Source organism: Cellulosimicrobium sp. 4261 (assembly GCF_040546915.1).
Lineage (GTDB): Bacteria > Actinomycetota > Actinomycetes > Actinomycetales > Cellulomonadaceae > Cellulosimicrobium > Cellulosimicrobium cinnabarinum.
Genome location: NZ_JBEPOQ010000008.1, coordinates 1 through 115343, shown reverse-complemented (window position 1 = coordinate 115343; position 115343 = coordinate 1). Strand labels below are relative to the sequence as shown.

The window sequence follows — 115343 nt, the reverse complement described above, 5'->3', positions numbered from 1 at the left end:
GCGTCGATCCCGCCGTGCCAGTCGAGGTGGTCCGGGGCGACGTTGAGGACCGCCCCCGCCTCGGGGGACGTCGTGTGCGTGAAGTGGAGCTGGAAGCTCGAGAGCTCGACCGCGAGCACCTCGAGCGTCGGGTCGAGCACGGCCTCGACGACGGGCGTCCCCACGTTGCCGACCGCCGCCGTCCGCAGGCCCGCGGTGCGCAGGATCGTCTCGAGCATCTCGACGGTCGTCGTCTTGCCGTTCGTCCCGGTGACGGCGAGCCAGGGCGCGGGCCGCCCCGACGGCCCGGCGACGCGCAGGCGCCACGCGAGCTCGACCTCGCTCCACACGGGCACGCCCCGCTCCGCGGCGGCGACGAGCAGCGGGTGGCTCGGGCGCCAGCCCGGCGAGACGACGACGAGGTCCGTCGCCGTGAGGTCCACGTCCGCCGCGTCGTGCAGGTCGGCGTCGGCGGCCCCGTCGTCGAGCGTGACGACCGACGCCGCGCGCGGGCGGAGCGCCGCCGCGGCGGCGCGCCCGGACACCCCGAGGCCGGCGACGACGACGCGCGCACGCTCGAGCGGGACGGCGAGGTCGTGGGGGTCGCGTGCCACTAGCCGACCACCCACTCGGCGTAGAAGATCCCGATGCCCAGGGCCGCGAACAGTCCGGCGATGAGCCAGAAGCGGATGACGATCGTGACCTCGCCCCACCCCGACAGCTCGAAGTGGTGGTGCAGCGGCGCCATCTTGAACACGCGCCGCCCGGTCATCTTGAAGAACCCGATCTGGATGACGTCGGAGAGCACGATGATGACGAAGAGCCCGCCGATGATGAGCGCGAGGAACTCGGTGCGCGTGAGGATCGACAGGCCCGCGAGCGCGCCGCCGAGCGCGAGGGAGCCCGTGTCGCCCATGAAGATCTTCGCAGGGCTCGCGTTCCACCACAGGAACCCGAAGCACGCCCCCACGATCGCGGCGGCCACGATCGCGAGGTCCTGCGGGTCGCGCGTCTCGTAGCAGCTCGGCCCCGCCGACGCGAGGCGCTGGCAGGTCTGGTTGAGCTGCCAGATGCCCACGAGCACGTACGAGCCGAACACGATGAGCGAGACGCCCGTCGCGAGGCCGTCGAGACCGTCGGTGAGGTTGACCGCGTTCGACCACGCGGTGATGAGGAAGTTGGCCCAGAGCACGAACAGGATCAGCCCGACGGTGACCCCCGCGAACGCGAGGTCGAGGTTCGTGTCGCGCAGGAACGAGATGCGCGTGGACGCGGGCGTGCGGCCGTGCTCGTTCGGGAACTGCAGCGCCAGCACCGCGAACGCGATGCCGACCGCACCCTGGCCGATGATCTTCGCGCGGGCCGTGAGCCCGAGGCTGCGCTGCTTGCGGATCTTCGTGAAGTCGTCGAGGAAGCCGACGATCCCGAGACCCGTCATGAGGAAGAGGACGAGCAGCGCGGACACGCTCGGGAACCGCCCCGAGACGACGTACGACATCGCCCAGCCGAGCAGCGTCGCGCCGATGATGACGACCCCGCCCATGGTGGGCGTGCCGCGCTTGGTGAAGTGCGCCGTCGGGCCGTCCTGGCGGACGAACTGCCCGTAGTTGCGGTGCACGAGGAACCGGATGAACAGCGGCGTCCCGAAGAGCGCGACGAGCAGGGAGACGCCCGCCGCGACGATGATCGCGATCACGCGCGTTCACCCCCCGCCGCATCGGCGCCCGCGGCCGCCAGCTCGTCGCCGAGCCGCCACAGCCCGGACCCGTTCGAGGCCTTCACGAGCACGACGTCCCCCTCCTGCAGCTCGTCGCGCAGCAGCGCCGACGCCGTCTCCACGTCGGGGACGAAGCGCGTCTCGTCGCCCCACGACCCTTCCTGGGTCGCGCCGTCGTGGATCCCGCCGGCACCCTCACCGACCACGACGAGCAGCTTGACGTTCAATCGGACCACGAGCCGGCCGATGTCGTCGTGCGCGACGCGCGAGTCCTCGCCGAGCTCCAGCATCTCGCCGAGCACGGCCACGGACCGCCGGTCGCGCCCGGCCATGACGGCGAGCGCCTTGAGCGCGGCGCGCATCGAGTCGGGGTTGGCGTTGTAGGAGTCGTCGATCACCGTGATGCCGTCGGGCCGCTCGGTGACCTGCATCCGGTGCGGGCTCAGGGCGCGCGCGTCGGACAGCCGCGCGACGACGTCGGGCAGCGCGACACCGAGGCGCAGCGCCGCCGTCGCGGCGGCGAGGGCGTTGGTCACGTGGTGCTCGCCGACGAGGCCGAGCGTCGCTCGCGCGCTCGTGGCGGCGTCGCCCGCCGCGCCGGGGCGCACGCGCAGCGTGAAGGACGCCCGGCCCGTGCGGTCGATGCCCAGGTCCTCCGCGCGCACGTCGGCGGCGGGGATCGTCCCGAACGTCACGACCTCTCCCGGCGCGACGTCGGCCATCGCGGCGACCCGCAGGTCGTCCGCGTTGAGCACCGCGACGCCGCCGGGCGCGAGGCCCGTGACGATCTCGGACTTGGCGCGCGCCACGGCCTCGATCCCGCCGAACTCGCCCAGGTGGGCGCTGCCCACGACGAGCACGACCGAGACGTCCGGGGGCGCGATGCGCGTGAGGTAGGTGAGGTGACCGACGCCGCTCGCGCCCATCTCCAGCACGAGGAAGCGCGTGGACTCGTCGGCCTCGAGGACCGTGAGCGGCAGGCCGATCTCGTTGTTGAACGAGCCGCGCGGCACCACGGTGGGGCCCTCGGGGCGCAGGAGCTGGCCGAGCAGGTCCTTCGTCGTGGTCTTGCCGACGGAGCCGGTGACGCCGACCACGCGCAGGTCGCCGCGCTCGCGCAGCGTCGCGAGCACGTGGCGGGCCAGCTCGCCCAGCGCGGCCTGGACGTCGTCCACGACGACGCACGGCACGTCGAGCTCGCGCGCGGCGAGGACGAGCGTCGCGCCCGCGGCGACCGCGCCGGCGGCGTAGTCGTGGCCGTCGACGTGCTCGCCCGGCAGCGCCACGAAGAGCGACCCCGGTGCGACCCTGCGCGAGTCGACGACCACGGGCCCCCCGACCCGTACCTCCGGGTCGGCGGACAGGCGTCCGCCGGTCGCTGCGGCCACCTGCGCCGCAGTGAGCTCGATCATGCGTGGTGCTCCTTCAGGTCGGGGGTGTCGTGAGGCGTCGGCGTCGCGGGGCGCTCCTCGAGCGCGGCCCGCGCCTCGACGCGGTCGTCCAGGGGGTGGTCGACGCCGGCGATCTCCTGCCACACCTCGTGGCCGCGACCGGCGACCAGCACCGTGTCGTCCGGGCCCGCGGCGAGGATCGCCTCGCGGATCGCCCGGGCGCGCGGTGCGACCTCGAGCACGACGACGTCGCGCGGCTCGGGCGCGGCGGCCGCCGCCTCGCGCGCGGCCTGGGCGCCCGGGAGCACCTCCGCGCGGATCGCGGCCGGGTCCTCGCCGTGCGGGTCGTCGTCGGTCACGACGACGACGTCGGCGCCCTCGACCGCGACGCCGCCCATCGTGGGGCGCTTGCCGCGGTCGCGGTCGCCGGTCGCGCCGAACACGACGACGAGCCGGCCGGGGGTCGTGGGGCGCAGCGCGTCGAGCGCGAGCGCGAGCGCGTCCGGGTTGTGCGCGAAGTCGACGACGACGCGTGGGCGGTGCGGCGGCTCGGAGACGACCTCCATGCGGCCCGGGACCGCAGGGGCGAGCCCGCCCGCCGCCGCGAGCGCCGTCTCGAGGTCGCGCGCGTCCGTGCCCGCCTCGAGCACGAGGGCGAGGGCGAGGGCCGCGTTGGCGACGTTGAAGTGACCGGGCAGGGACGTCGTCGTGCGCACGCTCCGGCCGTCGCGGTGGCGCAGCGTGAACGCCGAGCCACCCGCCTCCGACGGCTCGACGTCGTGCACGGTCCAGTCCGCCGCGAGCTGCTCGGCGCCCACGGCGGCCGGGCTCACGCGCAGCGTCGCGACCGGGACGCGCGCGGCGGAGACCATGCGCTCGCCCCACGCGTCGTCGACCACGACGACACCGCGGCGCGCGTGCTCGGGCGTGAAGAGCAGGGCCTTGGCCTCGAAGTACTCCTGGAGGTCGCCGTGGAAGTCCAGGTGGTCCTGGCTGAGGTTCGTGAACCCGACGACGTCGTACACGAGCCCGTCCACGCGGTGGAGCGCGAGCGCGTGCGACGAGACCTCCATCGCGAGCGTGCGGACGCCGTCCTCGCGCATCGCCGCGAGCAGCGCCTGGAGGTCGGCGGCCTCGGGCGTCGTGAGGCGGCTCGGCAGGACACGGTCGCCCGAGCGCATCTCCACCGTCCCGATGAGGCCGCCCGTCCAGCCGAGCGCGCGCAGCGCGTGGTCGACGAGGTAGGTCGTCGTGGTCTTGCCGTTCGTGCCCGTCACACCGAACGTCGTGAGGTCCTGCGCGGGGGCGCCGTACACCCACGCCGCGACGGGACCGAGCAGCGCGCGGGGGTCCGGGGCGACGAGCACCGGCACGTCGAGGCCGGCGTCCGCGAGCAGGTCGGCGCCCTGCTCGTCCGTGAGGACGGCGCAGGCGCCGCGGCTCACCGCGGCGGGCGCGAACCGCGCACCGTGCGCCCGGGCGCCGGGCAGCGCGACGAAGAGGTCGCCCGCGTCGGCGGTGCGGTCGTCCGACGCCACCGACCACACCTCGACGGAGCCCGGTGCGGCGGGCGCGCCACCTGCGCGGACGTCGAGCCCGAACCGTGCCGCCAGGTCCGCCACCGACCGACGGGTGGTCGTGGCAGGGCGAAGACGGTCGATCGGGGATGTCACGTGTAGAACCTACCGTGCCGGGACGGGCGGCCCCGCAAGCCCGCGGGCCGCTGCGCCCGCCCGGGGGCGCGCTTCACGGGACCTTCACCGGCGACCGGGAGAGGGGCGGTGAGGTTCACCACGTCGTCGGGAGCGGCACGTAGGGCTCGGTGCTCGGCTGGACGCCCTCGTGCTCGAGGGTGAAGCCCATGATCTCGCTGAACACCGGGGCCGCGACGACGCCGCCGAAGATGGACGAGTGCGGGTTCTTGAGGAACACCGACACGGTGTACCGGGGGTCGTCCGCGGGCGCGACACCGATGAACGACGCCATGATCCCGGACAGGCGCCCGTCCTCGCCGGCCGCCTCCGCGGTGCCGGTCTTGCCCGCGACGCGGTAGCCCGGCACCGACGCGCTCGAGCCGGTGCCCTCCTCCACGACGGACTCCATCATGTGCAGCACCGTGTCCGCGGTCTCCTGGGAGACGACGCGCTCCGGTGCCGGCCGCTCCGCGGGCACGAGCTCGCCGCGCTCGTCCGTCGTCCCGGCGACGATGCTCGGCGTCGTCCGGACCCCGCCGTTCGCGATCGTCGAGAAGACGCTCGTCGCCTGGATCGCGTTCACCGACACGCTCTGGCCGAAGAGCACGGCGTACTCGGTGCGGCCGTCCCACGAGTCCGCCGGGTGCAGGATGCCCGCCGACTCGCCCGGCAGCCCGAGACCCGACTTCTGGCCGAAGCCGAACTTCCGCAGGTAGTCGTAGCGGACCTGCTTGGGGATCTTCTCGCCGACCTGGACCGTGCCCGTGTTCGACGACTGCGCGAGGATGCCCGCGAGCGTGAGGCGCTCGACCGGGTGGTCGTGCGAGTCCTGGAAGGTCTGGCCGTTCGGCGTCGTGTAGCGGTCGGGCACCTCGAACCGCGACCCGGCGTCCGCGTGGCCGCCCTCGATGGCCGCGGCCATCGTGATGACCTTGCCCGTCGACCCGGGGTCGAACACGTTCGCGACGGCACGGCTCGGGCGCGCGACCGCGTCCGTCGAGCGGTCGTTCGGGTTCACCGTGCCCGAGTCCGCGAGCGCGAGCACCTCGCCCGTCCGGACGTCCTGCACGACGGCGATCGCGTACTCCGCGCCCGTCTCGCTCACGGCCCGGTCGATCGAGTCCTGCGCCTTCCACTGCACGTCGCGCACGGTCGTGAGCCGGACGTTCCGGCCCGGCACCGCGTCGACGACGTCGCACCGGCCGGTGGGGATGAGCTGTCCGCCGAGGCCCGCCTCGCACCGGCGCGAACCGGGCGTGCCGGCGAGCACGTCGTCGTACGACGCCTCGATCCCTCCCCCACCGGTCTGCTCGTCGTTGACGAAGCCCACGAGGTTGCCGGCGACAGTGCCCGCCGGGTAGGTGCGCTCGCTCGTCATGGTCGTGCTCACGTACGCGGACAGCCGCAGGTCGGCGATCTGGCGCTGCACCTCGGGCGTGACGTCCTTCTCGAGGATGAGGTACCGCGAGGTGCCGACGAGGTCGGCCGCCAGCTCGACCGCGGACCGGTCGAGGATCGGCGCGAGCAGCTTCGCGACGCCGACCGCGCCGCCCTCCTCGAGCGGCTCGCCGGAGACGAGGTCGCCGGAGCGGGGTTCGAAGCGTGCGATCGCCTGGAGGTCGGCCGCGACGGTGTACCGGTCCACCGACGTCGCGAGCACCACGCCGTCGGCGTCCGTGATGTCGCCGCGGTGCGCGAGCGTCGTCGAGCTGCGCGTGCGGTCGTTCTGGGCCTCGGCCGCGAGCGCGGGCCCGCGGAGCACCTGGACGTTCACGAGCTGCGCGACGAACACCGCCGTGATCACGCCCGCCACGACGATGAGCCAGCGCTGCCGCCGCTCGGGTCGACCCGGCTCGCGCGTGCCCCGGGCCGGACGGGTCGGCGGACCGCCTGCGCCGCGCGGCGCGCGCGACGCCGGGGCACGCCCCGACGTGCTGCGCGTCGTCGACGTACGACCCGACGTCGTGCGCGCCGAGGTGGTGCGCGCGGTGACGGGTCGGCCCGCCGACGCCGGACCGTCGGGTGCCCGCCGGGCACCGGACGCAGGACGGCCCCCCGAGGAGGCCCGGGAGGCCGTGGTGGCGGGACGGGGGCGCGGGGTGCCCGCGGCCGGTCGTGACCGGCCGGTGCGCCCGGCGCCCGTACCTTGCGTCACTCCCCCGCCCCCTCCTGCGCGACGCCGAGGACGGTGCCGTCGGACAGCCGGACCATCGCCGGGTCCTGCGCATCGACCATGCCGAGGCCGCGCGCGGTCTCGGGCAGCGCCGTCGTCCGCTCGGCGACCTGCAGCTGCAGGCTCTGCGTGTCCTGGGCCACGCGGCTCACCTCCCGGCGCAGCTCCGACATCTCGTAGGAGTTGCGCGCCATCGTCGTGTTCACCAGGAGAGCACACAGGAGCGCGGCACCGAGGATCGACATGCAGACCACGAGGAACGGGACCTTGGAGCGCGCCTGCAGCGGCGCCCGGACGAGCTCGAGGCGCGAGCGCAGCGCCCGCTCGGACGCGCCGCCCGGCAGGGCGGTCAGCGACGGGCGCGGTGCGGGCGCCGGCCGGGCCGGGCGCGGGAGCGGGCGGGCGGCGGTCGACCTCTGTGCGCTCATCGTGTCGTCTCCCCCGGGTCGTGCGGTCGGTCGGTCGGTCGGTGGCCGGGCGCCGGCGAGCGGCGGCCGGCGGACGGGCGGCGGTGCGGCGGTGTCGGGCGGGTGCGCTCGGCCGCCCGCAGGCGCACGGACGCGGACCGCGGGTTCGTCTCGCGCTCCCCGGCCGGCGCTTCCTCGGCCCCCCGGGTCAGCAGGCGCAGGTAGGGCTCGTCCTGCTCGGGTACGACCGGCAGCCCGGCGGGCGCGCTGATCGTCGCGCCGGCGGCGAGCACGCGCTTGACGATGCGGTCCTCGAGCGAGTGGTACGACTCGACGACGATCCGCCCGCCCACGGCGAGCACGTCGACCGCGGCGGGGACCGCGCGCTCGAGCACCTCGAGCTCGCCGTTCACCTCGATGCGCAGCGCCTGGAACGTGCGCTTGGCAGGGTTGCCGCCCGTCGTGCGGGTGGCCGCCGGGATCGACGCGCGGACCAGGTCGACGAGGTCCGCGCTGCGCTCCCACGGCTGCTCATCGCGCCGGCGCACCACGGCCCGCGCGATCCGCGGGGCGAACCGCTCCTCGCCGTAGTCGCGCAGGATCCGGGTGAGCGCGCGCTCGTCGTACGTGTTGAGGACGTCCGCGGCCGTGAGGCCCACGGTGGGGTCCATGCGCATGTCGAGCGGGGCGTCGTGGGCGTAGGAGAACCCGCGCTCCGTCTCGTCGATCTGGAGCGAGGAGACGCCGAGGTCCATGAGCACGCCCTGGACGGGTGCCCCGACCACGTCCGCCACGACGGCGTCGATCTCGTCGTACACGGCGTGCACGGCGCGGAAGCGGTCGCCGAAGCGCGCGAGGCGGCGCGACGCGCGGTCGATCGCCTCGGGGTCGCGGTCGATGCCGACCACGCGCGCCGTCGGCACCTGCTCCAGGACGGCCTCCGTGTGGCCACCCATGCCGAGCGTGCAGTCGACGAGCACGGAGCCCGGCTCGCCGAGCGCGGGCGCGAGCAGGTCGACGCAGCGCTGGAGGAGGACCGGGACGTGCCGCTCGGCGGCGTCGTCGGGGGTGCTCGTCACGTCCTCCTCCTCTCTCTGCTGGTCGTCGTGCCGGTCGCCGGCTGGTCGTCGTGCTCGGGTGCTGCTGGTCGTGCCGCGCTGGGGACCCGTACGGTCAGGTCTCCCTCCGCGTCCTTTCTGGCGCCGGGGAAGTGCGCCAGACCGGGCGGGAGGAGGCCTCACCGTGCGGAGCCGGGGGTGCTCGGCCCTAGAAGCGCAGGTCCGGGAACACCTCCTCCGCGGTGTCGGAGTACGCCGACTCCTGCTCCGCGAGGTACGTCTCCCACGCCTGCGCGTCCCAGATCTCGACGCGCGTACCGGCGCCGATCACGGCGACGTCGCGGTCGAGCCCCGCGTACGCCCGCAGGGGCGCGGGGATCGAGACACGTCCCTGCTTGTCCGGGATCTCGTCGCTCGCCCCCGAGAGGAAGACGCGCAGGTAGTCCCGGGCCTGCTTGCTCGTCACCGGCGCCTGCCGGATCTGGTCGTACATGCGCCGGAACTCGTCCATCGGCAGCAGGAACAGACAGCGCTCCTGCCCCCGCGTCATGACGAGACCCGGAGCGAGCCGTGACCGGAACTTCGCGGGGAGGATGAGCCTCCCCTTGTCGTCCAGACGCGGCGTGAAGGTGCCCAGGAGCAGGCCGGAGGAACCACCGAGCACGTCGTCCACGAAGCCGGACATGCACCAGGCACCTCCCCTCCTTCTCCCTTCTGCTCCACGGTACTCCACTTCCCTCCACCGCTCTCGGTGAAACTCGCGAGTTTCACCCGTCTTCGCAGGATCTCCGCAGGTCAGCAGGGGTGGAGAACGGTGGAGGGGAGCACTCCCCAGGGCGCGTCGCGGACACCGCCCCGAGGCTCCGCCGTCGTGCGGCGGGCGGCTCCCGGGCGCGCCGGACGTTCGCAGGCGGGCCGACGGCGGGCGCGCTCGGCTGCCGTGGAGGGAGAGGGAGGGCCCGGGGCGGGACAGCCCGGCGCGACGGCCCCCGGGCACGGGTCGGCGGACCCTCCCCCGTCAACTAGGCTCTTCCCACCCGCGGTCTCGCCGGTCCGCGGCCCCTGCGCCACCGACGACGGAGGTCCCCGTGCTCCCCGACATCGCCCCTGTCGCGCCCTCCGACGAGCCCGGCGCAGGACACCTCGCCGGTCTCGACGAGCTGGTCGAGACGACCGGACGGATCCGCTCCGGCATCGAGTCCGTGGTCACCGGGCGGCCCGACCTCGTGACCGTCACCGTCGCCGTCCTCCTGGCGCAGGGGCACCTCCTCGTCGAGGACGTCCCCGGTGTCGGCAAGACCACGCTCGCCAAGGCCCTGGCTCGCACGATCGACTGCAAGGTCGGCCGCATCCAGTTCACGCCCGACCTCCTGCCGAGCGACCTCACCGGCGTCAACATCTACCGCGCGGCGAACCACGAGTTCGAGTTCCGCCCGGGCCCCGTCTTCTCCAACATCGTCATCGGCGACGAGATCAACCGCGCCTCCCCCAAGACCCAGTCGGCGCTCCTGGAGTGCATGGAGGAGGGCCAGACGACGGTCGACGGCACGACCCACATGCTCCCGAGCCCGTTCCTCGTCGTCGCGACCCAGAACCCGGTCGAGATGGAGGGCACCTACCCCCTCCCGGAGGCCCAGCGCGACCGCTTCATGGCACGCCTCACCGTGGGGTACCCGGACGTCGACGCCGAGCTGCGCATGCTCGACCGCCAGGAGACGGACAACCCGCTCGCGCACCTGCGGCCCGTGACCACCGGTGCGGACGTGCTGCGGTTCGCCCAGGTCGCGCGCTCGGTCCACGCGTCCACGGCCGTCAAGCGCTACGTCCTCGCGCTCGTCACCGCGACGCGCGAGCACCCGGGCCTGCGCCTCGGCGCCTCCCCCCGCACGACGCTCCAGCTCCTGCGCGCGGCGAAGTCGCTGGCCGCGATGGCAGGGCGCGACCACGTGCTCCCCGACGACGTGCAGTACCTCGCGGTGCCCGTGCTCGCGCACCGGCTCGTCGTCACCACCGAGGCACGACTCTCGGGCCAGGACGCCGAGGCCGTCGTCGCGTCCCTCGTGGCGCAGACGCCGATCCCCGCGCTGGACGCGACCGAGCGACGCTGACGTGCGCGGCCCGTCGTTCCTCGCGCGGCTCCGGCGCAGGACCCGGAGCCTCGCCAGCGCCCGCCCCACGCGACGGGGCACCGTGGTGCTCGGCGCGGGCGCGGCGCTCGTGGTGCTCGGCGTCACGCTCGGCCTGCCGGACCTCGTCGGGCTCGGTGCCGCCGGGATCCTCACCGTCGGCGCCGCGTGGTGCTGGATGGCGGTCCGGCGCATCGACCGGGGACGCGGCGCGCTGCACGTGACGCGCCGCGTCCAGCCCAACCCGGCCGTGCGCGGCCAGTTCACGACCGCGCGCCTGGCCGTCGCGGCGGCGCGCACGACGTCGTCGACGGCGTCCACGCTCGCGCGCCTGCGGATCAGCGAGCAGGCCGCGCACGAGCTGTGCGACCAGGGCTCGCTGCGCGCGCAGGTCGCCACGGTCGGCGACCACATCGCCGTGCGGTACCGGCTGCGACCGCTGCGGCGCGGCCGGTGGCCGCTCGGTCCGCTCCTCACGACGCGGACCGACCTCTTCGGGCTCGTCAGCGCGACGCAGGAGCTCGGCGACCCGACCGCGGTGGCCGTCTGGCCGCGCACCGTCGAGCTGCCCGTGCGCGGGACGCGGGCGTTCGGCGAGCACGAGCGCTCGGCCTCCGGCGCGAGGCTCGCGTCGAGCGACGACTCGATCCTGCGCGACTACGTCACCGGTGACGACCCCCGCCGCGTGCACTGGGTCAGCGCCGCGCGCCGCGGCCAGCTCATGGTGCGCTCCGACGAGAGCGCGGGGCTGCCGCCCGTCACGGTGCTCCTCGACCGGGGCCTCCTGCCGCACCCCGAGCTCGCCGCGTCGAGCCCGCGTGCGCTGGCCGACGGCGAGTGGGCCGTCGAGTGCGCGGCGTCGATCGGGGTCTCGCTGCTCCAGGCGGGGCACCCCGTCCGCCTCGTCCCTACGTCGCTCGCCGCGGTGGTCTCCGGCACGGGCTTCCGGGTCAACCGGTCCGGCGAGGGCCCGGCCGACCTGCTCGACGCCACGGTCGACCTGCACGGGCACCAGGTCGTCGCGGACGCCGACCGCTCGGTCGTCACGACGTCCGAGGCGCTGCGCCGCGACCGTCGTCCCGGCGAGATCACCGTCGCCGTCCTCGGGCCGCTCGGCTCCGTCGCCCGGCACACCGTCGCCGCGATGGCCGGCGACGGCGTCCACCGCGCCCTCGTGGTGAGCACCCGGCCGTGGGCGCCCGAGCACGCCGACGCCGTCGAGACCGTCGCCGCGCTCCGCTCGACGGGGTGGCACGCTGCTCTCGTCGACCCGTCCGTGTCGATCGAGCACGCCTGGACCCTGCTCGTGGAGGGCTCACGATGACCGCACCCCGACGACCGGACACCTCGGCCTCCGCGGGCCTGCGCGTGCTCGCGACGAGCGCGCTCGTCGCCACCGCGGTCGTCGCGTCGGCGTACGCGCTGGGGAGCGTCGTCGGACCCGGGGGCTGGACGGGCACGGCGGTCCGCGTGGTCGCCGTGCTCGCCCTCGTCACCGGCCTCAGCCGGTGGGCGCTCGAACGGAGCCACGCGGCGCGCGGCGAGGTGCTCGCCCCGCCGGCGGCGCTCCTCCCCTCGCTCGCGGGGCTCGTCGTGGGGCTGTGGGCCCTGCTCGGGCTGTACGGCGGGCCGACGGACCGGTTCTCGCTCCTCATCGGCCTGTCCAACGTGGACCGCGTGCTGTCCCGCCTCGCCACCGCGCGCGACCTCACGCTCGCGGAGGTCGCCCCGATCGACCCCAGCCTGCCGATCGCCCTCCTGGCGGTCGGCGGCGCGGTCGTGGTGTTCGTCGTCGCCGACCTCATGGCCGGCGGGCTGCGGCTCGGCGCGGGCGTCGCACTGCCGCTCCTCGCCCTGTGGGTGCCCGGGCTCGTCATCGTCGGCGAGATCCCACCGCTCGCGTTCGTCGTGACGGTGGCCGCCCTCGTGCTCCTCCTCGCCGTGGACAACCCGCACCGCGCAGTGCGGCGCGGGGCGACCGCGCGGCGCCCGGAGGACCGCGCCGCCGGCGGCCTGCGCGCCGCGGGCGCGCTCGTCGTCGCCGTCGCCGTGGCGGTCACCGCGCTCGGGCTCGGGGCCGCGAGCGCCTCGCTCCCCGCGGTCGCGTCGGCGTCGTGGTCGCGCCTCTTCTCCTCGACCGGCCAGACCGTCCGGCTCTCCGACGACCTGGACATGCGGCGCGACCTCGCCGAGCGGTCCGGCGAGGTCGTCCTGCGCTACCGGACCGACGGCGAGAACGTCGGTCCCCTGCGCGTCTTCACGCTCACCGGGTTCGACGGCACGAACTGGCGACGCGGCGCCGACCGCGACGGCACGCCCGTGGACGGCGGCGACCAGCTCCTGTGGCCCGACGACCCGGGCGCCGTCGAGGACCCCACGTCGTTGCGCGTCACGCTCGAGTCGCTGCGCGACACCAAGCTGCCCGTCCCGACCGAGCCGCGCACCGTCGGGATCGACGGCGACTGGGCGTACGACGACGTGCGTGACGAGGTCCTGGGCGAGCAGCCGACGAGTGCGGGCACGTCCTACGAGCTCACGGTCTTCGCGCGGCCGCTCGACGCCGACGCGTTGCGCGGCGCCAGCGGCGCGGACCCGGACGACCCGAACTACCTCGACGTGCCCGCGACGGAGCACGAGCAGGACATCCGCGACCTCGCGACGACCGTCGTCGACGGCGCGACGACACGCTACGACCAGGCGCTCGCGCTGCAGACCTACTTCCGCGACATCTCGCAGTTCACGTACTCCACGGAGGTCCCGCCGGGCGACTCCGGCGACGCCGTCTGGGACTTCCTCCAGGACCGGACGGGCTATTGCGTCCAGTTCGCGACGTCGATGACGATGATGGCCCGCACGCTCGGCATCCCGGCGCGCCTGGGCGTCGGCTTCCTCCCCGGGGAGCGCGTCGACGACTCGAGCTGGCAGGTCACGGGGCGGGACTCCCACGCGTGGCCCGAGCTGTACTTCCCGGGCCAGGGCTGGGTGCGGTTCGAGCCGACGCCCGCACAGCAGACCGGCCCGACGCCGCGGTGGGCGACCCCGGTCGCCGTCACCCCCGGCGGTCCGGCCGACCCGGGGAACGTCCCGACGCCCGGCGCCACCACCGCCGCGCCGTCGGCGGCGCCGACGCCGGCACCCACCGACCCCGGGAGCGGCGGCACGACGGGTGGTTCGCGGGAGGACTCCACCTCGTGGCCGCTCGTCGGGGGTGTGGCGCTGCTCGTCGCGGCCGTGCTCGCCGCGGGACTCTGGTTCGTGCTGCGCCGACGCAGCGAGACGGAGACCCTCCGGGACGCGGAGGACGCGTGGGACGAGCTCGTGGCACGGCTCGGTGCGCTGGACGTGCGGTGGCCGTCGTCCACGACGCCGCGCCGCGTGCCCGTCGTCGTCGTCGCGACCCTGCAGGAGCGGCGTGGGGTCGACGCCGGGGACGAGGACGTCGCCGAGGCGCTCACGGCCCTCGCGTCGGCGCTCGAGTCGGAGCGCTACGCCCCGCGCCCGCGCGAGACGGTCGCCCCGGAGCGCCTCCAGGCGCTCGTCGACGTCGCCGTCGAGGGGATCGAGAGGTCGCTCAGCGACCGTCCTGCTCGCGCCGACGGTCCCAGCGCTCTTCGAGTCGGCTGAGGAACGGCTTCCGCGACGACCTGCTCGCCGTCGCCGGACGGACGGTGCCGTCGGGGTCGACGGTGCCGACCGGTCCCTTGCGGGACGCGCGGGGTGCCTGGAAGACCAGCACGACGCCGGCGAACATCAGGACGAAGCCGATGACGCCGAGCCAGGTCTGCGAGAGCGCGGCGCCCAGCACCAGCAGGAGCAGCCCTCCCACGACGCCGACACCGGCCAGGACGTAGCGCAGCGCAGAGCGACGTCGAGGGGCCTGGAGCGTGTTCGCCAACCGCGGATCGTCCGAGGTGAGCGCGCGCTCCATCTGCTCCAAGACCCGCTGCTCGTACTCAGACAGAGGCATGAGCACCCCGATTCTCCACGGTGGTCGTGTGACACCCTCAGGATAGATCGACATCCGCGGGGGTGGTAGTCGAGCGGGCCCGGGCAGGCCCCATCGCGATGGATCTCACCCCGAAACGGCCGCGGACCGCGTCGACGGCCTCCTCCGCGCGCCGTCGGACGGCGTTCGTCTCCACCACGGCCTCCTCGAGCGTGGGCTGGACGACGGCCTCCGCGCGCGGCTCGAGACCTTCCGCGCGCACCCCCACGAGCCGGACCGCAAGCCCGCGCAGGTCCACCCCCGCGACGAGCTCGCGCGCGACGAGGTAGATCTCGCGCGCGACGTCCGTCGGGGCGCCGAGCGTGCGGGCCCGCGTGACGGTCCGGAAGTCGCTCGTGCGGACCTTCACACTCACCGTGCGGGCCACGAGGCCCTGGTGCCGGAGCCGGCCGGCGCACCGGTCGGCGAGCTCGAGCACGCGCGCCTGCACGGCGGTGAGGTCGCGCAGGTCGTGCTCGAAGGTCGTCTCCGCCCCGATGCTCCGCTCCGAGCGCTCGGGCTGGACGGGCCGCGGGTCACGACCCCATGCGAGGTCGTGCAGGTGGGCGCCCGAGACCTTGCCGACGGCCGTCTGCAGGGACGCCACGTCGGTGTCGGCGAGCTCGGCGACCGTCCGGATGCCCCACTGCGCGAGGACGGCCTCCGTGCGCTCCCCCACGCCCCACAGCGCCCCGACCGGCAGGGTGCGCAGGAACGGCACCGTCGCCGCCGCGGGCACGAGCAGCATGCCGTCGGGCTTGGCGTGCGTGGACGCGAGCTTCGCGACGAACTTCGTCGTCGCGATCCCGACCGAGCACGTGATCCCGTGGTCCGCCTGGACCCGCCGCCGCAGCGCGGCGGCGATCCGCGTGGGCGGACCGAGACGGCGCCGGGCACCGCTGACGTCGAGGAACGCCTCGTCGACGCTCACCTGCTCCACGAGCGCGGTGATCTCGCCGAGCGCGGCCATGACCGACCGCGAGACCTCGTGGTAGCGCGCGTGGTCCGGCGGCACGACGACGGCCTGCGGGCACAGCCGGCGCGCGGTGGTCATGGGCATCGCCGAGTGGACGCCGAACGCGCGCGCCTCGTAGGTGGCGGCGAGGACGACGCCCCGCTCGGCGCCGCCGACGATCACCGGTCGACCCACCAGCTGGGGACGCCGCGCGAGCTCGACCGAGGCGAAGAACGCGTCCATGTCGACGTGGAGGATCGAGCAACCGCTCTCGTCGTCCCCCCAGTCCCGGCGGACGACCGCGCGCGGGCCCCGGCTCATCGCGTGCTCACCGAGCCCGCGGACCGGACGGCCGGGCCGTCACGACGCCACCGTCCGCAGCCCGGGCAGCCGCACGAAGCCGGCGTCCGGGTCGACGAGCATCGCGACCTCGTCGCGGAAGTCCTCGGCGCACGCCACGAGCTCGTCGGCGCGGCGGGGGTCGACCTCGTCGAACCGCCCCGCGTCCACGGCGGCACGCACGCGCGCGCCGCTCGCGAAGTACACGGACCACGCGGCGAGCGCGGGCTCGGCGTCCGCGAGCTGCTCCCAGACCGTGCGGGCGCGCCCACGGCGCGGGGGGCGCGCACGGAGCGCGACGACCGCGGCCGCGGCCCGCAGCGCACCGAGGTGGGCGTGGACGAACCGCTCCCCCGCGTCCTGCGCGAGCGCCGCGGCGACGAGCTCCGCGTCGGCGCGGGCGAGCAGCCGCCGCACCTCGGCGGGAACCACGACCTGCGCCCTCGCGCCTGCTTCGTTCGACATCGCGCACCTCCTGCTCCACTATCGAACACCTGTTCGATCCTGTCAACGTGCCGGGTGCCCACGGCCCGTACGGTGAGCACATGGCTCGCCGCACCTCCCGACGTCCTCCAGCGTCCTCCGCACCACCCACACCGCCCCGGCGACGAGGATCCGCACGCGGCGGTCCCGCGGCGTCCGACCTCCCGGACGAGCCGGTCGCGACCACGACGGGCACCGCCCGCGTCGAGCGCGACCCCGACCGCCCGTCCGCGGTCACCCTCTACGTCAACGGCGTCCCGAGCTCGTACCTCGACCTGGACGACCCGGGGATGCTCGCGTTCGAGTACATGCAGCAGATGGCCGCCGTCGTCGACGCGCTGCACCCCGGACCCGTGCGGGCGCTGCACCTCGGGGCCGCGGGGTGCAGCCTGCCGCGCTGGGTGGAGCACACCCGCCCCGGCTCGACACAGCTCGGGGTCGACCTCGACGCGCGCCTCCTCGAGCTCGTCCGCGCCTGGTTCGACCTGCCGCGCTCCCCGCGGCTGCGGCTGCGGCCCGACGACGCCCGGCACGCGGTCGAGGGACTCGCCGACGCGTCGTTCGACGTCGTGGTCCGGGACGTCTTCCACGGCGACCGCACGCCCGACCACCTCGTGACCCGCGGCATGGCCGACGAGGTACGGCGCGTCCTGCGGCCGGGGGGCGTCTACCTGGTCAACTGCGCGGACCGGCCGCCGCTCGCCGCGGTGCGGCGCGAGCTCGCGACGCTCGTCGCCGCCTTCGGCGAGGACGCCTGGGAGGACGGCCGCGTCGCGGCGATCGCCGAGCCGGCGCAGCTCAAGGGGCGCCGGTACGGCAACGTCGTCCTCGCTGCGGTCGCGCCGGGCGGCGGCGCACCCGGCCTCGCCGGCCCGGGGCTCGCACGCGCGGTGCGGTCGCTCGCCGTACCGGCGCGCGTCCTCTTGGGCGGCGAGCTGCGGACCTTCGTCGGCCCCGCGACGCCGCTCGTCGACCCCGCACCCGAGCGCCCTTCCCCCGATGCTCCCGCGCCCGCGCGGTCGACGCCCGACGCGCAAACCGGCGAGCAGGCCGACCACCAGGCCGGTCGACGGGCCGACGAACGGGCCGACGAACGGGCACGGCCGACGAGCGAGGGCTGACATGCCAGGAGCCGCGCCCCCGGGCGGGGACGCGGCTCCTGCGCTGCTGCTACGACCGGGCAACCCGACCGCAGGACGTCGTGGACGTCAGAGCGGGCGGACCTTCTCCGCCTGCGGGCCCTTCGGCCCCTGGGTGATCTCGAACTCGACCCGCTGCGCCTCGTCGAGCGTGCGGTACCCGTTCGACTCGATCGCCGAGTAGTGCACGAAGACGTCGGCACCGCCGCCGTCCTGCGCGATGAAGCCGTAGCCCTTCTCGGCGTTGAACCACTTCACAGAACCCTGCGCCATGCTGTTCCTCTGACCTTCTGTCCATCCGGGGACATCAGCAGGCGGACCCTTCGTCCACCCCCGTGCGCCGCAATGCCATGTCCCACGTCCTTCGCCGGCGCCCGGCCGTGTGCGGCCGGCAGGACCGACGCCGGACCACCCCGCCGGGCGGACCCACGTACCGGCCCTGCACCGGGTCGTGCGCAAGTACGTCACTGCAACGGGTCACAGTGTGGCATGGACCACGTCAGGTCCGCCACGGAGAACAGACCCTCTCGTGCCGATTTTTCGGCACATACTCCCCGACGGGAGCGAGCGCGCCGTCACTCCCCCGACTGCTGCGCGAGGAAGCGCTCGAACTCGGCTCCGAGCTCCTCGGCCGTGGGGATCGGTGCCGACTCGGCGAGCAGGCTCGTGCGCCCGACCGAACGGGCGAACGCGTCGTACTGCTCCTCGAGGGCCCGGACCACCGCCGCGACCTCCTCGGAGTCGCGCACCTGACGCTCGACCTCGGTCTTCGCGTCCTGGACCGCCTCCGCGAGGCCGCTCGTGGCGAGGTCGAGTCCCGTCACGCGCTGGACGTGCTCGAGCGCGACGACCGCCGCCGGCGGGTACGACGACTGGGCGAGGTAGTGGGGCACGTGCACGGTGTAGCCGACGGCGTCGTGGCCGGCGCGGCCGAGCCGCAGCTCGAGGAGCGCCGCGAGGCTCGCCGGGACCTTGACCGTCCCGAACCACGACGTGTGCTCACCGAGCAGCTCGGGGCGCGTCGCGTGCGCCGTCACGGAGAGCGGCCGCGTGTGCGGGATGCCCATCGGGATGCCGTGGAAGCCCACGACGAGCGAGACGCCCAGGCGCTCGACGACGTCGCGCACCGCGGCGACCACGCGCTCCCACTGGACGTCGGGCTCGGCGCCGTGCAGGAGCAGGAAGCCCGTGCCCTCGGCGTCGCGCACGTGGTCGACGACGAGGTACGGCTCGTCGTAGTCGGACCAGCGGTCCGTGCTGAAGGTCATCGTGGCCCGCTTCGAGCGGTAGTCGATGAGCTGGTCGGCGTCGAACGTCACCAGGCGGGTGACCTCACCGATCTCCAGCAGGTGGTCGACGGCCACCTCTCCCGCGCTGCCCGCGTCGACGAACCCCGCCACCGCGTGCAGCAGCACCGGCCCGGAGCCCGCCTCGGGCGGCGTGGGCCACAGGCGCGCCACGGCCTGCTCGTCGAGCTCGTAGATCCCGCGAGGGTCCAGCATGCATCCTCCTCGTCACGTCCTTCGCCCGTGCGCCGCCGGTGGCGCGCTGCGGGCCTGACGAGGTAACGCGACCCGGGCCGGGGATCATTCCCGGCCGGTCGGTGCCGGCGGTCAGCGACCGGGGAGCCGCACCACGGAGACGAAGAAGTCGTCGATCTGCCGCACCACGTCGATGAACCGGTCGAAGTCGACCGGCTTGGTGACGTAGGCGTTGGCGTGCAGCGAGTAGCTGCGCACCACGTCCTCCTCGGCCTCCGACGTCGTGAGCACCACGACGGGGATCTTGCGCAGCGCGTCGTCGGCCTTGAGCTCGGCCAGGACCTCCCGCCCGTCCATCCGGGGCAGGTTGAGGTCGAGGAGGATGAGGTCCGGCGTCGGCGCGCCCGCGTGCTCGCCCTCCTTGCGCAGGAACTGCAGCGCGCTCACGCCGTCGGACACCACCGAGAGGCGGTTGGTGACCTTGTGGTCCTCGAACGCCTCGCGCGTCATGAGCACGTCGCCCGGGTCGTCCTCCACCAGGAGGACGTCGATCGGCTTGCTGCCGTGGCTCATGCGGTGCTCTCCTCGTCGTCGGGGCGCGCGGGGGCCGGAGCGTCCGGACCGGCGCCGCCGGGGTCGGAGCGAGCGTAGCCGACCTGCGCCTGCACGTAGGCGTGGGCGAGCGTGAAGCGGATGGTCGTCCCGCCCTCGCGCGGCTCGATCCAGATGCGCCCGCCGTGGTACTCGACGATGCGCTTGCACAGCGCGAGGCCGATGCCCGTGCCCTCGTAGACGTCCTTGGCGTGCAGCCGCTGGAAGATGACGAACACGCGGTCGGCGTACTGCGGGTCGATGCCGATCCCGTTGTCCTCGACCGACAGCTCCCAGTGGGTGTCGCGCGCGAGCACGCCCACGTGCACGACGGGCGGCCGGTCGGGGTGACGGAACTTCAGCGCGTTGCCGACCAGGTTCGCGAGCAGCTGGTGCAGGAGCGCCTGCTCCCCCACGACGACGGGGAGGGGGTCGTGCGTGACGCGCGCCCCGGACTCCGCGATCTTCTCGGAAAAGTCCTCGAGCACGCCCCGGAGCTCGTGCTCGAGGTCGACGTCGACCCGCTCGGTGCCCGTCCGGCCGACGCGGGAGAACCCGAGCAGGTCCTGGATGAGGCGCTGCATGCGCTTCGCGCCGTCGACCGCGAAGTCGATGTACTGGTCGGCGCGGTCGTCGAGCTCGCCCCCGTAGCGCTTCTTGAGGAGCTGCGTGAAGCTCGCGACCTTGCGCAACGGCTCCTGGAGGTCGTGCGAGGCGACGTACGCGAACTGCTCCAGGTCCCGGTTCGAGCGCTCCAGCTCGCGCGCCTGCTCGGCGAGGAGCTCGTGCGAGCGCGCCGCGTCCTCGTGCGACGCCTTGATCTCCGCGACCTGGTTCACGAGCTCGACGCGCATGTGCTCGACGTCCTGCGCGAGGTCCGCGATCTCGGCGGGCCCGGACGTGACGACCGGCTCGTCGAGGCTCCCGGAGCTCACGAGCCGCACGCGGTGCGCGAGCTCCGCCATCGGCTCGGTCACCCAGCGCTTGAGGCAGACCCACAGGATGATGCCCACCGCGAGCGCCGAGCCGACGAGGACGAGCACGCTCCCGAACAGGGCGCGGCTCCACCGGTCGAGCGCGTCGAGACGCTCGACGCGCTCGGCGCGGAGCGCGTCGTCGTAGCGCGCGGTGTCCGCGCGCGCCGCCCCGAAGAGCTCGCTCCCGCGCGCCTGGTCGACGGCGCGGACCCGCCCCGGGCCGTCCTGCTCGGTCGTCGCGATCGCCCGCTCGGCGTACTCGGAGACCCAGGCGCGCACGGAGGACTCGGCCTGCGCCCGTGCGGCGGCGAGCTCGTCGTCGAGGTCGAGGCGGTCGACCAGCCCGGCGTCCGGGACGACGCCGGCGGCGTCGACCTCCACGGCGCGCGTGTAGGCCTCGAGCGCCGTGTCGTCGCCCGTGGCGACGTACGCGCGCACGGCGACCTCGGCGTCGAGCAGGCCCACGTACGCGCCGTCCGCCTGCGTGACGGCGTCGAAGAAGGGCCCCGTCACGTCCGTCTGGATCGTCAGGACGCGCGAGAGGGCGATCGCGGACGTCGCGAGGACACCGAGGAGGATCACGCCGGCGACGACGAGCGCCCAGCCGAGCCGCCGCCGCAGCGTCGGGGCACGACGCTCGCCCGCGCGCCTGCGGTCTCCTGCCGCGCTCACCGGGACCACTCGTCGGAGTCCGCGAGGGTCGCCGACCGCTCGCCCGGGGAGGTGCCGTCGCCGCCCCACCCGAGGACGAGGAGGGCCGCGTCGTCGGCGAGCGGGCCGCCGTGGAGGTCGCGCACGCGACGGAAGACCCGCTCGACGACGCCCTCGACGCCCTGCTCCAGGGCGCTGTCCACGGCGCGGCGCAGGCCGTCGACGCCGACGCGCTCGGGGCGGGTGCGCGCGTCGCCCGTCCCGGCGCCCGCGACGGTCGCCTCGACGAGGCCGTCGGTGTAGAGCATGAGCGCCCAGCGCTCGCCGAGCTCGACCGGCTGCGACGTCCACCCGCCCGCGACCGGGATCCCCAGGGCGCGGCCGCGGGCGGTCGGCGTGATCTCCGACGCCGTGTCGCGCAGGAGCAGCGGCGCGAGGTGTCCCGCCAGGTACACCTCGGCGCTGCGACGGTCCGCGGAGACGACGACCTGGCACAGCGTGACGAACACCTCCGACCGCGCGCGCTCGGGCACGAGCACGCGCTCGAGCAGCGGCAGGATCGCCTCCGGCTGGGTGTCGCTGAGGACGATGGTGCGCCATGCCGTGCGCAGCGTCGCACCGAGCGCGGCCTCGTCCGGGCCGTGCCCTGCGACGTCCCCGATGACGCACAGGACGGTCCCGTCCGGGCGTTCGACCGCGTCGAAGAAGTCGCCGCCGAGCAGACCGTTGCCGCCGGGCACGTAGCCCACCATGATGTCGAGCCGGTCGTCCTGCACGAGCGGGGTCGGCAGGAGCGCGCGCTCGAGGCGCGCCGTCTCGGCTGCGCGGACCTCGCTGCGGTACAGCGCGCGCTGCTGCTCGACGGACATGCGCCGCTGGATCGCGTAGCGCACCGACCGCCCGAGCAGGTCGCCGTCGACCTCGCCCTTGACGAGGTAGTCGTCGGCGCCCGCGGCGACCGCCTGCACCCCGAGGTCGATGCCCGAGTGGCCGGTCAGGACGACGAGCGCCGGCGGCCGCGACCCGGCACGCACGCGCTCGACGGCGGACAGGCCCACCGAGTCGGGCAGGCCCAGGTCCAGCAGGACGCAGTCGACGTCGTGGGACACGACCATCTCGAGGGCGGCGTCCAGGGTCGTCGCACGATGCAGCTCGACCTTGAGGTCGCCGTCCGCCAGCAGCTCCTCGACGAGGACCGCGTCGCCGTCGTCGTCCTCCACGAGCAGGATCCGGAGCTCGTCGGTCGGGGCGAGCACGGCGCGCCCGGAGAGCGCCTGGTCCGGTCCGGCGGCGTCGTCGCCCCGTGCGGAGGGTCGGCCCGGGGCTCGATGCTCGCTCCCGGTCACGACGCCCGCTCCCCTCTGGTCGCCATGGGCCACGATCCTAGCCGCAGGCGCGCGTCCGGCCCGGTCGGTGCACCGGGACGCGCCGGGCGGCGGCCCCCGGGAGGGCGGTCGTACGCCATAATGGACGGCCGCGCGGGCGGCGCGCCGCAGGTCGAGGAAGGGACAGCGTGGGACGCAACGACGAGCTCCGGCTCGAGCAGGAGGTCGTGGACACCCTCTACGCGCGCCTCGACGAGCTGCGGGCGGCCGCCCGAGCACGCCTCGACGAGGTCCGGCGGTCCGGCCCGTCGGGCTCGCCGCAGAACCGCAGCGAGCGGGACGCGTTCGCGACGCTGTACGAGGACCGCGTCGCGCAGCTCGACGCCGTCGAGGACCGGCTCGCGTTCGGCCGGCTCGACCTCGACGACGGCACCCTGCGCTACGTCGGGCGCATCGGCCTCACCGACGCCGAGCACTCGAGCCTCCTCACGGACTGGCGCGCGCCCGCCGCCCAGGCGTTCTACCGCGCGACGGCGGCCCACCCGGACGGCGTCGTGCGCCGGCGGCACCTCGTGACGCGCGGTCGTGCCGTGACGGGGCTCGAGGACGAGCTCCTCGACCTCGACGCGCCGGAGGCCGTGACCGGCACGACGCTCTCGGGCGAGGGCGCGCTCCTCGCCGCGATGGCCGCGGGCCGCACGGGACGCATGGGCGACATCGTCGCCACCATCCAGTCGGAGCAGGACGCGATCATCCGCTCCGAGCTCGCGGGGGCGCTCGTCGTCCAGGGCGGACCGGGCACGGGCAAGACGGCGGTCGCGCTGCACCGCGCGGCCTACCTGCTGTACGCGCACCGGCGGCTGCTGGAGCGCTCGGGCGTGCTGCTCGTGGGCCCGAGCCTCTCCTTCTTGCGCTACATCGACCAGGTGCTGCCGTCGCTCGGCGAGACCGGCGTCGTGAGCACCACGATCGCCGACCTCCTGCCGGGCGTCGTCGCCGACGGCGAGGAGGACCCGCGCGTCGCGCGCGTCAAGGGCCGGGCGGTCATGGCCCGGGCGGTACGTCGCGCGGTGCGCGCGCGCGAGCGCGTGCCCGCGGCCGACGTGCCGGTCCGGCTCGACGGCCACGACCTCGTCATCCGCCGCCGCGACGTGCGCGACGCCATCGCGAAGGCGCGGCGCACCCACAAGCCGCACAACCTCGCGCGCGTCACGTTCGTCCGCGAGATGCTCTCGCGCCTCGTCGAGCAGTACGGGCGCCAGCTCGGCGAGCCGCTCGTGGGCGAGGACCGCGCGCTCGCGCTGGAAGACCTGCGCTCCCACCGCGACGTGCGCGTCGCGCTCAACCTGGCCTGGCTGCCGCTCACGCCCGAGCGCCTCGTCGAGGACCTGTGGACCAAGCCCCACCGGCTCGCCGAGGCCGCGCCCGAGCTCTCGCCCGAGGACCGGAGGCTGCTCGAGCGACCGAAGGGTGCGCCCTGGACGCCCGCGGACGTCCCGCTGCTCGACGAGGCGGCGGAGCTGCTCGGCGAGGACGACCAGGCGGAACGGGCCGAGGCCGCCGCGCGCGCGGCGCAGCGCGCGCAGGACCTCGAGTACGCGCGGCAGGTGCTCGAGTCGTCCGGTGCGGGCGGCGGTATCGTCGGGGCCGACGTCCTCGCCGAGCGGTTCGCCGCGAGCGGCCCGCGCCTGACCACCGCCGAGCGCGCCGCGCAGGACCGCACGTGGACCTACGGCCACGTGGTGGTCGACGAGGCCCAGGAGCTGTCCGCCATGGCGTGGCGCATGCTCGTGCGCCGGTGCCCGACGCGGTCGTTCACGGTGGTGGGCGACGTCGCCCAGACGTCGTCGCTCGCGGGCGCACGGTCGTGGAAGGGCATGCTCGACCCGGTCTTCCGCGACGCGTGGCGGCTCGCGGAGCTCACCGTCAACTACCGCACCCCGGCCTCCGTCGCGGACGCGGCCCGACGCGCGGCCGTCGCGGCCGGCCTCCCGGTCTCGCCGCTGACGTCCGCGCGCGACGTGGAGGACGCCCTGCGCGTGGTCTCGGTGGCACCGGGCGCGCTCGAGGCACGGGTGCGAGCGGAGGCCGAGGCAGCGCGCGCGGAGTTCGTCGCCGCGGAGTCCGGCCGGGTCGCCGTCGTCGCGGCCGCGCCCGCGGTCCCCGCCCTGCGGGCCGCGCTCGGGCTCGCCGACGCGGGCGGGGAGGACCCGGTCGTCGTGCTCGACCCGGTGCAGGTCAAGGGCCTGGAGTTCGACGCCGTCGTGCTCGTCGAGCCCGCCGAGGTCGCGACCGGGCCGTCGGGTGCGTCCGACCTGTACGTCGCCATGACGCGACCGACGCAGCGCCTCGTCGTCGTGCACGCGCTCCCGCTGCCCGCCGGCATCGCGCCCGCGCCGTCCGACGACGCACGAGTCGCCGCACGGGGCGCCGCACCGGGGGCCGAGGCCTGACGGAGGTCCCGTCCGGGCGCGGGTTCACCTCGTCCCGAGGGTCAAGACCCGTTTGGTCCGGACCGCGGACCGGGCGCACCATGGGGGCGTGCTACGCGCCCTCCTCCTCGAAAACCTGCACCCCCTCGCCGCCTCGAACCTCGAGGCCGCGGGCATCGACGTCACCGTCCGCACCGGGGCCCTCGACGAGTCCGAGCTGATCGAGGCGCTCGACGGCGTCCACCTGCTCGGCATCCGGTCCAAGACGAACGTCACGGCGAACGTGCTCGAGAACGCCCCCGACCTGGTGGCGCTCGGCGCGTTCTGCATCGGCACGAACCAGATCGACCTGCGCTCCGCCGCGACGCAGGGCGTCGCCGTGTTCAACGCGCCGTTCCAGAACACGCGCTCCGTCGTCGAGCTCGCGCTCGCGGAGATCATCGCGCTCACACGCCGCCTCACCGAGCGCGACCGCGCGCTGCACGAGGGTCGCTGGGACAAGTCGGCGGAGGGTGCGCACGAGGTCCGCGGCCGCACGCTCGGCATCGTCGGCTACGGCAACATCGGCACGCAGCTCTCGGTCGTCGCCGAGAACCTCGGCATGTCGGTCGTCTTCTACGACACGGCGGAGAAGCTCGCGCTCGGCAACGCGCGCCGCATGGACACGCTCGACGAGCTGCTCGAGCAGGCCGACGTCGTCACGCTCCACGTCGACGGGCGTCAGGGCAACGCCGGGCTGTTCGGCGCCAAGCAGTTCGCCCGCATGCGCCAGGGCTCGATCTTCCTCAACCTGTCGCGCGGGTTCGTCGTGGACTACGGCGCACTGCGCGAGGCGATCGTCGAGGGCCGCGTGGCCGGCGCGGCGGTCGACGTCTTCCCGCACGAGCCCAAGCGCAAGGGCGACGCGTTCGACTCCGAGCTGCGCGGCCTGCCGAACGTCATCCTCACGCCGCACATCGGCGGCTCGACGGAGGAGGCGCAGGAGGCGATCGGGCAGTTCGTGTCCGCCAAGCTGCGCGACTACCTCACCACCGGCTCGACGACGCTCAGCGTCAACGTGCCCAACCTCGCGCTCGAGCAGACGACGGGCATCACGCGCATCACGCACCTGCACCGCAACACCCCCGGCGTCCTCGCCGCCGTCAACGCGACCCTCGCCGAGCACGGGACGAACATCGAGGGCCAGCTCCTCGCCACGCGCGGCGAGATCGGCTACGTCGTCACCGACGTCGGCTCGCGCGTGGAGCCGGCCGTCATCGAGGCGCTGGCCGCGATGGAGCAGACGATCGCCCTGCGCATCCTCGACTGACACAGCCCGGAAGACCTTCGCCGCGCGCGGTCCGTCCGCACGCGGCGAAGGTCCCCGGTGGCCGTGACCTTCGCCGCTGAGCGCCTCTCGCGCGCCGGTGCCACGATGAGGCATGACCGGATACATGCACGACGGGCCGCAGATCCTCGACGCCGACGCGTCGTGGGACCTCGTGGAGGGGACCCACGTCGCACGCCTCGCCGTGAGCGTGCGGGGCGAGCCGGACATCTACCCCGTCACCGTGCTGGTGCACGAGCGCACGCTCGGGTTCCGCACCGTGCCGGGGACCAAGCTCGCGACGCTCGCGACCAACGAGCGGGTCGCGCTCGAGTGGGACCACGTCGACGACGACGGCGCGTGGAGCGTGGTCGTGCGCGGGACCGCCCACCGGAGCCGGACCGAGCACGAGGTGGAGGCCGTCCAGGACGGCGCGGACCCGCTCGTCCCCACCGTCGACGTCCCGACCGAGGAGTGGGTCGTGGTCGAGGCCCGCGAGATCACTGGACGGCGCTTCGCGCGCGCGGAGCCGTAAGGCCGCGCGTGGCCGGACGCGCGACGTCCGGCCGCCCCGCGAGGGACGACCGGACGTGGGGCTCGGGCTCAGCCGGACTTGCGGCGGAACGTGCGCTGGACCGGGCCGACGGTCTCGGAGCCGTGCACGGAGCCCGTGTTCGACTCGCCGTCCGCCGTGCGGTGGCGTGCGGCGTTCTTCCGGTCGAGCGCCTCCCGGAACTTCGCCTTGGCCTCCTCGGTCGGTGCGGTCTCTGCAGCGGGTCGCTGCTGGTCGGACGCCATGGCGGTCTCCTCGTCGACGGGGAACTCGGTGGGGGCACTGCGTTCGGCCCGACGCGTCGGGCACCCCGTCAGCCTCCCCCACCGCGCCGCCCGACGCCACCTGATTTGTCCGCTCGGCCCACCGGCTCGGTCCGTGCGCGGGCTGCCTCCGCCACCGCGCCGCACGAGCCGTCGGGTAGCGTCGGGGCGTGTCGCCCGACCCCACGCCGCAGCCCGCCCCTGCCCGCACCGACGACGCCGACGACGCCGGCCGCCCTGCGCCGGCACCGGCCGTGCTCCCGCACCGCGCGCTCGGCCGCAGCGGCCTGCGCCTGCCCGAGATCGCACTCGGCCTCTGGCAGAACTTCGGGGTCGCCGACCCGTTCTCGACGCAGCGCGAGATCGTCCTGCACGCCGTCGACCGTGGCGTGACGCACCTCGACCTCGCCAACAACTACGGGCCGCCCGGGGGCGCCGCGGAGGAGTCGTTGGGTCGGCTGCTCGCGCGCGAGCTGCGCCCCGTGCGCGACGAGCTCGTCGTGACGACCAAGGCGGGATACCGCATGGGTCCCGGCCCGTACGGCGAGGGGGGCTCCCGGAAGTACCTGCTCTCGTCACTCGACGCGTCACTGCGTCGGCTCGGCCTCGACCACGTCGACATCTTCTACTCGCACCGCTACGACCCGTCGACCCCGCTCGAGGAGACCATCGGCGCGCTGGCGACGGCCGTGCGGTCGGGGCGCGCCCGCTACGCCGGGATCTCGTCGTACTCCGCCCGGCGCACCCGCGAGGCCCTGCGGGTCGCGGGCGACGTCGGGGTCGAGCTCGTCGTCACCCAGGTCTCCTACTCGATGCTCAACCGGTGGGTCGAGGCGCCCGACCCGCACGACGAGGCGGGGGCCGGCGTGCTCGACGTCGCGGGTGCGGAAGGGCTCGGCGTCGTCGCGTTCTCCCCGCTCGCCCAGGGCATGCTCACGGACCGCTACCTCCACGGGGTCCCGGAGGGGTCGCGCGCGGCGCGCGGAGGTCCGCTGCGCCCGGCGTTCCTCTCCGAGGAGAACCTCGACCGCGTGCGCCACCTGGACAAGCTCGCGCGCGCCCACGGGCGCACCCTCGCGTCCACGGCGATCCGCTGGGCGCTGCGCGACGAGCGCGTGACGTCGGTCCTGCTGGGCGCGAGCTCGACCCGGCAGCTCGACGAGAACCTCGCGGCCCTCGACGCCCCCGACCTCTCCCCGGAGGAGCTCGCGGCCGTCGACGCCCTCCCCGTGGACACGGGCATCAACATCTGGGCGTCGCGCTCGAGCGACCTGTAGCACGCGTGCCGCGTGCGCCCGCCTGCCGCGTGCGCCCGTCTGCCCAGCGCGGCGTCGCGGGGTCCGCGTCGGGGCGCCTCGACGACCCGAGGCGCGAGCCCCGGGGCGGGTGGCGCGGACACGGGGCGCGGGCAGGAGGCGCGGTACGCCGTCCGGCTGTCAGGCCTGGGGTGCCGCCTCACGCTCGGTCGCGCCGTCGTCGGTGGCCTCGGCCGCCGCACGCCCGGCCGCCGCCTCGCGTTCCTCCCGGTCCACGCGCAGCGACGTGATGGCGCTCTCGAAGTCCTCGAGCGAGTCGAACGCCTGGTAGACGCTCGCGAAGCGGAGGTAGGCGACCTCGTCGAGCTCACGCAGCGGTCCGAGGATCGCGAGGCCGATCTCGTAGGCGTCGAGCTCGGCGCTGCCGCTCGCGCGGATCGTCTCCTCGACACGCTGCGCGAGGACGGCGAGGTCGTCCTCGTTGACCGGCCGCCCCTGACAGGCCTTGCGGACGCCGTTGACGATCTTCTCGCGCGAGAAGGGCTCCGTCACGCCGGACCGCTTGACCACGGACAGGCTCGCGGTCTCGATGGTGGTGAAGCGGCGGTTGCACTCGGGGCACTGACGCCGACGCCGGATCGAGGCGCCGTCGTCGGACGTGCGGGAGTCGACGACGCGGGAGTCCGCGTGACGGCAGAACGGGCAGTGCATGGCGGGCTCCTCCGCGGGTCGCGCCGACGGGTCGGCGCGACGAACGTATGCCGTCCCGGGCGGACGGTGCAACACGCCGGACGCCCCGCCCGACCACGGACAGCAGAACGGGGGCGGTCGTGGTCGACCGCCCCCGTCGGGACGCCCCCGTCCCCATCTCGCGCGCGACTCGCCTCGCGCGCGGCGACGTGCACAGGAGTCGCGGTGGTCCGCGCACCCCTCGCCTCGTCCGCCCAGCCCCCCAGCCGGCGTGTGAGGTGACACTAACTTAGGCAGACCTAACGGCTGGGCGCAACCCTCCGCCGGGCCCGATCGCCCGTCGGCGCCGTGCGCTACGTCACACCGCGAGGGCTCGCGCGCCGTGCCCCGTCACCGCTCGGCGACGGGAAGGAGGATCGCCTGACCGGCCTCCACACCGGACGACGACAGGCCGTTCAGCTCCACGAGCCCGCTGACCACCTCGCGCAGGTCTTCACCGGGGTTCGCGACGCCCTGCGCGAGCTCCCACAGCGTCTCCCCCGAGCTCACGACGTGGACGCGCACCTCGACCGGCTCGCCCGGCCCGCCGGCGACCGCCAGGCCGACGCGCGCGGCGAGCACGAGCACGACCGCCACGAGCAGGACGAGAACCACCCGACCGCGTCGCGTGATGCGCAGCGGAGCCTCCGCCCGCGCACCCCGCGCCGATCCGCCACGCGCGAACCCGGTCGGCGTCGCCATCGCCATCGTCTCCATGTCCCCTCCGTCCCGGCCCGCGGGCCCGATCGCCTTCCCCGGTCGATCGGACCCGCGCACCCGTCTCGCTCCCGCCCGACCGCTGCGGTCGAACACCTGTACGTAGAACATCTGTACGAAGGTCTATCACGAACGACCGACAGAGTCGAGACATGCTCGAACAGGTGTTTGATTCGTGTCGCATCCTCCCCTAACCTGGGGTCAGGTCGGTTCGCCGGACATGTCCGCTCGGACCCGGAGAGGCGACCGAGGTCCCGGGGTGCACGCCCCGGGAGGGGAAGCCGCAGGCCCGGCCGGGGCCGGTGGCACGCGACGGACGAGGGCGGAGCGACCATGGCGGGACGAGGCACGGACAGGGCACGGGGGCTCGCCGAGGTGCGCGAGCTGCCGGACGGGTCGGCAGGGGGTGACGGGCTCACCCCGCGCCAGCGGCTCGTGCTCGAGACCATCCGCGCGTGCGTCGAGCAGCGCGGCTACCCGCCGAGCATGCGCGAGATCGGCGAGGCCGTCGGGCTCACCAGCCCGTCCTCCGTCAAGCACCAGCTCACGACGCTCGAGCGCAAGGGCTTCCTGCGCCGCGACCCGAACCGCCCGCGCGCGATCGAGGTCGTCCAGCCCGACGACTCTCGCCGTGCCACCCCCCTCGCGCCCGCCGGGGCAGCACCCGAGCCCACGTACGACGAGGCCCACCCCGCGCCGTCGTACGTCCCCGTCGTGGGCCGCATCGCCGCCGGTGGTCCCATCCTCGCGGAGCAGGTCGTGGAGGATGTCTTCCCGCTCCCGCGCCAGCTCGTCGGCGAGGGCGAGCTCTTCCTCCTGCGCGTGCAGGGCGACTCGATGATCGACGCGGCGATCTGCGACGGCGACTGGGTCGTCGTGCGCCGTCAGCCGGTCGCGGAGAACGGCGAGATCGTGGCCGCCATGATCGACGGCGAGGCGACCGTCAAGAGCCTGCGACGCGCGGACGGCCACGTGTGGCTGATGCCGCACAACGCCGCGTACGAGCCGATCCCCGGGGACGACGCCCAGGTGCTGGGGCGCGTCGTCTCCGTCCTGCGCAGCCTCTGAACCGTCCCCGCGCAGTCTGCGCGCGAACCGCGAGCAGGGTCCGGACAGCACGAGAGCCGGGTGGTCCCTCGACCACCCGGCTCTCGTCGTGCAGGGCCCGCCGGGCCCGCGGGCTCAGAGCCCGAAGCGCCGCGCGACCGCGCGCAGCGACTCCGCGGACGAGCGCAGGCCCGCCAGCTCGTCGTCCGCCAGCGGGACCTCGACACGCTCCGTGGCTCCACGACGGTCGACGAGCGTCGGGAGCGAGAGGCACACGTCCTCGAGCCCGTAGATGCCGTCGAGGAGGGTGGACACGGGGAGCACCCGGTGCTCGTCGGCGAGCACCGCCTCGATGATCCGGGTGCCCGCGAGCCCGACGGCGTAGTTCGTCGCGCCCTTGCCCTCGATGATCCGGTAGGCCGACTGCACGACCTCGCGCGCGATCTCGTCGCGCACGTCGCCCGTGAGCGGCCCCCGGCCGCCGATGCCCTGCCACTCGAGCAGCGGTGCGCCGCCGATCGTCGCGGAGCTCCAGAGCGGGATCTCGCTGTCGCCGTGCTCCCCGGCGATGTATGCGTGCACGTTCTGCACCGCGACGCCGCAGTGCTGCGCGACGAGGAACCGCAGCCGCGAGGAGTCGAGCACGGTGCCGCTGCCGAAGAGCTGCGTCGGGGGCAGCCCCGAGAACTTGAGCGCCGCGTACGTGACGATGTCGACGGGGTTGGTCACCATGACGTAGACGGCGTCCGGAGCGACCTCCACGAGGCCCGGGAGGATCGTCCGCATGAGACCGATCGTGCCCTCGGCGAGGTCGAGACGCGTCTGGCCCGGCTTCTGCTTGGCGCCGGCCGTCACCACGACCACGTCGGCCCCCGCGCACACCGCGACGTCGTCGGACCCCTCGACGCGCGCCATGGGCATGAACTGGATGCCGTGCTGGAGGTCGAGGACCTCGGCCTCGACCTTCGCGCGGTTGACGTCGAGGAGCGCCACCGTGCGCGCCGCGCCGCGCATGAGCGCGGCGTACGCCAGCGTCGAACCGACGGCCCCGGCACCGACGATCGCGAGCTTCGTGGTCCGCGCTCCCCCTCCCGGACCGCCCGTGGTCGCGTCGCCGGTGCCCTGCGGTGACGTGCTCGTCATGTCGCCTCCGTGAAGTCGCTGGAAAGGGCTCAGCCTAGGGCGGCGAGGCGACGGAGCGCAGCGGTGGCCACGTCGCGGTCGGTCGTCTGCCAGAACCCCGGCATGGACCGCGTGAGGAACGACCCGTAGCGCGCCGTCACGAGCCGCGGGTCCAGGACCGCGACGACGCCGCGGTCGGCCGTGGACCGGACGAGCCGTCCGGCGCCCTGCGCGAGCAGGAGGGCCGCGTGCGTCGCGGAGACCTGCATGAACCCGTTGCCGCCCGCGGCCTCGACCGCGCGAGCGCGGGCCGACTTCACCGGGTCGTCCGGGCGCGGGAACGGGATGCGGTCGATGAGCACGAGCTGGCACGACGGCCCGGGCACGTCCACGCCCTGCCACAGCGACAGCGTGCCGAACAGGCACGTCGCCGGGTCCTCCGCGAACTCCCGGACGAGCGTCGGCAGCTGGTCGTCGCCCTGGCACAGGATCGGCACGTCCAGCCGCTCGCGCATCGCCTCCGCCGCGGCCACCGCGGCGCGCCGCGAGGAGAACAGGCCGAGGGTTCGACCGCCTGCCGCCTCGACGAGCGCCGCGATCTCGTCGAGCTGGTGCTCCGTGGACGCCTCCCGGCCGGGCGTCGGCAGACGCTTCGCGACGTAGAGGATGCCCTGGCGCGGGTAGTCGAACGGGCTCCCGACGTCGAGCCCGCGCCACCGCGGCGCGTCTCCGTCGGCCGCGTCCCCGGGGCCGCCCGCCGCCCCGGGGCCGAGCCCGAACGTGCGCGCGACGGCGTCGAAGCTCCCGCCGAGCGCGAGCGTCGCGGACGTGAAGACGCCGGTGCGCTCCGTGAGCAGGTGGGTGCGGATGAGGCCCGCCACGCCGAGCGGGGCGGCGTGCAGGCGGCTCGCGCCGTCGCCGAAGCGGTCGCCGGACCAGCCGCCCTCCCCGGGCCGCGAGCACCACAGCACGTCGTGGCCCGTGGGGTCGGCCGCCATGCGCTCCGCGACCTCGAAGAGCTGCAGCATCGTCGACTGCGCCATCTTCAACCCCGTGTCCGGCTGGGCCGGCTTCGTGACGCCGGTCTCGGGCTTGAGCGTCGAGAGCACCTCGCGCGCCGCGTCCCGCACCGCCGCGACCGCCGACCGCGCGGCGTCCGGCAGGCCGTCGGGGAAGCGCTCGGCGGGCAACGACCCGACGACCGTGCCGAACGCGGCGGATGCGGCGTCGAGCGCGTCCGTCGTGACCCCGCCGTGGCGGCGCGCGAGGCGCGCCGCGCTCTCGATCGCCGGGACCGAGAGATCGACCGTCGCGGCCGCCGTGACACGGTCCGCGAGCTCGTGCGCCTCGTCGACGACGAGCACGTCGTGCTCGGGCAGCACCCCGGGTGACCCCATGGCCGCGATGCCGAGCATCGCGTGGTTCGTCACGACGACGTCCGCCTCGCGCGCCGTGGCGCGCGCCCGCTCCGGGAAGCACTCGGCCAGCAGGGGGCAGCGCTGGCCCAGGCACTCGAGCGCCGTGACGGAGACCTGCCGCCACGCCTTGTCGCTCACGCCGGGGACGAGGTCGTCGCGGTCGCCCGTGGGCGTCTCGTCGGCCCACTCGCGCAGGCGAACGACCTGCTCGCCGAGGGCCGCCATGCTCGTCCCGCCGCGCGCGGCGGGGTGGTCGGCAGCGCCCGCCGCCTCGCCGGGGAGGTCGAAGAGCGTGGGCTCGTCCGCGGGGTAGCCGCCCGCGATCTTGTGCACGCACAGGTAGTTGTGCCAACCCTTGAGCAGCGCGATCGACGCGGGCCGCGGGAGGCGGTCCGCGACGGCGTCCGCCACGAGCGGGAGGTCCCGCGTGATGACCTGGCGCTGGAGGGCGAGGGTCGCCGTCGAGACGACGACGCGCTCGTCGGTCGCGACCGCGTGGCGCACCGCCGGGACGAGGTAGCCGAGCGACTTCCCCGTCCCGGTCCCGGCCTGGACGACGAGGTGCTCGGAGCCCTCGATGGCGTCCGTGACGGCCCGCGCCATGGTCCGCTGGCCGTCGCGCCGCGCGCCGCCCAGTCGCGTGACCGCGAGGTCGAGAAGCTCCTCGACGGCGGGCACGTCGCCTGACGCCGACGCAGCCGCGTCCGCCCCGGCCCGGCCCGTCGCCTCCGTGTCCGGACGGTCGGGCACGGGTGCGGTTCGGGTGGAGGGGGGCACGCGACGAGTCTACGGTCGGGCGCCCACGCCGCGGGCGAGGGCTGTGGACGCGGCGGAGACGGGAGACCCCGCGCGGCGCAGGCCGCACGGGGTCGTCCACGAGGTCGGACGGCGGGCCCGCACGAGGTCGGGCCGTCCGGTCCGCCGGCAGTCCCGGCGGGAGGAGCTCAGCTCGCCGCGGACGCTCCGACGAGCTCCGTCGCGAGCGCCTGGGCGACGCGACCGCGCAGGAGCGTGCCCTCGGGCGTGTGCTCCTCGTGGTCGATCTCGCCCTCGGTGTGCACGCGGTGCACGAGGTCGCCGCGGTGGTACGGCACGACGACGTCGATCTCCACGTCCGGGCGCGGCAGCTCGTGGGCGATGAGCTCGCGCAGGTGCTCGATCCCCTCGCCGGTGTACGCCGACACCACGACCGTGCGGCGCTCGCGCAGCCGGATGCGCGCGATCGTCTCCGGGTCGGCGAGGTCCGCCTTGTTGAGCACGATCACCTCGGGCACGTCCTCCACGCCCGGGATGTCGGCCAGGACGTGGCGCACCGCCGCGATCTGTCCCTCCGGGTCCGGGTGCGAGGCGTCCACCACGTGCAGCAGCAGGTCGGCGTCGCCGACCTCCTCGAGCGTCGAGCGGAACGCCTCGACGAGCTGGTGCGGCAGCGCCCGCACGAACCCGACGGTGTCGGCGAGCGTGTAGACCCGGCCGTCCTCGGTGCGCGTGCGGCGCACCGTGGGGTCGAGCGTCGCGAACAGCGCGTTCTCGACGAGCACGCCCGCGCCGGTGATGGCGTTGAGGAGGCTCGACTTGCCCGCGTTCGTGTAGCCCGCGATCGCGACGGACGGGACGGCGTGCCGCTTGCGCGACGCGCGCTTGGTCTCCCGACCCGGGGCCATCGCCTGGATCTCGCGGCGCAGCTTGGCCATCCGGTTGCGGATGCGTCGCCGGTCCAGCTCGATCTTCGTCTCACCGGGACCGCGCGACCCCATGCCCGCGCCGGCGCCGCCGACCTGGCCACCGGCCTGACGCGACATCGACTCGCCCCAGCCGCGCAGGCGTGGCAGGAGGTACTCGAGCTGGGCGAGCTCGACCTGGGCCTTGCCCTCCCGCGACTTGGCGTGCTGGGCGAAGATGTCGAGGATCAGCGCGGTCCGGTCGATCACCTTGACCTTGACGATGTCCTCGAGCGCGCGCCGCTGGGAGGGCGCGAGCTCGCCGTCGATCACGACCGTGTCCGCCCCGCTGGTGGCGACGACGTCCGCGAGCTGCGCGGCCTTGCCGGAGCCCAGGTACGTGCCCGGGTCGGGCTTCGCACGGCGCTGGATCACGCCGTCGAGCACCTGGGAGCCCGCGGTCTCCGCGAGGGCGGCGAGCTCGCGCAGCGAGATCTCGGCCTCCTCGGCAGACGTGGGCGCGCCGTCCTCGCGCGGGTCGGAGCCGGGGCTCCACAGCCCGACGAGCACGACCTTCTCGAGGCGCAGCTGCCGGTACTCGACCTCGGTGACGTCCTCGAGCTCGGTCGACAGGCCGACCACGCGGCGCAGCGCGCTGCGCTCCTCGAGCTCGAGCTGCTCGCCGTCGTGCTCCGCATGGACCGTGCCGCCCTCGGCGCGTGCCGTCCCGGCCCGAGCGAGCACCCGCGCCACGACGTCGCTCGCGATGTCCCGCGTCGCGCCGGTCGGCTCGTCCTGAGCCGAGGTGGGGTTCGGAGTGTTCGCAGGGGTTGGGCTCATGTGCCGCCTTCCGTCGGTGGTGGGCGCTCGTGCGCCCGGGTGTGACAACAAGCGTGGCACGCGAAATCGTCCCGAGGCCAGCGGTTAAGCGCACGACGAGCGGTCCGGCGCCCGCTGCGGCGAGCGCGCCCGCGTAGGATCGGCCGACGTGACCGAGGACCAGGACCCCGCCGTCGACCCCGCGCCGGACCACTACTTCACCGCGCAGCCCGCGTCCGCCGCCGAGCGCCGCACGATCTCGGTGCGGCTCGCCGGCCGCGACGTGGAGGTCGAGGTCGCCTCGGGCGTCTTCTCCCCCGGCCGCCTGGACCTCGGCACGCAGGTGCTGCTGCGCACCACGCCGCCGCTCGACGACGTCCTCGCGGCCCGGCCCGACGACGGCCCCGCCCACGTCCTCGACCTCGGCTGCGGCTGGGGTCCGGTGGCCCTGACGATGGCCCTCGAGGCGCCGGACGCGACCGTGTGGGCGGTCGACGTCAACGAGCGCGCGCTCGACCTCGTGCGTCGCAACGCGCAGCGCCTCGGTCTGGACAACGTCCGCGCCGTCCTCCCGGACGAGGTGCCCGACGACGTCCGGCTCGCCGCGCTGTGGTCGAACCCGCCGATCCGGGTCGGCAAGGACGTCCTGCACGGCATGCTGCTGCACTGGCTGCCGCGGCTCGCGCCGGGTGCGAGCGCGCACCTCGTGGTCCAGCGCAACCTGGGCTCGGACTCGCTCCAGCGCTGGCTCGCCGAGGCGCTGCCCCCGCTCCTGCCGGGCGCGGTCGTCGGGCGCGCCGCGAGCGCGAAGGGGTTCCGCGTGCTCGAGGTCGTCGCGCCGCGCTGAGGGCCCGTTCGTCAGACCGGCGCGCGGTCGTCCTCGGGCGTGGAGCCGACCGGTTCGGCGGCCGGGCCCGCCGCGGGGTCGTCGTCCGCGCCGGCGCGCGCGGCGTCGTCCGGCGAGCCCGGGACGAGCGCGGCGAGGTCGATCTCGCCCGAGTGGACGAGCACCGCGGGACCCGCGAGCTCGACGCGGCCGCCCGGGAGCGCCCGCACGCGCACCGTGCCGCCCGGGACGTCGACGAGGTAGGTGTCCGGCGCGTCGGGCCCGCCCCACACGCGGACCGCGAGCGCCGCCGCGCACGCGCCCGTCCCGCACGACGGCGTCTCCCCGACGCCGCGCTCGTGCACGCGCATGCGCACGTGCCCGACGACGGTGCCGTCCTCCGCCGTCGTCTCGCCGAGGGGCACCACGAGCTCGACGTTCGTCCCGTGGGACGGAGTCGGCTCGACGACGGGTGCCTCGGTGAGGTCGGCGCGCTCGAGCACGTCCTCGCGCGCGACGGCGAGGACGGTGTGGGGGTTGCCGAGGTCGACGCTGAGCGCCGGGCGCGGGACCTCCCAGCCCCGGACGACGACGGTCGCGTCGTACCCGTCCTGGAGCGCGGGGCGGCCGCCGGAGAGGAACCACGGGCCCATGTCGACGGCGAACCAGCCGTCGTCCTCCTTGCGCACGCGCTTGACGCCCGCGCGCGTGCCGACCGGGACCTCCGTGCCGCCCGCGAAGCTCACGAGCCCGAGCCGCTCGGCGAACGCCGCGAAGACGCGGACCCCGTTGCCGCACATCTCGGCGACCGAGCCGTCGGCGTTGCGGTAGTCCATGAACCAGATGGCGTGCGGGTCCTCCGCGAGCACGTCGCGCGACTCGGGCACGAGCGCGGTGGGCACGAGGCGGATGACTCCGTCTCCCCCGATGCCGCCGCGGCGGTCGGCGAGGGCGCGCACGAGCTCGGGCGAGAGGTCGAGCTCCCCCTTCGTGTCGGCGATGAGCACGAAGTCGTTGCGGGTCCCGTGGCCCTTGGTGAAGCGGGTGCGCGTCATGAGCCCAGACTACGGCGCACGGGCGCGCCGCCGTCCGCTTCGTCCGGCCCGCCGGCGGGGCCCGGCGCAGCCCCGGGCCCGTGCCCGTCCGTGCCCTGCGAGGCCGCGCGCTCGTCCGCCGCGGCGACGAGCGCGAGAGCGTCCTCCACGCGCGTCGGCGACTGCGCGTCGAGCCAGCCGACGCGCGGGTCCCGGCCGAACCAGCCCATCTGCTTGCGCGCGAGGCGCCGCGTGTTGGCGGTGACGGCCTCGCGCGCGGCGTCCTCCGTGATCTCGCCGTGCAGCGCGGCGAGCACCTCCGCGTAGCCGACGGCGCGCCGGGCCGTGCGGCCCATGCCGTGCGCCTCCACGCGACGCACCTCCGCCACGAGGCCCTGCTCCCACATGCGCTCGACGCGGCCGGCGACCCGCGCGTCGAGCACGGCCCGGTCGCAGTCGAGGCCGATCTGGACCGTCGGACGGACGTAGACCTGGCGCGGGAGGTTCGCCGTGAACGGCTCACCGGTGAGCTCCATGACCTCGAGCGCCCGGACGAGCCGGCGGGTGTTGGCCGGGCCGATGCTCGCGGCCGCCGCGGGGTCGCGCCGGGCGAGCTCGTCGTGCAGCGCGCGCGGACCCTGCTCCTCCGCACGCGCCTCGAGCGCCGCCCGTACCGAGGGGTCCGTACCCGGGAAGCGCATGTCGTCGAGGAGCGCGCGGACGTACAGCCCGCTGCCGCCCACGACGACGGCGCGCGCGCCCCGCGCGGCGATCTCGTCGAGCACGCGGCGCGCCTCGGTCTGGTAGCGGGCCACCGAGGCGTCCTCGGCGGGGTCGAGCACGTCGAGGAGGTGGTGGCGCACGCCACGGCGCTCGGCGACGGGGACCTTCGCGGTCCCGACGTCCATGCCGCGGTAGAGCTGGTAGGCGTCGGCGTTGACGATCTCCGCGGGCGCCCCGGGGACGGACAGGCGCTCGGCGAGGTCGAGGGCGAGGTCCGACTTCCCCGTGGCCGTCGGGCCGACGACGGCGACGACGACACCTCGTGCGGACGCGGGCGCTCCGGCGGGGTCGTGCTCGGTTTTCACCCGCGCAACGGTACCGTCCGGGCGGCTGGCGGCCGGAAGCGTGTGGGCGGGGATGCGTAGTGTGTCCGTGGTCGGTCCGCCCGCGCGACCACCGACTCGCACGACTCACGACGATCTCTCAGACGACAAGGACTCGAGAACATGGGTTTCTTCACCAAGCCGGACGCCGCACCGACGAGCCAGAACGCGCCGCTGACGCGCGAGCGGGTCGAGGCGTTCCTCACGAGCCGCGACTGGCGGTACTTCGTCGACTCGGACGGGGACCTGGGCGGCAACTGGGACGGCAAGGTGTTCTTCTTCTTCCTCATGGGCGAGAAGCAGGAGATCCTGCAGGTGCGCGGCCGGTGGAACCGGACGCTGCCGGCGTCGGCCGAGGCGCAGGTCGCGCTCGTCGCCAACGAGTTCAACCGCGACAAGATCTGGCCGAAGGTCTACGCGCGCGTCGAGGACGACCAGCTCGCGGTCTACACGGAGGTGGCGACGGACCTCGAGTTCGGCGTCGCGGACGACCAGCTCGGCCAGCTCCTCGAGTGCGGCCTGTTCACGGGCCTGCAGTTCTTCGACGCGCTCGACGCCCGCTTCCCCGACACGGCCGCGCAGACCGTGGCCGAGGGCGGCGCCGACGTCGACGCGCGGTGACCGGCACGCACGAGAGCACCGCGGGCCGCACCGCGCCGGACGGGGGCGCCCCGGGCGAGGAGACGACGGCCTTCCAGGTCGACCTGCGGGGCGTCGTCGACCTCCTGGCCCGGCACCTCTACTCGAGCCCGCGCGTCTACCTGCGCGAGCTGCTGCAGAACGGCGTCGACGCGATCACCGCGCGCGCCGGGCTCGAGGGGCCGCAGGCACCGGCGCGGATCCTGCTCCGCCCGCTGCCCGACGGCGGCCTGGAGGTGCACGACTCGGGCGTGGGGCTGACCCGGGACGAGGCGCGGGAGCTCCTCGCGACCATCGGGCGCAGCTCCAAGCGCGACGTCGAGCTCGGGACGGGGCGCGAGGAGTTCCTGGGCCAGTTCGGCATCGGGCTCCTGTCCGCGTTCATGGTCGCCGACGAGATCGAGCTCGTCTCGCGCTCCGCACGCCGCACGGCGTCGGGCGACGCGCCCGCCCCCGTGCGCTGGCGCGGCCGCGCCGACGGCACGTACGAGCTCGTCGAGCTCTCCCCGGACGACCCGGCGGCACCCGCCGAGCCCGGGAGCCTCGTCCGGCTGCACCCGCGGCGGGACACCGAGCACTGGCTGGCCCCGGAGTCCGTGGTCGCGCTCGCCCAGGACTTCGGCTCGCTCCTGCCGGTCGAGCTGCTCGTCGAGACACGTCTCGACGACGTCACCGGCGTCGGCGGGGCGACCGGCGACGCCCCGGTCGCGGTGCGCCGGCTCAGCGGGGAGGAGCTGCCGTGGCGCGCTCCGCACCCGACGCCCGCGGCCCGCGACGCCGCGCTCGCCACGTACGCCGAGCGCACCCTCGGCTTCACCCCGCTGGCCCGGATCGACCTCGACCTGCCGCTCGCCGGCCTGACGGGCGTCGCGTACGTGCTCCCGGCCGCGGTCGCGCCGACCACGACGTCGCGGCACCGGGTCTACCTCAAGCGCATGCTCCTGGGCAGCGCGGTCGACGACCTGCTGCCCCCGTGGGCGTTCTTCGTGCGGTGCGTCCTCGACGCGTCCGTGCTGCGCCCGACGGCGTCGCGCGAGGGGCTGTACGAGGACGAGGTCCTGCTCGCGACCCGCGACGCGCTCGGGGCGCAGGTGCGGCGATGGCTGCTGGAGACGCTCGCGACGGACTCCGTCCTGGCGCGGCGCTTCCTCGAGACGCACCACCTCGCCGTGCGTGCGCTCGCGCTCACCGACGACGAGATGCTCGACGTCGCCGCGCGCGTGCTGCCCTTCGAGACGACGGCCGGGTCCACGACGCTCGCCGGCCTCGCGGCGGACCACCCCGACGGGCGCCTCCTGTACACGGCGAGCGTCGAGGAGTTCCGGCGCATCGCACCCGTCGCGGCGGCGCAGGGGCTCGCGGTCGTCAACGGCGGCTACGTCTACGACGCCGACCTGCTGGAGCGCGTCGCGGCGCGGTTCCCGCGGTGGCGGCTGTCGCCCGTCTCGGCCGCGGACGTCGCGCACGTCCTCACGGAGGTCGAGCCGTTGCGCGAGCTCGAGGTCGCCGACGCGCTCGCGTCGCTCGACGACGCGCTCGCCGAGCAGGACTGCGACGTCGTGCTGCGCCGGTACGAGCCCGACGCCCTCCCGGCCATGCTCCTGCACGACCGCGAGGGCGACCATGCGCGCGAGGCCGCCCGCGTCGCGGAGACCGAGGACCTGTGGGGCGAGATCCTCGCGGGCCTCAGCGCCCCGGCCCGCCCCCGCCGCCTGGTCCTCAACGACGCCAACACCACCGTGCGCGACCTGCTCGCGAGCCCCGACGCGCAGGTGCGCGCCGCGGGCGCCCGCTCCCTCTACGTCACGGCGGTGCTCGCGTCCGGCAAGGCGCTCCAGCCCGCCGAGGCGACCCTCATGAACGACTCCCTGTCGCTCCTGCTCGCCCGCGCCCTCGCGGCCGGGCAGGACGCCGCCACGGAACCCGACCCCCCTGCCGACGAGGAGAACCGATGACCCGGTCCGTGGACCAGGTGAACGCCGCCCTGTACGACGTCCGCCGCATGCCCTACGGCCTCGCGCGCTCCACGGCCGCAGCGGCCGAGCTCGAGCGCGTCGAGGCCGAGGGCCCCGACGCGGCGCGCGCCTACGCGCTGTTCGTCCTCGTCGAGTCGTACGTGTGGGGCGGCGAGGTGACCAAGGCGTACCTGCCGTTCACCAAGATGCTGCGCTGGTGGGACGAGCACCCCGAGCACTTCGACGCCGAGGACGCGCACTCGCTGTTCTGGTCGTTCAAGTGGATGGTCGGGCACCTCATGGAGTTCCCCGACGTCCCCGCCGCGCAGATCGAGCGCACTCTCGACGACATGGCGCGCCGGTACGCGCTCGCGGGCAACGGCACGAACGCCGTCGCCCTGGAGCGCTTCGAGTGGGCACGCGAGCGGGGCGCGACGGACGTCGAGGACGCGTACCGCGCGTGGGTCGCGACCCCGCGCGACGACTACTCGCAGTGCGAGGCGTGCGAACCCGGCGACCGCGCGGCGTACCTCTTCGAGACGGGCCGGCACGACGAGGGCGTCCGGCTGCTCGAGGGCGTGCTCCAGGGGTCGCCGTCGTGCGCCACCGAGCCCGGCGACATGCTGTCCCACCTCCAGCTGGCGTACGTGGAGGTCGGCGACGCCGAGGCCGCGGCGCGCACGCACCGCCGCGGGCTGCGCCACCTCGACACCGGGGTGACGATGACGGGCCCGAAGGGTCGTCACGTGGAGTTCCTCGCGCGGACGGGCAACGCGTCGCGCGCGCTGCGAATGCTCGTGGAGCACCAGGCCTTCCTCATGGAGGCGGACTCGCCGGGCGACCGGCTCGGCTTCCTCACGAGCGTGAGCGTCGCCACAGGCGTCCTGCGGGCCGACCACGGCGACGCCCCGCTCGCGCTGCGGGACGTGCCGGCCAGGACGGTCGCCGAGCTCGACGCGTGGGTGCGCGGCGAGGCGGCCGCGCTCGCGCAGTCCTTCGACGCGCGCAACGGCACGACGGCGGCGTCCGAGCGGCTGCGCGCGGCGTGGGAGCGGGGCGCGCGCACGCTCCCCGTCGACCTGGCCGTGCTCTCCGTGGACGCCCCGGTGGTGACACCGCAGCCCGCCGCCGGGGCCGAAGGCACCGCGGGTGGCCCGTCGGACCTCCCGGCCGGGCTCGCGCACGAGGCGTCCGCGGTCGCCGACTGGACCCCGGCCGAGACCGCCGACGAGCCCACCGACGCCGACGGCCTGCTCGCGCTCGCCGACGACGTGGCAGGCGACGACCCGGTCCGGGCCGCACGCCTCCTGCGTCGCGCGTCGTCGCTCCTGGAGTCCTCCGGTCACCTGGACCGCGCCGGGTTCGCGCTCGCCGAAGCGGCGCAGCTCGCCGCGCTGGAGGGCGACGACGAGGGTGCCGCGCCCGCGTTCCTGCACGCCCTCGCGCTCCTGCGAGCCGGTGGTGTCGCGCCCCGGTTCGTCGGGCAGGTCGTGCGCGCGTACGCGCGGCTCGAGGCCGGGCGTGGCGACGTGACCGCCGCCCTGGGGCAGGTCGAGCGCACGCTCGACGACCTCGCCGCGGCGAGCGAGGGCACGGGCGACGGTTCCGGGCCACGGGCCGCAGAACTCGTCGAGCGTGACGAGGCAGCCGACGCGCGCGAGCGTCGCGACCTCGACGACACGCGCGCCCGCCTCCTCGCGACCGCGGGCGACCTCGACGCGGCAGCGACGCTCGCGGAGTCCGTCGCCGAGGAGTTCGCCCGCGCCGGCGACGTCCGGGACGCGGCGCACGCCTTCTGGCTCGCCGGCCGCTCGCGCTGCGAGGCGGGGAAGGACACCGACGCGGTGGAGCTGCTCGAGTCGGCCATGGAGGGCTTCGCCATCGTCCACGACGCCGAGTCGCGCGCGATGGTCGGCAACGAGATGGTCGCGGCGCTGCGCCGCCTCGGGCGCGACGACGAGGCGGCCGCCGTCGGGACGGGCCTCAGCGGCTGACGACGGGCCCTGCCGGGCGGCTGCCGGCTGCGGGGGTGCCGACCTCGTACCGCCGGACCGCCACGGCGGGGCCCGGTTCGTCGTCCGTCGCGACCGGCGCGGCCTCGGCGCCCGCCGCGGCGACGAACCCGTCGAGCGCGGCCTCGGGCAGAGTCGATCGCGGGTCGTGCACGACGACGAGCCGCGCACCCTCCCGGGCGAGCTCCGCACCGACCGCCCGGGCGGCGCCGAGAGCCGCGCTCGCCTCCGTCGCCGTCGCCGTCTCCGTGCCCGTGTCGGTGTACGTCTCGGTGCCCGTCCCCGGGCCACCGAGCTCGACGACGTCCACGTCCCCCGGCCAGCCCGCTCCGGCGAGCGCGAGGAGCGCCACGGAGGCAGCCGTCCCGGCCACGGGTCGGTCGAGCGGTCGCGTGGCGCCGGCCCATGCCGGGTCGATCCACCGGTCCGCGATGCCCGCCGCGGCGAGCGACGCCCTGGCGGCGCCGCGGGCACGCGCCGTCCCGGGGGCGACCACGACGACGGCCGACTCGCCTCCGTCTGCAGGCAGGTCCGCCACGAGGTCCGCGAGCGCCGCGAGCGCGGCGTCGCGCACCGGCTCGAGGACCGAGGCGGCACCGGCCGCTCCCGGGACGAGCAGGGCGGTTCCGGGGAGCACGACGGCGCGGACGGTCACCGTCCCACCGTAGTGGTGCCCGCTCCCCCGCCGTCGCGGCGGCCTCCCCGGACGGCCCGCGATGCGGCGTCCGCGGTCGGGCGCGAGTACGGTAGGGAGGTGAGGTTCTTCGGGGCGCGGGACGACGACGACCGGCGGGACGGGAATCCCGGTGGGGCAGAAGACGGGGGTCGGCCCGGCGCGGCCCGGCCGGCGGACGACCTGCAGTCGCAGGTCGAGGACCTGCTGGCGCGCGAGCTGGGCCAGGTCGCGACCGACGTCCTGCAGCCTCCCACGCCGCTCACGCTCTCGCGGGTCGTCGAGTGGATCACGGACAGCGGGTACAGCTACTTCGTCGACTCCGACGGCGACGTCGGCGGGCTGTGGCACGGCCGCCTGTTCTACTTCCTGCTCTTCGGCAACAACGACGAGATCCTCCAGGTGCGTGGCCAGTGGAACCGCGACCTCGCGCTCGAGCGTCTCGAAGAGATCCTCGAGTTCTGCAACGAGTGGAACGCCGACCGCATCTGGCCCAAGACGTACACGCGCGTCCGCGACAACGGGATGGTCCAGGTCTTCACGGAGGTGACGGTCGACCTCGAGCACGGCGTGACGGACGACCAGCTCGACCAGCTCCTCCAGTGCGGGCTGAGCACGGGGTCGATGTTCTTCGACGCGCTCGACGAGTTCTACCCCGACCCCGCGAGGCAGGCGCCATGACGCAGGCCCGCACCAACTGGTTCACGCGCCTGTTCGGCAACCGCCGGCCCAAGGCGCCGGACTCGTTCCCGCGCGAGGAGGAGCTGCCGCGCGCGCTGTCGATGGCGCGCATCGGCGACCACCTGACCCGCCGCGGCTACCACTTCCGCGTGGACGACGACGGCGACATCACGGGCACGTGGGACGGTCACCGCTTCTGGTTCCTGCTGCTCGGCGACCGGTCGGAGATCCTCCAGGTCCGCGGCCGCTGGTCCACGACGCTCCCCGTCGAGTCGCGCCTCGTCACGCTCCAGGCCGTCAACGACTGGAACCGCGAGCGCATCTGGCCCAAGGTCTACGTGCGCGAGGAGGGGGGACGGCTCGCGCTCTACGCCGAGGTCTCGGTCGACCTCGAGCACGGCGCGACCGACGACCAGCTCGCGCAGACCGTCTCGTGCGGGCTCGGCACCGCCGTGCAGCTCTTCCACGCCATCGGCGCCCAGCTCCCGCCGGGGACCCTGGACGACTGACGCACGGGGGCACCTGTCGTCGTGTCCACCCACGGGGCTCGCTCGGTCCGGCGTCTGCTCCTCGTTCCTCGAACCCGCGCTCAGGAGCGGAGCGTGGGGAGGCCCAGGACGACGGGGCCCGACGGCGCGCCGCCGCCGTGCCCGTGACCGTGGTCGTCGTCGCCACCGCCCAGGCGAGCGCGCTCGCGCTTCGCCCACGCGTCGCCGGAGCGGGTCCGGCGCACGGCGAACGTGCCGCCCGCGAGCGCCGAGTCGGCGAGGAGGTGGTGCGGCGCGGACCGGGTGACCTCGACCGTGACGACGTCGCCGGGACGCGGCAGGCGGGCGTCGAGGTCGTCCGCGAGGCGCGGGTCGACGGAGCCGGGCGCCCCGGTCCGGTCGGACGGGGCGTCGTCGGGCACCGAGACGACGTCCGCCGGGAGCGCGAGGTGCACGAGGCGGTTGTCGGGGGCGCGGCCGGTCACGCGGTGCGTCGCGCCGTCCTTGCGCCCTGCCCCCTCACCGACGAGGACGTCGATCGTCCGGCCGACCTGGCGTGCCGACTCCTCGCCGGCGATCCGCTCCTGGAGCGCCTGGAGCCGCTCGAAGCGCTCCTGCACGACCTCCTTGGGGAGCTGCCCGTCCATCGTCGCGGCGGGCGTCCCGGGGCGTGGCGAGTACTGGAAGATGAACGCCGAGGAGAAGCGCGACGCCTCGACGACCCGCATCGTCTCCGCGAAGTCCTCCTCGGTCTCGCCCGGGAAGCCCACGATGATGTCGGTGGTGATCGCGGCGTCGGGCATGACGGCTCGGACGCGGTCGAGGATCCCGAGGAACCGCTCGGAGCGGTAGGAGCGGCGCATCGCACGCAGCACGCGGTCGGAGCCCGACTGGAGCGGCATGTGGAGCTGGGGCATGACGTTCGGCGTCTCGGCCATGGCCGCGATGACGTCGTCGGTGAACGCGGCCGGGTGCGGCGACGTGAACCGCACGCGCTCGAGCCCGTCGATCGTCCCGCACGCGCGCAGGAGCTTGGCGAACGCGCCGCGGTCGCCGAACTCGACGCCGTAGCTGTTGACGTTCTGGCCGAGCAACGTCACCTCGATGGCGCCCGCCTCGACCAGCGCGCCGACCTCGGCGAGCACCTCGCCCGGGCGACGGTCGCGCTCCTTGCCGCGCAGGTGCGGCACGATGCAGAACGTGCACGTGTTGTTGCACCCGACGCTGATGGAGACCCACCCGGCGTAGACCGACTCGCGCTTCGTCGGCAGCGTGGAGGGGAACACCTGCAGCGACTCGGCGATCTCCACCTGCGCCGCCTCGTTGTGCCGCGCGCGCTGGAGCAGGACGGGCAGGGCGTCGAGGTTGTGGGTGCCGAAGACGACGTCGACCCAGGGGGCCTTCTCGACGATGGTGCCGCGGTCCTTCTGGGCGAGGCAGCCGCCGACGGCGATCTGCATGCCGGGACGCGCGGCCTTGACCGAGGCGAGCTGACCGAGGTTGCCGTAGAGACGCGTCGCGGCGTTCTCGCGCACGGCGCACGTGTTGATGACGACGACGTCGGCGCGGTTCGCCGCCTCGTCCTGTGCGCTCGCGCGCGTGTAGCCCGCCTGCTCGAGCATCCCCGCCATGTGCTCGGAGTCGTGGACGTTCATCTGGCACCCGAGCGTGCGCACGACGTAGGTGCGGGGGTGCGCGTCGTCGGCCGGCGCAGCGGCGCTGGAGCGGGGTGCGGGGGCAGCCGGGACGGGGGCGGGGGCGATCGTGGACATCACCGTCCAGGGTACGGCTCCGGGTGCCGTGTTACTGAACTGTTGCCCGGTTGTTGCCGGATGAGGTGGCACCGTGCAACAGAAGGGACATAGTGTCCAGGAATGGCCGACGAAACCCCTTCGCCGTCCGACGCGCAGCGCAGCGCGCAGGACGCTCAGCCCCTCCCCGCCGAGCAGGTCCTCGGTGAGCCGCTCGTCGAGCTGCGCGACGTGAACAAGCACTTCGGCGAGCTCCACGTGCTGCGCGACATCAACCTCACGGTCCGGCGCGGCGAGGTGCTCGTCGTCATCGGACCGTCCGGCTCGGGCAAGTCGACCCTGTGCCGGGCGATCAACCGGCTGGAGACGATCGACTCGGGCGAGATCCTCGTGGACGGGGAGCCGTTGCCCGAAGAGGGCAAGGCGCTCGCACGCCTGCGCTCCGACGTCGGCATGGTCTTCCAGTCCTTCAACCTGTTCGCGCACAAGACGATCCTCGACAACGTGACGCTCGGGCCCGTCAAGGTGCGCCGTGAGCGGGGCAAGGACGCCAAGGAGCGCGCGCTGGCCCTCCTCGACCGGGTCGGCGTGAAGAACCAGGCGCAGAAGATGCCCGCGCAGCTCTCGGGCGGCCAGCAGCAGCGCGTGGCCATCGCCCGGGCCCTCGCGATGAAGCCCAAGGTCATGCTGTTCGACGAGCCCACGTCGGCGCTCGACCCCGAGATGATCAACGAGGTCCTCGACGTCATGGTCTCGCTCGCCAAGGAGGGCATGACCATGATCGTCGTCACCCACGAGATGGGCTTCGCCCGGAAGGCCGCCAACCGCGTCGTCTTCATGGCGGACGGCCAGATCGTCGAGGAGGCCCACCCCGAGGAGTTCTTCACCGCGCCGAAGAGCGAGCGCGCCCAGGACTTCCTCTCCAAGATCCTCACGCACTGAGCCCCGGACCGGGGACCTGACCACCGGAGACGCACCGGGCGGAGCAGCGAGGCGCCGCAACCGGACCGGTCCGGAGGACCCGACACCACGACCACGCACCGACCACCACGGACCGGGCCACCCGGCCCCCCACACCCGGCCGACCGACGCGGCACACCGTCGTCGGACGGCCACCACTCACGAAGGGTAGGAACGATGCGCACACGACACGCAGGTGCTGCCACGCTGGCCGCTCTCACCGCGCTCACGCTCGCAGCGTGCGGCGGCGGCGACGTCGGCGGCGAGAGCACGACCACGGACTCCGAGCAGACCGCCGGCGGCGGCGAGACGGTCAAGATCGGCATCAAGTTCGACCAGCCCGGTCTGGGGTACCAGGACGGGTCGACCTACACGGGGTTCGACGTCGACGTCGCGACCTACGTGGCGGGCGAGCTCGGCTTCTCCGAGGACCAGATCGAGTGGGTCGAGGCTCCGTCCGCGCAGCGCGAGACGATGCTGCAGACCGGTCAGGTCGACATGATCTTCGCGACGTACTCCATCACGGACACGCGCAAGGAGACGGTCGCGTTCGCCGGCCCGTACTTCGTCGCCGGGCAGGACCTGCTCGTCGCCGAGGACAACACCGACATCACCGGCCCCGAGTCGCTCGAGGGCAAGAACCTCTGCTCCGTCTCGGGCTCGACGTCCGCGCAGCGGATCAAGGACGAGTACGCCGCGGGCGTGCAGCTCCTCGAGCGCCCCGGGTACGCGGAGTGCGTCACGGCGCTCACCGCCGGCCAGGTCGACGCCGTCACGACCGACGACATCATCCTCGCGGGCCTCGCGGCGCAGCCGCAGAACAAGGGCAAGGTGAAGGTGGTCGGCGCCCCGTTCTCGACCGAGCGCTACGGCGTCGGCCTCCCCCAGGACAACGACGTCTGCGAGGACGTCAACGCCGCGATCGAGAAGATGATCGAGGACGGCTCCTGGGAGGAGTTCGTGAGCAAGAACACCGAGGGCACCGGGTACACGCCGAACGCGAGCGAGAACCCGCCGACGGTCGACGCCTGCGCCTGACCGTCCACGTCACGGGGGAGCGGCGCACCGCTGCGCCGCTCCCCCGGCCGTCGGGTCCCTCGAGGACCCGGCACGACCCCACCCGGAGGACAACGAACCGTGGGTGACTACCTCTCCCAGACCTGGGCGCTCGCCCAGGAGTACGACGTGCTCGGAGCGTTCTGGGTCAACATCCAGCTGACGTTCTGGGCAGCGATCCTGTCGCTCGTGCTCGGCACCGCGCTCGCGCTCATGCGCATCTCCCCCGTGCCGAGCCTGCGCTGGGCCGGCGCGACGTACGTGAACCTCCTGCGGAACACGCCGCTGACGATCATCATGACGTTCATGGTCCTCGCGGTGTGGACCCAGCTGCAGATCAGCCTGTCCACGGACTTCGCCTCGAACTTCTTCCGGTTCGCGGTCATCGGCCTCGCCGTCTACCACGCCGCGTTCGTCTGCGAGGCGATCCGCTCGGGGGTGAACACCGTGCCGATCGGTCAGGCCGAGGCCGCGCGCGCCATCGGTCTGTCGTTCCTGCCGGCCGCGCGCCTGGTCATCCTGCCTCAGGCGTTCCGCGGCGCGATCGCCCCGCTCGGCAACACCCTCATCGCGCTGCTGAAGAACTCCACCGTGGCGGCGGCCGCGAGCGTCACGACCGAGACGTCGACGCTCATGAGGACCATGATCGAGTTCAACTCGAACTACATCTACGGGATCTTCCTCACGTTCGCGATCGGCTACGTCGTGCTGGTCATCCCCATCGGCCTGCTCACCACGTCCCTCTCCCAACGACTGGCGGTCCGCCGATGAGAACCCAGCAGTCCGTCCTCTTCGACGCCCCCGGCCCCCGCGCCCGGCGCGCCATCGCCGTCGGGAACGTGATCGGTGCCGTGGTCGTGCTCGGGATAGCGGCGCTCGTGCTGCTGGAGCTCGGGCGCAAGGGCCAGCTCTCGTGGGAGCAGTGGGGCCCCGTCTTCACGGCCAACGCGTGGGAGAACTACTTCCTCCCGGGCCTGCAGAACACGCTGCGTGCCGCCGGGTTCGCGATCGTCGGTGCCGTCGTCTTCGGGCTGGTCTTCGGCTCCGGCAGGCTCTCGCACGTGCGGCTCGTGCGCTGGGCGTGCGGTGTCGTGGTCGAGTTCTTCCGCGCCGTGCCGGTGCTGCTCATGATGATCTTCTTCTGGCTCCTGCTGGGCCTGCAGAAGGTCCCGGACGCCCCGTTCCTCGCGGTCGTGATCTCGCTCGTGCTCTACAACGGCTCGGTGATCGCCGAGCTCGTCCGGTCCGGCGTCGGCAACCTGCCGAAGGGGCAGGGCGAGGCCGGTCTGGCCATCGGGCTGACGCGTGGTCAGACGCTGCGGTCGATCCAGCTGCCGCAGGCGCTCATCGCCATGCTGCCCGCGCTCGTGTCGCAGCTCGTCGTCGTGCTCAAGGACACGGCGCTCGGCCAGATCATCACGTACCCCGAGCTGCTGCGGGCCGCGCAGATCCTCGGCGTCGGCTTCGGGAACACCCTGCAGACGCTCACGGTCGCCGCGGTCATCTTCATCGTCATCAACTACGCACTGACCACCCTGGCCCAGTGGCTCTCGCGCTTCCTCAGCGGGCGCACCGCGGGCGCCACGGCTGCCGGCCCGGGGATCGGCAACCCGACAGCCGTCGCGGGCGGTCCCGCGGACGAGGCGCCGGCCGTGTCCACCGCGCGCTGACGCACCCGTCGCCCGCCCGGTCACGGGCGGGCGCCGGGCCGCTGCCACCGGGCGGCCCGCCGGTCCGCGACCGGGTCCGCGGGGCGGTCATTCCTCCGCGTCGAGCTCGCGCTGCACGATCTCGAAGGCCAGCCCGGGGCTGTATCCCTTGCGGGCGAGCGCGCCGACCGTCCGCCGCACGCGGACGTCGCGGTCGAGGCCGCGCGTCCTGGCGAGGCGCGTCCGCGCGAGGGCCAGGGCGGCGTCCGCCTCGGAGTCGTCGTCGACCTGCTCGAGCGCGGCCGCGCCGACCTCGCCGTCGATCCCTCGCCGGCGCAGCTCGGTCGAGATCGCGCGACGGGACAGCCCACGCTCCGCGTGGCGCGTGCGGACGATCATCTCCGCGTACTGCGCGTCGTCGACGAGCCCGACCTCCTCGAAACGGTCGAGGATCGGGAGCACGACGTGCTCCGGGTAGCCCTTGCGCGCGAGCGACTGCGTGAGCTCCGCACGGCTCTTCGGCGCTGCGGTGAGGATGCGCAGGACGGTCTCGCGGGCACGCTCGGCGAGGTCGGCGTCGCTGATCTCGCCGCGCTCCACGAGCTCGTGCAGCGACGGGCGCGGGCGCCGCCCGGCCTTGCGGCCCGTGCGGCGCCCGTCGTCCTCCTCGGGCGGGTCGAGAGGCTCGACGCCCTCGCTCCCGTCCTGCTCGCCGATCAGAACGGCGACTTCTTCCCCTTGGCGGCCGCGGCCGGTGCCTTCGCCGCGGCAGGCGCGGCGTCGGTCGCGACGGTCACGCCAGCGGCCGGGTCGGCCGGTGCGTCGACCTTGGCCCCGACGCCGAGCTTCTCCTTGATCTTCTTCTCGAGCTCGTTCGCGAGGTCGGGGTTGTCGCGCAGGAACGAGCGCGCGTTCTCCTTGCCCTGACCGAGCTGGTCGCCGCCGTAGGTGAACCACGACCCGGACTTGCGCACGAACCCGTGCTCCACGCCCATGTCGATGAGGCCACCCTCGCGAGAGATGCCGACCCCGTAGAGGATGTCGAACTCGGCCTGCTTGAACGGCGGGGCCATCTTGTTCTTGACGACCTTCACGCGGGTCCGGTTGCCGACCGCGTCGGTGCCCTCCTTGAGGGTCTCGATGCGGCGGATGTCGAGGCGGACCGAGGCGTAGAACTTCAGCGCCTTGCCACCGGTCGTCGTCTCCGGAGAGCCGAAGAACACGCCGATCTTCTCGCGGAGCTGGTTGATGAAGATCGCGGTGGTGCCGGACGCGCTGAGCGCACCGGTGATCTTGCGCAGCGCCTGCGACATGAGGCGGGCCTGGAGACCGACGTGGCTGTCGCCCATCTCGCCCTCGATCTCCGCCTTGGGCACGAGGGCCGCGACGGAGTCGATGACGATGATGTCGAGCGCGCCCGAGCGGATCAGCATGTCCGTGATCTCGAGCGCCTGCTCCCCCGTGTCCGGCTGGGAGACGAGCAGGGCGTCGGTGTCGACGCCGAGCTTCTTCGCGTACTCCGGGTCGAGGGCGTGCTCGGCGTCGATGAACGCCGCGATGCCCCCGGCGCGCTGGGCGCTGGCCACGGCGTGCAGCGCGACGGTCGTCTTTCCGGAGGACTCCGGGCCGTACACCTCGATGACGCGGCCGCGCGGCAGGCCGCCGATGCCGAGCGCGATGTCGAGCGCGATGGAGCCCGTGGGGATGACCTCGACGGGGGCGCGGCCCTCCTCGCCGAGGCGCATGACGGAGCCCTTGCCGAAGCTCCGGTCGATCTGGGCGAGGGCTGCCTCGAGCGCCTTCTCGCGGTCTGCGGGTGCGGGCATGTCAGTCCACCTTCGGTTCGACGTCCATCAGTTCGTTGTGGCCCGACGTTACGGGCAGCCACCGACACGCGGTGCCGACGAGCCCCGGACCTGGGGACCGTCGTGCCGGACCGGCGTCCTGGGCCCGCCGGAGCGCGCCCTGTGCACAACTCTAGCCGAACACGTGTTCGATCACGGAACGCGCCCCGGCGTGTCCGCGACCTCGCGGCTCACCCGGCGTCGTCCGCGGACCACGACCCGCCGGGCTTCAGCACGACGACCCGCGTCCCGGGGGACTCGCGCTGCACGGCGGCCTCGAACGCCGCGCCCGCGTGGTCCATCCAGCCGCGCGGCAGGTGCTGCCCCCCGGGCGCGTGCAGCGTGCCCCAGTGCACGGGGACCGCGACACGCACCCCGACCTCGGCGCACACCCGCGCGGCCTGCGCCGGACCGAGGTGCCCGCCCGAGAGCCGCGGCCCCCACCCGCCGACCGGAACGAGGGCCACGTCCACCGGACCGCCCGCGAGCGCCGGGAGGTGCACCATCCCGGGGTGGTGCTCGGTGTCGCCCGCCACCCACACGCGCAGGCCGTCGGGGCCGGTCGTCCGCACGAGGTGGCCGTTCGCCGCGTTGGGCCGGTGCGGCATCGGCCGGTGCCCGTGCACCGCGGTGACGAGCCGCGTCTCCACCCCGGCCCCCGGCGGCCCCACGGCGTGCCACGCCTCGCCCAGGCCGACGCCGCGCAGCCCCTTGCTGCGCAGCCACCGCGCGTTGGCGGGCGCCGTGAGGACGGGCACGTCGCCGAGGAGCCGCAGCGACCGCAGCTCGGCGTGGTCGTGGTGGAGGTGGGACAGCAGGACGGCGTCGCTGCCGCGCCACACCGGGGCAGGCTGCGCGCCGCGCCGTCGGAGCATCCCGGCGTGCCGGTGCAGGAGCGGGTCCGTCACGAGCCGGGCCGTCGGCCCGCCGGTGGTCGCGGCGAGGTCGAGCACCGCGCTCGAGTGCCCGAGCCACGTGACGGTGACGCTCACGCGACGCTCCCCCGGCCCGGCGCCTCCTCGGCGACCGGCGGTCGCACCCCGAGGTCCCTGAGCCACGCGACGAGCCGGCGGTGCACCGCCTCGGCCCCGACGAGCATCGGCGTGCCGTCCACGTCCTCGAGCTCGTCGTCGGGCACCCCGAGGTGCGCCGGGTGCAGCAGCACCGCCTGGTTCTGCGCCCCGCCGAGACCGCCGTGCGACCCGACGAGGCCCTCGAACGCGTGCACCATCCCGACCTCGTCGACGCTCGAGACGAGCACGAGGTCCCCGGCGTCCTCCAGCCCGGCGACGCGCACGAGGTCCGCCGCCGCCCGCGACCCGAACGGCGCGAGCGGGTCCGCGCCCACGACCTCGCCCGTCAGCAGGTCGCGCGAGCCGCCCCGCCCGTGCGCCCGGACCTCCCCGCGCGGGCCGCGCTCCACGACGACGCCGACCGCCGGGTTCGCGACGAGCCCCGGGAGGAGCGCGGGCCACCGGGCGCGGACCTCGTCGCCCGTGAGGCGACGCGGCGCGCGCGGGAACCACACCATCCCGAGGTTGCCCGACCCGACGACCGCGACCTCGGGCAGCTCGGGCAGGGCGGGTGCGGTGTCCGCGCGGCGCTCGGAGCGGTCCGGGCCCACGAGCATGCGGCCCGCCTCCGCGTCCCGGGCGCCCGGCTGCCCCGGGCGCAGCGCGTTGAGGGCCGTGTTCGCGGGGCCCCACGCCTCGCTGTCCGGGGCCGTCGCCCGACGCCGCCCCTCGCCCCGGGCGGACGCGGCGCCGTCCCGCGCGCGGCCGTCGTCGTCCGGGCGAGCCCCGTCGCCGGGCGGGTCGAGCGCCATGAGGCGTCGCACCTCGTCGAGGAAGGAGCGGCCGGTCACCTGCTCGAACGTCGCGCCGAGCGACTGCCCGTGGTCCGAGAGCACGACGACGTCGTAGCGCCGGGGCGCGACGGCCGCGACCTGCTCCCAGAGCCCGACGACGCGGTCCAGGCCCTCGAGCGCACGCAGCGACTCGGGCCGCAGCGGTCCGGCGTGGTGCGCGATCTCGTCGTAGTCCACGAGGTCGACGCACACGACGGGCGCCCCGCGCACGAGCTGCTCCGCGACGAGCGTCGTGTTGAGGTCGCGGAGCACGACGTTCGTCACGGCGCGCAGCACCGGGTACCAGCCGAGGCGCGGCACGCGCGGCTCCACGCCGCGCACGGCCTGCTGCCAGCCCTGGTACAGCTCCTTGAGCAGCTCGCCGAGCGCGACGACCACGGCGCGCACGAGGACGAACGGGCTCGCGAAGAAGTGCACGAACATCTGCCCGGGCCCCAGGCCCTCGCGCGCCCGGCTCATGACGAGCAGGCTCGTCGCCGCGTCGCCGGAGAACATCGTCGAGACGGCGACACCGCCGCCCGCGAGCAGGCCGGCGCCGTCGCTCGTGCGCGCCTCGACCGCCGCCGCGTCCGCGGGCCGGTTCGTCACGACGAGCCGCCCCAGCGCGCGCGACCACCACCGGAAGGCGGGCACGTGCTCGGTCGACCCGTGCAGGAGGCCGACGGTCGAGGCGGGCGTCGTCGCGGGCACGCGGGCCCACCACGTCGTGAGGTGGTGGGTGCCGTCGCCGACCCACCGCGCGAGCGTCGGGGCGAGCCCTGCCTGGAGGGCGTAGTCGAGCGTGGGGCGCGCGACGCCGTCGAGCAGGACGACGAGCAGGCCCGCCGGGCGCTCTGCCGCGGCGCCCGCGGCGCCTCCCCGGGGCACCCCGGCCTGGCGCCGCGCGCGCCGGAGCAGGTCCCCGATCACGTACTCGTTGTCGCTCGCCCCGACGACCCAGCGCCCGAGCGCCATGAGCACGCCCGCGAGGACGAGGACGGCGAGGACGTCGGTCCACGTCCCGCTCCGGAACCCCGGGAGGTAGGTGAGCGCCGCCCACGCGACCGCGACCTGGGCGGCCACGCCCGAGACGAGCGCGCCGACGACGCCGGACCGGCGCGCGACCCCGCGCAGCACCGGGCGCAGCAGCGCGTCACCCAGCGCCACCGCGAGCGCCGCCAGGACGAGCGACCAGGGGTTCGTCACCTCGACGCCGGGGACGACCCAGATCGCGAGCCCCAGCCCGGCCGCCGTCGAGACGAGCGACCAGGCCGCGCCGCGCACGTCGGCGGCGGTGAGGCGCAGCGTGGCGCGGCGGCCGCGGGCGGGAACGCTCATGCCGCCATCATCGCGGGGCACGACGGGGTGCGCTCCTCGACCGGCCCGGGCGCGGCGCCGGCACCGGCACCGGCCCGGTCAGGGGCAGCTCCGGTCAGGGCAGCTCCGGTCAGGGCAGGTCCGGTCAGGGGCAGGTCCGGTCAGCGGCGCGGCGGCGCCTGGCGGTGGTCGTCGTTCCCCCACCGCCGCGCGTCGGGCACGTCGAGCGCGTCGCACAGCGCGTGCCAGACGACGCGCGGCTCGACCCCGTCCTCGAGCGCCTGGGCGGCGGTCCGGTCGTCGAGCGCGGACAGCACCTGCTCCCGCACGTAGGCGCGGCCGAGGGCCGCACCGAACACCTCGTCGACCAGCTCGGAGAACTCGCGGTAGCGCACGGGCCAAGCCTTGCACGGATCTGCGGCCGCCCGGTCGCGCACCCGAGCGGGCGGGCGCGTGTGGGTGGGTACCCCCAGAATGGGCGCGTGACCTCGGACCCGCTCGCCCGCTTCGCCGCGCCCACGCGCGCGTGGTTCTCGGGCGCGTTCGACGCCCCGACCGCCGCGCAGGCCGGTGCGTGGGAGGCGGTGTCGAGCGACCGGCACGCGCTCGTGGTCGCCCCGACCGGCTCGGGCAAGACGCTCGCCGCGTTCCTCTGGTCGCTCGACCGGATCCTCGCCGCGCCCCCGGAGGAGGCCCCGGCACGCGAGGCGCGCTGTCGCGTCGTCTACGTCTCGCCGCTCAAGGCGCTCGCCGCGGACGTCGAGCGGAACCTGCGCTCGCCGCTCGCGGGCATCCGCCAGGCCGCGGTGCGGCTCGGGCTCGAGGTGCCGGACGTCGTCGTCGGCACGCGCACCGGGGACACCCCCACGAGCGAGCGCCGCCGGCTCGCCACGCACCCGCCGGACATCCTCATCACGACGCCCGAGTCGCTGTTCCTCGTGCTGACGTCGCAGGCGCGCGCGGGGCTCGTGGGCGTCGAGACGGTGATCGTCGACGAGATCCACGCGGTGGCCGGGACCAAGCGGGGCGCCCACCTCGCCGTGTCGCTCGAGCGCCTGGACGCCCTGCTCGAGGCGCACGAGCGGCCACCCGCGCAGCGCGTCGGCCTGTCGGCCACGGTCCGCCCTGTCGAGGCGGTCGCCACCTTCCTCGGCGGGCACCGGCCCGAGGCCGAGGGCGGGCGCGAGGTCGTCGTCGTGCAGCCGCCGTCGAGCAAGCGCATCGAGGTCGACGTCGTCGTGCCCGTCCCCGACCTCTCGGACCTCGGGACGGCGACGCTCGTGCCCGACGCCGGCTCGCGGTCCGACGGCGGTCTGCCGCCCCTGCCACCCGGCGAGCGCGACCTCACGGGCCCGGCCACGTCCCGCCCGACGGGCGCTCCCGACGTCCGCCCGCCGCGCCCGTCCGTCTGGCCGCACGTCGAGGAGCGCGTCGTCGACCTCGTCACCGACCACCGCTCGACGCTCGTCTTCACGAACTCGCGCCGCGGCGCGGAACGGCTCACCGCGCGCATGAACGAGCTGTGGGCCGAGCGGCAGGGCGAGGACGTGCTCGACCCGGGCACGGTCACCGCGGCGCAGGTGCAGGCGCGGTCGGGCGCGAGCTCGGGCGTCGAGCCGGTCATCGCCCGCGCGCACCACGGGTCGATGAGCCGGGCCGAGCGCACGCGCACGGAGACCGAGCTCAAGGACGGCCGCCTGCCCGCGGTCGTCGCGACGTCGAGCCTCGAGCTCGGCATCGACATGGGCGCGGTGGACCTCGTGGTGCAGGTCGGCGCGCCCCCCTCGGTCGCGTCGGGCCTGCAGCGGATCGGGCGGGCGGGCCACCAGGTGGGGGCGGTGTCGCACGGCGTCGTGTTCCCCACGCACCGGGGCGACCTCGTGCCGTCGGCGGTCGTCGCCGAGCGCATGCGCTCCGGCGGCATCGAGGAGCTCCACGTGCTCGCGAACCCGCTCGACGTCCTCGCCCAGCAGGTCGTGGCGATGGTCGCGGTCGACGAGTGGACGGTCGCGGAGCTCGCGGCGCTCGTGCGGCGCAGCGAGCCCTACGCCCACCTCGGTGACGCGTCGCTGCACGCCGTCCTCGACATGCTCGCGGGCCGCTACCCGAGCGAGGACTTCGGCGAGCTGCGCGCACGGATCGTGTGGGACCGCGCGACGGGCCGGCTGACGGGTCGGCCGGGCGCGCTGCGGCTCGCCGCGACGAGCGGCGGCACGATCCCCGACCGCGGGATGTACGGCGTGTTCCTCGCGACGGACGCGGGGACGGGGACCGTCGCGGGCGACCCGGACACCGCGGGCGGACGCGCCCCGCGCGGCGGCAAGCGCGTCGGCGAGCTCGACGAGGAGATGGTCTACGAGTCGCGCGTCGGCGACACGTTCACGCTCGGGTCGAGCACGTGGCGCATCGAGGACATCACGCCCGACCGCGTGCTCGTCACGCCCGCGCCGGGCATCCCCGGGCGGCTGCCGTTCTGGAAGGGCGACTCCCCCGGCCGCCCCGCCGAGCTCGGTCGGGCGCTCGGCGCGTGGGTGCGCGAGACGGACGCGCTCGCGGCCACCGACCCCGACGCGGCGGCCGACCGCCTGCGCACCGCCGGGCTCGACGCGTGGGCGAGCGACAACCTGCTGGCCTACCTGCGCGAGCAGCGCGACGCCACCGGGCGCGTCCCCGACGACCGTACGGTCGTCGTCGAGCGCTTCCGCGACGAGCTCGGCGACTGGCGCGTCGTGGTGCACTCGCCGTACGGAGCGAAGGTGCACGCGCCGTGGGCGCTCGTCCTCGCCGCGCGCCTGCGCGAGCGCTACGGGGTCGACGCCGCCGCGATGCACGCCGACGACGGCATCGTGCTGCGTCTCCCGGACACCGGGGACTCGTGGCTCGAGGGAGCGACCGACGGCTCGGGCGGGCTCGGCGGGGACGCGCCCGTCGTCGGCGTGGAGGACCTGCTCCTCGACCCGGACGACGTGCTCGACGCGGTGCGCGACGAGCTCGGCGGGTCGGTGATGTTCGCGTCGCGGTTCCGCGAGGCCGCCGCCCGCGCGCTCCTGCTGCCCCGACGCCGTCCGGACCGCCGCCAGCCGCTGTGGCAGCAGCGCCAGCGCTCGGCCCAGCTCCTGTCGGTGGCGGCGGAGTACCCGGAGTTCCCGATCGTCCTCGAGGCCGCGCGCGAGTGCCTGCAGGACGACTTCGACGTCGCGGCGCTCACGGACCTCATGCGCGACCTCGCCGCCGGGCGCGTGCGTCTCGTCGAGGTGACGACCCCGACGCCGTCGCCCTTCGCGCAGTCCCTGCTGTTCGGGTACACGGCGCAGTTCCTGTACGACGGCGACGCCCCGCTCGCGGAGCGCCGCGCCGCCGCGCTGTCGCTCGACCCCACGCTCCTCGCCGAGCTGCTCGGCGGCGACGGCGTCGCTGCCCAGCTCGCCGACCTGCTCGACCCCGCCCAGATCGAGCGGACCGAGGCCGAGCTCGGCGCGCTCGCGCCCGAGCGGCAGGCGCGCCACGCCGAGGACGTGTGGGACGTGCTGCGCCGGCTGGGCCCGCTCACCGAGGCCGAGGTCGCGGCGCGCACCCGCGAGGACGTGCGCGCCGACGTCGCGGCCTGGCTGCGCGAGCTCGAGGCCGCGCGCCGCATCATGCCCGTGCGGCTGGCGGGGGTCGCGCCCGAGCGCGCGCAGCAGTGGGCGGTCGTGGAGGACGCCGGCCGCCTGCGCGACGCGCTCGGCGTCGCGCTGCCCGTCGGCATCCCCGAGGTGTTCACGGAGCCCGTCCCCGACCCGCTGGGCGACCTCGTGCGCCGCCACGCGCGCACGCACGGCCCGTTCACCGCCGCCGACCTCGCCGCACGCCTCGGGCTGGGCGTCGCCGTCGTCGTGCAGACGCTCGAGCGGCTCGAGGCGGCCCGGCTCGTCGTGCGCGGCCGGCTGCGGCCCGAGGCGATCGGCGGCACGGGCGACGACTGGTGCGACGCCGAGGTGCTGCGCGTCCTGCGCCGTCGCTCGCTCGCCGCGCTGCGCGCCGAGGTGGAGCCCGTCCCCGCCGAGACGCTGGGCGTGTTCCTCCCGCGCTGGCAAGGCCTCGGGGCTCTGCGCGGCGTCGACGGGCTGCTGCGCGTCGTCGAGCAGCTCTCCGGCGCGGCCGTCCCCGCGTCGGCGCTCGAGACCCTCGTGCTCCCAGCGCGCGTGAGCGACTACACCCCGACGATGCTCGACGAGCTGACGACGACCGGCGAGGTCGTCTGGTGCGGGCACGCTCCGCTGCCCGGGTCGGGCGGGGGCGACGGTCTCGTCAGCCTGCACCTCGCGGAGTGGGCGCCGCTCACGCTGCCCGACCCGGGCCCGGCGCCCGAGACCGGCCTCCACGCCACGCTGCTCGACCTGCTCGAGGGCTCGGGCGGCTACTTCCTCCCGCGGCTGGCCGAGCGCGCCGGCGCGGAGACCGTCCCGACGCTCGAGGCGCTGTGGGACCTCGTGTGGTCGGGCCACGTGACGAACGACGGCCTCGGGTCGCTGCGCGCACGGCTGGGCGCTGCCGGGGGGGCCCACCGCGCGCCGCGCGCCCGGGCCCGGGCCCGACCGCTCGCGCGCGGCCGGTTCGCGGGCCTGCGCCCACCGACGTCACCCGAGACGGTGCTGCGCGGCGGCGCCGGGCGCTGGTCGGCGCTGCCGCTGCGCGAACCCGACCCGACACGTCGGGCGCACGCGCTCGCCCGGGTGCTGCTCGACCGCCACGGCGTGCTCACCCGCGCCGTCGCGCCCGCCGAGGGCGTCGCCGGGTCGTTCCGCGCGGTGTACCGCGTGCTGAGCGAGCTGGAGGCCACGGGCGCGGCGCGGCGCGGGTACTTCGTCGAGCACCTCGGCGGCTCGCAGTTCGCGCTGCCGGGCGCGGTCGACCAGCTCCGGACCGACGCGCAGGACCGTGAGCGTGCGCTCGAGGCCGACGCCGCGGCGGGCGCGACCGACCCGTTCGCCCCGCTCCCCGACGCGCGGACGTCGCGCGGCGGTCCGCGTCCCGGCGCCGTGCTGCTCGCCGCGACGGACCCGGCGAACCCCTACGGTGCGGCGCTCCCCTGGCCCGCCCGGCCGGCGAACGGACCGGCGGCACCCGGCGCCGAGGGCGCGACCGGCGAGGGCTCGCGCGGCCACCGCCCCGGCCGCAAGGCCGGTGCCGTCGTCGTGCTGAGCGACGGCGACCTCGCCCTCTACGTCGAGCGCGGCGGACGGTCGGTCCTGTCCTTCGTGGACGGTCCGCGCCTCGCCGAGGCGAGCGCCGCGCTGGTCCGCGCGGTGCGGGCGGGCACGCTCGGGAAGATCGTGGTCCAGCGGGTCGACGGCGTGGAGGCGCTCGCCGGTGCGGGCACCACGGCGACCCCGGCGGACGACGCGGTGCGCGCGCTGCTCGACGCCGGCTTCCGCGCGACGCCGCGCGGCCTGCGGGCGGCCTGACGTGCGCCGGTCGTCGCACGCCTGCGGCCACGGAGGGCGGTCGCGTGCCCGAGGGTGACATCCTGCGCCTCGTCTCGGCCCGCCTCGACGAGGCGCTCAAGGACCGGGTGCTCGTCCGCTCGGACCTGCGGTGGCCGAGCGCGGCGGAGATCGACCTCGCCGGCCGGGTGGTCGTCGGGAACGCGGCCTACGGCAAGCACCTGTTCACGCGGTTCGACGACGGCCGGTCCCTGCACACGCACCTGCGCATGGAGGGGTCGTGGCGGCTCGCGCGGACGGGCACCCACGACGCGCGCGGAGCGGAGCCGAACGTGCGCGTGGTCCTCGCGAACGAGTGGTGGACGGCGGTCGGGAACCGGATCGGCATGCTGCACGTCCTGCGCACCGCGGACGAGCGCGTGATCGTCGGGCCCCTCGGCCCCGACGTGCTCGGCGACGACTTCCCGGAGACCGGCCTGCCGGAGGCGGTCGCCCGGATGCGGGCCGACGACGCGGCGGGCGGGAGCGGCCCCCGGCACCGGCCGGAGCGGGCAACGACCGGCGTCCCCGTCGCGGAGGCCCTGCTCGACCAGCACCTCGTCGCCGGCATCGGCACGATCTACACGGCCGAGTCGCTCTTCGCCGAGCACGTCTACCCGTGGACGCCCGTCCGCGACGTCGAGGACCTCGAGGGCCTCCTGCTCACGGCGCGCGCGCTCATGCAGCGCACCGTCCGGCACGGGTTCGACCCGCGCGCGGGCGTCGTGCGGCACGTGCACGGGCGCACACGAAAGGCGTGCCACGTGTGCGGCACGCCTGTCGCGGAAGGTACGGCGAACGAGCCCCCGTACGACCGTCCGATCTTCTGGTGTCCGACCTGCCAGGCACCGCCCGCAGCAGGATGACGGCGGGCGTCGCTGCCCCCGCTCCCGGTGCGGCCGGTCCCGGCCCGACCGTCAGCCGACGGGCTGCAGGTCCTCGCGGCGTGCCGTGCCTTCGGGATGCTGGCGACCCAGCACGGCCGTCGCGAAGTCGGCCGGGATGGTGTCGGGGATCAGCAGACCCTCGGCGACGGCGACCCGGTCGCTGACCTCGCGCAGCACCAACGACATCGGGATGTCGAGCGCCTCGCAGATCGAGCCGAGGAGCTCCGACGACGCTTCCTTCTGACCGCGCTCGACCTCGCTGAGGTAGCCCAGCGAGACCCGTGCGGCGGAGGACACCTCTCGCAGGGTGCGCCCCTGTCGCTGGCGAGCGTCTCGCAGCACGTCCCCGATCTCTCGTCGAAGAACAATCATCTGGCGACCCCCTTCCGTGTCCCGTGCGCCCCCGGGAGCCGGAGAGGCCCCCACCTGGGTGCGCGAACTGCTCGTGCCGGTCTTCCTGTTCACTGCCCCGCGTGACGGGGTCGTCCTACCGTACCCCGCCCGCGGTCCGCTCACGTCGCCGGTGCCCCGTGCGGGACGGGCCGCAGGGGCGTTGTCCGTGCGTCCCACCGGTCGGTTGACGGTCCTGTTGGCGATCACGTGCTGTGCAACGTCCCGACGTGGGGCGTTGTTCCCGCGCCGGGGCTCGCGCCCGGTCCCCCGCGGCACGTTCACGACCTCTCCACGACGCGTCCGACCGGGCTCGCGCAGCTCCCCGCCCGACGCCCGTCCAGGATTTCACCCGACGGCGGGCGCCTCTCCGCCGCCGGTCGTCGGCGGCCCGACGGCGGAGCGCGCGAGCGCCACCGCGGCGGCCACCGTCGCGGCGCGGACGGTCGCACGGTCGCCGTCGACGTGCAGCTCCCGCACGTCGGTGCCGCCCGGTCCGCTCACGGCGACGAAGACGGTGCCCGGAGCCCGGCCGTCCTGCGGGTCGGGACCCGCGACGCCCGTGGTCGCGACCCCGACGTCGGCCCCGAGCACGCCGCGCACACGCTCGGCCATCTGGCGCGCGACCTCGGGGTGCACGGCTCCGTGCGCGGCGAGCAGGTCGCCGTCGACGCCGAGGACCGCCTCCTTGACGTCGGTCGCGTACGCGACGACGGCGCCCCGCAGCACGCGTGAGGCGCCGGGCACGTCGACGATCGTCGCGCTGAGCAGGCCGCCCGTGAGGGACTCGGCGGTCCCGAGAGTCCACCCGCGGGCCTCCAGCGCGTCGAGCAGGTCCACGACGTCGGGCCGGACGTCCGGCCCGGTGGCCGACGACGTCCCCGCCGGGACCGCGGCGGCGGTCATGAGACGGAGGCGCCGTCCGCGCTCGGACCGCGCTCGACGACCCGGGCCGCGCGCACCGCGTCGCGGCGCAGGCGCCAGCCCTGGTACGCGTACTCCAGCCCGGTCACGACGGTGACCAGGATGGCCGCGGCGAGCACGACCCACGCGACGACGCCGACGAACGCCGGCAGGTGCGCCAGCGGGAGCACGAAGAGCGTGATCGCGACGGTCTGGAGCACGGTCTTGAGCTTCCCGCCGCGCGACGCGGGCATGACCGCGTACTTGAGGACGGCGAACCGCAGGAGCGTGACGCCCAGCTCGCGCGCGAGCACGACCACGGGGACCCACCAGGGCAGCTCGCCGAGCGGCCACGCGAGCAGCACGAGCGCGGTGCCCACGAGCAGCTTGTCCGCGATCGGGTCGAGGAGCTTGCCCAGATCCGTGACGAGGTCGTAGCGCCGCGCGAGGTAGCCGTCGAGGCGGTCCGACGTCGCGGCGAGGACGAAGATGCCCGTCGCGACGAGGCGCCACGTGACGGACTCCCCGCCGTCGACGAGGAGCGCCCACGCGAAGAACGGGACGAGCAGGATCCTCGCCATGGTGACGAGGTTCGCGGAGTTCCACGGCGAGGGGACGGCGTTGACCACGTCACCAGCCTAGGGGGTCGTCCGGGGTGCGCCGACCGTCGTCGGCACCACGGGCCGCCCGGGTCAGCGCCAGCCCGACTCCACGTCGGCGCCGTCGTGGTACTCCGTCGCGACCGGGGGCATGTGCCCGTCGGTGCCCTCGCCGTAGTCGTGGCCGCCGCTCGCGGGCGCGGGAGCCGCGGCGGGCGCCTGGCCGTCGAAGACGTCCTGCGCGGGCTCGCCCCGGATGAGCGCGAGCGCCGACGGCAGCTCCTCGGGCGTGACGAGCACGTCCCGGGCCTTGGACCCCTCGGACGGCCCGACGATCTCGCGCGACTCCAGGAGGTCCATGAGGCGCCCCGCCTTGGCGAAGCCGACGCGCAGCTTGCGCTGGAGCATCGACGTGGAGCCGAACTGCGACGTCACCACGAGCTCGGCCGCCTGGAGCAGCAGGTCGAGGTCGTCCCCGATGTCCTCGTCGATCTGCTTCTTCGTGGCCGCCTGCGTGACGTCCTCGCGGTAGACGGGCTTGAGCTGGCTCTTCACGTGCTCGACGACGGCGTGCACCTCGGACTCCGAGACCCACGCGCCCTGCACGCGCATGGGCTTGGCGGCACCCATGGGCAGGAACAGCGCGTCACCCTGGCCGATGAGCTTCTCCGCGCCGGGCTGGTCGAGCACGACACGCGAGTCCGCGAGGGACGACGTCGCGAAGGCGAGCCGCGAGGGCACGTTCGCCTTGATGAGGCCGGTGACGACGTCGACCGACGGGCGCTGCGTCGCGAGCACCAGGTGGATGCCCGCCGCGCGCGCAAGCTGCGTGATGCGCTGGATCGACGCCTCGACGTCGCGCGGCGCGACCATCATGAGGTCCGCGAGCTCGTCGACGACGACCAGCAGGTATGGGTACGTGGCGATCTTGCGCTCGGAGCCGGGCAACGGCTTGACCTTGCCGGCCCGGACGGCGGCGTTGAAGTCGTCGATGTGCTTGAACCCGAACGCGGCCAGGTCGTCGTAGCGGGCGTCCATCTCGCGGACGACCCAGTCGAGCGCCTCCGCGGCCTTCTTCGGGTTCGTGATGATGGGCGTGATGAGGTGCGGGATGCCCTCGTAGATCGTCAGCTCGACGCGCTTGGGGTCCACGAGCACGAGCCGCACCTGCTCCGGCGTCGAGCGCATGAGGATCGACGTGATCATGGAGTTGATGAAGCTCGACTTGCCCGCGCCCGTCGCGCCCGCGACGAGGATGTGCGGCATCTTCGCGAGGTTCGCGACGACGTAGCCGCCCTCGACGTCCTTGCCCACGCCCATGACCATGGGGTGCTCGGTGCGCCGCGCGGCCGACGACCGCAGCACGTCGCCGAGCACGACCGTCTCGCGGTCCGTGTTGGGGATCTCGATGCCGATCGCGGACTTGCCGGGGATCGGCGCGAGGATGCGCACGTCGGCGCTCGCGACCGCGTACGCGATGTTGTTGGACAGCGACGTGATGCGCTCGACCTTGACCTTGGGCCCGACCTCGACCTCGTAGCGCGTGACCGTGGGCCCGCGGGTGAACCCGGTGACCTTGGCGTCGACCTCGAACTGCTCGAACGTCTGGGTGAGCGCCTCGACCACGCGGTCGTTCGCGGCCGAGCGCACCTTGTGCGGCGCGCCCTTGACGAGCGCGTCCTCGTCCGGGAGCAGGTAGACCGTGTCGCCCTCGAGCATGGGCTGCACGCCCCGCGGCATGGGGCCGGGCGGGGGCGGCGGCACGCTGCCGGCGCCGTCCTCCGGGGAGGGCGCGACGGCGCCCATCGCGGCCGCCGCCGTGTCCTGCGCGGTCCCCTGCCCGACGGCGGGGACCACCTCCGTCGCGGCGGTGCCGGCGGCCGGTTCCTCGGCGCGACGCTTCTTCCCCCGGCCGCGCGGCGCGTCGTCCTCGTAGTCGAGGAACGCGGCCGTCTCGAACGCCTCGTCGCCGGAGAAGCCGCCCTCGGGCTTCTCGATCTCCGCCGCCTCCGCCGCGCGCTGCGCCTTGGTGCGCCGCGGCTTGCGGGGTCGGCGACCCGCCGGGGGCTCGCTGCCGTCGTGGCGCGAGACGCCCTCCGCGAGCGGGAGCCCGTCGGCGTCGAGCCCGTCGTCCTCGGCGCGGTGGTTGCCGGTGAGCACGTCGTAGAGGCCGCGCAGCCGGCTCGGGATGCGGTGCACGGGCGTCGCGGTGACGACGAGCAGCCCGAAGAACCCGAGGAGCAGGAAGATGGGGACGGCGAACCACGGCGTCAGACCGGCGGTGACGGGCGTGGCCGCCAGGTAGCCGACGATGCCGCCCGCGTCCTGCACCGCCGCGAAACCGTCCCGCGGCGCGGGCAGGTCCTCCGAGATGTGCACGAGGGAGCACACGGACACGACGATGAGCGTGAGCCCGATCGCGACGCGGGAGTTCGCCTGGGCGCGCTCGGGGTGCCGCATGATGCGCACCGCGAGCCAGAGCAGCAGGACGGGGACCGCGACGCCCGCGAGGCCGAACGTCCCCGCGACGACGCCGTGGACGACCTTGCCGAACGTGCCCTGGATGCCCCACCACTCGCGCGCCGCGACGACGACCGCGAGGGCGATGAGGGTGAACGCGACGCCGTCGCGCCGGTGTGCCGGGTCCAGGTCTCTTGCTCCTCTTCCGATGGTGCGCACGAGCGATCCCACGCCGTGCGCGGCGCCGAGCCAGACCCCCCGCACCGCGCGGACGGGCCACGGCGGCCCTGCCGCCGGCCGACGCGCCGGGCGGCGCGCGCTGGAGGAGGAGGACCGTCCGCGACCGGTACCGGCGCGCGACGTGCCGCGGGCCGAGGACGAACCGCCGCGCGCCGCGGTGCGGGGCGCTGGTGTGCGGTTGCTCGCGGTCCGACGTGCCTGCGGGGACGTGCGGGTCGCCATAGTGGTCCTAACCTACCTGCGAGGGACGACGGCGCCGGGGAACCCCGGGGCGCGTGTCCCCGCGGGACCGGGGCCCGGTCAGGTCTCACCGCCCCGGCCCCACGAGGACGAGCGGAGGACCGATGGACGAGCCCGCAGGGTCGCAGCGCGCGGACGACGACGCGACGACGGACGCCGCTTTCCCGCACCCCCGCGACCTCGTCGAGGTCCGCCCGGGGGTCTGGGTGGCCACCGCGACGATCTGGACGACGACGTCGACGGTCGTGGTCGCGCCCGACGGCGAAGCGCTCGTCGTCGACCCCGCGGTCACGGTCGAGGAGGTCGAGGCGCTGGCCAGGGCCGTGCACGGCCAGGGCTGGCGCGTGACCGCCGGTTTCGCGACGCACCCGCACTGGGACCACGTGCTGTGGTCCCGTTCCCTGGGCGACGTCCCGCGCTACGCCACGGCCCGCGGCACCGACGCGACCCGGTCGCGGGGCGCGGACCTGGTGGCCGCGGCCGACGCCGCCGCACCGGGCCACGACCCGACGCTGGTGGGCGCGCTCACCCCGCTCCCCCGCGGCGCACGACGGCTGCCCTGGCCGACCGGCAGGACGGCCGACGGAGGACCCGCCGCGCAGACCGACGAGCAGCCCCGCGAGCAGACCGGCGCCGTCGTGGTCGAGCACGACGCCCACGCGCCGGGGCACGCGGCGCTCGTCGTGCAGGGTGTGCTGCTCGCCGGCGACATGCTCTCGGACGTGGAGGTGCCGCTCGTCGACACCGGGTCGCGCGACCCGGTGCGCACGTACCGCGGCGCGCTCGACGCGCTCGAGCTCGCGGCGTGCGACGTCGACGCTCTCGTCCCGGGCCACGGGAGCCCGGCGGTCGGTCGGGCCGCCGTCGCCGCGCGCTTCGCGACCGACCGCGCCTACCTCGACGCGCTGGAGCACGCGGTCGCGCACACGGACGCCGTGGTGGCCGACGACCGGCTCACCGGCTACGTCGCGGAGTGGCACGACGAGCAGCTCGCCGCGCTGCGCGCGCGCTGAGGCCGCCTGGGCGGTCGTGCCCGCATCGCGGAGCGGCGGCCCGACGACACGAGGCCTCCTGGACCCGCCGCGCTCCGGGCTCAGTCGTCGAGCCCGAGCTCGACCGACCGGGCGAGCGCCGCGTCGAGGGCCTGCTCGTCGGTGACGAGGCGGTGCAGGTGCCGCGCCGCGACGTGCAGGGCGTCGAGGTCGGGGCCGTAGACGCTCACCATGCCACCCTCGGGGTCGAACCCGACGGCGTCCAGCACGTCCGGCTCGTGGTCGGTCAGCGTGGCCTGAAGCGCGCCGGAGAAGTCGTAGCCCGAACCCTCGACGCCGCGCCTCTCGAGCGCACCCTTGTGGTGGTGCCACTCCGGCCCGCCGGGCGAGTAGATGATGCTCCACCCCGCGGCCAGCGTGACGAGACGGACGGGGTCGAGCGGGACGAAGTCCTCGGCGGTGGTCATGCCGGAACCGTAGCGAGAGCCACCCACGTCAGGCTCCCGGGGTCGGTCAGCCGAGGAAGAGGCCGACGGCGAGGGTCACGACGCCCGCCGCGAGGACGACGGCCCCCGCGGGCAGCAGCGCGACGGCCCGGTTCGGCGTCTCGCGACCGGGGCCGACGGCCGACAGGAAGAAGCCGGCCGGGAGCAGGATCGCCGCGACGAGCACGCCGGTCGCCGCGAGCCACCGCCAGACGCCGACGAGGCCCGTGGCCTCCGTGAGCAGCAGGCACACGAGGCCGAGGATGACGAGCACCCCCGCGTGCGCGTGCCCGGCACGGAAGAACGACGTCTGGAACGCGGTGGCGGGGACCCGCCGCGTGACGACTCTGACGAGGAAGGCCCCGCCGGACTCGATGCCGACGACGGTGAGGAGGACGATGCCGGCGGTGAGCCGGGCGGCGTCGGTGAGCTCGAGCACGGGACCTCCAGGGGGGCGGCGCGAGAGCTCGCGCAGTGGTTTGCAAACACTGTTATAGAACAACGTTCGCACCCACTCGTCAAGAGCCCTAGACTCGGCGCGTGGCACGACCCCGACTGCACGACGACGCCCTGCGCGACCGCCTCCTCGACGTGGCGTCGCGCGCCGTCTCCACGCACGGGGAGGCTGCGGTGACGGTCCGGTCGGTCGCGGCCGAGGCCGGGACGAGCGCGTCGGCGGTGTACGCGCTCTTCGGCAGCCGCGACGAGCTCGTCGCCGCCGTCTCCGCGGAGGGCTTCCGACGCTTCGCCGCACGCCTCGCGACGGTCCCCCGTACCGACGACCCTGCCGCCGACCTCGCCGCCCTCGGTCGCGCGTACCGCGACTTCGCGCTCGCGGACCCGCACTTCTACGCCGTGATGTTCGCGCGCGGCGTCCGCCCCGGGCCCGACCGGCCCGAGGCGGTCGAGGAGCCCACGTTCCGCGTGCTGCGCGACGCCGTCGCGCGCCTCGAGCCCTCCGGCACCCGTGCCGACGACGTCGCGCTCGGCCTGTGGGGGCTCGTGCACGGCCTGGTCTCGCTCGAGCTCGCGGGCCTCGTGCCCGGCGGGGACGACGCCCGGGCGGCGCGCTACAGCGCGACGCTCGCCGCCGTCGGCCCGGGGCTCGTGCGGCGCGGCGCGGCGACGTAGCCCCGGGGAAGCCGGACCCACCGTCCGCCCCCGGCGAGCGCACGCGTGGTCACCGGGCGCCGGCACCCACCGCGGCCCGCTGGCCCGCGGTGATCTCCCGGACGGTGCGCACCCACAGGACGAGCGCGACGACGAGGCCCGCGGTGCCCACCGTCTCCGCGACGGGCAGCAGCGCGAACGTCCCCGCCGCACCGGTCGAGGAGAGCGTGGTCAGCTGGGTGGCGACGTTCGTGGCGACGCTCCACAGCAGCCACCCGGCCCACCACCATCCGAGGCCGCGTCGCGGGACGACGACGGTCGCGGCGCGCACGTCGCGCACGACCTGGTAGGGGAACCAGAACGCGACGACCGGCACGATCCAGCCGAGCCAGACCCACACCCGGCTGCGCGCGTGCCCGCGGCCGGGCGACACCGCCTCGGCCAGCACGCGGCTCTGCCAGAGCCACAGGCACGTCACGACCGCCGCCGCGAGCTGCACGGGAAGGAGCAGCAGGCCGACGGCGTCGTACCCGGTGAGGACCTCGGCGCTCGGGGTGCCGGCGCGCGCGGCGCGCTCGAACTCCTCGGCCGCGCCGAACGACGTGAGCCAGGCCAGCGCCTGCACGGCGGTGACTGCGACCGCGAGCGCGATCGTGGCCGTCGCGAGGCCCCCGGGGACGGGCGGTCGCGGGACGGATCCGTACCCGCCGCCGTACGCGCCGAAGACCGGCGGCATCGGCTGCCCGTGCACGGGCGCGGAGGGCGGCATCTGGCCGGACGCGCCGGAGTGCGGAGGCGCCGCCCGCCCGTACGCGGGGACGGGCGCGGTGCCGTACGCGCCGTACTGCGGTACCGGCCGGCCCGGCGCCGGAGGCTGTCCGGGGACGGGGCCGCCGGACTGTCCGCAGGGAGGGACCCCGGAGGGGTCGTGGTGCGTCAAGGGTGCCTCCTGCGCTGGTCGGGGCGCCAGCATACTGGCGCCCCGACCTGGGCGGAGGCCGGCCCGACGCCGGTCGCGGAGGCTACGCCTCGACGACGACCGGGACGATCATCGGACGACGGCGCAGGCGGTTCGAGACCCACCGGCCGATGACGCGGCGCATGACCTGCTGGAGCTGGTGCGTGTCCGTCGCGCCGCCGGCGATCGCGTCCTCGAGCGCCTGGACGACCTCGGGCTGGATGTCCTGGAACACCTTGTCGTCCTCGGCGAACCCGCGCGCGAGGATCTGCGGCCCCGCGAGGACCTTGCCCGTCGCGGAGTCGACGACGGCGAACACGGAGACGAAGCCCTCCTCGCCGAGGATGCGGCGGTCCTTGAGCTCGGCGTCCGTGATCTCGCCGACGCTCGACCCGTCGACGTACACGTACCCGCACGGCACGGCACCCACGACGGACGCGCGCCCGTCGACGAGGTCGACGACGACGCCGTCCTCGGCGAGCACGACGCGGTCGGCCGGCACGCCCGTGCGGACCGCGAGCGCCCCGTTGGCGACGAGGTGACGGACCTCGCCGTGCACCGGCATGACGTTCTTGGGCTTGAGCACGTTGTAGCAGTAGAGGAGCTCGCCCGCGCTCGCGTGGCCGGACACGTGCACCTTGGCGTTGCCGCCGTGGACGACGCGCGCGCCGAGGCGCGTGAGGCCGTTGATGATGCGGAAGACGGCGTTCTCGTTGCCCGGGATGAGCGACGACGCGAGGATGACCGTGTCGCCGTGACCGACCTGGACCTTGTGGTCGCCGTTCGCCATGCGCGACAGGGCGGCCATCGGCTCGCCCTGCGACCCGGTGCACATGAGCACGATCTCGTCGTCGCGCAGCGAGTCGACCTTCTTGAGGTCGATGAGCACGCCCTCGGGCACGTGGAGGTACCCGAGCTCGGACGCGATCGTCATGTTGCGGACCATCGAGCGCCCGACGAGCGCGACACGGCGGCCGTGATGGTGCGCGGCGTTGAGGACCTGCTGCACGCGGTGCACGTGCGACGAGAACGACGCGACGATGATGCGCTTCTCGGAAGCCGCGAAGACGTTGTCGAGCACCGGGCCGATCTCGACCTCGGGCGTGACGAAGCCGGGGACCTCGGCATTGGTCGAGTCCACCATGAACAGGTCGACGCCCTGCTCGCCGAGGCGCGCGAACGCCCGCAGGTCGGTGATGCGCCCGTCGAGCGGGAGCTGGTCCATCTTGAAGTCGCCCGTGTGCAGCACGGTCCCGGCGCCGGTCGTCACCGCGACCGCGAGCGCGTCGGGGATCGAGTGGTTCACGGCGACGAACTCGCAGCGGAACACGCCGAGCTGCTCGACCTGCCCCTCCTTGACCGCGAGGGTCACGGGAGAGATGCGGTGCTCCTTGAGCTTCGCCTCGACGAACGCGAGCGTGAGCTGCGACCCGACGAGCGGGATGTCGCGGCGCAGCCGCAGCAGGTACGGCACGGCGCCGATGTGGTCCTCGTGGCCGTGGGTGAGGACGATCGCCTCGATGTCGTCCAGCCGGTCCGCGATGTAGTCGAAGTCCGGGAGGATGAGGTCGACGCCGGGCTGGTTGTCCTCGGGGAAGAGGACGCCGCAGTCGATGACGAGCAGGCGCCCGTCGTACTCGAGGACGGCCATGTTGCGGCCGACCTCACCGAGACCGCCGAGGGCGACGATGCGCAGCCCTCCGGCGGGGAGCTCGGGAGGCAGGGAGAGTTCGGGGTGGGGATGGCTCACGGGGCCTCCTGTCGTGGCTGAGCCTGGGGGGTTTCGAGGGCTCCTGCCCTCGCTAGCTCGTGGGTGCGGCAGCGCCTGCCGCGGTGGGCACGCCGGCGAGCACGCCCGCGGCGGCGAGGGCGTCGCGCACGAGCGCGACGTCGTCCTCGGTCGCCGCGACGTTCGGCAGGCGCAGGAAACGGTTGTCGGTGACGCCGAGCAGCTCGACGGCGGCCTTGGCCATGACGGCCTGGAAGCCGGCACCGTTGAGCGCGTCGATGACGGGCGTCGTGGTGAGGAACACCTCGAGCGCGCCCGCCGGGTCGCCGGCGTCGAAGCGGCGCACGACCTCCGCGAACTGCGGCGCGACGGCGTGCGCCGACACGGAGACGATACCCGCAGCGCCGTGCGCGAGGAACGGCAGCAGCAGGCCGTCGTCGCCGCTGTAGAACGCGAGGCCGGTCGAGGCGGCGAGCTTCGCGGCGGCGTACACGTCGCCCGTCGCGTCCTTGCTCGCCACGACGCGCTCGTGCGCCGCGAGGCGCGCGTACGTGTCGGGGGCGACGCGCACGCCGGTGCGGCCGGGCACGTCGTACAGCATGACGGGGAGGTCGGCCGCCTCGGCGATCGCCACGACGTGGCGGTAGACGCCCTCCTGGCTGGGGCGCGAGTAGTACGGGGTGACGACGAGGAGCCCGTCCGCCCCGGCCTCGGCGGCCTGCTCGGCCATGCGCAGCGCGTGGTCGGTGTCGTTGGACCCGGCGCCCGCGAGGACGGCTGCGCGGTCGCCGACCGCCTCGACGACGGCGCGCACGAGGTCCTGCTTCTCGGGGGCGTGGGTCGTGGGCGACTCGCCCGTGGTGCCGCTCAGCACGAGGCCGTCGTTCCCGTCGTCCACCAGGCGCTTCGCGAGCCGGGCTGCCGCCTCGAGGTCGACGGCGCCGGCGGGCGTCATCGGGGTGACCATGGCCGTGAGGACGGCACCGAACGGGCGCGCGGGGGTGGCGGGAAGGACCATGTGCACAAACTACCGTGCGGCGGGTCGTCGTACCGCGCCCGTCCGGCAGCGACCGGGCGGCGTCCGGGGCACAGGCCCGGCGCTCCGTGCCGCTCGCCCGCGTGCGTCCCCGCGACCCCCAGGGCGATACTCGGAGCATGTCCCGCCCCGCCTCGACGTCGAACCTCTCCCCCGCGCTCGTCGCCCACGTGCCCACCGGGCTGCTCGTGGACGGCCACTGGGGTCCTGCCGAGGGCGGGCGGACCTTCGAGGTCGAGGACCCGGCGACCGAGGAGTCGCTGTTCGACGTCGCGGACGCGAGCCCGGCGGACGCGCTGCGCGCGCTCGACGCCGCGCACCGGGCGGCGCCCGCGTGGCGCGCGACGCCCCCGCGGGAGCGGGGCGAGGTGCTGCGCGCCGTCTACGACCGGGTCGTCGCGCGGGCCGACGACGTGGCCGCGCTCATCACGGCCGAGTGCGGCAAGCCGCTCGCGGAGGCGCGCGCCGAGGTGCTCTACGGCGCCGACTTCCTGCGCTGGTACGCGGAGCAGGCGGTGCGCGCCGAGGGGCTCGCGCGGACCGCGCCCGCGGGCGGCAACCGCCAGCTCGTCTTCCGCCGGCCCGTCGGGCCCGCGCTGCTCGTCACGCCCTGGAACTTCCCCATCGCCATGGCCACGCGCAAGATCGGCCCGGCGCTGGCCGCCGGGTGCACGGTCGTCGTCAAGCCCGCGCGGCTCACCCCGCTCACGACGGCGCTCGTGGCCGAGGTGATCCGCTCCGAGCTCGCCGACCGCGGGCTGCCCACGGGCGTCGTCAACGTCGTCCCCTCGTCGCGCGCCGCCGACGTCACCGAGCCGCTCCTCGCGGACGAGCGCCTGCGCAAGCTGTCGTTCACCGGCTCGACGCCCGTCGGGCGCACGCTGCTCGAGAAGGCGTCCGCGCAGGTGCTGCGCACCTCGATGGAGCTCGGCGGCAACGCCCCGTTCCTCGTCTTCGCGGACGCCGACCTCGACGCGGCGGTCGAGGGCGCCGTCGTCGCCAAGCTCCGCAACGCGGGGCAGTCGTGCGTGGCGGCGAACCGCTTCCTCGTGCACGACGCCGTCGCGCGCGAGTTCGCCCAGCGCCTCGCCGCCGCGTTCGCCGACCTGCGGGTCGGGCCGGGCGCCCAGGACGGGACGCAGGTCGGGCCGCTCATCGAGGCGAAGGCCGTCGACAAGGTCGCCGAGCTCGTCGACGCGGCGGCCGACGGCGGGGCCCAGGTGCTCACCGGTGCGGAGCGGCCCCGCTCTCCCGGGTACTTCTACTCCCCCACCGTCCTGTCGGGCGTCGACCCGGACGCACGCGTCGTCACCGAGGAGATCTTCGGTCCGGTGGCGCCCGTCGTCGCGTTCGGCGACGACGACGAGGGCATCGCGCTCGCGAACGCGACCGAGTACGGGCTCGCGGCCTACGCGTACACGACGTCGCTCGACCGGGCGGTGCGCGTCTCCGAGGAGGTCGAGGCCGGGATGATCGGCGTCAACCGCGGCCTCGTCTCCGACGCGAGCGCCCCGTTCGGCGGGCTCAAGCAGTCCGGCCTCGGCCGCGAGGGCGGCGAGGCCGGCCTCGAGGAGTACCTGGAGACGGTCTACGTCGCCCTCTGACGTCGCCCCCTTCTCCCCCTCCCCCCGGTCGCCGCGCACGGCGTCACGGACCGGGATCCGACGATCCCGGTCGCCGTCCCCGTGCTCGACGGGCGGCTGGGCCGTCCTCGTCACCGACGGTGCGGGCGGGCCTGCGGGGCCCTCACGCGGCGTTGGTACCCTGACGCCCCGGTGACGACCGGTGACCGGTGCCGCGCGCGCCGAGCCGTCGTCCCCGTCCGCCGTCACCGACTCCCGGAGAGCCCACGCCCGTGCCCTCGACGCCCGCGTTGACCACCAGCCCGACCGTCCCCTCGCCCAGCGCCCGCGTCACCACCGTCGGGTACATGATCTTCGCGTCGCGCTGGCTCCAGGCGCCGCTCTACTTCGGCCTCATCGTGGCCCAGGTCGTCTACGTGTGGCAGTTCCTCAAGGAGCTGTGGCTGCTCGTCGTGGGCGGCTTCACCGGCCGCGCGACGGACCACGCGACGCACGAGGTGGTCGACTTCGGTGCCGAGGAGATCATGCTCGCGGTGCTCGGGCTCGTGGACGTCGTCATGATCTCCAACCTGCTCATCATGGTCATCGTGGGCGGCTACGAGACCTTCGTCTCGCGCATCCGGCTCGAGGGGCACCCCGACCAGCCCGAGTGGCTGAGCCACGTCAACGCGAACGTGCTCAAGACGAAGCTCGCGATGTCCATCGTCGGGATCTCCTCGATCCACCTGCTGCGCACCTTCATCGACAGCAGCCGGTACACGCCGACACAGCTCATGTGGCAGACGCTCATCCACCTCGCCTTCGTCCTCTCGGCGCTCGCCCTCGCGCTCATCGACCGCATGTCCCTCACCGCGCACCAGCGCGCGGCGAACGCCGCCGCCGCGGGCGAGGGCCCGGCCGACCCGCACGCATGAGCCGGCCCGACGACGTCCCGCGCCCCGGAGCCGACCCCGCGCCCGGTGCTCCGCGCGCGGACGGCGCCGAGGTGCCGGACGTCGTCGTGGTGCCGGACGTCGTCGAGCACGTGGCCGAGCAGGCCGTCGAGGACGAGGTCCGCGCCGCGGTCCGCCAGGCCGTGTCGGTCTCCGTCGCGACGGGCCTGTACGGCATCTCCTTCGGCGCGCTCTCGGTCGTCGCAGGTCTCGACGTGGCGCAGACCATGGCGCTGAGCCTGCTCATGTTCTCGGGCGGCTCGCAGTTCGCGCTCATCGGCGTGGTGGGCGCCGGGGGCGCGCCGGTCGCGGCGATCACCACCGCGGGCTTCCTGGGCGTCCGCAACGCGCTCTACGGCGCGCAGCTCGGCCCGCTGCTCGCGCTGCGCTCGTGGCACAAGGTCGTCGCGGCGCAGTTCACGATCGACGAGTCGACCGCCGTCGCGACCGCGCAACGGTCCCGGCGCGCCGTCCGGGCCGGGTTCTGGTGGACGGGCGTCGGCATCTTCGTCCTCTGGAACGCGATGACGCTCGTCGGGGCGCTCGCGGGCGACGCGCTCGGCGACCCGCGCGCGTGGGGGCTCGACGCCGCCGCCGCGGCCGCGTTCCTCGGCCTCCTGTGGCCTCGTCTCGCGACGCGGGCGATGCAGCTCGCCGCGGCCGCGGCCGTCGTCGTGGCGGCGGTGCTCGTCCCGGTCGCGCCGGGTGGCGTGCCGGTGCTCGCGGCGGCCGCCGTCGCCGTCGTCATCGGTCAGGTCGACGCGCGGCGCCGACGGGCGGCCGACCGTGCGGGGGCCGTGCGCGGTCCCCGCGGAGAGGAGCCCTCATGACCTCGGCCACCGTCTGGGTCGTCGTGCTCACCGCCTCTGCGGTGTGCTTCGCGCTCAAGCTGGCGGGCCACCTCGTGCCCGAGCACTGGCTCGCCGACGAGCGCGTCGCGCGCACCGCCGCGCTCGTGACCGCCGCGCTCCTCGCTGCGCTCGTCACGGTGCAGACCGTCGGCGACGGGCAGGCCCTCGTCGTCGACGCGCGGCTGCCCGCGCTGGGCGTCGCGGCCGTCGCGCTCGCGCTGCGCGCGCCGTTCATCGTCGTCGTGGTCCTCGCCGCGGTCACGGCCGCGGGCCTGCGCGCGCTCGGCTGGGGCTGAGACCGTCCCGGCGCCCGGCCGGGTCTCGTAGGGTGAACCCGTGAGCCTCTTCCGCGAGACCGCCGACGTCTCCGTCCGCCCTGCCGTGCCCGGCGACGACGTCGCGATGACCGCGATCCAGGTCGGGGCGTGGCGCTCCTCGCACGCCGACGTGCTCGGCGACGACGTGCTCGACGCGCTCGACACCGTGCGGATGCGCGAGCAGTGGGCCGCCGCGATCTCCTCCCCGCCCGGCCCCGGCTTCGCGGTGCTCGTCGCGTGCGCGGGGGCCGACGTCGTGGGTTTCGCCGCGGTCGCGCCCGGCCAGGTCCTCGCGCTCGAGGTCGAGCCGCGTCACCAGCGCGGCGGGCACGGGTCGCGTCTGCTGGCGGCGGCCGTCGACCGGCTGCGGCGCGACGGCGCGGACGAGGTCGTCACGTGGGTCCTCGACGGCGACGCCGCGCGCGAGGCCTTCCTCTCGGGGTCGGGGCTCGGCCCCGACGGGCGCACCCGGACGCTCGCGACCGGGCTGCGGGACGTCGTCGAGCGGCGCTGGACCGCCGAGATCTGAGGACCACGGAGCCCCGCGTCACGCAGCCGTGACACCCCCGTGACCCGTTCGTCCCCGTGACCTGCGAGGATCGTCCGCCATGGGCATCCTCACCGACTACTTCGCCGCACCGGACGACGCACGGGCCGCGCTCGCCGCGCAGGCCGGACCGGCCTCCCCCGACCCGCTGACCACGCAGCCGGGCTTCGCGACCGTGGAGCTCAAGGGCATCGACCCGTTCGTGGTCCTCGGCACCCTGACGAGCCTGCTCACCGACCGCCCGTACGCCGAGGTCACCGCGGACGCGCGCCACGGCTCGCTCGTCGCGACCGGCGGGGACGAGGGGCCCTGGGTGGTCTCCGTGACCGACGTGCTCGTGGAGGCGCTCGCCTCCGCGACGCCCGCCGCGCTCGACGAGGCCGCCGTGCGGTGGGCGGGGACGGAGGAGCTCGAGGGGTCGGACCCCACGGACCTCGCCGACGCGCTGCACCGGCTCGCGGCGCTGTGCGTCCGCGCCGACGACGCGGGGCACCGGCTCTACTGCTGGACGAGCCTCTGACGCCCGCGCCCGGGAGCCGTCAGGCCCGACGACGCGCGCGGTAGAGCGCCGCGGCCTTGCGCAGCGCCTCCCGGGCGCGGCGGCGGTCGCGCGCCGCGTCGTACGCGAACGCGAGGTGGTACCACGCCTCCCAGCTCGTGGGGTCGGCGTCGACCGCGTCGCGGTACGGGCCGAAGGCCGCGTCCGCGGCCTCGCGGTCGATCCGGCCGCCCGGCGAGCGCGGCAGGTCGTCGACCGGCAGGCGGCCGCGGCCCGCGAGGTCGTCGGCCATGCGCTGCACGGTGCCGGCGAGCAGGAACTCGCGCCCGACCAGGCCGACGACGAGCAGCGGCAGCACGAGCACGCCGGCCCCGATCGCCATGGCGACGGGCTCGCCCGTGCCGATGAGGGCCGCGGAGCGTCCCGCGACCTGCCACACGTACAGCGCGAGCAGGAGGGTGACGAGGACCGCGCCGACGATCGCCTTCCACGGGCGCCCGGAACGCGACGGCACGCGCGACCCGCCGTCCCCGGGTCCGGGGGCGTCCGGGCCGGCGGGTCCGCCGGGCACGCTCATGCGAGGTCCAGCACGTTCTCGAGGCCGACGGTCAGCCCGGGCCGGCCCACGACCTCGCGGACGGCGAGCAGGACGCCCGGCATGAACGAGACCCGGTCGAACGAGTCCTGCCGGATCACGAGCTGCTCGCCCGCGTTGCCGAAGAGGATCTCCTCGTGCGCGACGAGCCCGCGCAGCCGGACCGCGTGCACGCGCACGCCGTCGACGTCGGCACCGCGCGCCTCCCAGCCCGCCTCGGTCGCGTCCGGGCTCGCCGCGAGACCGGCGTCGGCCCGCGCGGCGGCGATCGCCGCGGCGGTGTGCCGGGCAGTGCCCGACGGTGCGTCGACCTTGTCCGGGTGGTGGAGCTCGATCACCTCGGCCGACTCGAAGTACCGTGCGGCCTTGGCGGCGAACGTCATCGCGAGGACGGCGGAGAGCCCGAAGTTGGGCGCGATGAGCACGCCGAGCCCCGGTGCGCCGGCCGCGGCGGCGCGCCCGAGGTGCGCGACGACGCGCCCGCGGCTCTCCTCCGTCCAGCCCGTGGTCCCGACGACCGCGTGCACGCCCGCGTCGATCAGCGCGTGGACGTTCGCCTCGGTCGCGGACGGGACGGTGAAGTCGACGGCGACGTCCGCGCCGCCGAGCGTCGCGGTGGCGACCTCGTCGCCCGCGTCGAGGCGCGCGACGAGCTCGAGGTCCGCGGCGCCCTCGACGGCGGCGCAGACGGTCGCGCCCATGCGCCCGGCGGCGCCCAGGACGGCGACCCGCAGCGGGCGGCCGGGCTCCCTGCCGGGGGCGGTCGGGGCGGGATCGGGCGCGGGGGTGCTCTGCTCGCTCACGCCCGTCACCCTATCGCCGGAGCACGGGCCGACCGGCGCCTCGTCCACCGCACCGGGCAGTGGGTCTGCCCACAGCACGACGGCGGCCGCCCTCCGCGAGGAGGACGGCCGCCGCGAGACGCCGTGGGAGGCGAGGTGTCAGTCGCCGAACGGACCGACGCGCACCACGGAGCGCGGCCGCGACGCGAGGTCGTCGGCGAGCTTCTGCACGTCGTCGGACGTGACGGAGCGGATCGCGTCGAGCGACTCCTCGACGCTCAGGAGCTCCCCGTAGACGAGCTCGGCCTTGCCGAGCCGGCTCATGCGCGAGCCGGAGTCCTCGAGGCCGAGGACCATGCCGCCCGAGAGCTGGCCGATGCTGCGGTCGAGCTCGGCGCCCGTGATGCCGTCGGCCGCGAGGCGGTCGAGCTCGCTGTGCAGGAGCGCGGTCACCTCGTCCACCTTCGACGGCGCGCACCCGGCGTAGAGGCCGAACGTGCCGATGCCGCCGTGGCCGGACGCGAACGAGTAGGTCGAGTACGCGAGGCCGCGCCGCTCGCGGATCTCCTGGAAGAGGCGCGAGCTCATGCCGCCGCCGAGGACAGCGCTCAGCACGGAGAGCGTGAAGCGGCGGTCGTCCGTCGCGGCCAGGCCGGTGCCGCCGATGACGACGTTCGCCTGCTCGACGGCCCGGTGGACCGACAGCTCGACGCTCGCAGACCCGAGGCCCGCCAGGGCCGGGTCCACGGGGTCGCGGCGTGCCCGGGGCGCGCCCGACGCGTCGAGCGCCCAGCCACCGTCGTGCAGCGCCCGGCCCACCTGGTCGACGAGCGTGTCGTGGTCGACGCCGCCCGCCGCCGCGACGACGAGCGTCTCGGGGCGGTAGTGCCAGCGGTAGTGCTCCCACACGGCGTCCCGGGGCACGGCGTTGATCGTGTCCGGGGTGCCGCCGATCGGCCGACCCAACGGGTGCCCGGCGAGGACCGCCGCGGCGAACTCCTCGTGCACGACGTCCGAGGGGTCGTCGTCGTTCATCGCGAGCTCTTCGAGGATCACGCCGCGCTCGGTCTCGAGCTCGTCGGGGTCCAGGCGCGCGGAGGTCACCATGTCGGTGATGACGTCGACCGCCATGGGGAGGTCGGCGTCGAGCACGCGCGCGTAGTAGCACGTGTGCTCCTTGCCGGTCGCCGCGTTGGCCTCGCCGCCGACGGCGTCGAACGCCTCGGCGATGTCCATCGCGGAGCGGCGGGCCGTGCCCTTGAACAGCAGGTGCTCGAGGAAGTGCGTCGACCCGAAGTGGCCGTCGGTCTCGTCGCGCGAGCCGACGCCGACCCACGCGCCCACCGTCGCCGAGCGCAGGCCCGGCATCGACTCGGTGAGCACGCGGACCCCGCCGGGCAGGACGGAGCGACGGATCGTCGCGCCGTCCTGCCCGGCGGTCAGCTCGGCCCCGGCGTCACCCGCCGGGACGAGCGGAAGGTCCCACGGCACGTCAGGCGTCCGCGTCCTCGGTCGCGGGAGCGTCGGCCGGAGCCTCGTCCTCGACCACGGCGTGCAGCGAGAGCTTGCCGCGCGGGTCGATCTCGCCGATCTCGACCTGGACCTTCTGGCCGATGGACAGCACGTCCTCGACGTTCTCGACGCGCTTGCCGCCCACGAGCTTGCGGATCTGGCTGATGTGCAGCAGACCGTCCTTGCCCGGGGAGAGCGAGATGAACGCGCCGAACGACGTCGTCTTGACGACCGTGCCGACGAAGCGCTCGCCGATCTCCGGGACGTGCGGGTTGGCGATCGCGTTGATCGCCGCGCGGGCGGCCTCGGCCGACGGGCCGTCGACGGCGCCGATGTACACGGTGCCGTCGTCCTCGATGGAGATGTCCGCGCCCGTCTCCTCCTGGATCTGGTTGATCATCTTGCCCTTGGGGCCGATGACCTCGCCGATCTTGTCGACCGGCACCTTCACGGAGATGACGCGCGGGGCGTTCGGGGACATCTCGTCGGGCACGTCGATGGCCTCGGCGAGCACGTCGAGGATCGTCAGGCGCGCGTCGCGCGCCTGGGTCAGCGCACCGGCGAGCACCGAGGCGGGGATGCCGTCGAGCTTGGTGTCGAGCTGGATGGCCGTGACGAACTCGCGCGTGCCGGCGACCTTGAAGTCCATGTCGCCGAACGCGTCCTCGGCCCCGAGGATGTCGGTGAGCGCCGCGTAGCGGGTCTCACCGTCCACCGTGTCGGAGATGAGGCCCATCGCGATGCCCGCGACGGGGGCACGCAGCGGCACGCCCGCGTTGAGGAGCGAGAGGGTCGAGGCGCACACGGAGCCCATCGACGTCGAGCCGTTGGAGCCGAGGGCCTCGGACACCTGGCGGATCGCGTAGGGGAACTCCTCGCGGCTCGGCAGCACCGGCACGAGCGCACGCTCGGCGAGCGCGCCGTGACCGATCTCGCGGCGCTTCGGGCTGCCGACACGGCCGGTCTCGCCGGTCGAGTACGGCGGGAAGTTGTAGTTGTGCATGTAGCGCTTGCGCGTCTCCGGACCGAGCGAGTCGATCTGCTGCTCCATGCGGAGCATGTTCAGCGTGGTGACGCCCATGATCTGCGTCTCGCCACGCTCGAAGAGCGCGGAGCCGTGCACGCGCGGCAGCACCTCGACCTCGGCCGACAGGGTGCGGATGTCCGCGAGCCCACGGCCGTCGATCCGCACGCCGTCGGTGAGCACGCGCTGGCGCACGAGCTTCTTCTGGAGCGAGCGGTACGCGGCGGAGAGCTCCTTCTCGCGGCCGTCGAACCCGGCCTGGAGCTTGCCCACCATCTCGTTCTTGATCTCGTCGAGACGGTTCTCCCGGTCCTGCTTGTCCGCGATGGCGAGCGCCTCGCGCAGGTCCGTCGCGACCTCGGCCTCGACCGCGGCGAACGCGTCGTCCTGGTAGTCCAGGAAGACCGGGTACTCCTTGACGGGCTTCGCGGCCTGCGCCGCGAGCGCCGACTGCGCGTCGCACAGCGCCTTGATGAACGGCTTGGCCGCCTCGATGCCCTCGGCGACGACCTCCTCGGTCGGCGCGGCCACGCCCTCGTCCTTGACGAGGCCCCAGGCGCCGTCGGTCGCCTCGGCCTCGATCATCGCGATCGCGACGTCGTCGCCGACGACGCGGCCGGCCACGACCATGTCGAAGACCGCGCGCTCCTTGTCGGAGTACTTGGGGAACGCGACCCACTGACCGTCGACCAGCGCGATGCGGACCGCGCCGACCGGGCCGGAGAACGGCAGGCCGGAGATCTGGGTCGACGCCGACGCGGCGTTGATCGCGAGCGTGTCGTACGCGTCGTCCGGGTGGAGCGCGAGGACCGTGATGACGACCTGGACCTCGTTGCGCAGGCCCTTGACGAAGAGCGGGCGCAGCGGGCGGTCGATGAGGCGGCACGCGAGGATCGCGTCCGTCGAGGGACGACCCTCGCGGCGGAAGAACGAGCCGGGGATGCGGCCCGCGGCGTACATGCGCTCCTCGACGTCCACCGTCAGGGGGAAGAAGTCGAACTGCTCCTTCGGGTGCTTGCCGGCCGTCGTGGCCGACAGGAGCATCGTCTCGTCGTCGAGGTACGCGGCGACGGAGCCGGCGGCCTGACGGGCGAGGCGCCCGGTCTCGAACCGGACGGTGCGGGTGCCGAAGCGACCGTTGTCGATCGTGGCCTCGGCGAACTGGATCTCGGGACCCTCCACGGGTGCCCTCCCTTTCTCGAAGCGCCGCCCGGGTAGCCCTGTCGAGGGTTCCGGTCCGTGCCCCGGCGCGTGGCGCAGGGGCTCCGGTCGCACTCGACGCTCGGCGGTCTTCGATCGAGGTCCACGGCGGTTCCCGCACCGGCGCCGTCCGAGGACGGTGCCGAGGGGGTCCGTGAGCCACTACCGAGGACCGAACGAGAGGCCGGCGGCGCGGTGGGTGGTGTGCGGCTGGTGGTGCTCAGCCGGGGTGTGACGGGTACATCACACCAGACCAGCCCGGTCCCCGCAGGGACCGGGCTGGCGGTGTCGTGTCAGCGACGCAGACCGAGGCGCTCGATGAGGCTCCGGTAGCGGTTGATGTCGACCTTCTGCAGGTAGCCGAGCAGGCGACGGCGCTGGCCGACGAGGAGGAGCAGACCACGACGGCTGTGGTGGTCGTGCTTGTGCTCCTTGAGGTGCTCGGTGAGGTCCTTGATGCGCTGCGTGAGGAGCGCGACCTGGACCTCGGGCGAACCGGTGTCGCCCTCGCTCGTCGCGTACTCGGTCATGATGCGCTGCTTCGTGGCAGTGTCGAGCGGCACGGTTCTCCTTCGGGTTCGTTGCGCGGTGCACCGGGACGGATCTCCCGGGCTCTCTCTGTCCGCGGCCGGTCAGACGGCGCATCCACCCTACCAAACGGACGCGCCGTCGTCGGCCGCGACCCCGGCCCGCCCGGCCGGAGCGCGCGACCCGCCTCAGGGGGCGCCGTCGTGCCCGGCCGTGCCGTCACCGCGGAACCGGCCCGTGGCGTCGGGCAGCACCCCGGCGAACCGGAGCAGGTCCGGCAGCGTGAGGACGAGCGGCCCGTCCTCGAAGTGCACGCCCTGCGCGGGCGTCCAGTGGTTGCTCGTGCGCACGTACGACGTGTCGTCCTGCCGCAGCAGGTACACGAACGTCTCCGCGAGCACGCGGCTGCCGACCTCGCCGAGGAAGCTGCCGTCGCCCTGGAGCTCGGCCTCCTTGAGGACGTAGTACCACAGCGGGGTGCCGCCGTGGTCGCCGTCCCGCAGGGCCGCGAGCGCCTGCTTCACGTCGTCCCCCGCCCGGTCCTCGAGCTGGGCCGGGGTGAGCGGGATGACGCCGAACGCCGCGGCGACGGCCTCGCCCGTGGGCAGGGCGAGCATGTACCCGCGCAGCAGGTTGCGCTGCGCGAGCTGCTTCTGGAGCGCGCTCGCGACGAGCTGGGCCGGCGTGTGCGCCGGCGCCTCGGGCGGCAGGTTCCCCTCCTTGACCATGGTGCCCAGGCTGGGTGCGAGGAACGTGTCGATCTTCTCGGCCGCACGGAACGTGCGCGGGTCGCCCTTGTCGACGAACCGCGCCCACTCGATCGGCCAGTTCGACGGCAGGACAGGCGTGCCCTGCGGTCCCGGGCGCAGGCTGCCGCCGTTCCCCGTGAACTGGAAGAGCTGGGTCAGGCTCGCGTTCGCGGGCGGCGGGCCCGTGAAGTTGACGTTGAAGTCGTAGGAGTCGCGGATCATCGAGTGCCCGAACCGGAACGCCGCGACCGCGAACTCGAGCGGCATGGAGATCGGGTACCGGGGCCGGAAGAACGACGTGTCGCGCAGGAGCGTCGCGTCGAGCACGCCCGGCGTGGTGAGGGTACGCAGGTAGTCGTTGACCACGAGCCACTGGTAGTGCCACCGCACGAGCTGGCTCGCGCGCTCGAACACGCCGCGCTCCCCGCCCGTGTGCCGGGTCCAGGGCTCGACGTCGTCCACCCAGTCCACGACGGCGTTGTGGAACCGGATCATCGCGAGGTGGAGCTGGGCGACCACGAGGTTCTCGTCGTTGCGCCCGTCCGGGATCAGCGGTGCGCCGCCGTCGTCGCGCGGCAGGTCGCGCTGCGCGTCGTCGCCGGGTGCCACGAGCGAGAACGAGGGGCCGCCCGGTATGACGAGCGGCTCGGTCGAGATGCGGCCGAGCCGCAGCTTCGCCGAGCCCGGCACGTACGACGCCTCGCTGCGCGTCGTGCGGTAGCCTCGCTCGCCCTCGAACCGCGGCCCGCTGCCGTACAGGGAGTCGAGGTTGAGCGCCGGGTGGCGACCGTTGTGGAGCGAGCGGACCACGACCCACGGCGCGAACACCTGGAAGGGCACCGCGTCGACGTCGCCGAGCGCCTGGTCCCCGTCCCGGCCCGCCGTCGTGTCGGGTCCGTTGGTGTTGAGCGTGATGTCGTGGTCGATGAACTGGCCCCAGTACGTGTACACGGCCGGCACGTGCGAGTCGAGGCTGCGCGGCGGCTGCCCGGGCGGGGTGACCGGCCGGGCGACCATCGCGGCCCCGAGCGTCTTCAGCGCGGCGACGGTCGCGGTCGTCGCGCCGTTCCCGACCGGGAGGTGGAACCACGGGAAGCGCTCGGCGAGCTGCGGGAACAGGTAGTCGAACGCGGTCGTGGAGTCGTACCGGTGGTGCTCGAGGTCCCGTGCCACGGCGGCCTCGGCCGCGGGCAGGAGCGGTGCGTCCGACTCCGCCGGGTCGACGTCCGCGTCGGTCGCGACCTCGTCGGGGACGACGGCCGACCCGTGCCCGACGCTGCGGACGGTCCGGCCGACCGGGGTGGACGCCTGGTCGACGGCGTCGGGGGCGACGTCGTCGACGACGGTCTCGGCGACGGGTGTCGCCGCGTGCTGCTGAGCCTCCATGGCTCTGCCCTCTCTGTCGGAGGTCTTCGTGCGGCCCGCGCGGCGAGCCGCCGGCGTCCCCGCGGGCGTGCGCGCGCGGGGACGGGTGCGACCGCCCCCGGGCCGCAGCCCGGGGACCGCGCGGCCGCCTGGGCGCCGTGCACGACGGCGCCGCTCACCCGGAGGGAGGGCCCGGCGCGGGTGTCGTGACACGGCCGGGCAGCGCCCGGAGGACGGCGCGGTGACGGGCTCGAGGACCGTCTCGACGACGCCCGCACGGCGCGCCGGGCGAGGACCCCGCGGACGCGCCGCGGCGGCTCGGCGGGCTCAGCCCCGCAGGAGCCCGCGGCGCCGGGCCTCGGCGACGGCCGCCGTGCGCGACGGCGCACCGAGCTTGTCGTAGACGTGCACGAGGTGCGTCTTCACGGTCGCGCGCGAGAGGAACAGCTCGTGCGCGATCTCGTCGTTCGTGCGCCCCTCGGCGACGAGCGCGAGCACCTCGAGCTCGCGCGCGGTGAGCGCGGTGCCCGGGCTGCGCAGCCGGCCGAGCAGCCGGCGCTGCACCGCGGGCCCGAGGGCGACCTCGCCCGCCGCGGCAGCGCGCACGGCCGCGACGAGCTCGTGGGTCGGCGCGTCCTTGAGCAGGTAGCCGCGAGCGCCCGCCTCGACCGCGGCGAGGATGTCGGCGTCCGCGTCGTAGGTCGTGACGACGAGCACGGGCGGACCGTCCGTCGCGACGATCTCGCGGACCGCGTCCACGCCCCCGAGGCGCCCGGGGCCGAACTGCAGGTCGAGCAGCACGACGTCGGCCCGCAGCCCGGCGCGCAGCCGCGCGAGCAGCTCCTCGGCCGAGCCGACCTCGGCGACGACCCGCACGTCCGGCTCGGCCTCCAGCACGGCGCGCAGGCCGGTCCGCACGACGGGGTGGTCGTCCGCGAGGACGACGTCCACCGCAGGGCCGGTCATCGATCCTCCTCGGTGCTGGTCGGGTCGTCGGTCGTCGCCGCGAGGGGCACCCACGCGACCACCGCCGTGCCGGCGCCCGGGGCGGACTCCACGGACAGCGTGCCCCCGAGGTCCGCGACCCGCGCGCGCATGGCGCCCAGCCCGAAGCCGCCCGGCCGGTCCGCCGTCGGCGCGGGGACGGCGTCCGGGTCGAAGCCGCGCCCGTCGTCGACCACGTCGAGCGCGACCGCGTCGTCCCCCGGCCCGCTGCCCGCGAGGAAGCTCACGGTGACGGCGGCGCGCGTCGCACCGGCGTGCCGCTCGACGTTGGCGAGCGCGGACTGCGCGACGCGCAGCAGCGCGGCCTCGACCTCCGTCGGCAGCGGGACGGGCTCGCCGCTGACCCGCACGACGACGAGCGGGCCGCCCTCGGCGGCCCGGGCGGACGCACGGTCCGCGACGCGGCGCAGGGCCCCGACGAGGTTCGACGACGCGAGGTCGGCGGGAGCCAGCGCCCGGACCACGCGGCGCGCCTCGGCGAGGTTGTGCCGCGCGACCTCGCGCGTCTGCTCGACGTACCCGCGCGCCGTCGCCGGGTCGCCCGCGTCGAGCGCGGTCCGCGCCGCGCGCAGGAGCAGCTCGGCGGACGAGAAGCCCTGGGCGAGCGTGTCGTGGATCTCGCGCGCGAGGCGCTCGCGCTCGGCCGCCACGGCCCGCTCCCGCTCCGACACCGCGAGCTCGTCGCGGGTGCGCACGAGCTCGTCGAGCGTGCGCTGGCGCTCCTGCGACTCCCGGACGACGGCCTCGAGCGCGAGCACGACGACCACCGCCACGGCCCCGCCGATGGCCGGCCCGAGCACGAACGGCAGCGCGACGCGCGCGGTCCACACGGCCATGACGCCCACGACGAGCACGACGACCACCACGACCGCGACGGGGCCCCGGCGCGGGCCGAGGACGTGCATCGCGACGAACATCAGAGGGAACGCGACCCAGACGGCGGTCGTCGAGACGAGCGACAGCCCGACCCAGAGGGCCACGAGGCCGGTCACCCACGCCCCCGCGGGCCACCACGCACCGCGCGGCGCGCGCACGTCGACGGGCACGGGGACGCGCCGTCGGCCCAGGACGTACAGGGCGAGCAGCGCCGCGCCCAGCAGCACGGCGCCCACGCCCCGCGCCGTCGACGTGACGAGCGCGCCCGCGACCGCGAGCGCGACCAGCCCGACGAGCAGCACGTCCAGGCCCCGCCGCAGCCACCGCGTCGCGGCCGGCACGACCGGCGCGACACGCCCCGCCGGCACCGAGCGGTCCGCCGGTACCGCGTCGCCTGCCGGCGCCGTGCGGCCGACGGGCGCGGCAGGCACGGCGGGCTCGGGTCCGGGCGAGGTCACGCCGTCACCCTAGCCACGGCGGCGCGGCCCGGCATCGTCCGAACGGTCGATCCGGGGCTCGTCCCTGCGGCGCCCCAGGACCGGTCGCACCGGTGATCCGCGGGACGCCGTCGCGCGGGACGGTGGACGGGACGTCGGGACGGGTCCTGTCGCGCACGACCGCTCGTGCTCGCGGGGTCGTCCCGCCCCCTGCCCCTCGGACCCCGGAGGTCTCCCCGTGTTCCTCGCCCTGCGCGACCTGCGCCACGCGCGCGGTCGCTTCGCGCTCATGACGGTCGTCGTCGCGCTCATCACGTTCCTCGTCGCGTTCCTCGCGGCGCTCACCGCGGGCCTCGGCCGCGCGAGCACCTCGGCGGTCACCGACCTGCCGGTCGACCGCGTGGTCTTCTCGCCCCCGGAGGAGGGCGCGTCCCCCTCCTTCACCGAGTCCGAGGTGACCGCCGCGCAGACGGACGCCTGGGCCGCCGTCCCCGGCGTCGACGCCGCGGACCCGCTCGGTGTCGCGACCGTGCGCGCGTCGGGTGCGAGCACGGCCGCCGTCACGGCGTTCGGCGTGCACCCCGGTTCCGGGCTCGTCCCCGCCGCCGAGGGCGCCGACGTCGCACCCGGCGCCGTCGTGCTCTCGCGCGGCGCGGCCGACGCGCTCGGCGCGGACGTGGGCGACCAGGTCGACGCCGGGCCGCTCGAGCTGACGGTCTCGGCCGTCGCGGACGTCGAGGCGGACTACTCGCACACCCCGGTCGTCTGGGTGGCCCTCGACGACTGGCAGGCCGTCGGTGCGCGCGGCGGCGCGTCGTCCGACGGGACCGCGACCGACGGCACGGGCGGCGAGGTGGCCACCGTCGTCACCCTGCGGTTCGGCGACGACCCCCCGACCGCGGACGCGCTCGCCGCCACGGACGCGCGCGTCGGGACCGTCACCGCGACGCCGCGCGAGGCGCGCTCGGCCATCTCGTCGTTCACCGCCGAGAACCTCTCGCTGACCCTCATGCAGGTCTTCCTCCTCGCGATCTCCGCGCTCGTCGTCGGCGCCTTCTTCACCGTCTGGACCATCCAGCGGGCGGGAGACGTCGCCGTGCTGCGCGCGCTCGGCGCCTCGACCCGGTACCTGCTGCGCGACGCGATCGGCCAGGCCGGTGTCGTGCTGGGCGTGGGCGTCGGGGTCGGCACCGCGCTCGCGGCCGGCGCGGGACTGCTCGCGTCCCGCGTCATGCCGGTCGTCGTCGACCTCTCGACGACCCTCGTGCCCGCCGTCGTCCTCGTCGTGCTCGGCGGCCTCGGTGGGGTCCTCGCCGTGACGCGCGTGGCGCGCGTCGACCCGCACGCGGCGCTCGCGGCCCGCTGACCTCGCCCTCTCTCGCCCGTACCGACCCTCAGGAGCTCCCCGTGGACCTCGTCCTCGACCGTGTCCGTCTCACCTACCCCGACGGCGACGGCGTCCTCGTCGCCGTCGACGACGTCTCCCTCACCGTGCCCTCGGGCACCACGACGGCGCTGCTCGGCCCGTCCGGCGCCGGCAAGTCCAGCCTGCTCGCCGTCGCGGCGACGCTCACGCCGCCGACGTCGGGCGTCGTGCGGGTGGGGCCCGACGTCGTCAGCGCACCGCTCGACGCCGATCCCGACGCCGATCCCGACGCCGCGCCCGGGAACGCGTCCGGACCGCGCGGTCGTCGGCGCGCGCGCCGCGCGGCGGACCGGGCGGCGGCGCTGCGCCGCGAGCGCATCGGGCTCGTGTTCCAGCAGCCGCAGCTCGTCGCGTCGCTCACCGTGCTCGAGCAGCTCGAGCTCATGAGCCACCTGCGGGGCCGCTCCCCCGCGTCACGCCGGGCGCACGCGCTGGAGCTGCTCGACGCCGTCGGGGTCGCCGACCGCGCGGACCGCCGACCCGAGCACCTCTCGGGCGGGCAGCGCCAGCGCGTCGCGATCGCCCGCGCGCTCATGAACGACCCCGAGGTGCTCCTCGTGGACGAGCCGACGTCGGCGCTCGACCACGAGCGGGGTGTGCAGGTGGTGGAGCTGGTCGTGCGGCTCGCGCGCGACCTCGACGCCGCGACGCTGCTCGTCTCGCACGACGAGGCGACGCTCGACCCGGTCGACGCCCGGGTCCACCTCGCGGACGGCCGCCTCGTCCCGGCGCCCGCGACGGCCTGACGGCGCACCCACGCTCGGGTCAGCGCACCGCGCGCACCCGGGTCGCGACCGCGACCCCCACGACGGCGGCCAGCGCCTGGGCCGCCACGACGCCCCACCCGGCGGTGCCGACGAGCAGGGCGACCCCCAGCGGGACCGCGCCGAGCACCGCGACGTCGGGTCCTTTGCGCAGCACGGCCGCGGCGCCCGTCGGCAGGCCGCCGGAGGGCGTCGCGAGCAGTGGCCCGCCCCAGTCCGGCGGCTCGCGGTAGGCGCTGCGCACCGCTGCGGCGCCCTGCACGACCGCCGTGAGCACCGCGACCGCGAGCCACCGTGCGTCGCCCGTCGCCACCGCGAGCGGCGCCGTGCCGGCGGCGAGGCACGCCGTCGCGGTGAGCGTCGGGACGACGCCGCGCGCGAGCCGCGTCCACCGCGCGCGGAGCGGCACGAGCGCGTCGACGACGGGAGCCATCTCCGCCGTGCGCGCCCCTTCCGCACCGAGCACCGCCGCACCGAGGCCCGCGGCGACGAGCAGGACGAAGAGACCGAAGCCCGAGCCCAGGCCGGGCACCTGCTGCGCGACGACCGAGAGGGCGGCGAGACCGACGAGCTGCGCGAGCGCCGACGGGCTGCGGCCCAGCAGCACGAGGTCGGCCGCGACCACCGCGCCGACAGGACCCCGCACGGCCGCGAACCGGCGCGGCCGACGGACGCGGAACCGCGCGGCGCCGGCCCGGCGCAGGGCCCGGCCGAGGTCGCGCGTGTCGAAGGACAGCACGGCCCCGCCCACCTGGTCCGCGACCGCGCTCTGCGCGCGCAGCACCGTCGCGCCGAGGGACTCCAGCCCGCGCCACCACCGCAGCACGAGCAGCGCCGCGACGGCGAGCAGGCCGAGCACGACGACGAGCGGCGCGTCGAGCGACGGGAGACCGGAGCGCCCGGCGACGACGAGCGCGAGGCCTGCGACCGGGACGGCCGCGACCGCGACGTCGCTCGCCCGCGCGAGCAGCCCGGCGGCGCGGGCCGACGGCTGGGCGAGCCCCGCGACGGCGACGAGGAGCAGGCCCAGGGCGCCGCCGGTCGCGCCGGCCCGCAGCGCGGGCAGCGCGTCCAGCCCGGCGGCGACCGCGACGACGGCGCTCCCCAGCGTGCCGAGCACGGCCCCCAGCACGACGGCGCGCCCGAACGACGGCGACAGGAGCCCCCGACGGTCGGCGGGCGTCGGCACCCACCAGCGCACCCCGCCCCCGCCTGCGCCGACCGGGCCCAGGCGCACGGCGGTGCCCGTGAGGAACGCGAGCAGCGCCGTCGTCCCGAGCGCCTGGAGGGCCCCCGGCCCCAGCACGGGCGGCCCGCCGGTCGGCACGGTGGTCGCGAGCGTCGAGCGCAGCATCGAGGCGAGGCCGACGACCCAACCCGTCGCGAGCGCGACGGACACCACGGCGTAGGCGACGTCGACGACGATCTCGCCCGGCCCGGCGTCGGCCCGCGCGGCTGCGGCCCGGGCCGTGAGACGGCGCAGCTCGCGGCCGGTCAGCAGCTCGTCCGGGTCGGAGCGCAGCGCGCTCGGTCCGTGCGCCACGGTCAGCGCACCGCCAGGAGCGCCGCGCGGGTGTCGGCCGGGGCGAGCTGGACGCAGCGGTCGTCGCCGACGAGCAGCCCTCGCGCGCCCGTGCGCTCGACGAGCTCCGGGTCGTGCGTGGCGAGGACCACGGCCACGCCGCTGCGCGCGTCCTCGACGAGCAGCGCCGCGAGACGCTCCCGCATCCCCGGGTCGAGCCGCTGCTCCGGCTCGTCGAGCACGAGCAGCTCGCGGGGCCGCACGAAGCCGGAGGCGAGCAGGAACCGTCGTCGCTGCCCGGAGGAGAGCGCCGACGGGAGCGACCTGCCCTGCTCGGCGATCCCGAACCGGTCGAGGAGCTCGTCCACGACCGCCCCGGCTCCCGGCACGCCGTGCCCCCGCGCGACGAGGACGAGGTGCTCGCGGACCGTGAGCGCCGGGAAGAACGCGTCGTCGTCGAGCACGCCCGCGACGCGCGCCCGGAAGTCGCGCTCGCGCTCGTCCACGTCGCGCCCGAACGCGCGCACCGCACCGCCCAGCGGCGCCTGGAGGCCGAGCAGCGTGCGCAGGAGGGTCGACTTGCCGCTGCCGTTGGCGCCGATCACCACGACCAGCTCGCCCGGGCCCACGGAGAGGTCGACGGGCGCGCACACCGCGACGTCCGCGTAGCCGACGCGCAGCGCGCGCGCCTCGAGCACGGGCGCCTGGGCGGCCACGGTCAGGCGCCCGGGGTCGTCGCGCCCGGCTCCCCATCCGGGGCCGCGAGGATCTCCCGGGCGCGCGCGACGTCGTCGTGCATCTGCGCCACGAGCGGCTCGATGCCGTCGAAGCGCAGCGTCGGGCGCAGCCGCTCGACCAGCTCCAGGACCACGTCCTCGTCGTACAGGTCGAGGTCCGCGCGGTCGAGGACGTACGCCTCGACCCGGCGCTCGACGCCGTCGAACGTCGGGTTCGTCCCGATCGAGATCGCCGCCGGCAGGCGCACGTCCGCGTGGCGGGGGTCGGCGCCCGCGAGCTGCGGGCGCTCGAGCCAGCCCGCGTAGACGCCGTCGGCCGGGACCATGCCGCTGATCGACCCGAGGTTGGCCGTCGGGAAGCCGAGCTCGCGCCCCCGCGCGTCCCCGTGCACGACGGTGCCGCGCACCCGGTGGGACCGTCCGAGGATGCGGGCCGCCTCGCGCACGTCGCCCGCCGCGAGCAGCGCGCGCACGCCCGTCGACGACCAGCGCACCTGCGAGTCGCCCGGCGTCTCCTCGTCCGTCACCGGCACGCCCTGGTGCTGGCCGACGTCGTCGATCGCCACCACGTCGAAGCCGTAGCGCGTGCCGAGCGCGACCATCGTCTCCATGGTGCCCGCGTTGTCGCGGCCGAAGCGGACGTCGTGCCCGACCACGACCGCGCCCGCGTGCAGGCCGTCGACGAGGTAGGCGCGCACGAACTCCTCCGGCGTCTGCCGTGCGAACTCGAGCGTGTACTCCACGAGCAGGACCGCGTCCAGGCCCGTCGCGGCCAGCAGCTCGACCCGGTCCGCGATGCCCGTGATGAGCTCGGGCGCGCTCTCCGGACGGTGCACGGCCGCGGGGTGCGGGTGGAACGTCACCGCCACGGCGCGCGCGTCGCGCTCGCGCGCGAGGTCGACGATGCGTCCGAGCACCTGGGCGTGCCCGCGGTGGACGCCGTCGAAGTTGCCGATCGTCACGACCGACGGGCCGAAACCCGGGGGAACCTGGCTCAGGTCCGTCCACAGGTGCACGCGAGAACTCCTCAGGTGAGCAGGAAGGCCGCGGGCGCCGCCCGGGGCGGCCACCCGTGCCGACGGGGGGCGGCGGCGGACCGGACGGGGAGGCACCGGGACCGCGCTGGACAAGACTGCCACGCCCCGGGCACGACGCCGAACCGGACGCGTCAGGCGGGGGCGAGCACGAGGACCGGCCGGGCGAGGTCCTTGCCGCCGCGGCGGGTGTCCTCCACGAGCGCCACGAGCTCGCCCTCCGGGGACATCGCCGCCGTCGTGCCGGGCGTCCCGCTCGCGTCGATCCACTGCCCGTAGGACAGCGCGGTCGCCTGCTCCGGGGTCAGCTCGCGCACGGGGAACGTCGCACGGGCCGCCTGCGCGAGCGGCAGGGTCGCGAGCACACCGTCGCGGTCCGCCTGGGCCTCGAGCTCCTCGAGCGTCGAGGCGACGTCGAGCCCGTACCCGCCCACCCGCGTGCGCCGCAGCGCCGTCAGGTGGCCGCCGACGCCGAGCGCCGACCCGAGGTCGCGCGCGAGCGCCCGCACGTACGTCCCCGAGGACACGGTCACCCGGACGTCGACGTCGAGCGCGGGCGGCGCGTCGTCGGGGACGCCCTGCTCCCCCGGCGCCACCGGCCGCACGGCGAGCACGTCGAAGCGCGAGACGACGACGGGCCGCGCCGCCAGCGCGACCTCCTCGCCCGCGCGAGCGCGGGCGTAGGCGCGCTGCCCGTCGACCTTGATCGCGCTGACCGTGCTCGGCACCTGGAGGATCTCGCCGGTGAGGTCCGCGACCCCCGCGTCGAGGTCGGCCCGCCCGACGGCGGACGCGTCCGCTCGCGAGAGCACCTCCCCCTCCGCGTCGTCCGTCGTGGTCGCGGCACCGAGCCGGATCGTCGCGTCGTAGTCCTTGTCGGCACCGACGACGTACGTCAGCAGCTTCGTCGCGCGCCCGACCCCGAGCACGAGGACGCCCGTGGCCATGGGGTCGAGCGTGCCCGCGTGGCCGACCTTGCGCGTGCCGGCGAGGCGTCGCCCGCGGCCGACGACGTCGTGGCTCGTCCAGCCGGCGGGCTTGTCGACGACGACGAGACCGTCGGGAGCGACGGGGCGTCGCTCCCGACGGTCCGTCGCGGGCGGGCGTTCGCCCACGCGGTCAGGCCCGCTCGTCGTCGGCGACGGCGTCCGCGTCCTCCGCCGAGCGGTACGGGTCGGCGTCCCCGGCGAACGGCTTGCCCTCGCGCAGGGCGGCGAGCTCGGCGTCGCGCCGGCGGGCCTCGACGAGCGCGGCGTCGAGGTGCGCCGCGGTCTCGGGCACCGAGTCGAGGTGGAACTCGATCGCCGGCGTGAGGCGGATGCCGGTCTGCTTGCCGACCTCCGACCGGATGAGGCCCTTCGCGCTCTCCAGCGCGGCGGCCGTCCCGGCCCGCTCCTCGTCCGTGCCGTAGACGGTGTAGAACACCGAGGCGTTCTGCAGGTCACCCGTGACGCGGACGTCCGTCACCGTGACGAACCCGAGGCGCGGGTCCTTGATCCGGGTGTCGAGCATCTGCGCGACGATCTCCTTGATGCGGTCGGCGAGCTTCCTCGCCCGGGGGTGGTCGACCATGTCTTCTTCCTTTCGTGCCGAGCCTTCCGGCGACGGTCCCGACGACCGTACGTCGAACGGGGCCCACCGGCCGGGTGGGTGGCCGCGGTGGGGTGCTGACGGGTGCGGGTGGTGACGACCGCGGGGTGACGAACGCCCGGGGGCGGCCACGGTGACCGTGACCGCCCCCGGGCGTGACGAGCGTCAGGAGCGCGGCTTCTCGCGCATCTCGAACGTCTCGATGGTGTCGCCGACCTGGAGGTCGTTGAACGAGCCCAGACCGATACCGCACTCGAAGCCCTCGCGGACCTCGGTGGCGTCGTCCTTGAACCGCTTGAGCGACTCGACCGTGAGGTTGTCCCCCACGACCTTGCCGTCGCGCAGGACGCGCGCCTTGGCGTTGCGGCGGATCTCGCCCGACCGGACGATCGAGCCGGCGATGTTGCCGAACTTGGAGGAGCGGAAGATCTCGCGGATCTCCGCCGTGCCCAGCTGGGCCTCCTCGTACTCCGGCTTGAGCATGCCCTTGAGCGCGGCCTCCACGTCCTCGATCGCCTGGTAGATGATCGAGTAGAAGCGGACGTCGACGCCCTCGCGCTCGGCCAGGTCCTCGACGCGCTCGCCGTACTTCACGTTGAAGCCGATGATGATCGCGTTGTCGACCGTCGCGAGGTTGACGTCGTTCTGCGTGATCGCGCCGACACCGCGGTGGATGACGCGCAGCTCGACCTCGTCGCCCACGTCGATCTTGAGCAGCGCGTCCTCGAGCGCCTCGACGGCACCGGACACGTCGCCCTTGAGGACGAGGTTGAGGGTCTCGACCTTGCCCTGCTGGAGGGCCTGCGTGAAGTCCTCGAGGCTGATGCGCTTGCGGCGCTTGGCCAGGAGGGCGGCGCGCTCGGCGGCCTCGCGCTTCTCGGCGATCTGGCGGGCCGTGCGCTCGTCGGGCGCCACGAGGAACGTGTCGCCCGCGCTCGGCACGGACGCGAGACCCAGCACGAGGACCGGACGGGCGGGGCCCGCCTCGGTCACGGCGTTGCCGTGCTCGTCGAACATCGCGCGGACGCGGCCGTGGGCCGTGCCGGCGACGATCGCGTCACCGACGTGCAGCGTGCCGGACTGGACGAGGACGGTCGCGACGGCGCCGCGGCCCTTGTCCAGGTTCGCCTCGATGGCGACGCCGCGCGCGTCCTTGTCGGGGTTCGCACGCAGGTCGAGCGAGGCGTCGGCCGTGAGCAGGACGGCCTCGAGGAGGTCGTCGATGCCCATGTTCTGCTTCGCGGAGACGTCGACGAACATCGTGTCGCCGCCGTACTCCTCGGCCACCAGGTTGTACTCGGTGAGCTGCTGGCGGATCTTGGCCGGGTTGGCCGACTCCTTGTCCACCTTGTTCACCGCGACCACGATCGGGACGTTCGCCGCCTGGGCGTGGTTGAGCGCCTCGATGGTCTGCGGCATCACGCCGTCGTCCGCGGCCACGACGAGGATCGCGATGTCCGTCACCTGGGCACCGCGGGCACGCATGGCGGTGAACGCCTCGTGACCCGGGGTGTCGATGAAGGTGATGGCGCGGTCGACGCCCTCGTGCTCGTGACGCACCTGGTACGCACCGATGTGCTGGGTGATGCCGCCGGCCTCGCCCGCGACGACGTCCGTCTGGCGGATGGCGTCGAGGAGCTTGGTCTTTCCGTGGTCGACGTGACCCATGACCGTGACGACCGGCGGGCGGGCGGCGAGCTCGTCGTCGCCCTCGGCCTCGAGCTCCGCGTCCAGGTCGATGTCGAACGACCCGAGCAGCTCGCGGTCCTCCTCCTCGGCCGAGACCATCTCGATGACGTAGCCGAGCTCGGACGCGAGGGCACCGAACGTGTCCTCGTCGAGCGACTGCGTCGCCGTGGCCATCTCACCGAGGTGGAACAGCACGGTGACGAGGCTCGCGGGGTTCGCGTCGATCTTGTCGGCGAAGTCGTTCAGCGACGAGCCGTGACGCAGCCGCACGACGGTCGAGCCGTTCCCGCGGGGAACCTGCACGCCGCCGAGCGACGGCGCCTGCATCTGCTCGAACTCCTGGCGCTTCGCGCGCTTCGACTTCCGCCCACGGACCGGGCGACCGCCGGCGCGCCCGAAGGCACCCTGCGTGGAGCCACGACCGGCGCCACCGCGGCCACCGCCACCGGGACGGCCGGCGAAGCCGCCGCCACCACCGGGAGCGCCGCCACCGCCGGGACGACCGCCGAAGCCGCCACCACGACCGCCGCCACCGCCACCGGGACGACCACCGGGAGCAGGACGCTCACCGGGACGGCCGATCGAGGTGCGGCCGGGCATCATGCCCGGGTTGGGGCGCGGGCCGCCGGGACGCGGCGCGGGGCGCGGACCGCCCGGACGGGGACCGCCCGAGCGCTCGCCGGACGCGGCCGCCGCACCCTCGGTGCGCTCGGGGCGCGACCCGGGCCGGGGCATGCCCTGGCTCGGGGCGAACGGGTTGTTGCCCGGGCGCGGTGCACCCGGACGCGGGCCACCCTGTCGGGGCATGCCCTGGCTGGTCGCGAACGGGTTGTTCCCCGGACGCGGTGCACCGGGACGTCCGCCCGAGCCACCGGGGCGCGGGGCGGACGCGTTCGTGCCGCCGCCCGGCTTGGGCGAGGCGGTGGGCTTCTGCGCGGGCGCGGGCGTCGGACGCTGCGCCGCGGGAGCCTGGGGTGCCGGCGCCTTCGGGGCCGGAGCCGCGGGCGTGGCGGGTGCCGGAGCCTTCGGGGCCGGCGCAGCCGGCTCGGCGGGGGCCGCGGCCTGCTGGGCCTGCGGAGCCGGCGCGGCCGGCTCGGCCTTGACCTCCGGCTTCGGGGCCGGCTTCGGCGCTGCCGGACGCGCGGCGGGTGCCGCCGCGGGCTTGCTCGCGCCGCCGCCCCCGGCGGGGAAGGCGTCGCGCAGCTTGCGGACCACCGGTGGCTCGATGGTCGAGGATGCCGAGCGGACGAACTCACCGAGCTCCGTCAGCTTGGTCATGATGGTCTTGCTTTCCACCCCGAGCTCCTTCGCGAGCTCGTAGACGCGGACCTTTGCCACAACTCTCCTGTCTCGGCCCGCCCCGGACAGGGAGGACCGTCGTTAGTGCTGGGTGCTCATCGCTGGGTACTCATCGGGTGCCCATCGGCTTCTAACCCGCTTCCTTGTCGACGTGTCGTGCCTGCGGCCCCGTACGGACGGGGCCGTGACGCATGGCTCAGAGGTGCTCTCCCGAACGGGCCTCGATCGCGGCGCGGACCGCGGCGAGGTCGAGGGGCCCGGCGACACGCAGGGCCCGCGGGACGGCCCGCCGGCGTTCCGCCGTCTCGAGGCACCGGGCCGACGCGTGGAGCCACGCACCGCGACCCGGCAGCGACCGCCCGACGTCCACCACGAGCCGTGGCTCGTCGGTGCCCGCGCCGGACCGGTCGAGGACCAGACGGAGAAGAGCTGACCGCAGGTCGCGCTGCCTGCACCCGACGCACGTGCGGACCGGACCCGATCCCGTGGCAACGGGGCGGGTCGTGGAGTCCGGGGGCATGGTCGAGGTGCGGGCTCGCGGCCCGGTCGATGACAGTCTACCGCGCCGGTCCGTCATCCGTGACCGTCCCACGCCCCGCGGCTACCGGTCGGCAGCGCGGGGACCTGCGGGAGCGGCACCGTCGGGCCCCTCGGCCGCGGCTCCGCCCTCGTCCGAGCGGATGTCGATGCGCCACCCCGTCAGCTTCGCGGCCAGGCGGGCGTTCTGCCCTTCCTTGCCGATCGCGAGGGAGAGCTGGAAGTCCGGGACGACGACGCGCGCGGCGCGTGCCACCTCGTCGACCACCGTGACCGACGACACACGCGCCGGGGACAGCGCGTTGGCCACGAACTGGGCCGGGTCGTCGCTGTGGTCCACGATGTCGATCTTCTCGCCGTGGAGCTCCGCCATGACGGCGCGCACGCGCGAGCCCATCGGCCCGATGCACGCGCCCTTCGCGCCGAGCCCCGGGACGCGCGAGCGGACGGCGACCTTGGTGCGGTGGCCCGCCTCGCGCGCGATGGCCGTGATCTCCACGGAGCCGTCGGCCACCTCCGGGACCTCGAGCTCGAAGAGCTTGCGGACCAGGTTGGGGTGCGTGCGGCTCAACGTGATCTGCGCGCCCTTCATTCCCCGGGCGACCTCGAGCACGTAGGCGCGCAGGCGCTCGCCGTGCACGTACTCCTCCGTGGGGACCTGCTCGTGCGGCGGGAGCACGGCCTCCGTGCCGCCCACGTCCACGAGCACGACGCGCGGGTCGCGGCCCTGCTGGATGACGCCCGCGAGGACCTCGCCCTCCTTGCCGCGGAACGTGCCGAGGATCTGGTCGTCCTCCGCGTCACGCAGTCGCTGGACGATGACCTGGCGTGCGGTCGAGGTCGCGATGCGCCCGAAGTCGGCGGGCGTGTGGTCGAACTCGGGACCGTACTCGACGGGGCCGCGCGGGGCGTCCTCGTCGTCGGTCTCGGGAGCGGGCAGCTCCTCGCGCGCCCACACCGTCACGTGCCCCGTCTTGCGGTCGAGCTCGACGCGCGCCCGGGTGTACGCGTCGGGGGTGCGGTGGTACGCCGAGAGCAGGGCCTGCTCGATCGCCGCGACGAGCACGTCGAGGCTGATGTCCCGCTCGCGCTCCAGCAGGCGCAGCGCGCTCATGTCCACGTCCATCGTCAGGCCTCCTCGTCGTGGTCGGTCGTCTCGTCGGCGGAGCCGTCGAGCTCGGGCAGGTCCGCCTCGAGCGCGCGCTTGAGCTCGACCTGCACCTCGCCGCGCACGACGTCGGCGAGCGGCACCACGCGCTCCGTCACCACGCCGCGCGCGCCGGGGACGTCGAGCAGCAGCTCGGTCTCGACCGCGGAACCGGGGCGCAGACGGCCCTCGAGCGTGCCGCCGTCGGACAGGACGAGCCGCACGAGACGGCCCCGGGCGCGCCGGAAGTGGCGCGGCTCGGTGAGCGGACGGTCCGTGCCGGGCGTGGAGACCTCGAGCGTGTACGCGCCGTGGAGCGGGTCCACCGTGTCCAGCGCCGCGGAGATCGGGCGCGTGGCCTCGGCCACCGCGTCCAGGTCGAGGCTGCCCTCGACGTCGTCGGGGAGGTCCAGCACGACGCGCACCACCGAACGGGCACCCGCGCGCGACACCGTGACGTCCTCGAGGTGGAGGCCGGCGTCACGGACCGCGGGCTCGACCGCCTCGCGGACGCTCTCCCGGAGCGCGTGCGCCGCCGCGTCGCCTCCGGACCCTCTGCCGGACTGACCGCCCGCCTGCCCTGCCATGACTCAGCTCCTGTCCGTGTCCCACGCCGGGTACGCCAGACGACCGGTGTGTTGTTGTCTCGGGTGCTCCGACCCCCGGCTCGCGGGACGTCGGAACGGGGACCAGCCTAACGACTCGCGAGCCCCGGACGTGACATCATCGCCCCCGATGACTCCCCACGCGACCGCGGCCGACGCCGCCCCCCGAGCCCGGCGGACCCGTCCCGCGGCCCGTGCCGGCCGTCTGCTCGCGGCCGTGACGGTGCTCGCGACGAGCGTCCTGGCGGCCGGGTGCGGCGTCCGGCTGGACACGCCGCCGCCCACGGAGCCCTCCCCCGACACGGTCGAGGTGCTCCGTTCCGGGGCCGTCGACGACGCGCTCGGGGTCGCCGCGCTGGTGGCGGACGTCACGCCCCGGGTGACCGACCCGGCCGCGCTCGCCGTGCTGGGCGAGGCCGCCGCGTTCGCCGACCGGCACGTCGACGCGCTCGGCGGCGTCTACGACTCGGGCCTGGAGCACCCCGCGGAGCCCGAGAGCGGCGCCGGCTCCGGCACCACCGAGACCGGCACCCCGGGGGCGGGCACCACCACGCCCGGCACGGACGGGACGGCGTCGGACCCCGGCGCCGCAGGGACCGGCGCCGACGCGGCCGGCACGGACGCGGCGGGCACGCCCGCTCCTGGCACCGCGACGACGGACGACGTCGTCACCGCTCTCGTGGGCGCGGCCGAGCGCACGGGCGCGGCGGCCGACGCCTCGCCGGACGCCCGGCTCGCGCGGCTTCTCGCGTCGGTCGCCGCCTCGGAGCACGTCTCGGCGCAGCGGCTCGCCGCAGCCACGGGCTCGACGGTCGCGGCAGGGCCCGACGAGCCGCCGCCCGTCGACGAGGCGCCCGGCGGGGTCGGCGCCGCCGACCTCGCGACGCTCGTCGAGTCGGAGGACGCCGCCGGATACGGCTACGAGGTGCGCGCCGCGCAGTCGGAGGGCGACGTGCGCACCGCCGCGGTCGCGCGCGCCGCCCAGCACCGCGCCCGCGCGCAGGGCTGGGCCCTCGCCGCGGGCACCGACGGGACGCCGCAGGACCCGCGTCGTGTCGCCTACGCGCTGCCCGACGACACGGACCCGGCAGCCTTCGCGCGCCACGTCGAGTCAGGGCTCGCGCGCACGTACGCGAGCCTCGTCGCCGCGGCGGCCCTGACGTCCCGGGCCGAGGCCGTCGCGCTGCTCGCGGACGCCTGGGCGAACGCCGTCGCGTGGGGCGAGCCGCCCGTGGCGTTCCCGGGCCTGCCGGAGCAGACGGCAGGCTGAGCGCGCACGCCCGGCGCACCGGCCCAGCCGCCGCACCTGCCCGACGCACCGCCCCGCCCACTCTCTCCGCGCGGCTCCGGCGCGCCGTGCGCCGCTTCGGTGGCACACCGCGCCCGCGAGCTGCCGTGGGCGCAGCAGGACGCCCCGGCCCGGGAGACCGGACCGGGGCGCCGTGACGTGGTGGGTCAGCCGAGGAGCTCGGCGACCCGGCCGGCGACGTGCTCGACGGCGTCCGCGACCGCGACCTGCGCCGCCTCGCCCGCGCGCGGGCGGACCTCGACGACGCCGTCGGCCAGGCCGCGGCCCACGACGAGCAGCAGCGGCACGCCGAGGAGCTCGGCGTCCTTGAACTTCACGCCGGGCGAGACCTTGGGCCGGTCGTCGTAGATCACCTCGACGCCGCGGCCGGCGAGCTCGGTCGCGAGACGCTCGGCCTCCTCGAACACGCTCGCGTCCTTGCCCGTGGCGACGACATGCACGTGCGCGGGCGCGACGTGCGCAGGCCACGCGAGCCCGGCGTCGTCGTGGTTCGCCTCCGCGAGCGCCGCGAGGACGCGCGTGACGCCGATCCCGTAGGAGCCCATCGTCACGACGACCTGCTTGCCGTTCTCGTCGAGCACCGTGAGGCCGAGGGCCTGGGCGTACTTGCGGCCGAGCGCGAAGATGTGGCCGATCTCGATGCCGCGCGCGAGCTCGAGCGGGCCCGAGCCGTCGGGCGCGAGGTCGCCCGCGCGCACCTCCGCGGCCTCGACCGTGCCGTCGGCGGCGAAGTCGCGCTCGGCGACGAGGTCGAACACGTGCCGGCCGGGCGCGTTCGCGCCGGTGATCCAGCGCGTCCCGGCGACGACGCGCGGGTCCAGGAGGTAGCGCACCGAGTGCCGCTCCGGCGTCTCCCCCGCCGACTCGTCGGACGCGTCGCCGTCCGCGGGGCCCTCGCGGCGCGCGTTCGGGCCGAGGACCTGCGGACCGATGTAGCCCTTGACGAGCTCGGGGTGGGCGGCGAAGTCGGCGTCGGTGGCCGGCTCGACCTCGGCGGGCTCGAACGCCGCGCCGACGCGCTTGAGGTCGACCTCGCGGTCGCCCGGCAGCCCGACGACGACGACCTCGCGGCGGCCGTCCGGGTGCGTGAGCGCGAGCACGACGTTCTTCAGCGTGTCGGCCGCCGTCCACGCGCGGTCCGCGCGGGGGTAGCGCGCGTTCGCGAGCTCGACGAGCGAGGCGATGGTCGGGGTGTCGGGCGTGTCCTCGACGTGCGCGGCCGGGGCGTCGGCGTAGTCGACCGCCTCGGGCACCGGCGTGACGACGGCCTCGACGTTCGCGGCGTACCCCCCGGGCGAGCGCACGAACGTGTCCTCGCCGATCGCGGTCGGGGTGAGGAACTCCTCGGAGCGCGAGCCCCCCATGGCGCCGGACGTCGCCGCGACGATGACGTACTCGAGCCCGAGCCGGTCGAAGATGCGCCGGTAGGCCGCACGCTGCGCCTCGTACGAGCGCTCGAGGCCCTCGTCCGTCGTGTCGAACGAGTACGCGTCCTTCATGACGAACTCGCGGCCGCGGATGAGGCCCGCGCGGGGGCGCGCCTCGTCGCGGTACTTCGTCTGGATCTGGTAGATCGTCAGCGGCAGGTCCTTGTACGACGAGTACAGGTCCTTGACGAGGAGCGTGAACATCTCCTCGTGGGTGGGCGCGAGGAGGTAGTCGCCGTCCTTGCGGTCCTTGAGGCGGAAGATGTTCGGCCCGTACTCCGTCCAGCGGCCCGTCGCCTCGTAGGGCTCCTTGGGCAGCAGCGCCGGGAAGTGCACCTCCTGCGCGCCCGCGGCCGCCATCTCCTCGCGGACCACGTCCTCGACCTTGCGCAGGACGCGCAGGCCGAGCGGGAGCCAGGTGTAGATGCCGGGGGCGGCGCGACGGATGTAGCCCGCCCGCACGAGGAGCCGGTGGCTCGCGACCTCGGCGTCGGCCGGGTCCTCGCGCAGCGTCCGGACGAACAGGGTGGACAGGCGCAGGAGGTCGGCGCCCCGGACGCGGGTGGAGGCCGCGGCGGGCGCGCCGGACGTGACGGAAGACATGCGTCCCACCCTACCGGCGGGGAGGATGTCCCCATGCCCGAGCTGCCCGAGGTCGAGGCCCTCGTCCGGTTCCTCGACGACCGCGCGACCGGCCGCACCGTCGTGGCTGCGGACGTCGCGCAGATCGCCGCTCTCAAGACGTTCGACCCGCCCGTCACGGCGCTCGTGGGACGGGTCGTCACGGGCGCCCGCCGGCACGGCAAGTGGCTCGACCTCGTGCTCGCCGACGCCGACGACGGCGCCGGCGCGCCCGGGCCCGACGCCGAGGTCCACCTCGTGTTCCACCTCGCCCGGGGCGGGTGGCTGCGCTGGTCCGAGAAGGCGCCGACGACGCCCGTCCGCCCGCGCCTCGGCGGCAGCGGCGGCGGGAAGGCCGCGGTGCTCGCGCTGCGCGTGCGGTTCGACGACGGCTCCGGCTTCGACCTCACGGAGGCCGGCACGCGCAAGCGGCTCGCGGTGCACGTCGTGCGGCACCCGGAGGAGGTCCGGGCGATCGAGACCCTGGGCGTCGAGCCGCTCGACCCGGCCTTCACCCCCGCGGCGCTGGGCGAGCTCATGGCGGCGCGCAACCAGCAGGTCAAGGGGCTGCTGCGCGACCAGTCGTCGATCGCGGGGATCGGGAACGCCTACTCCGACGACATCCTGCACGCGGCGCGCACGAGCCCGTTCAAGCTCACGCGCTCGTTCACGCCCGACGAGGTCGCCCGCGTGCACGCCGCCGTGGGCGAGGTGCTCGCGGAGGCCGTGGCGGCGGCGTCGGGCAAGCCGGCCGCCGAGCTCAAGGACGCCAAGCGCGCGGGGATGCGCGTGCACGGGCGCACGGGTCTGCCCTGCCCCGTGTGCGGCGACACCGTGCGCGAGGTGAGCTTCGCCGACCGCAGCCTCCAGTACTGCCCGACGTGCCAGACCGGGGGCCAGGTCCTCGCCGACCGGCGGATGTCGCGCCTGCTCAAGTGAGCGACGGAGGGCAGGCCGCGCCGTCCGGGGCGGGCGCGGTCAGAACAGCACGGTCGCGTAGGTCCCGACCTGCTCGAACCCGACGCGGCGGTAGGTCGCGAGCGCGGGCGCGTTGTAGTCGTTGACGTACAGCGACACCACGGGAGGTGCCGCACCGCGCGCCGCGTCCGCGGGCCCGAGCTCGCGTGCGAGGCGCACCACGGCGGCCATCCCCGGGGCGGCGAGACCCTGCCCGCGGTACCGCGGGTCGACCCACACGCCCTGCACCTGCGCCACGTGCGGCGTGACCGCGCCGAGCTCCGCCTTGAAGACCACGTGCGGCGAGCGGCCGGGCTCCGCGGTCGTGCGGACGAAGGACCGGCCCGCGAGCACGAGCGAGCGGACGCGCTCCTCGTACGCGCGGCCTCCGCCCTCGACCGGCGAGTAGCCGACCTCCTCGGTGAACATGCGCACGCACGCGGGGAGCACGACGGGGACCTCCGCCGGGACGGAGCGGCGCACGTGCGGGTCGGGCTCGACGTCGGGGTGGCGGTCGATCGCGAGCGACGGCTGGTTCGCCCGGATCTCGCGCGGCGCCGGCCAGTGCGGGGCGAGCAGCTCCCACAGCGCCAGCACGGCGTCGCGCTCGCCCACGACCGACGACGACCGCCGCCCCGCGTGCCGCGCGAGCGCCGCGAACGCGGCGACCGCTGCGCGGGCGCGATCGGCGTCGAGCGACGCCGGCACGACCGGCACGAGGTTCGCCCCGGCCCAGCACACCGCCTCGAGCGGGCCGACGGCGGGGAAGCCCCAGGCCTGGCCGCCCGCCGCGTGCAGGCCGGCGTGCTGCGCCACGGCGAGCCGCGCCGCCGCGAGCGTCGACGCGACCGGGTCGTCCGCGCACACCGCGAGCGCCTCGGCGACCTCCGCGTCGGCGAGCACGCGGGCCCGCTCGGCTGCGTCGTCCCCGGACCCGGCGCGCGCCCGTGGCCGTAGTGCCGGGACGGACGGGCGCCAGCGGCTCACGAGGGGGTCAGCCGACCGTGACGACCGGCGGACCGGCCTGCGCGTCGTTCTCCGGCGTCATGGTCTCCGCGATGCGCAGCGCCTCCTCGATGAGGGTCTCGACGATGAGCGACTCGGGGACCGTCTTGACGACCTCGCCCTTGACGAAGATCTGCCCCTTGCCGTTGCCCGACGCGACACCGAGGTCCGCCTCGCGCGCCTCGCCCGGGCCGTTGACGACGCAGCCCATGACGGCGACGCGCAGAGGCACCTCCATGCCCTCGAGCCCGGCCGTGACCTTCTCCGCGAGCGTGTACACGTCCACCTGGGCGCGGCCGCACGACGGGCAGGAGACGATCTCGAGCTTGCGGGGGCGCAGGTTGAGCGCCTGGAGGATCTGGTTGCCGACCTTGACCTCCTCGACCGGGGGCGCCGACAGCGAGACGCGGATCGTGTCACCGATGCCCTTGCTCAGCAGCGCGCCGAACGCGGTGGCCGACTTGATCGTGCCCTGGAACGCCGGGCCGGCCTCGGTCACGCCGAGGTGCAGCGGCCAGTCCCCCGCCTCCGCGAGCAGCTCGTACGCGCGCACCATGACGACCGGGTCGTTGTGCTTCACCGAGATCTTGAAGTCGTGGAAGCCGTGCTCCTCGAACAGCGACGCCTCCCACACGGCCGACTCGACCAGGGCCTCGGGCGTCGCCTTGCCGTACTTCGCGAGCAGGCGCGGGTCGAGGGACCCGGCGTTCACGCCGATGCGCAGCGACACGCCCGCGTCGGACGCCGCCTTCGCGATCTCCTTGACCTGGTCGTCGAACTTGCGGATGTTGCCCGGGTTCACGCGCACCGCGGCGCAGCCCGCGTCGATCGCGGCGAACACGTACTTGGGCTGGAAGTGGATGTCCGCGATCACCGGGATCTGCGACTTCTTCGCGATCGCGGGCAGCGCGAGCGCGTCGTCGGCGCTCGGCACCGCGACGCGCACGATGTCGCAGCCCGACGCCGTGAGCTCCGCGATCTGCTGGAGGGTGGCGTTGATGTCCGTCGTCGGCGTCGTCGTCATGGACTGGACGCTGATCGGCGCGTCGCCGCCGACGTCCACCTTGCCGACCTTGATCTTGCGGCTCTTGCGGCGCGGCGCGAGGACCGGCGGCGGCGCGGCAGGCATTCCGAGACTGATGGGTACGCTCACGCCCCTAGTATCCCCCGCCGGGCGTCGAACGCGGCACCGCCGGCTGTCCGAGACGTCACCTTCCCGCGCGGTCCCGCACATCTTCGCGACCCCTCCACGCACGCCTCCCGCCGAGGTAGGGCCTCCGGGCACGAGGTAGACGTCGTCGGCTGCTACCTCGCGACCGGCGGCTCTACCTCGCGTGTGGTCCGCGGCGTGACCGCGGTCACGACGCCGCTCGCGGCTACGTGAGGCGGACGGGGTCGATGATGTCGGCGAGGATCAGCAGGGCGCCGACGCCGACGAGGACCACGAACATCACGTACGCGACCGGCATCATCCGCGCCAGGTCGGCCGGCCCCGGGCGCGGGCGGCCGCGGACGCGCGCGACGGTGCGCTTGGCGCCCTCGTACAGCGCGTTGACGACGTGCCCGCCGTCGAGCGGCAGGAGCGGGATGAGGTTGAAGACGAACAGCGCGACGTTGAGCGCGGCGAGCAGCAGCAGCATCGTGACGACGCGGTCGAGCACCGGGCTCTCGGCGCCCGCGACGTCCACCGCGACGCGACCGACCCCGACGACGCTCATCACGGAGTCCTGCCCCCGGGGCGCGTCGGTGAAAGCGGCCTGGGCGGCCTCGTAGACCTTGACCGGGAGCGTGACGATGATGCCGGCCGTGCCGCTCACCTGCTGCCACGTGGCCTCCGCGGCCACGCCGATCCCGGCGGGCGTGCGCTCGACGGTCGGCGCGAACCCGACGAACCCGGCGGGCTTCGTGACCGGCTCGCCGTCGTCGTCGACGACGGGCGTCCCGTCCTCGGCCACGACCTGGCGCTCCACGTCGACGGGCGTGATGGTGAGGTCGACCTGCTCGCCGTCGCGCTCGACGACGACGGGCGTCGCCTGCCCGGCGGCGCCGCGGATCATGCCGGAGAGCTGGTCCCACGAGGTGACGTCCTCGCCGTCGAACGCCACGATCGTGTCGCCCGGCTGGAGCCCCGCGGCGGCGGCCGGCGAGGGGTCGGCGCCGGCGGCGCACTCCTGCTCCTCGTCCGTCACGGCGGACGGGACGCACGCGTTCACCGAGCCGACCGTGGTCGTGACCGCGGGCAGGCCGATGCCGACGCACACGATCGCCATGAGGACGAACGCGATGAGGAGGTTCATGAAGGGGCCGCCCAGCATGACGACGACCTTCTTGGGTGCGGAGAGGTTGTAGAACGCGCGGTGCTCCTCCCCCGGCCGGATCTCCTCCGTGCTGGCGTCCCGCGCGTCGGCCACGACCTGGGAGAAGAACCCGCTGCCGCGGGGACGGGCGCCTGCGGGCGCGGGCGGGTACATGCCCACGAGGCGCACGTAGCCGCCGAGCGGGATCGCCTTGAGCCCGTACTCGGTCTCGCCCTTGGTCCGCGACCACAGGGTCGGGCCGAACCCGACCATGTACTGGCTCACGCGGACGCCGAACTTCTTCGCGGGCACCATGTGGCCGACCTCGTGCAGCGCGATCGAGACGACGATCCCGACCACGATCACCAGGATGCCGATCAGCGTGGCCATCGTTCCCTCTGCTCCCTCTCGACGTCCCGGGCGGCTCTCCCGCCCCGACGGTTGCTCGTCACCGGCGGTCCAGCACCTCGTGCGCGCGGGTGCGCGCCCACGCCTCGGCCTCCGCCACGTGCTCCAACGTCAGCGCGTGCGCAGGGGTTCCGTCGTGCGCCGCGAGCACGCGCTCGACCGTCGCCACGATGTCACCGAAACCTGCGCGTCCGCTGAGGAACGCCGCGACGGCCTCCTCGTTCGCCGCGTTGTACACCGCGGGGTGCGTCGCGCTCGCCGCCACGGCCGCACGCGCGAGGTTCACCGCGGGGAACGCCGCGTCGTCGAGCGGCTCGAACGTCCACGACGTCGCGGCGGACCAGTCGCACGGCGGCGTCACGGGGTCGAGCCGGTCGGGCCACGACAGCCCGAGCGCGATGGGCAGGCGCATGTCCGGCGGCGACGCCTGCGCGATCGTCGAGCCGTCGACGAACTCGACCATGGAGTGCACGACGGACTGCGGGTGCACGACGACCGTGATGTCGTCGGCCGGGACGTCGAAGAGCAGGTGCGCCTCGATGAGCTCGAGGCCCTTGTTCATGAGGCTCGCGGAGTTCACCGTGACGACCGGACCCATGGCCCAGGTCGGGTGCGCGAGCGCCTGGTCGACGGTCGCGGCCTTGACCGCGTCGGCCTCCCAGCCGCGGAACGGGCCGCCCGAGGCGGTGAGGACCAGCCGGCGCACCTCCGGTCGCGTCCCTGACCGCAGGCACTGGGCGATGGCCGAGTGCTCGGAGTCCACCGGGACGATCTGGTCCGGGCGCTGCTGGGCCGCGCGGACGAGCGCTCCTCCGGCGACGAGCGACTCCTTGTTCGCGAGGGCGAGCGTCGACCCGGCCTGCAGCGCGGCGAGCGTCGGGCCGAGTCCCACCGACCCCGTGACCCCGTTGAGGACGACGTCGCTCCCCCGCCCCGCGAGCTCGGCGGCGGCGTCGGGCCCGGCGAGCACCTCGGGGGCGTCCCCGCGGCCGGCATAGGTCGCCGTGAGCGCCTCGCCGAGGGCCTCCGCACGGGTCGCGTCCGCCACCCCGACCGCGTGCACGCCCAGGTCGGCCGCCTGGCGCGCCAGCAGGTCCACGTCGCCGCCGCCCGCCGAGAGCGCCTCGACCCGGAACCGGTCGGGGTGGGCCCGGACGACGTCGATCGCCTGCGTGCCGATCGACCCGGTCGAGCCGAGGATCGTCACGGTGCGGAGGGTACGTGCGGGACTGTCGGGCATGGCTCCCATCCTTCCAGGCCGCGGGCGGTGCGCGGGCACCGCGCCGGTCGCGGCCTCAGGCCAGCGCGGGGCGGTCCGCTCGAGCGCGTACCGGAAGAACAGGCGACGGCGCACGCGCACGCCCGGCAGCAGCGCCCGGGCCGTGCGCCTGATCTCGTCGACGGAGTGCCGCGGGTCCCGGACCGGCATGCCCGGGGCATCCGTCCCGGCATCGCCCTGCCGCGCTCGGTGGGGGTGCTTCACGAGGCCCACGAGCGGGTTGAGCGGCGCGGACGCGACGTCGACGGCGAGGTCCGCGTGACGACCCTCGGCGACCCGGCCCCAGAGCCGGCCCAGGAGCGCACCGGATCCGCAGCCGACGTCGAGCACGACCCCGGCGTCGTGCGGCACGCGCCGCAGGACCCGGCCGTGGAAGTGCTCGTGGTGGTTCCAGGGGCGGCGGGCGTTGGACGCCGCGAACCCGCCGACCGCGCGCCGCAGCGCCCTGCTCGACGCCTCGCGGGGGTCGGTGGTCACGCGCGGCGGGACGCGCGGGACGGCGTCACTCGACGCCGAGCAGCACCTCGATGGCGCGCGCGAAGAACGCGTCGACCGGGCCCTCCGCGTAGCCGTCGCGCCCGCGCGCCCGGCCGAACGTCGCGGACCGGATCTCGGCCGCCGTGATGGGGACCTGGCGGTCGAAGTAGGCGACGAGCCGGTCGCACAGGTCGTCGACGTCGTCGATGTCGTAGGCGGGCTTGCCGCGCTCCGCGAGCGCGAACTTCTCGCCGTCCGGGCGACCGAGTCGCCCGTAGAGCGTCCGCGCGCGCTCCGCGAGCGCGTTCATCCACGCCTGCTGCCCGTGCGCCGCGACGTACTCGGCCCGCTGGCGCGCGATGAACGCGCCCTCGAGCCGGTCGAGGGCGGCGTCGACCTCGTGCGTGTCGTAGCCGCCACGGACCAGGTCGAAGACCGACGCCTGGATCTCGGTGCTCGTGAGCCGCTCCGGCACCCGGCCCTCGTAGACGTCACGAGCGTGCTCGAAGAAGTCGTCGACCTCCTCGGGGTCGTACCCGTTCCGGGTCTTCGACACCGTGGTGAACAGCGAACTCACTCGTCCTCCTCTGCAGCGAGCTGCCCGCAGGCGCCGTCGATGTCGCTGCCGCGGGTGTCACGGATCGTCGTCGGGATCCCGTGACCGCGCAATCGTGCCACGAACTCCGCCTCGACGGCAGGGTCGCTGGCCGTCCAGATCGATCCGGGCGTCGGGTTGAGCGGGATGGGGTTGACGTGGACCCAGCCGCGGCCGCGCGCGTCGAGCTTCTCGCCCAGGAGGTCGGCACGCCACGCGTGGTCGTTCATGTCCTTGATGAGCGCGTACTCGATGCTCACGCGGCGGCCCGTGACCTCGAAGTAGTGCCGGGCCGCGTCGAGGGTCTCGTCGACGCTCCACCGGGTGTTGATCGGCACGAGCTCGCTGCGCAGGTCGTCGTCCGGGGCGTGCAGCGACAGCGCGAGGGTCACCGGGATCCCCTCGTCGGCGAGCTTGCGCATCGCGGGCACGAGCCCGACCGTCGACACCGTGATGTTGCGGGCGGACATCCCGAGCCCGTCGGGCGCGGGGGCGACCAGACGGCGCACCGTGCCCATGACGGCCTTGTAGTTCGCGAGCGGCTCGCCCATGCCCATGAACACGAGGTTGTTGAGGCGCGTCGGGCCGCCGGGGATCTCGCCGTCCGCGAGCGACCGGGCCGCGGAGCGCACCTGCTCGACGATCTCCGCGACCGAGAGGTTGCGGGTCAGGCCGAGCTGGCCGGTCGCGCAGAACGGGCACGCCATCCCGCAGCCCGCCTGGCTCGACACGCACAGGGTCGAGCGCTGCGGGTAGCGCATGAGGACCGACTCCACCTTGGCGCCGTCGAAGAGGTGCCACAGCGTCTTCACGGTCGTGCCGCCGTCGGCCTCCATGCGTCGCGCCGCCGTGAGCAGCGGCGGGAAAAGCGCCTCGGCGAGGACGTCGCGCGTCGCCTTCGGCAGGTCCGTCATCGCCTCGGGGTCGCGCGTGAGGTGCGCGTAGTAGTGCGTCGCGAGCTGCTTGGCCCGGAACGGCTTCTCCCCGAGCTCGACGACGACGTCCCGCACCTCCTCGGGTGCGAGGTCGGCGAAGTGGCGCGGCGGCTTGCCGCGGCGCGGGGCCGACATGACGAGCGGCAGCGGCTTCGACTCCGCGGACGGGCGGACGGAACGGACGGTCATGAGGAGGTCCAAGCGTGGGGGGCGGTGCGGACGGGTGCGCCGCGCCGTGAGCCGGGCCGTCAGACGGCCAGAGCGAGCAGCACGTACACGAACGGGGCGGTGAGGAGCATGGAGTCGAGCCGGTCGAGGATGCCTCCGTGGCCGGGCAGGAGCGACCCCATGTCCTTCAATTCTAGGTCCCGCTTGATCATGGACTCGGCGAGGTCGCCGATCGTCGCCGTAAGCGGGGCCAGGACGCCCAGCGCGACGCCGAGCAGCGGGCTCGCGCCGAGCCCCACCACAGCGCCGACGACCCCGACGGCGGTCGCGAGGACGAACGACCCGGCGAGCCCCTCCCACGACTTCTTGGGGCTCACGGACGGGGCGAGCGGGTGCCGCCCGAACAGGACGCCCGCGACGTACCCGCCGACGTCGTTCGCGACCGCGAGCAGGATGAACAGCAGGACGCGCACCCGACCGTCCGGCGCGGCCAGCATGAGCATGACGAAGCCCGCCATGAACGGCAGGTACGCCGCCGCGAACGTCGCGGCGGCGGCGTCGCGCACGGCGGCCGTGCCCGACCCGTCGATCACGCGCCACACCACCGCCCCCGCCACCGTGAGCATGAAGGAGACGAGCAGCGCCTCGGGTCCCGAGTAGTACGAGGAGACGAGGATGCCGACCGTGCCCACGAGGAGCGGGAGCAGCGGGAGGTGCAGGTCGCGGCGCCGGAACGCCTGGGCGAGCTCCCACAGCGCCGCGCCCACCGCGACGGTCGCGAGCAGCACGAAGAGCTCGGGCCGGAAGGCGAGGCTGACCGCGACGAGCGCGAGCAGGCCGAGGCCCACCGCGATCGCCACGGGAAGGTTGCGGCCCGCCTTGGGTGCGCGCGCCGCGGTGGTGCCTTCGCCTGCGGCCGTCGAGGAGGTATCGGTCATCGGTGCGTGGAGGAGCTCGCCGAACGAGGTGCTCAGACCTCGAGCAGCTCGCTCTCCTTGCCCGCGAGGAGCGCGTCGACCTGGTCGACGTGCGTCTTCGTGAGGCCCTCGAGCTCCTTCTCGGCGCGCCCGACCTCGTCCTCGCCGGCCTCGCCGTCGCGCGCGATGCGGTCCAGCTCCTCCTTGGCCCGACGGCGGACGTTGCGGATCGCGACGCGCGAGTCCTCCGCCTTGGACTTCGCGAGCTTCACGAAGTCACGACGGCGCTCCTCGGTGAGAGCGGGCAGCACGACCCGGATGACGTTGCCGTCGTTCGAGGGGTTCACGCCGAGGTCGGAGTCGCGCAGCGCCTTCTCCACCGCGGTCATCGAGCTCTTGTCGAACGGCGAGACGAGGATCGTGCGCGCCTCGGTCACCGTGAACGACGCGAGCTGCTGCAACGGCGTCGGGGCGCCGTAGTAGTCGACCGTGATCTTGTTGAACATCGCGGCGTTCGCACGGCCGGTGCGGATCGCGGCGAAGTCCTCCTTGGCCACCTCGACGGCCTTGTCCATCTTCTCCTCGGCCTCGAGGAGGGTCTCGTCGATCACCAGTGCTCCTTCGTCGTTCGTCGTGGGTCGGTCCGTGCGGTCGCGGCCGGGGTCACCGGCGTGGGCGCACCGGTGTCAGTCGGTCGTGACCAGTGTGCCAATATTCTCGCCGACCAGGGCACGCGTGACGTTCCCCGGCTCGCTCATGCCGAACACGCGCATCCGCACGTCGTTGTCCCGGCAGAGGCTCAGCGCCGTCGCGTCCATGACCCCGAGGTCGTTGACGAGCGCGTCGGTGTAGGTGAGGTGGTCGAGCTTGGTGGCCGAGGGGTCCGTGCGCGGGTCCGCCGTGTAGACGCCGTCCACGCCGTTCTTGCCCATGAGGACCTCCTGGCAGTGCGTCTCGAGGGCGCGCTGCACGGAGACCGTGTCGGTCGAGAAGTACGGCATCCCGGCCCCGGCGCCGAAGATGACGACGCGGCCCTTCTCGAGGTGCCGGATCGCGCGCAGCGGGATGTACGGCTCGGCGACCTGGCCCATCGCGATGGCGGTCTGCACGCGCGTCTTCACCCCCGCCTGCTCGAGGAAGTCCTGGAGCGCGAGGCAGTTCATCACCGTGCCCAGCATGCCCATGTAGTCGGCACGAGCGCGGTCGAGCCCGCGCTGGGAGAGCTCCGCCCCGCGGAAGAAGTTGCCGCCACCGACCACGATGGCGACCTGGACGCCCTGCTCGACCGCGGCCGCGATCTCCTGGGCGACGCGCTGGACGACGTCGGGCGCGAGGCCGATCTGCCCGCCGCCGAACGTCTCGCCCGACAGCTTGAGGAGCACCCGCCGGTGCTCGGTCCCCGTCCGGGGCTCGGTCTGCTCGCCTGCCGTCACTGTCGACACCTGTCCTTCGTCCTGGCCCGGTGGGGCGGGGTGGTCGTGCTCCGCCGTCGTCCACCTGATGGTGCGGCACGTCGGCGGTCGTCGCGCGTCCGGGCCGGGCCCGGGTGCGCGGTCGGCCCGGACCCGCCGTCCACGAGACGACGGGGCCGGGCCGACGGGGGCGTCAGGCGCCGACGCGGTACCGGACGAACTCCGTGATGGTGCCGCCGGCCTCGGAGACGACCTGGCCGACCGTCTTCTTCGGGTCCTTCGCGAGCGGCTGGTCGACGAGGACGACGTCCTTGAAGAAGCCGTTGAGACGACCCTCGACGATCTTCGGCAGCGCGGCCTCGGGCTTGCCCTCGTTGCGCGAGGTCTCCTCGGCGATGCGGCGCTCGTTCTCGACCGTCTCGGCCGGGACCTCGTCGCGCGAGAGGTACGTCGGGGACATCGCGGCGACGTGCTGCGCGACGTCCTTCGCGACGGCCTCGCCCGCGGCGTCCGTGGCGACGACGACGCCGATCGACGGCGGCAGGTCGCGCGCGGTGCGGTGCAGGTACGCGGTGACGCGCTCGCCCGCGACGCGGGTCACGCGGCGCAGGACGATCTTCTCGCCGAGCGTCGCGGCCTGGTTGTCGATGACCTGCTGGACGGTCTCGCCGTCCGCGTCCGCGGCGAGCGCCGCGTCCGCGTCGCGCGCACCGGCCTCGGCCGCGGCCTTGAGCACGCGGTCCGCGAGGGAGATGAACGTGTCGTTCTTCGCGACGAAGTCCGTCTCGGAGTTCAGCTCGATGAGCGTCGCGACCTGGCCACCCTCGGTGTCGCGGATGTCGACGGCGACGAGGCCCTCGGAGGTCGAGCGGCCCTCGCGCTTGGCGACGCCCTTCAGACCCTTAACACGGATGATCTCGAGCGCCTTGTCCGCGTCGCCGCCCGCCTCGTCGAGAGCCTTCTTGACGTCGAGCATGCCGGCGCCGGTGCGCTCGCGCAGGGCCTTGATGTCAGCGGCGGTGTAGTTCGCCATGGTGGTTCCTCACTCGTGGTTCGTCACGGGTACTTCGTCACAAGCGACGTGCTGGCGGCACCGCGTCGGTGCCCGGTACGCCGGTGGTACGGCACGGGGTGGGGGGGGGGGGGCCCCCGCCCGCCCCCCCCCCCCGCCCCGGGGGGGGGGGGGGCGGGGGGGGGGGGCCCGGCCGGCCCCCCCCCCCCCCCCCGGCCCGCGCCGCCGCGCGCCCCGCCCCCCCCGC

At 75.0% G+C, this 115343-nt stretch carries 101 protein-coding genes (1 of these 101 running past the window's edge); 33 read left to right on the top strand and 68 right to left on the bottom strand.

The window, feature by feature from the left end:
- The 8 genes from murD to mraZ form a co-directional block, all read right to left on the bottom strand.
- A protein-coding gene (murD, locus tag ABIE39_RS12125; RefSeq protein ID WP_354051921.1) for a UDP-N-acetylmuramoyl-L-alanine--D-glutamate ligase crosses the window boundary here: on the bottom strand, window positions 1-593 show its 5' end (the start). The gene continues 856 nt to the left of window position 1, outside the view; the window shows 593 of its 1449 coding nt (coding positions 1-593); it begins with the start codon at window positions 591-593; its stop codon lies off the left edge, out of view.
- Window positions 593-1675 carry a phospho-N-acetylmuramoyl-pentapeptide-transferase gene (mraY, locus tag ABIE39_RS12120; protein WP_021483305.1) on the bottom strand — a complete coding sequence of 361 codons (1083 nt, stop codon included), beginning with the start codon at window positions 1673-1675 and terminating at the stop codon, window positions 593-595. Before mraY ends, murD begins: the two co-directional genes overlap by 1 nt.
- On the bottom strand, window positions 1672-3108 hold the full coding sequence (locus tag ABIE39_RS12115; RefSeq protein ID WP_354051919.1) for a UDP-N-acetylmuramoyl-tripeptide--D-alanyl-D-alanine ligase: 1437 nt from the start codon (window positions 3106-3108) through the stop codon (window positions 1672-1674). Before ABIE39_RS12115 ends, mraY begins: the two co-directional genes overlap by 4 nt.
- Window positions 3105-4760: a UDP-N-acetylmuramoyl-L-alanyl-D-glutamate--2,6-diaminopimelate ligase gene (locus tag ABIE39_RS12110; RefSeq protein WP_175009539.1), complete on the bottom strand. Its 1656-nt coding sequence runs from the start codon at window positions 4758-4760 to the stop codon at window positions 3105-3107. The genes ABIE39_RS12115 and ABIE39_RS12110 overlap by 4 nt, the downstream gene beginning before the upstream one ends.
- Before the next feature lie 115 nt (window positions 4761-4875).
- Window positions 4876-6594 (bottom strand): peptidoglycan D,D-transpeptidase FtsI family protein, encoded by a 1719-nt coding sequence (locus ABIE39_RS12105; RefSeq protein ID WP_255437325.1) that lies wholly within the window; start codon window positions 6592-6594, stop codon window positions 4876-4878.
- A 338-nt stretch (window positions 6595-6932) separates the two neighbouring features.
- Window positions 6933-7382: a cell division protein FtsL gene (ftsL, locus tag ABIE39_RS12100; RefSeq protein ID WP_175009541.1), complete on the bottom strand. Its 450-nt coding sequence runs from the start codon at window positions 7380-7382 to the stop codon at window positions 6933-6935.
- Window positions 7379-8440, bottom strand: a complete 1062-nt coding sequence (gene rsmH / locus ABIE39_RS12095) for a 16S rRNA (cytosine(1402)-N(4))-methyltransferase RsmH (protein ID WP_354051916.1) — start codon at window positions 8438-8440, stop codon at window positions 7379-7381. The genes ftsL and rsmH overlap by 4 nt, the downstream gene beginning before the upstream one ends.
- Window positions 8441-8627: 187 nt before the next feature.
- Window positions 8628-9062, bottom strand: a complete 435-nt coding sequence (gene mraZ / locus ABIE39_RS12090; protein ID WP_031316739.1) for a division/cell wall cluster transcriptional repressor MraZ — start codon at window positions 9060-9062, stop codon at window positions 8628-8630.
- Window positions 9063-9519: 457 nt separating this feature from the next.
- Here mraZ and ABIE39_RS12085 point away from each other — a divergent pair, with 457 nt between their 5' ends.
- From ABIE39_RS12085 to ABIE39_RS12075, 3 genes are read left to right on the top strand one after another with little or no spacing between them, the layout of a single operon-like run.
- The gene (locus tag ABIE39_RS12085; RefSeq protein ID WP_222592415.1) at window positions 9520-10527 is read left to right on the top strand and encodes an AAA family ATPase; all 1008 of its coding nucleotides are present in this window, start codon (window positions 9520-9522) and stop codon (window positions 10525-10527) included.
- Window position 10528: 1 nt separating this feature from the next.
- Complete coding sequence (locus ABIE39_RS12080; RefSeq protein ID WP_175009544.1) at window positions 10529-11869, top strand: DUF58 domain-containing protein; 1341 nt, start codon at window positions 10529-10531, stop codon at window positions 11867-11869.
- A complete protein-coding gene (locus ABIE39_RS12075; RefSeq protein WP_354051914.1) occupies window positions 11866-14169 on the top strand; it encodes a transglutaminase TgpA family protein in 2304 nt (767 codons plus the stop codon). The genes ABIE39_RS12080 and ABIE39_RS12075 overlap by 4 nt, the downstream gene beginning before the upstream one ends.
- Here ABIE39_RS12075 and ABIE39_RS12070 read toward each other — a convergent pair.
- The 3 genes from ABIE39_RS12070 to ABIE39_RS12060 are packed head-to-tail and all read right to left on the bottom strand — an operon-like array spanning window position 14117 to window position 16289.
- A complete protein-coding gene (locus ABIE39_RS12070) occupies window positions 14117-14512 on the bottom strand; it encodes an SCO2097 family morphological protein (RefSeq protein ID WP_175009546.1) in 396 nt (131 codons plus the stop codon). The two genes, ABIE39_RS12075 and ABIE39_RS12070, sit on opposite strands and share 53 nt — an antisense overlap.
- A 37-nt stretch (window positions 14513-14549) precedes the next feature.
- Window positions 14550-15806, bottom strand: a complete 1257-nt coding sequence (locus ABIE39_RS12065) for a DNA polymerase IV (protein ID WP_354051912.1) — start codon at window positions 15804-15806, stop codon at window positions 14550-14552.
- A 39-nt stretch (window positions 15807-15845) separates the two neighbouring features.
- On the bottom strand, window positions 15846-16289 hold the full coding sequence (locus tag ABIE39_RS12060) for an SAV_6107 family HEPN domain-containing protein (RefSeq protein ID WP_175009548.1): 444 nt from the start codon (window positions 16287-16289) through the stop codon (window positions 15846-15848).
- A gap of 80 nt (window positions 16290-16369) precedes the next feature.
- Here ABIE39_RS12060 and ABIE39_RS12055 point away from each other — a divergent pair, with 80 nt between their 5' ends.
- Complete coding sequence (locus ABIE39_RS12055; RefSeq protein ID WP_354051910.1) at window positions 16370-17428, top strand: spermidine synthase; 1059 nt, start codon at window positions 16370-16372, stop codon at window positions 17426-17428.
- An 87-nt stretch (window positions 17429-17515) separates the two neighbouring features.
- Here the strand turns inward: ABIE39_RS12055 and ABIE39_RS12050 are convergent, their stop codons facing one another.
- The 5 genes from ABIE39_RS12050 to ABIE39_RS12030 all read right to left on the bottom strand — a co-directional run bounded on the left by ABIE39_RS12050 (window position 17516) and on the right by ABIE39_RS12030 (window position 22492).
- On the bottom strand, window positions 17516-17719 hold the full coding sequence (locus tag ABIE39_RS12050; protein WP_034655075.1) for a cold-shock protein: 204 nt from the start codon (window positions 17717-17719) through the stop codon (window positions 17516-17518).
- A 302-nt stretch (window positions 17720-18021) separates the two neighbouring features.
- A complete protein-coding gene (locus ABIE39_RS12045; protein WP_175009550.1) occupies window positions 18022-18948 on the bottom strand; it encodes a PAC2 family protein in 927 nt (308 codons plus the stop codon).
- A 111-nt stretch (window positions 18949-19059) separates the two neighbouring features.
- Complete coding sequence (locus ABIE39_RS12040) at window positions 19060-19500, bottom strand: response regulator (protein WP_021482350.1); 441 nt, start codon at window positions 19498-19500, stop codon at window positions 19060-19062.
- Entirely contained in the window at window positions 19497-21167 is a 1671-nt protein-coding gene (locus ABIE39_RS12035; protein ID WP_354051907.1) for a sensor histidine kinase, read from the bottom strand. The genes ABIE39_RS12040 and ABIE39_RS12035 overlap by 4 nt, the downstream gene beginning before the upstream one ends.
- Complete coding sequence (locus tag ABIE39_RS12030; protein ID WP_342779603.1) at window positions 21164-22492, bottom strand: PP2C family protein-serine/threonine phosphatase; 1329 nt, start codon at window positions 22490-22492, stop codon at window positions 21164-21166. Before ABIE39_RS12030 ends, ABIE39_RS12035 begins: the two co-directional genes overlap by 4 nt.
- Window positions 22493-22659: 167 nt before the next feature.
- Here ABIE39_RS12030 and ABIE39_RS12025 point away from each other — a divergent pair, with 167 nt between their 5' ends.
- The 3 genes from ABIE39_RS12025 to ABIE39_RS12015 all read left to right on the top strand — a co-directional run bounded on the left by ABIE39_RS12025 (window position 22660) and on the right by ABIE39_RS12015 (window position 26744).
- Complete coding sequence (locus ABIE39_RS12025) at window positions 22660-24924, top strand: AAA family ATPase (protein ID WP_175009552.1); 2265 nt, start codon at window positions 22660-22662, stop codon at window positions 24922-24924.
- A gap of 88 nt (window positions 24925-25012) precedes the next feature.
- Complete coding sequence (gene serA, locus ABIE39_RS12020; RefSeq protein ID WP_108050173.1) at window positions 25013-26212, top strand: phosphoglycerate dehydrogenase; 1200 nt, start codon at window positions 25013-25015, stop codon at window positions 26210-26212.
- Between the two features lie 112 nt (window positions 26213-26324).
- A complete protein-coding gene (locus ABIE39_RS12015; protein WP_074810039.1) occupies window positions 26325-26744 on the top strand; it encodes a pyridoxamine 5'-phosphate oxidase family protein in 420 nt (139 codons plus the stop codon).
- Window positions 26745-26812: 68 nt separating this feature from the next.
- On the opposite strand, the gene ABIE39_RS12010 is transcribed toward ABIE39_RS12015, so the two are convergent.
- Complete coding sequence (locus ABIE39_RS12010; RefSeq protein ID WP_031316400.1) at window positions 26813-27007, bottom strand: DUF5302 domain-containing protein; 195 nt, start codon at window positions 27005-27007, stop codon at window positions 26813-26815.
- A 272-nt stretch (window positions 27008-27279) separates the two neighbouring features.
- Here ABIE39_RS12010 and ABIE39_RS12005 point away from each other — a divergent pair, with 272 nt between their 5' ends.
- Complete coding sequence (locus ABIE39_RS12005) at window positions 27280-28302, top strand: aldo/keto reductase (protein WP_354051962.1); 1023 nt, start codon at window positions 27280-27282, stop codon at window positions 28300-28302.
- Between the two features lie 159 nt (window positions 28303-28461).
- Here ABIE39_RS12005 and nrdR read toward each other — a convergent pair whose 3' ends face one another.
- Together nrdR and ABIE39_RS11995 are read right to left on the bottom strand one after the other, a co-directional pair.
- Complete coding sequence (nrdR, locus tag ABIE39_RS12000; RefSeq protein ID WP_175009553.1) at window positions 28462-28992, bottom strand: transcriptional regulator NrdR; 531 nt, start codon at window positions 28990-28992, stop codon at window positions 28462-28464.
- A gap of 369 nt (window positions 28993-29361) precedes the next feature.
- Entirely contained in the window at window positions 29362-29727 is a 366-nt protein-coding gene (locus ABIE39_RS11995; RefSeq protein WP_222592412.1) for a LysM peptidoglycan-binding domain-containing protein, read from the bottom strand.
- 333 nt (window positions 29728-30060) lie between these two features.
- Here ABIE39_RS11995 and lexA point away from each other — a divergent pair, with 333 nt between their 5' ends.
- On the top strand, window positions 30061-30795 hold the full coding sequence (lexA, locus tag ABIE39_RS11990; protein ID WP_074810036.1) for a transcriptional repressor LexA: 735 nt from the start codon (window positions 30061-30063) through the stop codon (window positions 30793-30795).
- Between the two features lie 114 nt (window positions 30796-30909).
- Here lexA and ABIE39_RS11985 read toward each other — a convergent pair whose 3' ends face one another.
- From ABIE39_RS11985 to hflX, 3 genes are all read right to left on the bottom strand, one after another.
- Entirely contained in the window at window positions 30910-31917 is a 1008-nt protein-coding gene (locus ABIE39_RS11985) for an L-lactate dehydrogenase (RefSeq protein ID WP_021479748.1), read from the bottom strand.
- Window positions 31918-31946: 29 nt separating this feature from the next.
- Window positions 31947-34091 (bottom strand): ATP-dependent DNA helicase, encoded by a 2145-nt coding sequence (locus ABIE39_RS11980; protein ID WP_502914860.1) that lies wholly within the window; start codon window positions 34089-34091, stop codon window positions 31947-31949.
- 167 nt (window positions 34092-34258) lie between these two features.
- The gene (hflX, locus tag ABIE39_RS11975; protein WP_209827643.1) at window positions 34259-35815 is read right to left on the bottom strand and encodes a GTPase HflX; all 1557 of its coding nucleotides are present in this window, start codon (window positions 35813-35815) and stop codon (window positions 34259-34261) included.
- A gap of 148 nt (window positions 35816-35963) precedes the next feature.
- On the opposite strand from hflX, the gene ABIE39_RS11970 reads away from it, so the two are divergent.
- The gene (locus ABIE39_RS11970) at window positions 35964-36641 is read left to right on the top strand and encodes a class I SAM-dependent methyltransferase (protein WP_209827641.1); all 678 of its coding nucleotides are present in this window, start codon (window positions 35964-35966) and stop codon (window positions 36639-36641) included.
- An 11-nt stretch (window positions 36642-36652) separates the two neighbouring features.
- On the opposite strand, the gene dapF is transcribed toward ABIE39_RS11970, so the two are convergent.
- Both dapF and miaA read right to left on the bottom strand, forming a co-directional pair.
- Window positions 36653-37675: a diaminopimelate epimerase gene (dapF, locus tag ABIE39_RS11965; RefSeq protein ID WP_354051902.1), complete on the bottom strand. Its 1023-nt coding sequence runs from the start codon at window positions 37673-37675 to the stop codon at window positions 36653-36655.
- Window positions 37672-38742: a tRNA (adenosine(37)-N6)-dimethylallyltransferase MiaA gene (gene miaA / locus ABIE39_RS11960; protein WP_175009558.1), complete on the bottom strand. Its 1071-nt coding sequence runs from the start codon at window positions 38740-38742 to the stop codon at window positions 37672-37674. The genes dapF and miaA overlap by 4 nt, the downstream gene beginning before the upstream one ends.
- Before the next feature lie 141 nt (window positions 38743-38883).
- Between miaA and ABIE39_RS11955 the strand changes: the two genes are divergently transcribed.
- The 3 genes from ABIE39_RS11955 to ABIE39_RS11945 are packed head-to-tail and all read left to right on the top strand — an operon-like array spanning window position 38884 to window position 43348.
- Entirely contained in the window at window positions 38884-39381 is a 498-nt protein-coding gene (locus tag ABIE39_RS11955) for a YbjN domain-containing protein (protein WP_175009559.1), read from the top strand.
- Window positions 39378-41354 carry an HSP90 family protein gene (locus ABIE39_RS11950; protein WP_209827639.1) on the top strand — a complete coding sequence of 659 codons (1977 nt, stop codon included), beginning with the start codon at window positions 39378-39380 and terminating at the stop codon, window positions 41352-41354. The genes ABIE39_RS11955 and ABIE39_RS11950 overlap by 4 nt, the downstream gene beginning before the upstream one ends.
- Window positions 41351-43348 (top strand): hypothetical protein, encoded by a 1998-nt coding sequence (locus ABIE39_RS11945; protein WP_209827637.1) that lies wholly within the window; start codon window positions 41351-41353, stop codon window positions 43346-43348. The genes ABIE39_RS11950 and ABIE39_RS11945 overlap by 4 nt, the downstream gene beginning before the upstream one ends.
- Here ABIE39_RS11945 and ABIE39_RS11940 read toward each other — a convergent pair.
- A complete protein-coding gene (locus tag ABIE39_RS11940; protein WP_209827635.1) occupies window positions 43338-44021 on the bottom strand; it encodes a hypothetical protein in 684 nt (227 codons plus the stop codon). The genes ABIE39_RS11945 and ABIE39_RS11940 overlap by 11 nt on opposite strands.
- 99 nt (window positions 44022-44120) lie before the next feature.
- On the opposite strand from ABIE39_RS11940, the gene ABIE39_RS11935 reads away from it, so the two are divergent.
- Window positions 44121-44720, top strand: a complete 600-nt coding sequence (locus ABIE39_RS11935) for a type III secretion system chaperone family protein (protein WP_175009563.1) — start codon at window positions 44121-44123, stop codon at window positions 44718-44720.
- Window positions 44717-45229 carry a type III secretion system chaperone family protein gene (locus tag ABIE39_RS11930; RefSeq protein ID WP_175009564.1) on the top strand — a complete coding sequence of 171 codons (513 nt, stop codon included), beginning with the start codon at window positions 44717-44719 and terminating at the stop codon, window positions 45227-45229. The genes ABIE39_RS11935 and ABIE39_RS11930 overlap by 4 nt, the downstream gene beginning before the upstream one ends.
- A gap of 80 nt (window positions 45230-45309) precedes the next feature.
- On the opposite strand, the gene miaB is transcribed toward ABIE39_RS11930, so the two are convergent.
- A complete protein-coding gene (gene miaB, locus ABIE39_RS11925) occupies window positions 45310-46980 on the bottom strand; it encodes a tRNA (N6-isopentenyl adenosine(37)-C2)-methylthiotransferase MiaB (protein WP_354051899.1) in 1671 nt (556 codons plus the stop codon).
- 102 nt (window positions 46981-47082) lie between these two features.
- Between miaB and ABIE39_RS11920 the strand changes: the two genes are divergently transcribed.
- The 4 genes from ABIE39_RS11920 (at window position 47083) to ABIE39_RS11905 (ending at window position 50645) form a co-directional block, all read left to right on the top strand.
- The gene (locus ABIE39_RS11920) at window positions 47083-47901 is read left to right on the top strand and encodes an amino acid ABC transporter ATP-binding protein (RefSeq protein WP_083385403.1); all 819 of its coding nucleotides are present in this window, start codon (window positions 47083-47085) and stop codon (window positions 47899-47901) included.
- Window positions 47902-48096: 195 nt separating this feature from the next.
- The gene (locus tag ABIE39_RS11915; RefSeq protein WP_175009566.1) at window positions 48097-48957 is read left to right on the top strand and encodes a transporter substrate-binding domain-containing protein; all 861 of its coding nucleotides are present in this window, start codon (window positions 48097-48099) and stop codon (window positions 48955-48957) included.
- Between the two features lie 99 nt (window positions 48958-49056).
- On the top strand, window positions 49057-49746 hold the full coding sequence (locus ABIE39_RS11910) for an amino acid ABC transporter permease (protein ID WP_074810025.1): 690 nt from the start codon (window positions 49057-49059) through the stop codon (window positions 49744-49746).
- Entirely contained in the window at window positions 49743-50645 is a 903-nt protein-coding gene (locus ABIE39_RS11905; RefSeq protein ID WP_209827630.1) for an amino acid ABC transporter permease, read from the top strand. The genes ABIE39_RS11910 and ABIE39_RS11905 overlap by 4 nt, the downstream gene beginning before the upstream one ends.
- A gap of 87 nt (window positions 50646-50732) precedes the next feature.
- Here ABIE39_RS11905 and ABIE39_RS11900 read toward each other — a convergent pair whose 3' ends face one another.
- From ABIE39_RS11900 to ABIE39_RS11880, 5 genes are all read right to left on the bottom strand, one after another.
- On the bottom strand, window positions 50733-51224 hold the full coding sequence (locus ABIE39_RS11900; RefSeq protein ID WP_255434854.1) for a regulatory protein RecX: 492 nt from the start codon (window positions 51222-51224) through the stop codon (window positions 50733-50735).
- Window positions 51225-51340: 116 nt separating this feature from the next.
- Complete coding sequence (recA, locus tag ABIE39_RS11895) at window positions 51341-52450, bottom strand: recombinase RecA (protein WP_175009568.1); 1110 nt, start codon at window positions 52448-52450, stop codon at window positions 51341-51343.
- A gap of 209 nt (window positions 52451-52659) precedes the next feature.
- Window positions 52660-53460: an MBL fold metallo-hydrolase gene (locus ABIE39_RS11890; RefSeq protein ID WP_175009569.1), complete on the bottom strand. Its 801-nt coding sequence runs from the start codon at window positions 53458-53460 to the stop codon at window positions 52660-52662.
- Complete coding sequence (locus ABIE39_RS11885) at window positions 53457-55652, bottom strand: alkaline phosphatase family protein (protein ID WP_354051895.1); 2196 nt, start codon at window positions 55650-55652, stop codon at window positions 53457-53459. Before ABIE39_RS11885 ends, ABIE39_RS11890 begins: the two co-directional genes overlap by 4 nt.
- Window positions 55653-55792: 140 nt before the next feature.
- Window positions 55793-56026 carry a DUF3046 domain-containing protein gene (locus ABIE39_RS11880; RefSeq protein WP_034655650.1) on the bottom strand — a complete coding sequence of 78 codons (234 nt, stop codon included), beginning with the start codon at window positions 56024-56026 and terminating at the stop codon, window positions 55793-55795.
- An 87-nt stretch (window positions 56027-56113) separates the two neighbouring features.
- On the opposite strand from ABIE39_RS11880, the gene ABIE39_RS11875 reads away from it, so the two are divergent.
- Together ABIE39_RS11875 and ABIE39_RS11870 are read left to right on the top strand one after the other, a co-directional pair.
- Window positions 56114-61078 carry an Lhr family helicase gene (locus ABIE39_RS11875; protein ID WP_354051893.1) on the top strand — a complete coding sequence of 1655 codons (4965 nt, stop codon included), beginning with the start codon at window positions 56114-56116 and terminating at the stop codon, window positions 61076-61078.
- A 44-nt stretch (window positions 61079-61122) separates the two neighbouring features.
- Complete coding sequence (locus ABIE39_RS11870) at window positions 61123-61962, top strand: DNA-formamidopyrimidine glycosylase family protein (RefSeq protein ID WP_175009572.1); 840 nt, start codon at window positions 61123-61125, stop codon at window positions 61960-61962.
- Between the two features lie 51 nt (window positions 61963-62013).
- On the opposite strand, the gene ABIE39_RS11865 is transcribed toward ABIE39_RS11870, so the two are convergent.
- From ABIE39_RS11865 to ABIE39_RS11850, 4 genes are all read right to left on the bottom strand, one after another.
- A complete protein-coding gene (locus tag ABIE39_RS11865) occupies window positions 62014-62355 on the bottom strand; it encodes a helix-turn-helix domain-containing protein (protein ID WP_021483863.1) in 342 nt (113 codons plus the stop codon).
- A gap of 366 nt (window positions 62356-62721) precedes the next feature.
- Window positions 62722-63279 carry a nicotinamide-nucleotide amidohydrolase family protein gene (locus ABIE39_RS11860; protein WP_175009573.1) on the bottom strand — a complete coding sequence of 186 codons (558 nt, stop codon included), beginning with the start codon at window positions 63277-63279 and terminating at the stop codon, window positions 62722-62724.
- A complete protein-coding gene (gene pgsA, locus ABIE39_RS11855) occupies window positions 63276-63905 on the bottom strand; it encodes a CDP-diacylglycerol--glycerol-3-phosphate 3-phosphatidyltransferase (protein WP_074810018.1) in 630 nt (209 codons plus the stop codon). The genes ABIE39_RS11860 and pgsA overlap by 4 nt, the downstream gene beginning before the upstream one ends.
- A gap of 63 nt (window positions 63906-63968) precedes the next feature.
- A complete protein-coding gene (locus ABIE39_RS11850; RefSeq protein WP_354051890.1) occupies window positions 63969-66797 on the bottom strand; it encodes an FtsK/SpoIIIE family DNA translocase in 2829 nt (942 codons plus the stop codon).
- Window positions 66798-66919: 122 nt separating this feature from the next.
- Here ABIE39_RS11850 and ABIE39_RS11845 point away from each other — a divergent pair, with 122 nt between their 5' ends.
- Window positions 66920-67828 carry an MBL fold metallo-hydrolase gene (locus ABIE39_RS11845; protein ID WP_354051888.1) on the top strand — a complete coding sequence of 303 codons (909 nt, stop codon included), beginning with the start codon at window positions 66920-66922 and terminating at the stop codon, window positions 67826-67828.
- 80 nt (window positions 67829-67908) lie between these two features.
- On the opposite strand, the gene ABIE39_RS11840 is transcribed toward ABIE39_RS11845, so the two are convergent.
- Window positions 67909-68274 (bottom strand): Imm51 family immunity protein, encoded by a 366-nt coding sequence (locus ABIE39_RS11840; RefSeq protein ID WP_354051886.1) that lies wholly within the window; start codon window positions 68272-68274, stop codon window positions 67909-67911.
- 46 nt (window positions 68275-68320) lie between these two features.
- Complete coding sequence (locus tag ABIE39_RS11835; RefSeq protein WP_175009577.1) at window positions 68321-68731, bottom strand: hypothetical protein; 411 nt, start codon at window positions 68729-68731, stop codon at window positions 68321-68323.
- A gap of 101 nt (window positions 68732-68832) precedes the next feature.
- Here ABIE39_RS11835 and ABIE39_RS11830 point away from each other — a divergent pair, with 101 nt between their 5' ends.
- Complete coding sequence (locus ABIE39_RS11830) at window positions 68833-69423, top strand: TetR/AcrR family transcriptional regulator (RefSeq protein WP_354051884.1); 591 nt, start codon at window positions 68833-68835, stop codon at window positions 69421-69423.
- 49 nt (window positions 69424-69472) lie between these two features.
- Here the strand turns inward: ABIE39_RS11830 and ABIE39_RS11825 are convergent, their stop codons facing one another.
- The 3 genes from ABIE39_RS11825 to dapA all read right to left on the bottom strand — a co-directional run bounded on the left by ABIE39_RS11825 (window position 69473) and on the right by dapA (window position 73107).
- Complete coding sequence (locus ABIE39_RS11825) at window positions 69473-70171, bottom strand: DUF4328 domain-containing protein (protein WP_354051883.1); 699 nt, start codon at window positions 70169-70171, stop codon at window positions 69473-69475.
- A 253-nt stretch (window positions 70172-70424) separates the two neighbouring features.
- Complete coding sequence (locus tag ABIE39_RS11820) at window positions 70425-72110, bottom strand: RNase J family beta-CASP ribonuclease (protein WP_175009580.1); 1686 nt, start codon at window positions 72108-72110, stop codon at window positions 70425-70427.
- A 52-nt stretch (window positions 72111-72162) separates the two neighbouring features.
- Window positions 72163-73107, bottom strand: a complete 945-nt coding sequence (gene dapA, locus ABIE39_RS11815; protein WP_209827612.1) for a 4-hydroxy-tetrahydrodipicolinate synthase — start codon at window positions 73105-73107, stop codon at window positions 72163-72165.
- Window positions 73108-73244: 137 nt separating this feature from the next.
- Between dapA and ABIE39_RS11810 the strand changes: the two genes are divergently transcribed.
- From ABIE39_RS11810 to ABIE39_RS11785, 6 genes are all read left to right on the top strand, one after another.
- Entirely contained in the window at window positions 73245-74729 is a 1485-nt protein-coding gene (locus tag ABIE39_RS11810; RefSeq protein WP_074810012.1) for an NAD-dependent succinate-semialdehyde dehydrogenase, read from the top strand.
- 269 nt (window positions 74730-74998) lie between these two features.
- A complete protein-coding gene (locus ABIE39_RS11805) occupies window positions 74999-75622 on the top strand; it encodes a TIGR00645 family protein (RefSeq protein WP_354051880.1) in 624 nt (207 codons plus the stop codon).
- Window positions 75619-76470, top strand: coding sequence for an AzlC family ABC transporter permease (locus ABIE39_RS11800; RefSeq protein ID WP_354051878.1), 852 nt, complete (start codon window positions 75619-75621; stop codon window positions 76468-76470). Before ABIE39_RS11805 ends, ABIE39_RS11800 begins: the two co-directional genes overlap by 4 nt.
- Complete coding sequence (locus ABIE39_RS11795) at window positions 76467-76787, top strand: AzlD domain-containing protein (protein WP_043658086.1); 321 nt, start codon at window positions 76467-76469, stop codon at window positions 76785-76787. Before ABIE39_RS11800 ends, ABIE39_RS11795 begins: the two co-directional genes overlap by 4 nt.
- 40 nt (window positions 76788-76827) lie before the next feature.
- Complete coding sequence (locus ABIE39_RS11790) at window positions 76828-77337, top strand: GNAT family N-acetyltransferase (protein ID WP_034656108.1); 510 nt, start codon at window positions 76828-76830, stop codon at window positions 77335-77337.
- A gap of 79 nt (window positions 77338-77416) precedes the next feature.
- Window positions 77417-77875 (top strand): hypothetical protein, encoded by a 459-nt coding sequence (locus ABIE39_RS11785; protein WP_354051876.1) that lies wholly within the window; start codon window positions 77417-77419, stop codon window positions 77873-77875.
- A gap of 19 nt (window positions 77876-77894) precedes the next feature.
- On the opposite strand, the gene ABIE39_RS11780 is transcribed toward ABIE39_RS11785, so the two are convergent.
- The 8 genes from ABIE39_RS11780 to ABIE39_RS11745 form a co-directional block, all read right to left on the bottom strand.
- Window positions 77895-78431: a hypothetical protein gene (locus ABIE39_RS11780; protein ID WP_255437328.1), complete on the bottom strand. Its 537-nt coding sequence runs from the start codon at window positions 78429-78431 to the stop codon at window positions 77895-77897.
- Window positions 78428-79183: a 4-hydroxy-tetrahydrodipicolinate reductase gene (dapB, locus tag ABIE39_RS11775; RefSeq protein WP_255437338.1), complete on the bottom strand. Its 756-nt coding sequence runs from the start codon at window positions 79181-79183 to the stop codon at window positions 78428-78430. Before dapB ends, ABIE39_RS11780 begins: the two co-directional genes overlap by 4 nt.
- Window positions 79184-79390: 207 nt before the next feature.
- The gene (locus ABIE39_RS11770; protein ID WP_354051874.1) at window positions 79391-80722 is read right to left on the bottom strand and encodes a M16 family metallopeptidase; all 1332 of its coding nucleotides are present in this window, start codon (window positions 80720-80722) and stop codon (window positions 79391-79393) included.
- Window position 80723: 1 nt separating this feature from the next.
- Window positions 80724-82949, bottom strand: a complete 2226-nt coding sequence (locus ABIE39_RS11765) for a polyribonucleotide nucleotidyltransferase (protein WP_074810005.1) — start codon at window positions 82947-82949, stop codon at window positions 80724-80726.
- A gap of 311 nt (window positions 82950-83260) precedes the next feature.
- On the bottom strand, window positions 83261-83530 hold the full coding sequence (gene rpsO / locus ABIE39_RS11760) for a 30S ribosomal protein S15 (protein WP_021479897.1): 270 nt from the start codon (window positions 83528-83530) through the stop codon (window positions 83261-83263).
- Between the two features lie 153 nt (window positions 83531-83683).
- Window positions 83684-85630 (bottom strand): peroxidase family protein, encoded by a 1947-nt coding sequence (locus tag ABIE39_RS11755; RefSeq protein ID WP_354051872.1) that lies wholly within the window; start codon window positions 85628-85630, stop codon window positions 83684-83686.
- A gap of 306 nt (window positions 85631-85936) precedes the next feature.
- Window positions 85937-86575 carry a response regulator transcription factor gene (locus ABIE39_RS11750; protein WP_074810003.1) on the bottom strand — a complete coding sequence of 213 codons (639 nt, stop codon included), beginning with the start codon at window positions 86573-86575 and terminating at the stop codon, window positions 85937-85939.
- The gene (locus ABIE39_RS11745; RefSeq protein WP_354051870.1) at window positions 86572-87948 is read right to left on the bottom strand and encodes a sensor histidine kinase; all 1377 of its coding nucleotides are present in this window, start codon (window positions 87946-87948) and stop codon (window positions 86572-86574) included. The genes ABIE39_RS11750 and ABIE39_RS11745 overlap by 4 nt, the downstream gene beginning before the upstream one ends.
- Before the next feature lie 217 nt (window positions 87949-88165).
- Between ABIE39_RS11745 and ABIE39_RS11740 the strand changes: the two genes are divergently transcribed.
- Together ABIE39_RS11740 and ABIE39_RS11735 are read left to right on the top strand one after the other, a co-directional pair.
- On the top strand, window positions 88166-89293 hold the full coding sequence (locus ABIE39_RS11740; protein WP_175009587.1) for an ABC transporter permease: 1128 nt from the start codon (window positions 88166-88168) through the stop codon (window positions 89291-89293).
- Between the two features lie 41 nt (window positions 89294-89334).
- On the top strand, window positions 89335-90099 hold the full coding sequence (locus ABIE39_RS11735; protein ID WP_354051867.1) for an ABC transporter ATP-binding protein: 765 nt from the start codon (window positions 89335-89337) through the stop codon (window positions 90097-90099).
- 19 nt (window positions 90100-90118) lie between these two features.
- On the opposite strand, the gene ABIE39_RS11730 is transcribed toward ABIE39_RS11735, so the two are convergent.
- From ABIE39_RS11730 to rimP, 9 genes are all read right to left on the bottom strand, one after another.
- Window positions 90119-91660 (bottom strand): DUF6297 family protein, encoded by a 1542-nt coding sequence (locus ABIE39_RS11730; protein ID WP_209827597.1) that lies wholly within the window; start codon window positions 91658-91660, stop codon window positions 90119-90121.
- Between the two features lie 2 nt (window positions 91661-91662).
- Window positions 91663-92355 carry an ATP-binding cassette domain-containing protein gene (locus ABIE39_RS11725; RefSeq protein WP_175009590.1) on the bottom strand — a complete coding sequence of 231 codons (693 nt, stop codon included), beginning with the start codon at window positions 92353-92355 and terminating at the stop codon, window positions 91663-91665.
- Between the two features lie 2 nt (window positions 92356-92357).
- A complete protein-coding gene (locus ABIE39_RS11720; RefSeq protein WP_175009591.1) occupies window positions 92358-93392 on the bottom strand; it encodes a bifunctional riboflavin kinase/FAD synthetase in 1035 nt (344 codons plus the stop codon).
- 152 nt (window positions 93393-93544) lie between these two features.
- Window positions 93545-94525 carry a tRNA pseudouridine(55) synthase TruB gene (gene truB / locus ABIE39_RS11715; protein WP_354051864.1) on the bottom strand — a complete coding sequence of 327 codons (981 nt, stop codon included), beginning with the start codon at window positions 94523-94525 and terminating at the stop codon, window positions 93545-93547.
- A 4-nt stretch (window positions 94526-94529) separates the two neighbouring features.
- Entirely contained in the window at window positions 94530-94982 is a 453-nt protein-coding gene (gene rbfA, locus ABIE39_RS11710) for a 30S ribosome-binding factor RbfA (protein ID WP_175009593.1), read from the bottom strand.
- 183 nt (window positions 94983-95165) lie between these two features.
- Entirely contained in the window at window positions 95166-98027 is a 2862-nt protein-coding gene (gene infB, locus ABIE39_RS11705) for a translation initiation factor IF-2 (RefSeq protein ID WP_175009594.1), read from the bottom strand.
- A 157-nt stretch (window positions 98028-98184) separates the two neighbouring features.
- Window positions 98185-98508, bottom strand: coding sequence for a YlxR family protein (locus ABIE39_RS11700; RefSeq protein ID WP_255437330.1), 324 nt, complete (start codon window positions 98506-98508; stop codon window positions 98185-98187).
- An 81-nt stretch (window positions 98509-98589) separates the two neighbouring features.
- A complete protein-coding gene (gene nusA, locus ABIE39_RS11695; protein ID WP_175009596.1) occupies window positions 98590-99651 on the bottom strand; it encodes a transcription termination factor NusA in 1062 nt (353 codons plus the stop codon).
- A gap of 2 nt (window positions 99652-99653) precedes the next feature.
- Window positions 99654-100259: a ribosome maturation factor RimP gene (gene rimP / locus ABIE39_RS11690; protein ID WP_175009597.1), complete on the bottom strand. Its 606-nt coding sequence runs from the start codon at window positions 100257-100259 to the stop codon at window positions 99654-99656.
- A gap of 148 nt (window positions 100260-100407) precedes the next feature.
- On the opposite strand from rimP, the gene ABIE39_RS11685 reads away from it, so the two are divergent.
- Window positions 100408-101547 (top strand): DUF4439 domain-containing protein, encoded by a 1140-nt coding sequence (locus ABIE39_RS11685; protein ID WP_209827591.1) that lies wholly within the window; start codon window positions 100408-100410, stop codon window positions 101545-101547.
- A 185-nt stretch (window positions 101548-101732) separates the two neighbouring features.
- Here the strand turns inward: ABIE39_RS11685 and ABIE39_RS11680 are convergent, their stop codons facing one another.
- The gene (locus ABIE39_RS11680; protein WP_175009599.1) at window positions 101733-103616 is read right to left on the bottom strand and encodes a proline--tRNA ligase; all 1884 of its coding nucleotides are present in this window, start codon (window positions 103614-103616) and stop codon (window positions 101733-101735) included.
- Between the two features lie 33 nt (window positions 103617-103649).
- Here ABIE39_RS11680 and ABIE39_RS11675 point away from each other — a divergent pair, with 33 nt between their 5' ends.
- Window positions 103650-104573, top strand: coding sequence for a DNA-formamidopyrimidine glycosylase family protein (locus ABIE39_RS11675; RefSeq protein WP_175009600.1), 924 nt, complete (start codon window positions 103650-103652; stop codon window positions 104571-104573).
- Between the two features lie 39 nt (window positions 104574-104612).
- Here the strand turns inward: ABIE39_RS11675 and ABIE39_RS11670 are convergent, their stop codons facing one another.
- From ABIE39_RS11670 to tsf, 10 genes are all read right to left on the bottom strand, one after another.
- Window positions 104613-105494 (bottom strand): GNAT family N-acetyltransferase, encoded by an 882-nt coding sequence (locus ABIE39_RS11670; RefSeq protein WP_255437331.1) that lies wholly within the window; start codon window positions 105492-105494, stop codon window positions 104613-104615.
- A 91-nt stretch (window positions 105495-105585) separates the two neighbouring features.
- Complete coding sequence (gene ispG / locus ABIE39_RS11665) at window positions 105586-106725, bottom strand: flavodoxin-dependent (E)-4-hydroxy-3-methylbut-2-enyl-diphosphate synthase (protein WP_021482273.1); 1140 nt, start codon at window positions 106723-106725, stop codon at window positions 105586-105588.
- 247 nt (window positions 106726-106972) lie between these two features.
- Window positions 106973-108283: a site-2 protease family protein gene (locus tag ABIE39_RS11660; RefSeq protein WP_175009602.1), complete on the bottom strand. Its 1311-nt coding sequence runs from the start codon at window positions 108281-108283 to the stop codon at window positions 106973-106975.
- Between the two features lie 58 nt (window positions 108284-108341).
- Window positions 108342-109541 carry a 1-deoxy-D-xylulose-5-phosphate reductoisomerase gene (dxr, locus tag ABIE39_RS11655; RefSeq protein ID WP_354051958.1) on the bottom strand — a complete coding sequence of 400 codons (1200 nt, stop codon included), beginning with the start codon at window positions 109539-109541 and terminating at the stop codon, window positions 108342-108344.
- A 541-nt stretch (window positions 109542-110082) separates the two neighbouring features.
- Window positions 110083-110634, bottom strand: coding sequence for a DivIVA domain-containing protein (locus ABIE39_RS11650; protein ID WP_175009604.1), 552 nt, complete (start codon window positions 110632-110634; stop codon window positions 110083-110085).
- The gene (gene rlmN, locus ABIE39_RS11645; RefSeq protein WP_074809987.1) at window positions 110631-111776 is read right to left on the bottom strand and encodes a dual-specificity RNA methyltransferase RlmN; all 1146 of its coding nucleotides are present in this window, start codon (window positions 111774-111776) and stop codon (window positions 110631-110633) included. Before rlmN ends, ABIE39_RS11650 begins: the two co-directional genes overlap by 4 nt.
- Window positions 111777-111835: 59 nt before the next feature.
- On the bottom strand, window positions 111836-112693 hold the full coding sequence (locus ABIE39_RS11640) for a phosphatidate cytidylyltransferase (RefSeq protein ID WP_021482016.1): 858 nt from the start codon (window positions 112691-112693) through the stop codon (window positions 111836-111838).
- Window positions 112694-112725: 32 nt separating this feature from the next.
- Window positions 112726-113283, bottom strand: a complete 558-nt coding sequence (gene frr, locus ABIE39_RS11635; protein WP_074809986.1) for a ribosome recycling factor — start codon at window positions 113281-113283, stop codon at window positions 112726-112728.
- A 75-nt stretch (window positions 113284-113358) separates the two neighbouring features.
- Entirely contained in the window at window positions 113359-114114 is a 756-nt protein-coding gene (gene pyrH, locus ABIE39_RS11630; RefSeq protein WP_031315725.1) for a UMP kinase, read from the bottom strand.
- A gap of 163 nt (window positions 114115-114277) precedes the next feature.
- Window positions 114278-115117 carry a translation elongation factor Ts gene (gene tsf, locus ABIE39_RS11625; protein ID WP_034652463.1) on the bottom strand — a complete coding sequence of 280 codons (840 nt, stop codon included), beginning with the start codon at window positions 115115-115117 and terminating at the stop codon, window positions 114278-114280.
- Window positions 115118-115343: the final 226 nt, after the last annotated feature.

Coding starts and splice junctions, on each gene's coding strand:
- ABIE39_RS12115 (WP_354051919.1), bottom strand. CDS start 3,108: ATGATCGAGCTCACTGCGGCGCAGGTGGCCGCAGCGACCGGCGGACGC.
- ftsL (WP_175009541.1), bottom strand. CDS start 7,382: ATGAGCGCACAGAGGTCGACCGCCGCCCGCCCGCTCCCGCGCCCGGCC.
- ABIE39_RS12075 (WP_354051914.1), top strand. CDS start 11,866: ATGACCGCACCCCGACGACCGGACACCTCGGCCTCCGCGGGCCTGCGC.
- ABIE39_RS12070 (WP_175009546.1), bottom strand. CDS start 14,512: ATGCCTCTGTCTGAGTACGAGCAGCGGGTCTTGGAGCAGATGGAGCGC.
- ABIE39_RS12065 (WP_354051912.1), bottom strand. CDS start 15,806: ATGAGCCGGGGCCCGCGCGCGGTCGTCCGCCGGGACTGGGGGGACGAC.
- ABIE39_RS12060 (WP_175009548.1), bottom strand. CDS start 16,289: ATGTCGAACGAAGCAGGCGCGAGGGCGCAGGTCGTGGTTCCCGCCGAG.
- ABIE39_RS12055 (WP_354051910.1), top strand. CDS start 16,370: ATGGCTCGCCGCACCTCCCGACGTCCTCCAGCGTCCTCCGCACCACCC.
- ABIE39_RS12050 (WP_034655075.1), bottom strand. CDS start 17,719: ATGGCGCAGGGTTCTGTGAAGTGGTTCAACGCCGAGAAGGGCTACGGC.
- ABIE39_RS12045 (WP_175009550.1), bottom strand. CDS start 18,948: ATGCTGGACCCTCGCGGGATCTACGAGCTCGACGAGCAGGCCGTGGCG.
- ABIE39_RS12040 (WP_021482350.1), bottom strand. CDS start 19,500: ATGAGCCACGGCAGCAAGCCGATCGACGTCCTCCTGGTGGAGGACGAC.
- ABIE39_RS12015 (WP_074810039.1), top strand. CDS start 26,325: ATGACCGGATACATGCACGACGGGCCGCAGATCCTCGACGCCGACGCG.
- ABIE39_RS12010 (WP_031316400.1), bottom strand. CDS start 27,007: ATGGCGTCCGACCAGCAGCGACCCGCTGCAGAGACCGCACCGACCGAG.
- nrdR (WP_175009553.1), bottom strand. CDS start 28,992: ATGCACTGCCCGTTCTGCCGTCACGCGGACTCCCGCGTCGTCGACTCC.
- ABIE39_RS11995 (WP_222592412.1), bottom strand. CDS start 29,727: ATGGAGACGATGGCGATGGCGACGCCGACCGGGTTCGCGCGTGGCGGA.
- lexA (WP_074810036.1), top strand. CDS start 30,061: ATGGCGGGACGAGGCACGGACAGGGCACGGGGGCTCGCCGAGGTGCGC.
- ABIE39_RS11985 (WP_021479748.1), bottom strand. CDS start 31,917: ATGACGAGCACGTCACCGCAGGGCACCGGCGACGCGACCACGGGCGGT.
- hflX (WP_209827643.1), bottom strand. CDS start 35,815: ATGAGCCCAACCCCTGCGAACACTCCGAACCCCACCTCGGCTCAGGAC.
- dapF (WP_354051902.1), bottom strand. CDS start 37,675: ATGACGCGCACCCGCTTCACCAAGGGCCACGGGACCCGCAACGACTTC.
- ABIE39_RS11955 (WP_175009559.1), top strand. CDS start 38,884: ATGGGTTTCTTCACCAAGCCGGACGCCGCACCGACGAGCCAGAACGCG.
- ABIE39_RS11945 (WP_209827637.1), top strand. CDS start 41,351: ATGACCCGGTCCGTGGACCAGGTGAACGCCGCCCTGTACGACGTCCGC.
- ABIE39_RS11930 (WP_175009564.1), top strand. CDS start 44,717: ATGACGCAGGCCCGCACCAACTGGTTCACGCGCCTGTTCGGCAACCGC.
- miaB (WP_354051899.1), bottom strand. CDS start 46,980: ATGTCCACGATCGCCCCCGCCCCCGTCCCGGCTGCCCCCGCACCCCGC.
- ABIE39_RS11920 (WP_083385403.1), top strand. CDS start 47,083: ATGGCCGACGAAACCCCTTCGCCGTCCGACGCGCAGCGCAGCGCGCAG.
- ABIE39_RS11915 (WP_175009566.1), top strand. CDS start 48,097: ATGCGCACACGACACGCAGGTGCTGCCACGCTGGCCGCTCTCACCGCG.
- ABIE39_RS11905 (WP_209827630.1), top strand. CDS start 49,743: ATGAGAACCCAGCAGTCCGTCCTCTTCGACGCCCCCGGCCCCCGCGCC.
- recA (WP_175009568.1), bottom strand. CDS start 52,450: ATGCCCGCACCCGCAGACCGCGAGAAGGCGCTCGAGGCAGCCCTCGCC.
- ABIE39_RS11885 (WP_354051895.1), bottom strand. CDS start 55,652: ATGAGCGTTCCCGCCCGCGGCCGCCGCGCCACGCTGCGCCTCACCGCC.
- ABIE39_RS11865 (WP_021483863.1), bottom strand. CDS start 62,355: ATGATTGTTCTTCGACGAGAGATCGGGGACGTGCTGCGAGACGCTCGC.
- ABIE39_RS11860 (WP_175009573.1), bottom strand. CDS start 63,279: ATGACCGCCGCCGCGGTCCCGGCGGGGACGTCGTCGGCCACCGGGCCG.
- ABIE39_RS11850 (WP_354051890.1), bottom strand. CDS start 66,797: ATGGCGACCCGCACGTCCCCGCAGGCACGTCGGACCGCGAGCAACCGC.
- ABIE39_RS11845 (WP_354051888.1), top strand. CDS start 66,920: ATGGACGAGCCCGCAGGGTCGCAGCGCGCGGACGACGACGCGACGACG.
- ABIE39_RS11840 (WP_354051886.1), bottom strand. CDS start 68,274: ATGACCACCGCCGAGGACTTCGTCCCGCTCGACCCCGTCCGTCTCGTC.
- ABIE39_RS11825 (WP_354051883.1), bottom strand. CDS start 70,171: ATGCCGCCCTCCGCGCCCGTGCACGGGCAGCCGATGCCGCCGGTCTTC.
- dapA (WP_209827612.1), bottom strand. CDS start 73,107: ATGGTCCTTCCCGCCACCCCCGCGCGCCCGTTCGGTGCCGTCCTCACG.
- ABIE39_RS11810 (WP_074810012.1), top strand. CDS start 73,245: ATGTCCCGCCCCGCCTCGACGTCGAACCTCTCCCCCGCGCTCGTCGCC.
- ABIE39_RS11800 (WP_354051878.1), top strand. CDS start 75,619: ATGAGCCGGCCCGACGACGTCCCGCGCCCCGGAGCCGACCCCGCGCCC.
- ABIE39_RS11795 (WP_043658086.1), top strand. CDS start 76,467: ATGACCTCGGCCACCGTCTGGGTCGTCGTGCTCACCGCCTCTGCGGTG.
- ABIE39_RS11785 (WP_354051876.1), top strand. CDS start 77,417: ATGGGCATCCTCACCGACTACTTCGCCGCACCGGACGACGCACGGGCC.
- ABIE39_RS11780 (WP_255437328.1), bottom strand. CDS start 78,431: ATGAGCGTGCCCGGCGGACCCGCCGGCCCGGACGCCCCCGGACCCGGG.
- ABIE39_RS11755 (WP_354051872.1), bottom strand. CDS start 85,630: ATGGAGGCTCAGCAGCACGCGGCGACACCCGTCGCCGAGACCGTCGTC.
- ABIE39_RS11750 (WP_074810003.1), bottom strand. CDS start 86,575: ATGACCGGCCCTGCGGTGGACGTCGTCCTCGCGGACGACCACCCCGTC.
- rbfA (WP_175009593.1), bottom strand. CDS start 94,982: ATGGTCGACCACCCCCGGGCGAGGAAGCTCGCCGACCGCATCAAGGAG.
- ABIE39_RS11700 (WP_255437330.1), bottom strand. CDS start 98,508: ATGCCCCCGGACTCCACGACCCGCCCCGTTGCCACGGGATCGGGTCCG.
- nusA (WP_175009596.1), bottom strand. CDS start 99,651: ATGGACGTGGACATGAGCGCGCTGCGCCTGCTGGAGCGCGAGCGGGAC.
- rimP (WP_175009597.1), bottom strand. CDS start 100,259: ATGGCAGGGCAGGCGGGCGGTCAGTCCGGCAGAGGGTCCGGAGGCGAC.
- ABIE39_RS11685 (WP_209827591.1), top strand. CDS start 100,408: ATGACTCCCCACGCGACCGCGGCCGACGCCGCCCCCCGAGCCCGGCGG.
- ABIE39_RS11680 (WP_175009599.1), bottom strand. CDS start 103,616: ATGTCTTCCGTCACGTCCGGCGCGCCCGCCGCGGCCTCCACCCGCGTC.
- ABIE39_RS11675 (WP_175009600.1), top strand. CDS start 103,650: ATGCCCGAGCTGCCCGAGGTCGAGGCCCTCGTCCGGTTCCTCGACGAC.
- ispG (WP_021482273.1), bottom strand. CDS start 106,725: ATGCCTGCCGCGCCGCCGCCGGTCCTCGCGCCGCGCCGCAAGAGCCGC.
- ABIE39_RS11660 (WP_175009602.1), bottom strand. CDS start 108,283: ATGGCCACGCTGATCGGCATCCTGGTGATCGTGGTCGGGATCGTCGTC.
- dxr (WP_354051958.1), bottom strand. CDS start 109,541: ATGCCCGACAGTCCCGCACGTACCCTCCGCACCGTGACGATCCTCGGC.
- rlmN (WP_074809987.1), bottom strand. CDS start 111,776: ATGACCGTCCGTTCCGTCCGCCCGTCCGCGGAGTCGAAGCCGCTGCCG.
- ABIE39_RS11640 (WP_021482016.1), bottom strand. CDS start 112,693: ATGACCGATACCTCCTCGACGGCCGCAGGCGAAGGCACCACCGCGGCG.
- tsf (WP_034652463.1), bottom strand. CDS start 115,117: ATGGCGAACTACACCGCCGCTGACATCAAGGCCCTGCGCGAGCGCACC.